The sequence below is a fragment of the Vibrio sp. 1-1(7) genome (assembly GCF_013048485.1).
GTDB classification, from domain to species: Bacteria; Pseudomonadota; Gammaproteobacteria; order Enterobacterales; family Vibrionaceae; genus Vibrio; species Vibrio fujianensis.
This window is the reverse complement of record NZ_VHSP01000001.1, coordinates 1-115,343: the sequence shown is the minus strand read 5'-3', so window position 1 is coordinate 115,343 and position 115,343 is coordinate 1. Positions and strand designations below refer to the sequence as shown.

Here is a 115,343-nt window from a genome sequence, read left to right as displayed (position 1 = left end):
TAGCGCGATCGCTCCAGTTCCAGTACCAAGGTCAAGAATCTGCCCATCAATTTGTTGCGACTTTTCAAGTGCTAACTCGACTAAACGCTCGGTGTCTGGCCGAGGAATTAACGTTGAAGGAGCCACTTTTAACGGCAATGACCAAAATTCTCGCTCACCAATAATATACGCGACCGGCTCTCCGCTCAGGCGTCGAGTTAAAAGCGCATCGAACTCAGATTGTTGCTCGAATGTGAGCATTTTCTCCGGCCAAGTTAATAAGTAAGAGCGAGGCTGTTGTAATACATGGCAAAGCAATACCGCAGCATCGAGCGACGGCGAATCACTGCCACTCTCCGCTAAGCGTGTCTTGGCTAGGGCTAATAATGCCCCAATATTCATCGACATCCGTTAATTTTGCTCAGCCAAGGCGGCTAATAAATCCGCCTGATGTTCTTGTATCACAGGATCCACTAAGGCTTGTAGATCGCCCTCCATGACTTCACTTAAGCGATAGACGGTTAAGTTAATACGGTGATCCGAAACTCGTCCTTGCGGATAGTTATAAGTACGAATACGGTCACTGCGATCCCCTGATCCCAGTAGGTTACGTCGGGTATCCGAAATTTCAGCCGCTCGCTTTTCTTCTTCGGCTTTAGCAATACGAGCCGCCAAAACCGACATCGCTTTCGCTTTGTTTTTATGTTGCGACCGTTCATCCTGACATTCCACCACAATACCAGTAGGCAAGTGAGTAATGCGAATAGCAGAATCAGTCGTGTTGACGTGCTGACCACCGGCACCCGATGAGCGGAAGGTGTCAATTTTTAGATCAACCGAACGAATTTCTGGTATTTCTGTTTCAGGGATTTCAGCCATCACCGCGACGGTACACGCCGACGTATGCACTCGGCCTTGAGATTCTGTCGCCGGAACCCGTTGCACACGGTGACCACCAGATTCAAATTTTAGAATACCATACGCACCATCACCACTGACTTTGGCAATCATCTCTTTATAGCCACCATGTTCCGCTTCACTGGCCGACATCACTTCAATTCGCCATCCTTTCTTCTCGGCAAATCGGCTATACATACGGAACAGATCACCAGCAAAAATACCCGCTTCATCGCCGCCTGCACCGGCTCGAATTTCTAAGAAACAGTTGCGATCATCATTGGGATCTTTCGGTAATAGCAGAACTTGTAGCTCGTCACTTAAACGTTCAATCGATGCTTTAGCAACTTTGATTTCTTCTTGCGCCATTTCACGCATTTCAGCATCGTCTTCATTGGCCATCTCTTCGGCAGCCACTAAATCCTCTTGGGCTTGCTGGTAAGCTTGGAAACATTGAGTAATTTCTTCCAGTTGTGAGTACTCTTTCGAGAGGGTACGAAATTTATCTTGATCACCGATTACGGTTGGATCACCCAATAAGTGTTGCACTTCTTCATAGCGCTCCACCAGAGATTCAAGCTTAACTAAAATCGATGCTTTCATAGTGTCTTCTTTATAAAAATAGGTAAGGAATGATAACTTATTGTGGGTCATCAAGACCCAAACTTTGCCTAATAATCGCAAGTTTTGCAGGCTCACCCTGCTCTGCAGCCATTTGCAGCGCTCGAGTCGGCGTATGAATCAATTTATTGGTCAACTTATTGCTGAGTTCGATCAACAATTTCTCAGCATCGCCACCAGCCGCCAGCGCTTGTAAACTCTTGCTTAATAGCTCTTCTCGAATCTCACTCGCCGCTTTACGATAGTCACGAATACTGTCAACCGCCTGTAAGGAACGCAACCAACTCATAAAATCAGCGCTTTCTTCACTCACAATCACTTCAGCTTGAATCGCTTCAATTTTTCGCTGTTGTAGGTTGCTATCGACGATCGACTGCAAATCATCGACCGAATAAAGATACGCATCATCCAAATCGCCAACCTGAGACTCAATATCACGAGGAACCGCAATATCAATCAATAAAATAGGCTGATGACGACGTACTTTAAGAGCACTTTCAACCATCCCTTTCCCGATAATGGGCAGTGGACTTGCTGTTGAACTAATCACAATATCCGCCTGCGCTAAATAATCGGGAATTTCATTCAACGTAATCACATCAGCATCAAAATGCTGTGCTAACACGTTTGCCCGCTCTAGGGTTCGGTTAGCGACCATCATCCGTTTACAGTGATGCCCAGCCAAGTGCTTAGCAACCAACTCGATCGTTTCCCCTGCACCGACTAACAACACGGTTGCATCAGCGAGCGATTCAAAAATATGTTTTGCCAAAGTACAAGCGGCATAGGCCACAGAAACGGCATTACCTCCTATTTCTGTTTCTGTACGTACACGCTTAGCAACAGAAAACGCTTTTTGGAATAGCTTTTCTAGTGCCGAATCCACCATATGGTTTTCTTTGGCATCTGCATACGCCTGTTTGACCTGCCCCAAAATTTGCGGCTCGCCCAAGACGAGTGAATCCAACCCACACGAAACGCGCATTAAATGGCGAATCGCCGCTTGCTCTTCGTGAATGTATAGGCTGGGTTTTAACTCCTCTGGATTAACTTGATGAAATCGCGCTAACCATTCAATCAACTTATTCTTACTGGCTGATTTCACATCACAATATAGCTCTGTTCGGTTACACGTAGACAGGATAACGCTCCCGTTTACATAAGGATGATCCGAGAGCTCGCGTAATGCTTCAGACAGCTTATCGGGTCCAAAAGCCACTTTTTCTCGTAACTCAACCGAAGCTGTATTGTGATTGATACCAATAGCAAGCAAGGACATCTATCGAGGATTCTCAGGTAAGAAATGGATTAAGCGACGAATTTTACTTGATGCACCAAATGATTGAAAGGGTCGGCGGGATTTGTTTTTCTGAGTTCGTGACATCAATGATATAGTAAGCACGACTTTCAGACTTAAAACACGTAAAGTGAATCATCAGTCTCAACATATAAGTTGGTATCAATATAATAAAAGTGAGTAGCAATACAGCAATGACTTGCCCTATTCCAATACTCATGCGATAGGTAAATACTCATAGGATAGAGAACTGGCGACACCTGACCACAAACGAGATAACAGATACGTTAAGCATGGATAAATAACGAAGACACTATGACCGCTAAAGCACAAATTTTTCTGTTGTTTTTTTTCATCATGACCTTCACTGGCTGTAGTACTATCTCGCAGCCGATAAGTGAGGTCCAATGGCAAACACATCAGGATCAATTAAAAAAAATCAAACACTTCCAACTGGTGGGAAAGTTAGGGTATCGCTCTCCAGAACAACGGCAATCCCTTCACTTTCAGTGGCAAACCGACAGCAACGGTACTCAGTTAAGGCTTACGACCTTTCTCGGACAAACCATTTTAAACTTGTCGTTCAATGAGCACGGAGCCCAGGTTCTGACTCATGATGATCGCCTCTATCAAGCGACCAGCGCTCAACAATTAGTTCAGCAATTAACGGGCTTAGACCTCCCCATCGAATTATTACAAGAATGGATATTGGGTCTACCATCCCAAGCCGATCAGTTTGATCTCAACAGCCATAATACGTTGGCTTGGTTAGATAAAACCATCGAACAACAGACTTGGCGAGTGAACTATCAGCGTTACCGTGAATACCCATGGCAACAAATAACCTTGCCTTTGCCTGAAAAACTCACACTATCCCAAGAGTCGACTTCTATTAATTTGGTGATATCTCAATGGACGTTAACCCCATGAATCCGAATTCCACGACTTGGCCTTCGCCCGCTAAACTCAATCTTTTCTTGTATATTAACGGACAACGACCTGATGGTTACCACGAATTACAAACTCTGTTTCAATTTCTCGATTATGGCGACCAGCTCACGATTACGCCAACGTCGGATGGTATCATTCAACTGACCCCACAACTGGCCGGTGTAACAGAGCAAGATAATCTTATTTGGAGAGCAGCAACTGCCCTCCAGCGTCAAACGGGCTGCTCACAAGGCGCTCGTATTCAACTCACAAAACGATTACCGATGGGGGGAGGTATTGGCGGCGGCTCATCGAATGCGGCAACCGTGTTGGTAGCTTTGAATTATATCTGGAACACTGGGCTAACCGATATACAACTAGCAAACATCGGGCTCACCTTAGGCGCGGACGTTCCGGTATTCATCCATGGAGCCGCTGCTTTTGCTCAAGGCGTTGGCGAACAGTTGCATCCGATTACGCTTGATGAAAAATGGTTTTTAGTTATTCGCCCCAAAGTCAGTATCGCGACGAAAGATATTTTCACCCATCCTGATTTATCGAGAAACACGCCAAAGCGTGATTTAGCGACCCTTCTCGCCATGAAATACGAAAACGATTGCGAAAAAATTGTCCGAATGCTTTACCCAGAGGTTGATAAGCAACTTTCATGGCTGCTACAATACGCGCCGTCAAGATTGACCGGGACGGGGTCTTGCGTTTTTGCTGAGTTTTTGAGCAAAAAAGATGCAGAAGCTGTCCTTGCCAGGCTCCCTGACGATGTCTCGGCGTTTGTGTCCCAAGGGCGCAATATATCACCGCTAAAAGAGACGCTGGCTGACTACCAATCAGCCCACACCCAACCTAATTAAAAACTGGACGCAACCCTGAGGTTTCCACCGTGCCTGATATGAAGCTATTTGCTGGTAACGCCACACCTGAACTAGCCCAACGTATTGCTGATCGTCTATACATCTCCCTTGGTGATGCTACTGTTTCACGTTTCTCTGATGGAGAAGTGGCAGTGCAGATCAACGAAAATGTTCGTGGTAGCGATGTATTTATTATTCAATCGACTTGTGCGCCAACCAATGACAACCTAATGGAATTGGTGGTAATGATTGACGCAATGCGCCGCGCTTCTGCAGGCCGTATTACTGCCGTTATTCCCTATTTTGGCTATGCTCGCCAAGATCGCCGAGTTCGCTCTGCACGTGTACCGATCACGGCAAAAGTTGTTGCCGATTTCCTTTCTAACGTAGGCGTTGACCGCGTATTAACCATTGACCTACACGCCGAGCAAATCCAAGGCTTCTTCGATGTGCCCGTTGATAATATTTTTGGTACACCTGTGTTACTCGAAGATATGAAAGCACGTAATTTAGAAGATCCCGTTGTGGTTTCTCCTGATTTAGGTGGTGTTGTTCGTGCTCGAGCAACGGCCAAAGCACTCGGTGATATTGATATTGCCATCGTTGACAAACGTCGTCCGCGTGCCAATGTTTCTGAAGTCATGAACCTAATCGGTGATGTTGAAGGGCGCGATTGTGTGATTGTTGATGACATGATCGATACCGGAGGTACATTGTGTAAAGCGGCTGAAGCTCTGAAAGAGCGCGGAGCTAAACGAGTTTTTGCTTATGCAACCCACGCCGTTTTCTCTGGTAATGCCGCGAAAAACATCAAAAGCTCAGTTCTCGACCAAGTCATCGTTACCGACTCCATCACCTTATCAAAAGAAATGGCAGCAACCGGAAAAGTTTCTCAGTTAACCCTTTCTAGCATGCTGGCTGAAGCTATCCGTCGCATCAGCAACGAAGAGTCTATCTCGGCGATGTTTAACTAAACGTTCACCCGTTCATACTATAATCACGCCTCATCGATGATGGGGCGTTTTATTTCTCGCGCACTGACCGCAAAGGCCATCTCGCCCTACGACTCTTTTCTATGCTATCATACCGCGCTTTTTCGTTTGCTAAGGGATCCAAACCTTGAGTCAACCAATTAAATTACTTGTCGGGCTAGCCAACCCGGGCCCTGAGTATGTTAATACTCGGCACAATGCCGGAGCATGGGTGATAGAAGAACTGGCTCGAGTCCACCACTGCGTCTTGAAAAGTGAACCGAAGTTTTATGGTTTAACAGGCCGGATTATGGTGCATGGTGAAGATCTACGCTTACTGATCCCCACCACGTTTATGAACTTATCCGGTAAAGCCGTTGCTGCGATGGCAAAGTTTTATCAAATCAATCCAGAGCAGATCATGATTGCCCACGATGAACTTGATCTCCCCCCTGGTATTGCTAAGTTTAAGCAAGGTGGTGGACATGGTGGTCACAATGGCTTAAAAGACACCATCAGTAAACTAGGCAATAATAAAGAATTTTACCGTCTTCGAATTGGCATTGGTCATCCGGGACATAAAGATAAAGTAGCAGGCTATGTGCTAGGCAAAGCTCCAAGCAAAGAGCAAGAGTGCATACTAGCAGCGGTGGACGAATCGGTTCGCAGCCTAGATATCTTACTCAAAGATGGCCTAACAAAAGCGCAAAATCGCTTACACACGTTCAAAGCTGAATAAGGTTACAAAGCATGGGTTTTAAATGTGGCATTGTTGGTTTGCCTAACGTTGGTAAATCAACTCTTTTTAATGCACTAACAAAAGCAGGTATTGAAGCGGCAAATTTTCCGTTTTGTACCATTGAACCAAACACAGGTGTTGTTCCGGTTCCCGATCTACGTCTTGACGCATTAGCAAAAATCGTCAAACCACAGCGCATCTTACCGACCACAATGGAGTTTGTTGATATTGCCGGTCTTGTAGCGGGAGCATCAAAAGGGGAAGGGTTAGGAAATAAATTTCTAGCCAATATCCGAGAAACCGATGCCATTGGCCATGTCGTACGTTGTTTCGAAAATGAAAATATCGTACACGTTGCAGGTAAAGTATCACCACTTGAAGATATTGAAGTCATCAACTTAGAACTAGCTCTGGCTGATCTAGATAGTTGTGAACGAGCCATTCAACGCCAAGTAAAACGGGCGAAAGGTGGTGATAAAGAGGCGAAGTTCGAACTAACCGTTTTGGAAAAACTGTTACCCGTTCTAACTGAAGGCGGCTCAGCTCGTTCTGTATCGTTAACCAAAGAAGAACTGGCAGCGGTGAGCTACCTAAACTTCCTAACGCTTAAGCCTACGATGTACATTGCCAATGTTAACGAAGAAGGATTCGAAAATAACCCTTACCTTGATGCCGTTCGGGAGCACGCTGAAAAAGAGCAAGCCTCTGTCGTGGCAGTTTGCGCCTCGATTGAATCAGAACTATCTGAATTAGAGGATGAAGAGCGGGATGAATTCCTCGCCGATTTAGGTATTGAGGAACCCGGATTAAACCGAGTCATTCGTTCAGGTTACGAATTGCTTGATTTACAAACTTATTTTACGGCAGGCGTCAAAGAAGTAAGAGCATGGACTATTCCTGTCGGTGCGACTGCGCCACAAGCTGCAGGGAAAATTCATACCGATTTTGAGCGTGGTTTCATTCGTGCTGAAGTGGTCGGTTATGATGATTTTATCCAATACAATGGTGAAAGTGGTGCCAAAGAAGCCGGAAAATGGCGTTTAGAAGGCAAAGATTACATTGTCAAAGACGGCGATGTTATTCACTTCCGTTTTAATGTATAACTTTATTTTCCATCAAACAGCCAACCTCGCGTTGGCTGTTTTTCTTTTATCGATGCAATAATAATTGCAAAGTTGTATTGAGTTAAAAGCAATCACCTTGTTGCTTTACCCGCTGTTTTTGATCAGAAACAACGCTCTTTGTTTAAAAAAAACTCGAACGGTTGATTTAAGAGAATTTATTCAAAAAAACTATTGACGCTCTGAGGCCATATCCGCATAATGCGCACCGTTCTCAGCGATAAGGCAATACCTCACTGAGAACGGCAATGGTAAATAAAATACCCTTGTTTTGGCTACGTAGCTCAGCTGGTTAGAGCACATCACTCATAATGATGGGGTCACAGGTTCAAATCCCGTCGTAGCCACCATTTCCTAAATGTTCTTTTGTTTATTTAGAGTTTTTAGGAAAGATGCGGAAGTGGCGAAATTGGTAGACGCACCAGATTTAGGTTCTGGCGCCGCAAGGTGTGAGAGTTCAAGTCTCTCCTTCCGCACCATAATTAGGCCTGGCTTTAATAAAGCAAGGTGGCTGTAGGTCTATCGCCAAGCGGTAAGGCAGCGGCTTTTGATGCCGCCATTCCCTGGTTCGAATCCAGGTAGACCTGCCATTATTCCTTATGTTTCAATGTGTAAAAACCATTGGAACTCAAAGCGAGATTGTATTATAGTTTCTCGCTCTGAAAAGATGGCTACGTAGCTCAGTTGGTTAGAGCACATCACTCATAATGATGGGGTCACAGGTTCGAATCCCGTCGTAGCCACCATTATATTAAACGTTATTTATAATAAATGACGATTAATAATGAGACGCGGAAGTGGCGAAATTGGTAGACGCACCAGATTTAGGTTCTGGCGCCGCAAGGTGTGAGAGTTCAAGTCTCTCCTTCCGCACCATCGTCTCATTATGAATAAACAATTTGCGGAAATGGCGAAATTGGTAGACGCACCAGATTTAGGTTCTGGCGCCGCAAGGTGTGAGAGTTCAAGTCTCTCTTTCCGCACCATATTAAAGGTTATCAGTTTTATCACTGCTGACTGATGTAGGTCTATCGCCAAGCGGTAAGGCAGCGGCTTTTGATGCCGCCATTCCCTGGTTCGAATCCAGGTAGACCTGCCAATTTATTTAACTCAATACTGTCAAAGCATTCACTGAATTTGCGGTGGTGGCGGAATTGGTAGACGCGCTAGCTTCAGGTGCTAGTGTCCGTTAGGACGTGAGGGTTCAAGTCCCTCTCTCCGCACCAAGTTCAGTATTACAGGTCTATCGCCAAGCGGTAAGGCAGCGGCTTTTGATGCCGCCATTCCCTGGTTCGAATCCAGGTAGACCTGCCATTTACAACGATGATTCGACTCACTCGGATTGTCTATAAAATTTGTGCGGAAGTGGCGAAATTGGTAGACGCACCAGATTTAGGTTCTGGCGCCGCAAGGTGTGAGAGTTCAAGTCTCTCCTTCCGCACCATGCTTTTAACATGCATAGCCTGGCTAGCATCTGCAGGTCTATCGCCAAGCGGTAAGGCAGCGGCTTTTGATGCCGCCATTCCCTGGTTCGAATCCAGGTAGACCTGCCATTTACAACGATGATTCGACTCACTCGGATTATCTATAAAATTTGTGCGGAAGTGGCGAAATTGGTAGACGCACCAGATTTAGGTTCTGGCGCCGCAAGGTGTGAGAGTTCAAGTCTCTCCTTCCGCACCATTAATTATATTATGGCTACGTAGCTCAGCTGGTTAGAGCACATCACTCATAATGATGGGGTCACAGGTTCAAATCCCGTCGTAGCCACCATTTTTTGAATATTTAGTCATATTCAAAGTGCAATGAAGTTATTTTTGTTGCTAATGTTGATTGATTCAACAAGTTACAGGTCTATCGCCAAGCGGTAAGGCAGCGGCTTTTGATGCCGCCATTCCCTGGTTCGAATCCAGGTAGACCTGCCATTTACAACGATGATTCGACTCACTCGGATTGTCTATAAAATTTGTGCGGAAGTGGCGAAATTGGTAGACGCACCAGATTTAGGTTCTGGCGCCGCAAGGTGTGAGAGTTCAAGTCTCTCCTTCCGCACCATTAATAAACAACCCAGCTTAAGCTGGGTTTTGTTTTATCTAACATCTGAAGGTATCTTACCGTTTATCGTTTATCACTATATTTATCTTTTCTTACCATCTACTGTAAGAAGCACTTCGACTACAAATAACAAATCGAAGGAATAAAAAATCCAGCCGAAGCTGGATTTTTGTGTTATTTCTTTCTTTTCATTAACCTAATAGGCTTAAAGCCGCATTAGGTGCTTGTTTCGCTTGCGCAAGGACTGAGCTGGAGGCTTGTCCAAGAATTTGCGCTTTGGTCAAGGCCGTCGTTTCTTTCGCAAAGTCGGTATCTTTAATCCGGCTCTTCGATGCATTCACATTTTCATTAATGTTTTCTAGATTATTAATGGCATGTCCGAAACGATTTTGGAATGCCCCCAGTTCTGCACGGTGACTATCAACATATTTCAACGCTGCATCGACAACGGCCACCGCTTCTTGCGCACCACCCACCGTGGTTACATCAAGATCATTAATGGTGACTTCTGATGGGCCAGACATCCCCAAATCGGTTGCTAACCCCCCACCGAAGGCGACCGTTTCTACGCCATCTTTGTTGCTGGCAAAAACTTGTAATTTACCCTCTTCATTAACAGATGCTTGTACTGCATCCGTTTGACCGTTGATGTAAGTCGCTAATTCTTCGATATCATCACCCGCTTTTGCGTCGATGGTGATCGGGTCGGCTGCACCGTTAATCGTGATGGTTAATTGATCGCCAGCGGCCGCACGCCAGTCTTTCCAGCTTTCACCGCCAGCTCTGTCTTGCGCGACGTAGCTCTTACCGCCCATCATTTCATTATCGCTACGCATATCTTTCATGGTGAGCATCACTGCTTCACCACTTTGCGAGCCGATTTGGAATGCTTTAGTTTGGAACGTGCCATTCAGTAGTCGGTTACCGGCAAATGAGGTCGTTTCTGCAATACGGTTCAACTCTTTATTAAGTGCGCCGACTTCTTCTTGAATCGCAACACGCTCAGATTTTGAGTTAGAGCCGTTGGCCGATTGTAGCGATAGATCACGCATCCGTTGTAGGATGTTGGTGGTTTCATTCATCGCACCTTCGGCGGTTTGCGCCATTGAGATACCATCATTCGCGTTACGCACCGCAACATCTAAACCACGGCTTTGTACATTCAAACGGTTAGAGATTTGCAAACCTGCCGAATCATCTTTAGCGCTATTAATTTTAAAACCAGATGATAGACGCTCCATTGAAGTTTGTTGTGCGCTGGTTGCGCTGTTTAGGTAACGTTGTGCCGTCATCGCTGACACGTTGGTATTTACATTGACCGCCATATTGGTGTCTCCTATTCGTTTTTAGACGTAGCGGAACTGCCCGAACGGTTTCCGACGTCTCGGAATACCACGTAGTTCTCTCAAAGTTACTTCTATTAACGACTCATAGAGATATTTCTTTAACGAAATTATGCTTTATTGATAAAAAAGATCTGAACTCGATGGGAATTTAGGGGAGTAACACCAAAAATGAAGAAAAAATAAGCAATGAAAAATAAAAAAGAAAGAAAGAAAAAGCCCCTTTTCCTTTGAGAGAACCGGGGCTATGGTAGGTAGCCATTGCCAATGTGGAGATCAAGAGAAATGAACACATTTAGGCTAACCTGAGTGTATGATTACTTTCAATCAGCAAGCAGGTGTATCTGAGAGAACTTACTAATCACCAATAATCACACTTTGCCAAGGTATCTTCATTACATACTCACGTCTGAGCTTATCAATGAAGAACCAGGGGACTACTGCAATAATGAAATTGCAGAGTTTGGCAACTGTTTTGCTTGAGCTAGAATGGAGGTACCAGCCTGTTGCAATATTTGTGCTTTGGTTAATTGCGTTGTCTCTTTCGCAAAGTCGGTATCTTTAATGCGACTCTTTGATGCTTCAACGTTTTCTTGGATATTAGCCAAGTTGTTAATACTGTGATTCAAGCGATTTTGCTTCGCTCCGAGATCGGCACGCTGTGAGTCAACGTATTTTAATGCTGAATCAATCACCCCGACGGCATTCTGTGAACCACCAACTGTTGTGATATTAATATCTTGCACCGTTGTTTTTTTACCAGGGCCGCCTTCTAACCCCAATTCGGTAGCCAACCCGCCCGAAATGGTCAGGTTACCTTCAATATTCGGTTCAGCGACAAAAATTTGCAGTTTTCCGTCTTCATCGACAGAAGCGGTAAGCTGATCAGTCTGACCATTAATGTAAGTGGCCACTTCTTCAATATCATCACCAGTTTTGACTAAAATATCGATGGCAACAGGTTCGCCAGCTTTATCAGTGAACTCAAACTTAAGATCATTAGCCGTTGATGGAACAGCCCAGTCTTTATTTTTACCTTCCGTGCTAATAAAAGACTGTCCACCCATCCGAAAATCATCAGCACGAATGCTGGTCAAACCCATAATAATCGCTTCACCAGAGCTTGAACCAATCTGGAAGGATGCTTCACCAAACGATCCATTCAACAGTCGACGACCACCAAATGAGGTTGTTTCCGCAATCCGGTTCAGCTCATCTTGCAGAGCTGATGCTTCTTCATTTAGCGCTTGGCGCTCAGATAAAGAGTTAGTTCCGTTGGCAGATTGCAGAGCCAAGTCACGCATACGCTGTAAGATACTGGTTGACTCATTCATTGCCCCTTCAGCGGTTTGAGCAATAGAAATACCATCATTAGCATTACGCATTGCTACATCAAGACCGCGCGATTGCGCCGTTAAACGGTTTGAAATTTGTAAACCAGCGGCATCATCTTTGGCACTATTAATCCGATTACCAGAGGACAAACGCTCCATCGAGGTATTTAAATCGTTACTTGATTTATTCAAGTAACGTTGGGCGGTCATTGCCGATACGTTGGTATTTACGTTAATGGTCATACTTTGCTCTCCTATCGAGTTCGCAAGCCTTTGCGAAGCGGTCAGCTTTACTCTCTTGGAAGCACTGACCGTAAATCACTTGCCAAACATGCCTCTGGCATATTTAAAAACGGGTTGTATCAACTCTGATTTAAGTAATTCAATTTATATGCCAACTTTTTACCCATTAGGAATAATTAACTAACATATTGTTTTTAATGAACTTTTAAAGTATTCTTTTTTTATAAAAGTCGCCCAAAAAGAATCACTGCAAAATTTACCGCCCATCTTGCCGCTCTTTTGCCGCTTTTGCTCAACCGAGCCTTTTCTTTCCATCGCTCTGTCCACTCCCCTAAACCATATAAACCGGTTAGTGACACTCCTGTTCTTTGGCACATATGGCATAGCACATATGGCAACATAAACCGTTACAGGTATTTAAGGTACAAGTAGTTAAGTTACAAGTAGTTAAATAGCGTTAAATCTTTTGTTTTACCAAAAGCCAACTGTGAGGCCTGTAATGCCCGTGAATTTTCGTTAAATTCAATCACAGCCTGAGAATAATCTAAGTCTTCAAACTGACTTTTCGACCTCGCTAAGCTGATTTTAAAGTCTTCATGCTGGTCTTCTTGAATATCTAACGTACTGAGGCGAGCCCCCACTTCCGTTCTTGCTTTATTTAGATGGATGAAAGCGCTATGGAACTCTTCGGTGACTTGATGCAATTTTGCGGTATTAGACGCATCAGAAACCGAACCTTCTGATAAATCTATTGCCTGCTTAAACGTATCAAAAATACTAAATGTTTTACGCGGAGTGAGTGAAATAGCATCGCCTGCCGTGATCTCCCCTTTAAAATGAATCGTCACACCTTGGTACTGGATACCCTCACGAGGATTCAGATCATCGACTGCAACAACTTCACCATTGCGCTCAAGTTGATAGGCAAAATTACCATTTTGTAGATCAACAAAGGTCACTTTATAACGGGCTAAATCATCAGGGTCCGTATTGGTTGCACGTTCCAGCAGTAACTCCGATCCATCACGGAGATCATAATCTGGTTCAAAATCACCAAATGGGTTATCAATATTCATAAAAATATCACTTCCCGGTGTATTAAAGGGAATTTCTAAGCTGCTGGATATTTTCATCTTCCGTTGATAATCATCACCGAAGTAACTGACATTGCCTGAATTATCACGGAAAAAAGGCTGATTTTTAGGCTTCGTCCCAGCAAAAATATAATTACCAGATTCATCTTGCACATTGGCTAAGTTGAAAAAGTTATTAGAAATTTCTTCAATTTCACGTGCTTTGGCCGCTCGGTCTTCAGGAGATAGCGAGCCATTGATCATTTCCATCACCATCCGCTTGGTTTTATCCGCGAAATCTTCTGTATTGGAGATAATGACTTCTTGGTGCTCTAATCGGTTACGTACTAACACAATGGCATCAAGGTATTGACGTAACTGCTCTTCTTGCTGAGTGACATTTTGAATGTAATGGGTTGCTAATGGATTATCGCCCGCAGAGAGTAACTTTTTACCCGAAGCGAGCTGTGCTTGATTGTGGTGTACTTTATTTTCTTGCCGACGAAGATCATTTTGTACGGATTGATAATTATGGAAGCTAGAAATACGATTAAGCATTTATCATCCCCCTTACCTTAACTGTAAAATGGTATTGAAGGTGTCATTCGCAGCTTGCATGATGCGAGATGAAGCCATGTAAGCATGTTGAAATTTCATCATGTTCGCGGCTTCTTCATCCAAATTAACCCCCGATACTGAGGCAATTCTTGACTGTGCAGAATCTTTTTCTAGACGAGCGACATCGGTAAGACGTGAAGCGGTCGACAGTTGCAAACCAAAATCAGTATTTAAATTATGGTAAAGGCTAATAATGGTCGACTCATGATCGTTCATTTTCTTACTGGTTTGCAGATATAGCATGTTACGCAAGTTACCGTTATCCCCTTCTGCGGGGTTAAGGTTAGCCGTAAATTTATCATTGACGACGGCACCTCTGGTTAAGCTAAACTCTGTCGCTTGCCCACCTGGAGTTTGAGCTGGAATCACCACATTTAATGCCGCTTCACCAGGAGCAAATTGATAAGGTTGCGTTGCCAATAACTGTCCATTTTTATCAACGATACGGATTTCCATCTCATTACTTGTCTCGTCTGAACTTGGCAGAACATAAGCTTCAAACTCTTTGACATCGCCAACTTGCGCAATGGTAAATTTAGCGCTGCCCTGCGCAAAAGAGGTTGAAGCTTGATAACTCTGTGCGGCAATTTTTGTCGCGTCATTGGTTGCCATTTTGATGTCCGCGGCTCCATCACGAGTTGGGCGAATAATAACGCGTTCACCGATATCTGGTGGGGTATTGATCTGTATCTTTAAACCATTCAGTGAAAGGTAGCCCTGATTCAGCGTTAATGGTTTTTGCTGACCATCCGGTAAGGTGGCAATATAGCTACTGCCATTATATGACAGCGAAAACTCGCCACCTTTTAACTGGCTAAGATCATCGATATACACAGCAATGTCAGCGCTTGAGTTACTCGCCGTCACCACGCGTGATCGGGCGATAAACGCTGAATTCATATCACTAAAAATATTTTCTCCTACATTACCACGTAAATCCAAACCTTGGTTTTGTAGTTGGTTGATTTCATGGGCAAAGGAAATGGCAAGTCGACCAATTTCATCCATTAAATAGGGGATGTGCTCATCTCTCATCTCAAACTGAGCCGCCAATTTTCCCCCAATCTCTTTTTCTGAAATCGGTTTAAGGGTATTCCCTTCGACAATCGCTAACCGGCGCTGTTTTACATCAGGGTAACCATCGATCATTTTTAGTTGGCTGGCTTCGGTTCCTGATACCAGCGTATGACCACTGCCGATATGAATATTGAATCCTTCAGCATTTTTACGCGGCGTCACCGTCACTTTGGTGTATTGCGATAATTCTGATACCAATTTCTCATGCTGATCCATTAAGTCGTTATGCGGTCCCGGTGTTTTCATCATCAACCGTTGCACATCACGAATTTCTAGTGCCAGTTGGTTAATACGCTCAATACCTACATCTAACCCTTTATTAGTAATATCAAACTGACGACGTACCGTTTCATGAAAATCATTTAAATTTTGAGTAATTAATCCTGCTTTTTCTAAAACCACTTTACGAACCCCGACATCATTAGGGCTATCCGCGAGTGACTTTACAGCATCAAACCATTCATTTAAATTTTCTGGAATTTTTTTCGATGCCACCGAAGAAAGCAGTTTGGACAACATATCCAAATTTTCTTCGGTATCTTGCTTGAAGGAATAGTCAGTAGTGGCAAGGTTTAACTCTTTAACGGCAAATTGGTCCCAAGAGCGGCGAACATTTTCCACATGAACACCCATACCATACGTTTCACCACCGTATTGACGCGGTGGATTGGTACCTTGAATCACAGACTGCCGACTGTATCCCTCGGTATTTGCATTAGCAATGTTATGACCTGTGGTGTTGAGTTGTCTCTGAGCCGTTAATACGCTTTGCGCACCCAGATTCAGAAGATCAGACGCCATATTGCCCCCCAAAAAAACCGTAAATGCCAGTTCTGACTAGCTAACTACTAAATATCTAGCAATATTCAAGCCAAGAAAAAAGCATCTAACTTCAAGAAAATAAAGGATAAAAATAATTGAGGGTTGGATGCTCACTTAAAATAAGCAAAACATCCTAGGCTGTTAGATAGAATCCATTTGATCGATTTGAGCTTTAACTCGTAACACTTTATCCGCATAGTGAGGATCTGTCGCATAACCAGCTTGATGAATGCCTCGGATAAAGGTTTCATTATTTCCACCATGCTCTAATGCTGTCTGATAGCGAGGATTACTGGCCAGAAAATGAGCATAGTCATCGAAACTCTCTTGGAATGTTGGGTAAGCACGAAACATTGCTTTTTCCATTACTGGTATTTGCTCATGATATTCCAGCGTTTGAGTGGCAACTCGCTCCCCCTGCCAACTTCGATCCGCTTTGATATTAAATAAATTGTTACTGCTGCCTCGTGCATTAGAAACCAGTTTTTGCCCCCAACCAGTCTCTAAAGCTGCTTGTGCTAGTAGTAAGGAGGCATCAACACCGAGTGTTTTAGCTACTTTATCCGCATAAGGTTTTAACGATGAGACAAATGATTGAGGACTATCAAATGCATGCACACGATGATCCAACGTCGTTGTCGTCTCGACATGACTTGGACGGTTTTTCTCAGCTTCTCGCGCAGCTTTTACCCGTTGCATCGTGTCTTGAAAACGGTCATCCCCCTCAACATGTTTACCATCTGAAACAGAAAGCTGGGCAACGATCATGTCGGCTAAACCAAGCGATCCTGATGCACTGAGCTCACTGATCATCTGCTCATCTTGCATTTGTCGATAAAAATCTTCATTTTGGCTACTAAAAAGTTCTGATTTAAAGGATGAATTCGCATCACGCATCGACTTTAACATCATCGAAGTAAAGATCGATTCAAATTGCCTTGCGGCTGCTGTTAATGCCTCTTTTTCTGCGCCGTCATCACCACTTACCGCTTTCTGGCGAAGTTTATCTAAGCTAGCAATATCATGAATAAAGCCAATATCATTCGCGTTATTAATCATCCTGAACCTCTTAGATAATGATCAGTTGACCTTGAATGGCCCCAGCATTTTTCAAGGCTTGTAAAATAGCCATCAGATCAGAAGGAGCCGCTCCAACTTCATTCACCGCACGAACCAGTTCATCTAAGGTAACGCCTGGCTCTAGTTTAAACATTTTTCCTTGTTTCTCAGTAACTTCGATTTCAGTATCCGGAATAACTGCAGTATCTCCCCCCGCTAAAGGATTTGGCTGAGAAACATTCCAGTTTTCTTTGATAGCAACCGTCATGCCACCATGAGTGACCGCGGCAGGCTTTAAACGTACGTGCTGTCCAACCACTATGGTTCCGGTTCGAGAATTGACAATGATCTTGGCAGCCATATCCGCGGGATCAAATTCGAGATTTTCAATCGCCGATAAAAATGCAACGCGCTGGCTCACATCTCTTGGCGCTCGAACTCGCACCGAGGTCGCATCAATGGCTGAGGCCATTTCTGGGCCTAAAAATTGGTTAACCGCATCAGCCATACGCTGTGCTGTTGTAAAATCAGATTGGAATAGATTAAAGGTAATAAAATCACCACGCCCAAATGGGGACGGAATTTCTCTTTCTACCATAGCCCCACTAGAAATAATCCCCACAGTGGGGTTGTTACCAACTAAGCTTGACCCATCGGCTCCAGTTGCACTAAAGCCACTCACCACTAAATTACCTTGTGCAACCGCATAAACCTGACCATCTAAGCCTTTAAGAAAGGTTTGTGTTAATGTCCCGCCACGTAAACTCTTAGCAGACCCAATAGAAGACACGGTGACGTCAATCGTCTGCCCTTGTTTGGAAAATGGAGGTAATTCAGCACTAACAATCACAGCGGCAACGTTTTTCGTTTTCGGTTTTGTTCCCTGCGGCAACTGAATGCCGAAATTTTGTAGCATCGCATTGAAGCTTTGATCGGTAAAGGGGGTTGACTCTCCTGTGCCAGGTAAACCGGTCACAAGGCCATATCCCACCAGTTGGTTACTACGGACACCCGCAACCTGAGCCACATCCTTAATACGAACAGCATGAGCGCTAGTGGCGACCAGCATCATTAATAACACAGTAAATTTTTTCATGGTGAGTCACCTTGCTCTTTATGAGATACCACGCTTGAGTTAGCGGTTAATCCTCGTTTACACAGTCAAAATATCGACTGAGCTATAACCCTTACAAAGAGACATTAAAAAATCGTGCCAAGAAACCGGGTTCTTGCATATCTTGATTGGTTCCTGTGCCAGAATACTGGATACGGGCATTAGAAATTCGGTTAGATGCAATGGTGTTTTCTGCATCAATATCATCGGGGCGAATCGTCCCACTAAGACGAATGTATTCATCTCCGGTATTTAACATCAACCATTTTTCACCACGGATCACTAAGTTACCATTGGCCAGTACATCAATCACTTCAACTGTAATAGAACCTTTAATGCTGTTACTTTGATTCGCTTCGGCGCTACCAGAAAATTTATTATTGTTCTTTAAGGCATAGGAGAAGTTATAGTCGCCAATATTTAGCTCTTGGCCGCCAACATTTAATGGATCCATCGTTGCATCGTTATTTTTGGATAAATCCGCATCAGCACTTTTTGCCGCTTTGGTATTCTCATTCAAGTTGACCGTAATGATGTCACCAATACCACGCGGTTTAGTATCATCATAAAGACTGTTCGCTCGAGCCAAATTAAATAACGAACCCGTTTCCGCTGCATAATGCTCGGGCTTAGCTTTAGGGTAAATCGGTGCCCAAGCCGGATCGCCAGCGACCGGGTCAGCACGATTACGCAGCGTATCCATAAGTCCTGAGCTTGTTTCTGAAGCTTTATCTCCTTCAACCGCATCAACCACGGTTGTCCCTTGGATAACATCCGCAGTCTCAACGGGTGGCTGTAATAAGCTACATCCAGAAAGAAAAGCAATAACGAGTAAACTCAATAGATGTTTCATAAAGATAGTCTCTTAGTTAGTCATTACAGCTGTTGGTTAACAAAACTCATCATTTTATCCACGGCAGAAATCACTTTGGAATTCATTTCATACACACGCTGAGCTTCAATCATATTGACCAGTTCTTCGGTCACATTGACGTTGGAGCTTTCTAGCATTGATTGACGAATGTTACCAAGCCCATCCAACCCAGGGACTCCCTCTTGAGGATCGCCACTGGCTCCAGTGGGTAAATATAAGTTTTGTCCAACGGGCTCTAAGCCACCAGGGTTAATAAAATCGACGGTAGTGATTTGCCCCAAGACTTGGTTTTCTTGCTGACCGCGTAAACGAACCGAAACTTCACCATCATTACCGACGGTAATGGAAATGGCATCTTCAGGAATGACAATCTCTGGCTGAAGGGCGTATCCTGACCCTGAGGTTACAATAACGCCTTCTGCATTTAGCGTGAATTGTCCATTACGGCTATAACCAATATTTCCATCCGGCATCAAGATTTGAAAAAAGCCATCACCTTCAATCATCATATCTAAACTATTATTGGTGGTTTGTGCATTGCCATTGGTATGAACTTTTTGCGTTGCCACCACTTTTGAGCCAGCCCCTAACATCAGACCACTAGGTAACTCCGTGTTTTGTGATGATTGACCACCCGGTTGATTAATATTTTGGTAGAACAAATCTTCAAAAACAGCACGACTTTTTTTGAACCCGACAGTGGAAGCGTTCGCTAAGTTGTTCGAAATAGTAGCAATATTCGTTTGCTGTGCATCAAGACCCGTTTTACTTACCCATAGTGCAGGTTGCATATTAAATTCCTCTTACTTAGCTCATACGAAGCAAAGAGTCCGATGATTTATCCATCTCTTCTGCAGTGCTCATCATTTTGACTTGCATTTCAAACTGACGCTGTAAATCAATTAAGCTGGTCATTTCACCAACCGCATTGACGTTACTGCCTTCAAGAGCACCGGTGAGAATTTTTACATTCGCATCAGCTTCATATTCGGCTGTCGGTTCTTTAGACCGAAATAACCCATTAATATCTTTAAAAAGTGATTGATTATTCGGGCGAACCAACTTGATGCGATCAACAATTTCCATCGCATCCGCGGGAGCCCCTTGTGGACGAACAGATATCGTGCCATCGTTACCAATCTCAACTTTATTCAGAGGAATCGGCAGCGTAATCGGAGCCCCGGTTTCACCGAGCACTAGATGATTATTACCATTCAGCAATAAACCATTTTCATCAATCCGTAGATTACCATTGCGGGTTAACCCTTCTTTACCTGTTTTATCTAAAACAGATAACCAACCATCACCTTGAATAGTGATATCCAAATCTCGACCAGTGGTGATGACACTGCCTTGATCAAAGCGATTTCCAGGCCGCTCAGTCATGCTGAATACTCGGCTAGGAAGCCCATCGCCATACGCTTGCATTGAACGAGCCTGCTCTAGATCTGCACGAAACCCTGTCGTACTGACGTTGGCAAGGTTGTTCGCTCTTAGCTGCATCGCCTGCATATTTTGTTTGGCGCCACTCATGGCAAGAAACAGAGCACGATCCATTCGGGGTTCTCCACTATCATCAATAATAACTAAATAAGCAATTAACGTACCAAAACATAAAACAATTCTAGATCAATAAGTTAGAGTTTTAATATGCAGATGAAGTGGCAACCCGGCAATACAGCGGTAAAGAATAAATGAGAATGGAAATAAAAAACAAAAGCTCGAACCAGTATCAAACCAATTCGAGCTGTGCCCTCTATTTGCTCAATGGCTAAAATTGAGCAAATAATTAGCGAATTTGTAAAATATTTTGTTGCAATTGGCTATGTACTTCAAGCGAACGAGAGTTTGCTTGGAAATTACGTTGGGCAGAAATTAAGTCGACCAGTTCTTGAGTCATGTCGATATTGGATTGCTCCAATACTCCATTACTAATGGTACCAAAAGAGCCTTTACTCGACTCGCCCCAAATTTTAACGCCAGACTGTTGCGTAGCATCCCATTGGGTGCCACCTTTTTTATCCAACCCTTGCTCATTGGCAACTCGTACCATGCCGACTCTCCCCAAAGTGACATTTTGTCCGTTGGAATACGTGGCTAATACACTACCATATTCATCAAAATCAATTTTGGTTAAAAAGCCAGTCGTCGCACCGTCTTGATCAAACTTGGTGAGTTCAAAAGGAGCGGCAAATTGCGTCGCACCATTTAAATCAAATCCCAGTGTTTGACTCCCATCAGCACCATTTAGATCAATCGGATTCTCACCATCCCCAAGTGGGTTAGAGACAATCGGATTACCGCTGTTTAAGCTGGCGAGTGTACCATCATTATTAAATCGTAACGTATGTCCAACATGGCCTGAAGGTGATGTGGCATCACCATTGGCAATATTAATCGGTTTCTCACCCGTTTTATCGGTAACCGTGTAGTAAGTATTCCACTTATTATTTTCGTTTTGATCTTTCAAATAGTAGGTGGTGAGCTTATAGGGCTGCCCCATTGAGTCATAAATGGTCGAAGAGGTTGTTCGGTTATAAGTATCGGGATCATTAAAATCGAACAAGGCGGGATCTTTTAAGTCACCATTAGCAGGTAAATTTGCTGAAAGCTCAACATTGCCCGTTTGTTTAGGTTTACCAAATTGTGCTGGGATATTAATCGGTTTAGGCTCGTAGGAAAGAACTTCTCCATTATCTGGATTCACTTCATAACCTAATAAATATTGATCATTTGAGGTCACCATATAGTTATTTTTATCTAGGTGGAAAGCCCCGTTACGCGTTAATTCATTTTGTTGAGGAATCAAACGATCTTTAGCGACCGCAAAAAAACCGGTTCCAGCAATACGTAAATCCATCGGATTATTAGTATAAATACTTGAACCTTCATGAAACTGCTGCGCAACTTTATTCGCTTGAACACCTTGCCCAGGCGTCGTTTTCGAGTTGGTAAATAGTGATGTTGAGTAAACATCACCAAACTCAGCCCTTGACTCTTTAAAGCCATAAGTATTGGCGTTCGCAATATTATTACTGGTGGTATTAAGATCTAACTGAGCGGCAGATAAACCACTAAGAGATATATATGACATGACTAATTCTCCTATCTAGCTAGCATGGTTATGCTTTGCCAACTTCGAGTACTTCAGCAAGTCGCACTGGTGATTGAAAACCAGCCAGATTGAGTAGTACGTTACCATCACCCTTTCCAAGCAGAACACTATTGACATTGGCGTAGGTTGATACTCCAAATTCAGCGTTCTCTCCGTCAAGTAACCCTGATGCTTTGACTTTATATTTGCCGTCCGGCAAGGGATTTCCGTTTTCATCGTTGCCGTCCCACTCAATGCGGTTATCACCGCCGAGTTTAGCTCCAGCATCAAAAGTACGAACTAATTGACCGGCTTCATTTTCAATGCGGATGAAGAGGTTTTCTACGGATTGCGGAAGCTTCACCATGGCCGCCATTGGGCCATCGGTTTTTATACCAGCAGCACCGGGGACTAATACATCGCGTCCAACCAGTGACGAGGCTTGTAAAGCTTGGTTTGAGGTCATCGATGAATTGAGATTCTCAAACTGTTCATTCATTTTTCCGATACCATCAACAGTGGCAAAAGAAGCCATTTGGGCAATCATTTGATCATTACTGACGGGCTTAAACGGATCCTGTTGTGCTAACTGTTTGGTCAGCAAAGAAAGAAAATCTTCTTGCTTAAGATCTTGTTTACCTGTGGTTTCTGTCGGCTTTTTCTGATCTTGCAGCGCTTTTAGCTGGTCGACATAGGACAATCCGCTTTGACCAATATTATTGATTCCGGCCATCTGCTACCCCCTACTCTTATTGACCCATCTGCAGCGTACGCAGCAGCATTTGTTTACTTGCATCAGCAACTTGTACATTCGTCTGGTATGAACGAGAAGCAGAAATCATATTAGCCATTTCTTCCATAACGTTAACATTGGGTTTATAAATATACCCCTCATCATTGGCTAAAGGATGAGCTGGATTAAATTCTGCAGTCAGTGGCTTGTCACTCTCCACAATACCTAACACTTTTACTGGAACATTCGGATCATTACGGTAACGGGCTTTATTTAATTCAGCGCCAAACACCGCATGCCGAGCTTTATAAGTTTCTTTCGCTGAGCTACTGATGCTGTCGGCATTGGCCAAGTTACTTGAGGTTGTATTTAGACGAACAGACTCAGCACTCATGGCAGAACCAGTCACATTGAATACATTAAATAAGCCCATCTAGTTGCCTCCAGTAATTGCTTTAGTGAGGTTCTTAAACTTACTTCCTAAAAAGTCCAGCGAGGCTTGATGACGCAATTGGTTTTGCATAAATAAATTACGCTCCAAATCGACATCGACCGTATTGCCATCACCGGTATCGGGTTGAGTTGGCGTCCGGTAAAGCATTTCCCCTGTGACCGTTTTTGAGGCAGGAATATGCCGACCATCTGTTCGGCTAAGACTAATGCTTGCCCCTGAACTTGCCGCTTGCAATGCCCGTTTAAAGTCCATTCCTTTCGCTTTAAAGCCTGGAGTATTAGCTTGAGCAATGTTGGTCGCAATGACCTCAGCATTACGCTCACGCACACCAACCGTATGTTGATGTATACCGAGTGCTTTATCAAAAGAAATAGCCATGTTTGCCTCTTTAACTAAGAACTGACCGTGATTAGATTATTTAAAGCAATTAACATACCAACTTTAAAAACCTGCGTATCATGATCGGCTCTCGCCACTCACAATAAACACGCCCTATGCGTGCAGGAAGCCTTAACGCAAAATTTAGACCAAGTCATAGAAAAAGAATAGACAAAGAAAGAAAACCCGGAACAAGTCCGGGTCAATACGATATTAATTTGTTATATCCTTCCCACTTGAAGCTGCAGGGGTGTTGGCTACGTTCTTTCACCCCATGAACATAGCCTGTCTATGCTCATGGGGATGATGAGAGCCATCCGTGGCGCTCACCAAAGGCCAACGGCTGTTCAAATTTGTTCCAGACAAATTTGTCACTCACTTGCCGCCTACCTGCAACTCCAAGTTGTTTGGATATATTCAGTATTATTTAAGTTTGTAAATGATACCTGGATTACAGCGCACCATATCAAATTTGTCGGTCAAGCCCGTCAGTGACTCTGATGCGCCAAGCAATAAATAACCACCGGGGTTTAAACTACTGGCCATTTGATTCAGCACTTTAGCTTTCATATCTGGAGAGAAATAAATCAATACGTTACGGCAAAATATGATATCAAACTTACCCAATAGAGCATAACTTTCCATCAAATTTTGTGGGCGAAAATTAACCAAACGCTTAACGTTATCTTTAATCCGCATACGCCCATCTCCGACTTCCTCAAAGAAAGCACGTCGACGCTCTGGTGATAACCCTCGACCTAATGCTAAGTTATCGTAAATTCCAGCACGACACATATCTAACATACTATTAGAAATATCCGTGGCCGTAATCGATACACTCGGTAGCATGCCTGGTCTTTTTTGTTGTAGTTCAAGTACGGTCATCGCCATTGAATATGGCTCCTGACCGGAAGAACTAGCGGCTGACCATATTTTTAGTGGCCGCTTATTTTTGGCCATTTCGGGCAGTAAGCGTTCAGAGAGTACCGTAAAAGGATATGAATCACGAAACCATAAGGTTTCATTGGTTGTCATGGCATCAACGGCGGCAACACGTAGCTCTCGATTTCGCCCGGTCACGACATCACGCAGTAGATCGGAAAGAGAGCTTAACTTAAATTTGGTCACCAGTGGGCTAAGGCGACTTCTCACCAAATATTGCTTACTGTCTCCCAGTACGATACCGCACTGGGATTCTAAAAACCGACAAAAATCGCGATATTCTTGATCGCTGATAGTAATAGCAGTCATTCAGTTCTCTTTATTCTACTAATGCAGCTTTCACCGCATTGCCAAGTTCATCAGGGTTGAATTTAGCAATAAAGCTATTGGCTCCGACCCTTTCAACCATCGCTTGGTTAAATACGCCACTCAAGGATGAATGCAGGATTACGTAAAGGTTTTTTAAATCGTTATGACGGCGAATCTCTGCAGTTAATGTATAGCCGTCCATTTCAGGCATTTCAATATCAGAAATGACCAGACAAATCTGTTCATAAATACTACCTTCTTCAGCCATACTCAGTAGCTTTTCATAGGCATCTTTGCCATCTTTAGTCAAAATACATTCAAAACCAATCGACTCAATCGCTCGTTGTACCTGCTTACGAGCGACGCTTGAATCATCAGCAATCAAGATTCGACGGACTATCTGTTTTTCTTGCTCAGCTTGCGCGATCTCTTCGCCAATGCTCGAATTCATCGTTTCATTTACTGGCGCGATTTCTGCTAGAATTTTCTCTACATCAAGTATTTCAACCAATTCATTATCGATATTGGTCACCGCAGTGAGATAGTTGCCCTTTCCAGCTGCATCAGGTGGTGGTAGTACTGACTCCCAGTGCATATTAACAATACGCTCAACAGAGCTGACTAGAAAAGCTTGGATGGTGCGGTTAAATTCCGCAATGACAACAAAACTTTTATCGACATCAACCGTTGGACGGCCACCAACCGCGAGGCTCATATCAATCACTGAAACGGTTTGACCACGAATATGGGCAACACCTTTCACTAAACGGTGCAAGTTAGGCATGGCAGTAAGCTTAGGGCATTGAAGAACCTCTTTAACCTTAAAGACGTTAATACCATAACGTTGACGCCCGTTAAGACGGAAAGTCAATAGTTCCATTCGGTTTTGACCGACAAGTTGCGTACGTTGATTCACAGAATCAAGAATACCCGTCATAAGCTCATCTCCATCTCAAACTTTTTATAAGGAAAAGTGATAGTCTAAATCAGGCCACAAAGAAACCAGAGAAACGAACTATGTTTTCGAAAACCCGTTTATATTTACTTATCACTGTTAAGTGTAGAGCTTTCTACCACTTTTTTTATAACTCTATCGGCTTTTTATTATTTTTCTTTAGCCTTTGTGCGTTTTCCGCCACTTTAGAACAGATAGAACAGATTCAGAAAGCGGCTCAAGATCATGTTCTCAACACGGTAGATAAGCCGATAGGTGGAGAACTGGTTGTTAATGCGGCCAACATTGATGAACGTATTTTTGCGACAGATTGCCCAGAGAAATTAGACACTTCTTCATCGTCTTATAATGGCTCTGCTAGTAATATTACTGTTCTTGTCGAATGTCCAGCCGACGGCTGGCGAGTGTATGTCCCAGTAAGATTAACCATAACGGTTCCAATGGTAACAGCTCTCAACGCCCTTTCTCGTGGGCAAATGATAACAGAACATGATGTTACTATGAGTATGGTAGATCTGCTACGCTTTAGACGGCAAGGATTTTCCTCACAAGATATGGTTATTGGAGCAAAAACAAAAAAAAATCTCCAACTTGGAGATGTAATTAACCACAATGACATATGTGTAGTGTGTCGGAATGAAAACGTGCTGATCAGAGCAGTAAGTAATGAGATGAACATCACAACAAAAGGCACTGCTCTCTCTGATGGAAATTTAGGCGATCAGATAAAAGTGAAAAATGATCGCTCAAACCGTATAATAGATGCTCAAGTCAGTGGCATGGGTGAAGTCACGGTTCGATTTTAATTTATCGCTCGTGAGTGATTTATTTACCCTATGCTGAAATAAAATACTAAAGTTTTACTTTACTTCGTCGATATTGACGGTACCAGTTGATTATTTTAAAGGCTCTTTTATGGCAGGTATTGATAACATACGTTCAGGTCAATCGTTAACGACAACCAGTCGTGCACCTGCTCGTTCAGATACAAACTCAAGCTCTTCAAGCTCGGCAAACACAACTAGCAAAACAAGTGTTGCACCACAACAAGATGCGGTTTCATTAAGCACACAAAGTAAAGCCATCGGTGAAATGCACAACGAAATGGCTGCTACCCCAAGTTTTGATAGTGCAAAAGTTGCCGCCATTAAAGAAGCCATTGCAAATGGCTCATACGTTGTTGACCCAGAAAAACTGGCTGACAATATGATTAAATTTGAACAAGAGCTAGGCGGCTTTAAATAAACGTAAATGTATGAACAAGGTGATTGACTAATGGCAACGTTAAAAGATTTAGTCGAATTCCAATTAAAAAATGCCGAACAACTCTCTGCATTATTGGATCAAGAAAAAATAGCAATTACCAGTCGAGTTTCTTCAGATATTGAAGCGGTTGCTAAGCAAAAGATCACCTTAGTAAATCAATTAAAGCAAACCGATCAGCGGATTTCTCGTCATCCGGATGTGAAGAGCCTGACTGAGGATGACGATTTACATGGCGTGATGAATCACATTCGTTCCATCATTCACGACTGCCAGCAATCAAACAATATCAACGGTGAAGCCTTAGCTAGAGCGCAGCTTAGTTTTAATAAACTCAATAACTTGATGCAGCAAAGCCATGGTAAAATTGGGATGACCTATAATGCAACTGGGCAAACACATACCATCTCAACATTAGGGACTAATCTAAAAGCGTAAAAATGGGTTCCTCCCATTTCATTTAAGCCTAAACGATGACAGTAAGACCAGCGGAAGATTAACCGCCGCCGGTGTTTTTGTACGAAGAAAAAGAGAAGAGAGGGGGAAAATTAAAACAGCGTTTGTTGACGCTTTTCTGGCACTTGTTGTACTTCACCATAACTACGTAATCGATCCATTTTACGAATATCCAATCGTAACTCCGTAACATAACTATCGCCGACTTTATAACTCCGTACCACTTCCGCCCCTCGAATCACACCATCAACGGCCCCCGAAGTCAGCTCGGTACCAAGACGCTGATCCTGTAGATCGGCTCTGCCAGAGATTCGCATACCATAAATTTGTTCCGCCAATTCACGGTACGCATCGATTTTAGAAGCCCTCATCGCTCTCACTTGTTTTTCTTCATCATCACGGCCTCGTTGTTCACTAATACTGGCGTAACCAACGGCAGTTAACCAATCATCGCTACGCATTGATTGCAGAGGCTGGCAACCAGACATTAATAGTGTAAGCAAAAGAAACCATCCTGCTTTCATTATTCTCTCCTAAGCCCTAAGGTCGCAAAATAATATTGTAAGGGCGAGTCATCGTTGGATCAGAGCGAATTAAAACCCCATCTTGCGTACGAATCGTATTTAATGTGTCTAAATCTCGTCCAATACGGTCTTCAGGTAAAAAACCTTGGGCGGTCGCAACCACAATGCGTGATTGCATACCAACGACTCGGGCATTAACGAGAACTCCACCCTCTTGACGCAACATCGTTCCGGTCAATACGTATTGAATCTCTTGCTCCTGTGCTAGGTCTTTCCAATCACGACTAAAGGCGAAATCACCTTGGTGTGTCACTTGTATTGAACCCGTCGTTTTAAAGTCCACCACTTTAAAACCGCGACGCTGGAATTGATAAATTAGCCCTTCAGATACAGAATTACCCAGCCAATTTGTCGTATCCATATTTTGTAAATCGACAAATGAAGTCACGGCAATTGGTGTCCGAGCCGTAACACTGGTATTGGACTGAACGAGATCTTCTGTCAAACTGTCAATAAAGAAATCCAACGTATGACGAGGGCTTTCCATGAGCATAAATTGTGAACCATTGTATGGCTCTTTGCCGTTATAAATCGGGGCATAGGCACAGGCAGTTAAAAAAACTACGGGCACTAAGGTCAGCCATTTTTTCATTCTCTTCATCTCCAGATAGACTAAGGCTAACGTCCCATTTGTTCCTATTAGCAAAACTGGAACGCTCTTTGCTTTTCTTTATTAGCTTTCGCTTCAGAAACGCATACCTACATCGGTTAATATTTGTAAAGCAAATTTTGTACCTAACTGGCAAATTATCATGAAAAAAAATATATATTCTTTCGTTTCAATTGTTTTTATGTACTTTTGGGTACCAAGCAGTCAAGCGGCCTGGTATGAAGTGACCGGCACCGCTACGGTTGTTTCTTCAGAAGAGACGGCAAGATTGCATGCTCTCGAAGATGCCATCTATAAAGCGGTCAACTTTGCTGGAGCTGATATTGGTAGCATTAGTGCATTAATGCCGCTATTGGAGACTGATCGTCAAGAATATTTATTTAATAACCATGAAATTCGGTATATTTCGATAGAAAGTCGAAAAGTTCGTCGTAATGTGATGAAAATTGTCGCCAGAATAGATATTTATCCATCGGCAAAGGCTTGCCATACAAACCAATATAAGAAAACCGTTCTAGTCGGTAATATTGATCTTGCCTCTCCACAACAAGCCGTTATGGGACAAATTTATCAGTTAGGTGACGATTTTGCCGATGTCCTTGATAGACAAATCTCGCAAGAAGCCCACAGTTTTATCTCGGTGGGAACCACAGATTATGACATTGACCCTCGTAATCCAACTCGAATAAAAATGATTGCACAAGATCTTGGCGCTCACTATATCATCGGGGGATCAATTACCGATCTAACCTCCACCATTGAACAAAAGTTATTGCGCGATGATGTCATCAACCGACAATTTGCTTTAGAACTACGAGTCTTTGATGGTAAGACGGGACACGAGATCACGAAAAAAAATTATCGCGAGGTTTCTAGCTGGCCATTTGCCAAAACCAGTAATACCGATACACGTAGTGCGCGCTTTTGGGCTTCGACCTACGGACAGATGCTACTAAGAGTGAGCCGTAATATCATGCTCGATCTAGAAGCCGATCTTTCTTGTAAAATAACACTACCAGAGGTTGTTGCAAAATATGGCAATACCATCAGTATGGATTTAGGTCGAATTCATGGCGTACAAGAAGGTGATAAATTACAACTTTGGCATACGGGAGCTTTTATTGATCAAAATGGGCTTCCACGTAATAAAGTGACCCAAAGTGATATTACTTTAACCGTTACCCGAGTTTACGAAAAAGACGCTGAATTAACGGTCGATCAACCAGAACTGTCTTCTAGCATCCAAATTGGCGATGTAATGCACAAACAGTTATAAACACGACCAGAAAGCATGATCTCACCGGAATAATTGAGTAAGATATCACTCTTCGCTCCCGTGGCACAGCAGGATAGCGCGGCCCCCTCCTAAGGGGCAGGTCACAGGTTCGAATCCTGTCGGGAGCGCCATACTTACCAAATGGGTTAACCTATAACTGCGTTAACCCATTTTCGCACAATTCTGACACGCTTCTGATGTACTATACTCTTATTGTTTTAGACTAATGTCTCTGTACCGATTACTATTGCCACTCAGTTATTAACAAAACACTCTATAGCGATAGGTATGAAAAAAAGTAACCTAGAAACGAATACTGGCCATCGCTTTATCTCAAAAGCGAAAACTGCTTACAAAATTCATATTCATACGCCCGATGATGCCGTTTTGCATCGGTCAGTCGGTTATATTCGTATCGGAGAAAAAAAAGGCTTAAAAAAAGCGATTAAGCTACGTAATGAGCTAGGTCGTGAAATGTGGGGAAAATTTTGGCGGCAAATTCTTAAAGATCCTTATTTAATGACTCGGCTTCCTCATAGCTTGGAACCAAAGATTATTTATAAGCCTCGCCCGACCAAAGAAAACCCTGATTATCGTGACGCTTGTTATATTGCCGCCTGGCGTAGTTACGATAACGCTGGGAACTGTGCATTTAAAAGCGTCGTTTGCTCCATTAAAAGGCACGGAAAACTAGCGGCCTATACAAAAACCAAAAAAGCATTACTGGATGCTCATAAAGACTATCTCGATATTCTTATCTATATGGGACGTTTAAATAGCATTGATTTAAAATAGACAAGCAATGCTACTGGTTACCAATAAAATAAAAAAGCTCACTAAAGTGGGCTTTTTTATTTCGAGAAAACCGTAGCCATCGCTACGGTTTCAATGAGGAAAGAGGAAATTATGCGTTCGCTTCACGCTCAGTAATAAAAGCCAATGCCATTTGAATACGTTTCACTACACGCTCTTTACCGATCAAATGCATAACAGCATCAACCGAAGGTGATTGACCACCACCAGTCACCGCGACTCGCAACGGCATCCCAATTTTGCCCATACCAATCTCTAGCTCTTGACAAACCTCAGCAATCACTTGATGGAGCTTTTCAACACTCCACTCCGTTAGCGCTTCAATTTTGCTTAAAGCTAGCGCAAGTGGCTCTTTAGCAACGCCACGTAAATGTTTTTTCGCAGCATTAGCCTCAAATTCATTAAAGTCTTGATAGAAATAACGAGATTGTTCGGCAAGTTCAACTAAGGTATGGCAACGCTCGCCAACCAAACGAACGATATCGGCCAAGGCTGGGCCTTGGTTTTTATCAATGCCTTGCTGAGTAAAGTGCCACTCAAGGTGCTTTGCCACATACTCAGGATCAGACGTTTTGATGTAGTGGTTATTTAGCCATAACAATTTATCGGTATTAAAGGCAGATGCGGATTTAGATATCGCATTTAAACTAAAGAGGTTGACCATCTCTTCGCGAGTAAAGATTTCTTGATCGCCATGCCCCCAACCTAAGCGCACAAGATAGTTGATTAAAGCTTCAGGGAGATAGCCTTCATCACGATACTGCATCACAGAAACCGCACCATGACGTTTAGACAATTTAGCCCCATCATCGCCTAAGATCATCGCACAATGGGCGAAAGTAGGAACCGTCGCCCCCATTGCTTTATAGATATTAATCTGACGAGGAGTATTATTGATATGATCTTCACCGCGAATCACGTGTGTAATACCCATATCAACATCATCGACCACAACACAAAAGTTATAGGTTGGTGAACCGTCTGTCCGGCGAATGATTAAGTCATCGAGTTGATCATTACGAATTTCAATCCGGCCTCGTATTTGATCATCAAACACCACGCTACCATTTTTCGGGTTACGGAAACGAATCACGCAAGGATCGCCCTCTTTAGCCGCAGCATTCACAGCTTGAATTTTAGGGTGATTTGCATCATAGCGAGGAATTTCTTTATTCGCTTCTTGCTCTGCGCGAATTTCATCCAGCAGCTCTTTTGAGGCATAACATTTGTAGGCTTTGTCTTCCGCTAACAATTGGTCAACCACTTCGTTATAACGATCAAAACGTTTGGTTTGGTAATAAGGCCCCTCATCCCACTCTAGACCAAGCCACGTCATTCCCTCAAGAATGGCATCAACCGCAGCCTGAGTTGAACGTTCTAAATCGGTATCTTCAATGCGTAGCACAAATTCACCACCTTGGCTTTTCGCATATAACCAAGAATAAAGAGCTGTACGCGCCCCGCCTACGTGTAGATAACCTGTTGGGCTAGGAGCAAAACGAGTTTTAACCGTCATTATTTATTACCTTTTTCTGAAACTTCAGCCGAATAGTTGGCATGAGCGAAATTTTGTGCGCCATTCTATCACTCCCATTGCATAGACCCAAGAAACTTCCAGAAACTCGCTTGACCTTACCGCTAGGTTAAGGTTTATCCTTACCTCAATATTTCGGAGGAATGACCATGAACCACTATGCTTTACCGTTATCTGGGCTGAATTGCATGGGATGTGCCCGTAAGCTTGAGCGTCAACTAGAGAGTGACTTTACGGTTCAAATCCATTCGCTATCGCCCACATTTATTGAATTGGATACAGAAGTTTCACTTGATAATGTCGTGGATAGCATTGAATCGTTAGGCTATCAAACCGCCCAACCTACACACTTTTACTTAGCTGGTCTTAACTGTGGTAAGTGCGTCAAGAAACTCACCACAGCGCTGAGCCAAGAGCCACGGATTGCTCGGTTGGATATCACAAAGACAACGCTCAGCTTAGTCACGACACTCTCTAACGCAGAGGTTATCGACAAGGTGCAGCACGTTGGCTATCAGGCAAGATTGCAATCCAAGGATAAGGGTACAGTGGAAGCTGAACTCAACTCGGCACAACAGGTATCACCACTCACCACATCGCATATTGAAGCTCAACCAGACATTAGTAAGGTCAGCGACCATTTACTGATTCAGGGGATGACTTGTGCCAGTTGTGTCGCTTCGGTGGAAAAGGCATTAATGTCTGTCTCCGGTGTCCAAAAAGCTCAAGTCAATTTAGCCGAGCAAAGCGCACTCGTCATCAGTGAGCACCCGCTTACCGAACAACTGTTAGCCGCAGTGAAACAAGCGGGCTATCAGGCAGAAGCCATTGACGATCCCAATCAGCAACAAGCGAAACAGCAATTACAATTAGCCGCTTCGCAACGTGAGCATAAACGCAGCGCTATTCTGGGTTTACTGCTGGGTGCTCCACTGATGGCTTGGGGAGTCTTGGGTGGCAGCATGATGATTACAAGCAGCAAAGACCAAATTGGTTGGGGTATCGTTGGGCTTACCTGTCTCGCTCTGCTCGCCAGTGCCGGACGCAGCTTTTATGTCAATGCTTGGCAAGCCTTAACTCATCGCCGAGCCACCATGGATACTTTAGTCGCCTTAGGTACCGGCTCTGCTTGGTTTTACTCCATGTTAGTGGTGAGCTTTCCTCACTGGTTCCCGATGGCGGCGCGTCATGTTTACTTTGAAGCTTCTGCCATGATTATTGGGCTTATCTCTCTCGGTCACTATATTGAAGCCAAAGCAAAAGCCAGAACCACGCAATCACTGCAAGCATTAATCAATTTACAGCCACAACAAGCCACCCAAGTGACCGAAAACGGTGAGCGGATCATTGCGGTAGCAGACATCTCTCAAGGAATGACTTTACGTATCAAACCGGGAGAAAAAGCCCCAGTTGATGGCATGGTGTTAGAGGGGGACTCATACGTAGATGAAGCGATGCTGACCGGAGAGCCGCTGCCGGTTCATAAGCAAATCGGAGACTCGGTATCCGCAGGCACCATCAACCAAGACGGCAGCTTATTGATCCAAGCGACAGGTATTGGTTCACAAACCATGCTAGCTCGCATCATTCAAATGGTTCGCCAAGCACAAAGCAGTAAACCGGCCATTGCCAAATTAGCTGACCAGATCTCTGCGGTCTTTGTGCCGGTGGTGGTCGCCATTGCGCTCTTTTCTGCCGCCATGTGGTTTTGGTTCGGCCCGGACCCTAAAGCCAGTTATATGCTGGTGGTTGCCACCACTGTACTAATCATTGCTTGCCCGTGTGCGCTTGGTTTAGCCACTCCACTATCGGTGACCGTTGGCGTAGGTAAAGCCGCAGAAATGGGCATTTTGATTCGTGACGCTAACGTTTTACAATCGGCCAGTAACATTGATACGGTCGTCTTTGATAAAACCGGCACATTAACCCAAGGCAAACCGAGCGTACAAGAGTTGCTCTGCCTTGAAGGGGATGAATCCACCTTATTGAGCCTCGCCTTTGGACTAGAGCAACACTCCGAACATCCATTAGCTAAAGCAATTTGTGATTATGCCAAGCTGCAGCAAGTGAGTGCAGCCCCAATTGAGCAATTTGAAAATCAACGCGGTAAGGGGATAAAAGCCCAGTATCAAGGGGATGAGATAGTCATTGGCTCTTTACCTCACATGCACTCTCTCGCCGTTGATCTCACCATCGCGCAGCAAGCCATCGACACTTTTGCTAAACAAGCGTGGACACCGGTAGCCATTGCGCGCAATAATCGCTTAATCGGGTTGATTGCGATTGCCGATCCTATAAAAGGCAGCGCCGTTAAAGCCGTTCGAGCACTCAACGAAATGGGTATTCATAGCGTTATGTTGACGGGTGACCAGCAAAGTGTTGCCGATGCGATAGCCAAACAGTTAGGCATTGCTCAAGTGATCGCTCAAGTGTTACCCGATCAAAAAGCGCAACATATTCAAGCATTGCAACAGCAAGGGCGGCATGTTGCGATGGTAGGAGACGGTATCAATGATGCGCCAGCGCTAGCACAAGCAGACATTGGAATAGCCATGGGTAGCGGCAGTGATGTCGCTATTGAAAGTGCGCAAATGACCCTCTTGAACTCCTCACCACTAGCCGTGGTGAATGCCATTGAACTCTCTAAAGCCACGTTGAAAAATATGCGTCAAAACCTCTTTGGTGCCTTTATTTACAATACACTTGGCATTCCGATTGCCGCAGGGGTGCTTTATCCTACATTTGGTTTTTTACTGAGCCCCGTTGTTGCCGGAGCCGCCATGGCGCTTTCTTCTATTACTGTGGTGAGCAATGCCAATCGACTACGCTTAGTTAAAACCCGTTTTGATGATTAATTGGTGTAGGGTGATCACAAAGGTAGCTATCGAGTTGATGTCTTCCTAAGTTGTTAAGCCTTGGCTTAACATAAAAAAGCCTCTCACACGTGAGAGGCTTTTTTGATTGTGAAATGAACTCAATGTATCGAGTGATTATTCAATCATCGTAACACGACTTGCTCGTTGCCCACTGGCAGAGAGTGAACGAATCCACACTTTACCATTGACTTTAGGGGCATTCGCCGCATCAAAGTTCTGCCATTGCTCACCATCGAATGAATATTGCAACGTCACACCGGGGAACTGAACGTTCATGGCCAAATGTCCGTTCTTAATCACCGCTCCAGGAACAGGGAGGCGATAATCAATGCCTGCTTTTTCCAATTTTGCTAACTCACGTTGCCCAACCACATTGGCAAAGCGATTCCAGTCCGCCGTTAACGCTTTTTGGTTAACACGAGAGGTTTGCTGTGAGTATTCAACATCGACTCGGTAGCGATTCTCCCAACTGGCTTGGTGCCAAGCTCGCTCAGCGGCAGCCAATACGCGAGGAAAGACCATATATTCATATTGCTCATCATTGCGTACCGTTTCAGACCAAAGCTGGGCGGAGAGGCCATAGAATGGTTTCGCTTTCACTTCCCCTTTACCACTGAACCCATTGCCATCACGATCCAGTGAGGTTTCAGCATTTTGTGGCAAGTTCTCTGGTGCAAAACTAAACATTTTACGCGTATCGGTAGCACGTGTTGCCCAATAATAGCCCCGCTCTTTAGGGTCCGCTTCATAGGGCATATCCATATAAACATAGTCAGGGTTAGAAATAATCACATCATAATCTTTCTCGGCCCATTCATAAGCGGATGATGTTCCTCCCCAATACAAGACATCCCAGAAATTGACTCGCGTGCTCTGAGTGGCAAATGACTCCGGACTATCACTGTATTTCAATCCATCCTGCCAAGCTTGAAAGTGGGGAATTCCTTGTTGATTCACAAGCTTCGACACTTGTTCAGCAAAATGGCTAGGTAAATGAGCAAAATCACTCACTTCACCACTCGCGATCATTGCCTGACACTGTGGAGATTGAGCAAATGGTTTATCCTGCGCTGAAAGATCAATATTGCCTTTCCAACTCACTTTATCGGTCTCATTAACATCTTGGAAACCGGCACCCAACTTAATATTTTTCGCTTCATCACCACCAAAATGCCAAGTGGTTAACGGCATTCCCACTTGCTGGTGCATGGCAGCAATTTCACTGATCACTTTATCCACGAAGCGCGTCGATGAATCAAGGCAAGGGTTAATGAAACTTAAACGATCATAGAATTGCACTGTAGTCACATTTGAGGTGTCTTGTGGATCCAACAAACGGTACTCATTGGCTTCCGCTTCTTTTCCTGCTTGCATTAAACGCTGATAACGCGCTTCCATCGAAACAACAGCTGCACGTGCGTGAGCAGGCATATCGATTTCAGGAATCACTTCAATATGACGCGCCTTCGCATATTGCAAAATCTCAATGTAGTCCTCTTTACTGAAATAACCCGAACCAAAATTATCGCTTGTTGGCCCAGAACCTAACTGCGGTAATAGACATTCTGTCTCGGTTAAATCAAAACAGCGTTGCCCACCAATATCCGTTAATTCAGGTAACCCTGGAATTTCGATTCTCCACCCTTCGTCATCAGTAAGGTGTAGATGCAACTTATTCATTTTATACGCAGCCATTTGATCTAATGTCGCTAAAATTGCTGATTTACTATGGAAGTTGCGGGCAACGTCAATCATGATGCCACGATAATCAAAACGAGGGGCATCTTGAATAAAAAGTTGCGGTAATGTGTCTGGTTGCTGGCTATCAATCAACCCCAAAATTGATTGTACGGCATAAAAAGCCCCTGCTTGGTCAAAGGCATGAATGACGATACCTTTATCATTAATACGCAGTTGATAGGCTCCTGACTTAGCCAACGCTCCACTAAATGACTTTGGTGTCACAGCAATAGAAACCGGAAGTGAACCATTCACATTCAGGCCAACCATCATCGCTCGTCTTTGAATGGCAGTAAGTTGTGCCTCGTCAAAAGCCGCTTTGGGCAGTGCTAAACCTGCCGAGATAGCTAAATTTCCATGACCTTTTTCCACTTTCATGGGGGTCGGTAATAAGGAACTTGACACATCTTGCAAAGTGACATCAGCGTTTTTTTCAAAACGAGTCAACGCATTCGCAAAGACATTATTATCGCTAGGGGTACGTTTTAGATTATTTCCGGCTAGCCCACTTACAAAACTATCCACCTCCTCAGTATTGAGTGAAGCAATCACTTTGGGTTCTGCATTCGGTGCCGTGATAAAAGCACGAGGCATAAAGTCTGTTTCAAACAGCTGCCAATATTCACCAATCAGAGGAAGCGTAATGGTTTCTCCCGCAGCAAAACCAGTAAATAACTCGGTGGGTTCCAGTTTATGTAAATCTCCCGTAACACGGGTCACTTTAAATTGATCACTGTCTACATCTAAAATCAAACGAATACTGTGAAAGTAAATGGCCCAATCTTTTGAATCAACCGCGTTACCTTGGTTTGCCAAAGTCATATTTACTTTATTACAAGAAGCCCACTCAGCGCCCAATGCTTGGCATTCAAGTCCTTCATCCGCACCATGGTTGGTGAAAACGGTATAATAAATATCTAGGTTATCCGCGAGTGAATTAACGACAGACTGGTTTGATGAGTTCATCATTGAGCAACCAGCTATAGTTGCTATCACTGAAACGGCAATCACACTCTTGTTCAACATAAGAAATACCTTACTTTTAGGTTGAAAATGGATGGGATGGTCATATCCCTTCACATCTCACGACGACATCAGCCAATGGCTACACTTGATGACGTTCACCATAACGCGAGTTATTTCTAGGCGTAAAATTAATCAAACCATGAGGTGATCAAGTTCAAAATTTAGCATTTAAAATAAAAATAAAATCATTAATATCAAAAGGTTAACCAAAATGTCAAAATCGACATTTCTATTTTGACGAGATTAATTGGATCAAAATCACATAAATAAGGCCCATTTCAATCCTTGGTGTGAAAAAATTCATCTTTCGCCATGAATACCGCCAATCAAGTTCGAGAAGATAAACGCTAATTTGTGACAAACATCGAACATTTATCTTCGTCAAATTTGTTTAAACTCCGCTAAAGTAACGTTTTTGTCGCACATAAATACTTGAGTCTGTCAGTCACTCTCTAGAAACTTAAAAGCCTCAGTCTTTCGACTGAGGCCTAAAGTAGTGGTCGGTGAAGAGCCTAATTTGAAATATCAGGCGAACCCCCGACCCTCTGTCAATCACTCTCTACAAACTTAAAAGCCTCAGTCTTTTGACTGAGGCCTAAAGTAGTGGTCGGTGAAAAGCCTAGTTTGAAATATCAGGCGAACCACCGCCCCTCTTTCAATCACTCTCTAGAAACTTAAAAGCCTCAGTCTTTTGACTGAGGCCTAAAGTAGTGGTCGGTGAAGAGCCTAGTTTGAAATATCAGGCGAACCACCGACCCTCTGTCAATCACTCTCTACAAACTTAAAAGCCTCAGTCTTTCGACTGAGGCCTAAAATAGTGGTCGGTGAAGAGCCTAATTTGAAATATCAGGCGAACCACCGACCCTCTTTCAATCACTCTCTACAAACTTAAAAGCCTCAGTCTTTCAACTGAGGCCTAAAATAGTGGTCGGTGAAGAGGGATTCGAACCCCCGACCCTCTGGTCCCAAACCAGATGCGCTACCAAACTGCGCTATTCACCGACAAGTTTTTTTTTAGAAAATCCGACAAGAGGGTCGCCCTCTGGTCCGCTATTCCTAAAACCGGAGATGCGCTACCAAACTGCGCTATTCACCGACAAGTTTTTTTTAGAAAATCCGACAAGAGGGTCGCCCTCTGGTCCGCTATTCCTAAAACCGGAGATGCGCTACCAAACTGCGCTATTCACCGACAAGTTTTTTTAGAAAATCCGACAAGAGGGTCGCCCTCTGGTCCGCTATTCCTAAAACCGGAGATGCGCTACCAAACTGCGCTATTCACCGTTTACCAGGCGTATGGTACCCATTCTGTTTCGTTAAGCAAGTCCTTTTCTTCTTTTCTCTATCTTCCGTATGTAAGACAAACAAACACCAGCAAAATGTGATTAAATACACAGCAAAAGAAACACAATCACAACCTGTGGCATACAATTGATCCAGATCAGGGTTGAAAATTTAGTCATATTTTAACGTATTTTCGTCTTCAAAAACGTTGCCGATAATCTAGACATCTGACTTAAACGCTTATTGAGTCGTACAGTAAAGCGATTAGAGCCGTTGGTCTAGTGCTGTTTCTCACAGCTTTTACCTCGGCAATGTCATGAACGACAAATCTCCTCACTAGATCGCTTAGCACCTATAAACTGATGCTATGCACCGGAGTAGATCGCCTGTCTACTCCGTTTTTTTATTTTTTTCTTTGGTCATCTTCCTGTTTGAATCGGTATAATCATCTCATTGAATGACCCTTTTCAGGCACTATTATGTCTCATGATGATGATTTAGCCTTGTTTCAGCAAATGATGGGAGATGTAAAACCCCTCACACATGACGTCGCTGAACTGAAAAAAGGCCATACGGTTACTGATGCGCAATTAGCAAAGCGTCAATCCGCGATCGCCCTTTCCGAACACAATCCCGATTATCTTTCGATCGATTCTGCTCCGATGCTAAAACCCGATGACGTAGTGGAATACAAAAAAGATGGGGTACAAGATGGTGTGTACAAAAAATTACGATTAGGTAAATACCCCATTCAGGCGAGGCTAGACTTACACCGTAAAACACTAAAACAAGCGCGGGACGAGGTCTGCCATTTTCTAGCCCAATGTATGAGGCTGGATATGCGAACGATCTTAATTATACATGGACGAGGAGAGCGCTCAACTCCGCCCGCAATGATCAAAAGCTTTGTCGCTCATTGGTTAACTCAAATTGATGAAGTGCAATGTGCTCATAGCGCACAACGTTTCCATGGCGGGACTGGGGCTGTCTATATCTTACTTCGAAAAAGTCGCCATCAAAAAAATGATAACCGAGAGCGCCACCAAAAACGACTTGGTTAACCGGTAATAACTGATAAAATACGACCCCTCACGTAGATAATATTATTATTTTGATTGACCACTCCGTTGCGAAACGTTAGGAGCCACCATGACACCCCATGAAAAACGCTTAAATAAATACATCAGTGAAACAGGATTTTGTTCACGCCGAGAAGCCGACAAATTAATAGAACAAGGCCGAGTCACCATTAATGGGGAAATTCCCCAGATGGGAACAAAAGTCACAGAGCAAGATACTGTCTGTATTGATGGCAATCCGGTCGGCTATAAAGAAAAACCCATCTACATTGCGTTAAATAAACCAACAGGGATTACTTGTACCACGGAACAAGATGTGCCCGGAAATATTGTTGATTTCATTGGCCACAGCAAACGTATCTTTCCTATTGGCCGTTTAGATAAACCCTCAGATGGATTAATCTTTTTAACCAATGATGGGGATATTGTGAATAAAATTCTCCGCGCAGGGAATAATCACGAAAAAGAGTATGTAGTGCGAGTCAACAAGCCGATCACCGAGCAGTTTATTCACCAGATGGCCAGCGGTGTGAATATTCTCGATACTGTGACGCTTCCTTGCAAAGTCACCCAAGAAACAAAATATGCCTTTCGCATTGTTCTCACTCAAGGCTTAAACCGGCAAATTCGTCGTATGTGTGAAGCGTTAGGGTATGAAGTATTTAAATTGCGCCGGGTGAGAATCATGAATATTACTTTAGAGGGTATTCCTAACGGACAATGGCGTTATTTAACAGAAGCTGAAGTCAATGAAATTTTAGCCATGTGTGAAGGATCAATCAGTACCGAAGAAGCATCTCGAACAGGCAGTAAAGGGCAAACTATCCCAAAAGCAACCAATGCCAAATTATTTGATAGCCGAACCACCAAGCCGGTTACACATCGAACCTTTAAAGGGCGAGATGCGCATGAACATCGTCATGGGCCTAATACGAAAAATGGGCGTGAAAAATGTAAACCGCATCGTGATTCATCAACAACAAACAATAAAGGCACATCGAAAAATATCACCAGAAAAAGTGGCACACTGCGTCTAAATAAATAAGCTCGCTGAATGTTGAGAAGAGGAACCAATAGTGCCTCTTCTTTACAAGAATACTTTACAAGAATACGAAATTATTTCGTCCCGAAGATCTTATCCCCAGCATCCCCTAAACCAGGAACGATATAACCTTTGTCATTGAGTTTTTCATCAATAGCCGCCGTGTACAACTCAACATCAGGGTGTGCTTTGGCCAACGCTTCAATACCTTCAGGCGCAGAGACTAAAACCAAGACCTTAATTTGGTTGCATCCTTTCTCTTTAAGTAGATCAATCGTGGCAATCATAGAACCGCCGGTGGCAAGCATTGGGTCAACCACCATCGCAATGCGCTCTTCAATATTGGAAGCCAGTTTGTTGAAGTAAGGTACTGGCTCTAATGTTTCTTCGTCTCGATAAACTCCCACCACACTAATACGAGCACTTGGAATATGTTCCAATACACCATCCATCATTCCCAATCCAGCCCGTAAAATAGGCACTACGGTGACCTTCTTGCCTTTAATTTGATCCACTTCAACAGGACCGTTCCAGCCGTCAATAGTTACTTTTTCTGTTTCAAAGTCAGCAGTCGCTTCATAAGTAAGTAGGCTCCCAACTTCGGTGGCTAACTCACGAAAACGTTTCGTGCTGATATCACCTTCTCGCATCAGACCAATTTTATGTTTTACTAGAGGGTGTTTTACTTCAACAACTTTCATTTCCATCTCCGGCATAATTTAAATAAACTTTCAGATTATACACTCATTTATTGCGGTTTTCCGACCTAAAATCTTGATAAAAATCTGACGCAAACGTTTTCCTTTTTGGTTTAAGCCTGTAGAATAGCCTCGTTTTCATATCCAACTAGATCGAGGACTTTCCCCGTGAGCGGTAACAACACTTCTCTTAGCTACAAAGATGCTGGCGTAGACATCGATGCAGGCAATGCGCTTGTTGAACGAATAAAAGGAGCAGTCAAACGCACTCGTCGCCCTGAGGTCATGGGCGGTATTGGTGGTTTTGGTGCCCTATGTGAACTGCCAACTAAGTATAAACAGCCCGTTCTCGTTTCAGGAACCGACGGAGTTGGAACCAAATTACGACTGGCTTTGGATATGAAAAAGCATGACACGATTGGGATTGATTTAGTCGCCATGTGTGTCAATGACTTAATTGTACAAGGTGCAGAGCCACTCTTTTTCCTGGATTATTATGCCACGGGAAAATTAGACGTAGAGACAGCAGCAGATGTCGTTTCTGGTATTGCTGATGGTTGTGTTCAAGCGGGCTGCGCTCTGATTGGGGGCGAAACCGCAGAAATGCCTGGAATGTATGAAGGCGAAGACTACGATGTCGCTGGCTTTTGTGTCGGAGTAGTAGAAAAAGAAAACATCATCGACGGTAGCAAAGTGGCTGCAGGAGATGCATTGATCGCCGTCGGTTCAAGTGGTCCGCACTCAAATGGTTACTCTCTGGTTCGTAAAATTCTGGAAGTGTCCGGTGCCGATAAAAACGAAATGCTGGAAGGTAAAACGATCGGCGAACACCTGTTAGAACCGACTAAAATCTATATTAAATCAGGATTAAAACTGATTGCTGAACACGATATTCACGCCATTTCGCACATTACTGGTGGTGGTTTCTGGGAAAACATCCCTCGCGTATTACCTGAAGGAGCAAAAGCAGTGATTGATGGCAACAGTTGGCAATGGCCTGCCATTTTCACTTGGCTACAACAAAAAGGAAATGTGACAACACGCGAAATGTATCGCACCTTCAACTGTGGTGTCGGACTAATTATTGCCCTACCAAAGAATCAAGCACAAGCAGCGGTCGAGCTGTTACAACACCAAGGCGAAAACGCATGGATTATCGGTGAAATAGCCTCGGCACAAGCGAATGAAGAGCAAGTAGAGATCAAATAATTGATGAAAAGTATTGTTGTTTTAGTTTCAGGAAATGGAACCAATTTACAAGCGATCATTGATGCCTGTGAAGCCAGTAAACATGGTGGCAAAGTAACGGCTGTTTTTTCAAACAAAGCAACAGCATATGCTTTAGAACGGGCCAAAAAGGCAGGTGCAGCAGCACATTTTGTGGATCCAAACGCTTATGAGACTCGTGATGCTTTTGATGACGCATTAATGCAGTATATCGATCAATACACACCAGACTTGATCGTTTTAGCTGGCTATATGCGTATTCTCAGCAGTGATTTTGTTCGCCACTACTTAGGGCGCATGATTAATATTCACCCATCACTGTTACCTAAGTATCCAGGCCTTAATACCTATCAAAGAGCCATTCATGCTGGAGATGAAGAACATGGCACAAGCGTCCACTTTGTGACAGAACAATTGGATGGTGGGCCTGTTATTCTTCAAGCAAAAGTGCCCATTTTTGACGAGGATACCGTTGAAACACTAACGGCAAAGGTACAAGCTCAAGAATATCGTATCTATCCGTTAGTGGTGCAATGGTTTGTGGAAGAGCGTTTAGCGATGAAGCAAGGCAAAGCCTTTTTAGATGGAAAACCTTTGGGGATCCATGGTTATGCCGACCAATAATAGGATGTATACCCAAACAACTGAGAGTTGCAGTTTGGCGGCAACGTGACAAATTTGAACAGCCGTAGGCTGGCCTTTGGTGAGTGCCACGGATGGCTCTCATCATCCCCATAAGCATAGACAGGCGATGCGATTGGGGTGAGCAAACGTAGCCCCTGCAGCTTCAAGTAGGAAGGAGATAGTATTAATCACATAAAAAGGGTTGCTTACGGCTACCCTTTTTATGTGATTAATTAAAGCTCAGCTTGAGGAGCTTGATTACCCGGCTTTGGCGCAGCAAAAGCCACCGCTTTCAATTGCTCAACATTGGTTGCAATTCGCTCACCTAAATAAAACAAATTAAACTCGCCCGGCTTCATTCGCTGCCAAGTTTCATTGCCGGTTAATGGCTGAGTCGCAATCACCGACACCACATCATTGGGGGTGGTTTCTTCTTGGAAATTCACTTCCACATCCTCATCAATCAATGCAGCATGACCAAATGGGGCTCGACGAGTGATCCAATAGAGGTGATTGGTGCAGTAGCTCATCACGTAATCGCCATCAGAAAGCAGCATATTGAATACCCCTTTATTACGTAGCTCATCACAAAGCTCGCTGACGTAGTAAAAAACATCCTGCATATTGTGAGGGATCTCTGGATAACGCTGCTCTAGCCTATCGAGTAACCAACAAAAAGCCGCTTCACTATCTGTTTGCCCAACCGGACGGTGGCGACCTTGAGTAAGTCTTTGGTAATCCACAAGTTGTCCATTATGGGCAAACGTCCAATACCGCCCCCATAGTTCACGCGTAAAAGGGTGCGTATTTTCTAAGCTCACCCCACCACGATTCGCTTGACGAATATGACTGATCACGGCACAGCTTTTGATCGGATAATTTTGCACTAGTTGAGCAATTTGTGACTGGCAACTGGGTGCTGGATCTTTAAAGGTTCGAAAACCTCGTCCTTCATAAAAAGTAATGCCCCAACCATCTCGGTGGGGCCCTGTTTTACCTCCCCGCTGCATCAGGCCGGTAAAACTAAAACAAATATCGGTTGGCACATTGGCGCTCATACCAAGTAATTCACACATGGTTTAAACAACTCCTTCTTTAAACCACTTAACTAACCGTGGGCCAACTTAAACGGTTAACCCACCATGGTTTATGCCATCTCTTTTTCAATTAATTGGATGATAATGTGGATAATTTTAATGTGGACTTCTTGAATACGGTCAGCATAGCCAAAATGAGGCACACGAATTTCAATATCCGCTAATCCTGCCATTTTGCCCCCCTCTTTTCCGGTCAAGGCAATGGTTTTCATCCCTTTTGCTTGAGCGGCTTCAATCGCTTTTAAAATATTTCCTGAGTTACCCGAGGTTGAAAGGCCGAAGAGAACGTCACCTTGACGCCCGACGGCTTCGACATAACGTGAAAATACATAATCGTAGCCAAAGTCATTACTAACACAAGAAAGATGGCTGGGATCAGAAATAGCAATTCCCGGATAACCTGGGCGATTTTCACGGTAGCGCCCGGTTAATTCTTCTGCAAAATGCATCGCGTCACAGTGCGAACCACCGTTGCCACAAGAAAGAACTTTACCTCCTTGCTTAAAAGAATCGGCTATCATTTTTGCTGCGGCTTCAATGTTAGCAATATTCTGCTCATCGGCTAAAAATGTATTCAGTACTTCAGCCGCTTCCGTCAGTTCACGTTTAATCAAATCCTGGTACATAGGTTTCATCTCTTCATTATTCTGCTGGCAAGAAAGTTTTCTTACAAGAAAACTTACATGTTGCTGAGTTTACCCAAACGATTCCCTCTGTCGATAGTCGTAGCAGCACAAATTGATTAATTGGCCTGACTTTTTGTCGATAAAATTGGCGTACACAGCACATTTTTGTATTTTCTTTTCATCCAGATCACTTTTTAGCCAATATTACATTTTACATCTCGTTAAACTTTTGATTACAATCGACTGGTTAGACCACTTTAACATCAGATGCCACCTTGTCTGGATAAGGAAAATTGTTATGGAAATCTTGATCTCTATGTTGGCTTTTTTGCTGGTGCTAAGCACATGCTTATACCATCGAACCTCACTCTTTACCGCGTTAGCTTTTTTAACCTTAACAATGCTAACGCTATCAATAACCGGTCAGGCTGGATTTTTTGCTTGGGCTTTCTACCTTGCGGCCATCGTGGTGTTTATCGTTCCCTCAGTACGGCAAAATCTAATCAGCAGTAAAGCACTGACGATGTTTAAAAAAGTGCTTCCCGCTATGTCACAAACAGAAAAAGAGGCTTTGGATGCTGGCACCGTCTGGTGGGAAGCTGAACTTTTTAAAGGTAAACCTGATTGGCAGCAACTCAAGAGCATAAAAGCGCCAACCTTAACCGCAGAAGAACAAGCATTTCTAGATGGCCCGGTCAACCAAGTCTGTGCCATGGTTAATGACTACCAAGTCACTCATGAACTGGCCGATTTACCGCCAGAAGTATGGCAATTCCTCAAAGATCATAAATTTTTTGCCATGATTATTAAGAAAAAATATGGCGGCTTAGAATTTTCAGCCTACGCTCAATCGTTGGTATTACAGAAATTAACAGGGGTTTCCGGTGTTCTTTCATCCACCGTTGGCGTTCCAAATTCATTAGGGCCTGGTGAATTACTGCAACATTATGGCACTCAAGAGCAACAAAATTATTATTTACCACGTTTAGCCGAAGGAAAAGAAATCCCTTGTTTTGCTTTAACCAGCCCAGAAGCGGGATCAGACGCAGGGTCTATCCCTGATTTTGGAATTGTCTGTAGAGGTGAGTGGGAAGGAAAGGAAGTGCTGGGAATGCGCCTCACATGGAACAAACGCTATATCACCCTCGCTCCGGTTGCCACAGTATTAGGCTTGGCCTTTAAACTGCAAGATCCCGACGGCCTATTAGGAAATTCGCCCGACATCGGCATCACTTGCGCTTTGATTCCAACCGACTTAGCTGGGGTAGAAATTGGTCATCGTCATTTTCCACTCAATGTTCCTTTTCAAAATGGTCCAACCCGAGCTAATGATCTTTTTGTTCCTTTAGATTTTATTATTGGCGGCCCAAAAATGGCAGGGCAAGGTTGGCGCATGTTGGTGGAATGCCTCTCCGTTGGTCGAGGAATCACCTTACCATCAAACTCAACAGGCGGGATTAAAACCGCAGCTCTAGCAACCGGAGCTTATGCTCGAATTCGCCGTCAATTTAAGCAACCGATCGGCCAAATGGAAGGCATCGAAGAGCCTCTAGCCCGTTTAGCGGGTAATGCTTATGTCATGGATGCAGCCAGCAATTTAACGGTCGCTGCGATAGACTTAGGTGAAAAGCCATCGGTTATTTCAGCCATTGTTAAGTATCATTGCACCCACCGTGGGCAACGCGCCATTATCGATGCCATGGACATCGTCGGTGGTAAAGGTATCTGTTTAGGGCCAGCTAACTTCTTAGCCAGAGGTTACCAAGGAGCTCCCATTGCCATCACCGTTGAAGGCGCAAATATCCTCACTCGCTCAATGATTATCTTTGGCCAAGGTGCGATTCGTTGTCATCCTTACGTTCTTAGTGAAATGGCCGCAGCTCACTCTGACCACCCTGCTGCACTTGAGCAGTTTGATCAAGCATTAGCTGGCCATATTAGCTTTACCTTGAGTAATTTTGTACGCAGCATTTGGTTTGGTCTCACCGATGGTTACGGCTCATCCTCACCCACTAAAGATGCCACCCAACGTTACTATCAGAAACTCAACCGTTACAGTGCAAATCTTGCTTTGTTAGCAGATATTTCTATGGCAACGCTTGGGGGCTCACTTAAACGAAAAGAGCGCTTATCCGCCCGACTCGGTGATATCCTCAGTCAACTTTATTTAAGCTCTGCAACGCTTAAACGTTTTGAAAATGATGGCAGCCCTAAGGAGGACTTACCTTTAGTCCATTGGGGATTACAAGACAGTTTAAGGCAAACAGAAGTGGCGATTGATGAATTTCTTGCAAACTTCCCAAACCCGGTGCTGGGAAAACTATTACGAGTGCTGCTCATGCCATTTGGCCGAGTGCGAAAAGCGCCTAACGATAAGCTTGATAGCCAGGTGGCGCAAATTATTCAAACACCGAGTGCAACCCGTTCTCGCTTAGGTCGTTACCAATATTTAGCAGCAACAGAACATAACCCGGTAGGGAAAATAGAACAAGCACTCAATGTTATACTGCAAGCTGAACCTATCTTCACGAAATTATGCCAGGCACTCGGTCAACGCCATCCATTTACTCGTTTGGATGAATTAGCCACTGTCGGCCTTGAGAAAAAAATCTTAACGGAACAGGAAGCGCAATTATTGACGGAGGCTGAAACTCATCGCCTATATACCATCAATGTCGATGACTTTTCTCCACAAGCACTGGCAGCGAACAAACCACATCCAAAACTGGAAGAGGTCGCCTAGTATTTAACTTAAGAGAATTTTCATCGCCGTCAGGTGAGAAAGTAAAAGGAGGCTAAGCCTTCTTTTACTTTTTTACAACCAAACCACTTAAAGTTTCAGATCGCAAGCAAATAGATACAGCTGCAGCGTAGAACATGCAACACGATTGGAGCAACTAGCCATACAGCAGCTTGAGATAAACAAGATAGCCCGTTTAAATAAAGGCTATTTTTTAGGAACCTTGAGCTGTAATTCTGGCGTTGCCGCAGCTTTGGCTTGTAATTTACGGCGAATAAACCAACCACCCAACGCCAATAGAATCACAAAAACATTCCCTAACACAATGTAAATCAGTGCCTTTTGTCGTGATTTTTCGCGCATCTGAATCACTAATTTTTCTTGCTGTAATCGACGTAAATTCTCCAAATCCGCTTCTTGCATTCGGCGGGTTTTATCAAGATCGATCTCACTCACCACACTGTAACGATGCTCTTTAATAGGGAAGACCAGTGGTCTTTGGGTGGCGAGATCGGTCGCGTATACCAAACCATGCCAAGAAAAATGACCAAACTCACCACTATTCGGAATTGAAAAGGTCAGATTTAACGCTTTATCATCAGCTTGAGCTTGGGTGATAAATGATGCAGGAAGTGCTCCTTTATGTTCCACTTGGCCCGCTAAAGATCCAGGCTGAATCATGCCGCCTTCGCCACTAAAGATCACTTGATGTGGCTGATTGTCTGCTCGCGACTGAATAAAAGTTGTCGTTATCGGCGAAGGATAAACTAATACCTCTTGCTCTTGAGCGCGCAGAAACACTCCATTGCCAGAGGTGATCCGTACACGATATTTATCTGGCTCTAATGAGATCGGTAGCGCAACGGTAAAAACACCATCGCCCGCTTTTTCATCAAGCCCTCGACCATCATCAGCAAAGAGACCGACTTCAATCGGTAAAGGTTGGGCCTCTTTTTCTAGCTCCTGCTCATTTTCAATATACTTAGTAAAAGTAACCGTTAAGTTCACTCGATCAAGAAAATCTCTCAATAATAAAGGCTGACCATCCGAAACCAATCGAGCGGTAAACTTAATTTCCTCACCTTGATATAAGCGAGAAGGTAAAGGATCGCTTAACATCTGTAAGTGGGAAATGAGCCTTATATTATTTTTGGGAGAAACCTTACCTATTGCTTGCCAAGGGCCCGGCATCGGATTATCAATCGATATAATATCCATCGAAGGCTCTTCATACCAGCGAACGTAATCTGGATGACGTCCCGCATAATATTTTGTGCCATCGGGCCTTACTAGCACAACCGGCTGAGAATTCTTTTCTCGATAAATAACAAAGGTGATTTGTGAAATGGTAGAATCGACGCGAAAGCGATTGTCCAATAATGACATCGTTGACTCATTACTTGCTAATGCATTAAACCCAATTAGCCACCCCAATATCGCTATTCCTATCCGCCACATAATTTCTCCTACTGACGCCAGAGGCAAACACCGCTTTTTTCTACCACATCCAAACGTTCTTGGTGTGCCTGTAATTCATCGGCCGATGCACGTAAAACTTTGAGTTTTTTACGCTCTGAACTGACACGTTTGATGCTATTACTACCTTGTTCACCGTTTTGGCTACCGGCTGAAAATTGTAAAGAGGTTTGCCCCCCTGTCATAAGTAGATAAACATCGGCCAAAATCTCAGCATCGAGTAATGCGCCGTGTAAAGTTCGATGAGAGTTATCTATGCCATACCGCTCACACAATATATCTAAGTTATTGCGTTTACCCGGGAAGATTTTCTTCGCCATGGCGAGCGTATCGGTGATTTTACAATATTGCTCCGTTTTACCAATCGAAGCATTTAATTTACTAAATTCATAATCCATAAAGCCCACGTCAAAGGGAGCATTATGGGCAACTAACTCAGCGCCTTTGATAAAATCCAAAAATTCTTCATGCACCTCTTTATATTCGGGCTTATCCACTAGAAATTCATCGGTAATCCCGTGAACTTCAATGGCTTGAGGCTGAATGTCTCGGTCCGGCTTTAAGTAGACATGAAAATGTCGCCCAGTCAGTTTTCGATTGATGATTTCCACCGCACCGATTTCAATAATTCGATGCCCTTCATAATGAGGGCCACCTTCAAAGTTCATACCCGTGGTTTCTGTATCTAAAACCACAATACGACCGTAATTAGAATTGTTGCTAGTATTCATAAGGATATCTATGTCAGACTATATCAATGGTGTGTGTAACCCAATAGTATCAAATCATGAAGAAACAGGTGGAAATTTTCACTGACGGTTCTTGTTTAGGCAACCCTGGCCCCGGAGGTTATGGCATTGTCCTGCGTTACAAACAAGTAGAAAAAACCTTATCAAACGGCTATCGCTTAACGACCAATAATCGAATGGAAATGCTAGCCGCTGTCGTTGCTCTGCAAACGCTAAAAGAGCCTTGCGAAGTCATTTTAACCACCGATAGTCAATATGTCCGCCAGGGTATTACTCAATGGATCCATAACTGGAAACAACGCGGATGGAAAACAGCCGATAAAAAACCGGTAAAAAATGCCGATCTATGGCAAAAGTTAGATCAAGAAACGGCACGTCATCATGTCGAATGGCGCTGGGTGAAAGGCCATGCCGGCCATCGAGAAAATGAAATCTGTGACGAACTCGCACGAACGGCGGCAGAAAATCCAACCGAAGATGATCACGGCTATCAACCTTAACACAATGGTGTTAAGCCATGGTTATTCGGATGATTTAATCCGATAATTAAGCCCTAGCGGTGAAAAACGTCGCTTAAGGTGCCAGTGTGGTTTAATTGGCTTTAAAGGATAAGTTCGTTTACGCGCGACAATAAAGTAGAGGCTACCCAGTGGACGAGCCCAGCGACCAGACGCATTTTCTAACCATGTCCATCCAGCGCGGTATTTTTGCATGGGGAAAAGCGCATATTGATCGCATTCAATGACTTGATAATTAAGAACACTCAGCCAATCTCTGATACGGCTCGGAGTAAACATGCGCCCACTCCAAGGTAGGTTATGCTTACGCCATGGCATCAAACTTGCCAACCCAATCAAGCTGATGGGATTAAACCCAGTAATAATTAAGTAACCATCATCGATCAATACGCGGTCTACTTCACGTAAAATACGGTGTGGATCACCACAATAATCCAGTTGATGAGCAAGGATTGCCACATCAATACTCTTTTCAAGAAAGGGTAAATCATAAGCATCGGCGATCACACTATGCAAAGGGTTCTGGATATCGAGGTTAACTTGGTGTTGAATATTACAATTGCAACTTGATAATTCGCAGCTTAAACCGCCCAATTTTAGCATGTGATAACCAAATAGTTTGGGGCACCACTCATCAATTCGGGTTTGAATCGATTCACAGACCCATTGGCCGTTTTTTAATTGCGACCAAGAATGAGGACTCTTTATTTTTTTTTGACTGCGTGCTGGTTTCATAGCTAAATCGCTTACCCAAGTGACCGGAGACAACTCATGTTACACATCAAAAGCATACCCGCATTTAATGATAATTACATCTGGCTAATTGAAAATAGCGATCGTCGTTGTGCGGTGGTCGATCCCGGCGATGCGGCTCCCGTATTGAGTTATCTCACCGAACACGAGTTGACCTTAGAGGCGATTCTCATTACTCATCACCACCATGATCATATTGGGGGTGTCGCACAGTTAGTCCACCAGTTTCCAACACTTGATGTTGTCGCTCCAGCTCAAGAACCGATTCCAACCGTCACTCATGCCGTTCAAGGAGGGGATCAAATCGAATTATTTGATGAGCGATTTATGGTGTTGGATCTTCCCGGTCATACCCTTGGCCATATTGGCTACATTGGCGATAGCAAACTCTTTTGTGGCGATGTCCTATTTTCTGCAGGCTGTGGCAGAGTATTCGAAGGAACGATGGAACAAATGTTTACTTCCCTCAATAAAATACAAATGCTACCAGAAGAAACTGAAATTTATTGTGCGCATGAATATACCGCAAGTAACCTTGCCTTTGCGATGGCCGTTGAGCCCGATAATGAACAATTACAAATTTATCGCGATGATGTGATTCGGCTGAGAGCACAAGGAAAAAGCACCTTACCGACCACCTTGCGTCGAGAACAATGGATCAATCCATTTTTACGCACCGATTCACCCAGCGTGATAAAATCAGTGGCTAATCGCACCCAACAAAGTGATCCATTAGCAATTTTTACGGCATTACGTGAGTGGAAAAACGAATTTTAACCAATTGCTACTTGTCATCAGATTCATACGACAAGTATTATCAGCAGCCAATTGATAAAAAGGCTGTCTTACATGCGAATACAATTCTGCTGGGTAATGGCTCTGCTGTTAACCGGATGCCAGGTTACCCAGCCTGATAATGATCGAATCATTGAGTCTAATCAGGCTTCGAATGCGAGCAAAAAAGTTGTAAACGAAGTAATGCCGTCTTCGACAACTTTGAAAAAACCACGCGCTATCCCCCCCAAAGTTCTAACGCCTCAGGAACAAGAAGATGTTTGGCTGCGTATTGCGATGCAATTTAACTTACCTATCGCGGATGATCCCAGTGTCGACTACTACCGAACTTGGTATCTCAAACACCCTCAGCATTTAATTACGGTTGCCAAACGGGCTGAGCCTTTTTTGTATTTAATTACCGAAAAAATTGAACAACGCAATTTGCCTTTGGAACTGGCTCTATTACCGATTGTAGAAAGTGCTTTTGACCCCTTTGCCTATTCTCACGGTAGTGCGGCAGGTTTATGGCAATTTGTTCCCGCGACAGGAAAAATGTTCGGGTTAAAACAGAATTTTTGGTACGACGGCCGACGTGACGTAGTAGCAGCCACCGATGCGGCTTTAGAGTATTTAACACGCTTAAACACTCGCTTTGATGGTGACTGGTATCTAGCGATTGCCGCCTACAATAGCGGTGGAGGACGCGTTTCTAGTGCGATTCGTAAAAATACCCGCTTAGGCAAAGCAACCGATTTTTTCTCGCTCGATCTTCCGAAAGAAACGAGTGGTTATGTGCCTAAGTTATTGGCCTTAGCCGATATTATCGCAAATCAAGATCAGTATGGTATTTCTATTCCCACCATTGTTAATCAGCCAGTACTTGCCTTGGTCGATCCCAAAGAGCAGCTAGACTTGGCAATAGCGGCTAATTATGCCGGGATCTCGGTCAAAGAGTTACAAAGTTACAACCCAGCCTATAATCAATGGGCGACCGATCCAGAAGGGCCACACCAGTTTTTAATTCCGATAAAGCAGGCTGATGCTTTTACTAAACAAGTCGAAGCGAATCGTGGTAAAGGTATGAAACTCGTACGTTACCAAGTCAAAAGTGGCGATAGCCTCAGTGTCATCGCACAGCGACATCACACGACAACTCAGGTTATCCAAACCGCTAATAATTTAACTAGCCATACCATCAAAGTTGGCCAGTATTTGATGATTCCAACCTCGGTCACTAATAATAAAGCTTATGCACTCAGTGCAAACAACCGCTTAGAAAAGACTCAATCGTTAGCCCGCGGGCAATATAAGATTAACCATACCGTTAAAAGTGGTGAAAGTTTATGGACCATAGCAAAGGCTCATAATGTCTCTTACCAATCTTTAGCCAAATGGAATGGGATGGGGCCACGAGATACATTGCGAGTAGGCCAGAAAATCGTTATTTGGAAAAAAAGTACCGATGGAGCAATTATCCGTACCGTCTTTTACGAAATTCGTCGTGGAGATACCTTAAGTGACATCGCCTTGCGCTTTAAAGTCACCACAAATGACATTGTTAAATGGAATGATCTTTCTAACCAGAAATACTTAAAACCAGGACAACGAATCAAACTATATGTGGACGTAACAAAAGTGAGCGTTTAGCGCTTTATTATTTTCCTAATAGCCGAAAAGAAACCAGCAATGGGTTATGATCAGAAGCGCTCGACTCGGGCGCTTTTGCATTTTCTAATACCAGTCCCTTATAAAACACATGATCAAGCGGTAATCCAGTGATAAATGTGCGCCGGTGATCATCTGAAAAAACAACCTCTTGTAATGATAATGAAGCCAGTGCAGATTTTAGAACAGATAATCGTTGTGAACTCCAACTGTTAAAATCACCCGCAACAATAATGGGCCCATGATGTTGTCTTAATGCCTTAATGAGCGTTTCAATCTGCTCTCGATAAATTTTAGCGCCATAGGTAAAATTTATTGCATGTAAGTTAATCACGGCAAGCTGCTGCCCGTTGCTTAACGAATAACGTGCATAAATACCAGATTTAGGTAACCGTAGTAACGGTTCCAATTGCGTATACGCACAAGCAAAGCTAGGCATAACATGCGCTAAATTCAGCACGCCCGTCGACTCACCAAAGACCTCAAAAGCATTAACATAAGCCCCATCCCATGCCTGTTTTGCTATCCACTCTCTCAGCCCTTCAGTCATACTTGCTTCTTGCAATAACAACAGTTGCGCTTGTTGACTATAACGTGTGAGTTCGCTGTCCCAATTACTTCGGTTTTGTTTATAAATATTCCAAACGAAAATGTTTAATTGTCCGTCATTATCGAGAGGTAATGGATGCGGGTTCTGGTAGCACAGCAAGTCTCGGCCAAGTGCATCTTGGCCAACCGTTAAAAGCTGAGGTTGGTTGGGTACTTTAAAAACAACCTGAAAAGCCGTAATCATGACCACGGTAAACATAGAAGAAAAGAAGAGCAGATAGCGTTTTTTCATCGTAAATATAGGTCAACATTATGACTAGCAGATAAGGAGTTTAACCCCTTATCTACTTAAGGTAAGTGATGTTTAAGGTAAGGTCTACTTAAGGTTAGCAGTTAAATCGCGTCTTCATCTTCTTCACCAGTTCGAATTCGCACCACTCGCTCAATCTCGCTGATAAAGATTTTTCCGTCACCAATTTTGCCGGTTTGCGCGGTTTCTATAATGGTATCAACACATTGATCAGCGACGTCTTCCGTCACCACAATTTCTAACTTCACTTTGGGTAAAAAATCCACCATATATTCCGCCCCGCGGTATAACTCAGTATGACCTTTTTGCCGTCCAAACCCTTTAACCTCAGAAACCGTCATACCGGTAATTCCCACTTCAGCTAGCGCTTCACGGACATCATCGAGCTTAAATGGTTTAATAATTGCCTCGATCTTTTTCATGTTCATCCCTTAAACGTTTTTTGTCATTAATTTTTCGCTGCTGGTCGAATTAAGGTTTCAAAACCGAACAGATGATAACTTATTATCAGCCAGCGGTAATAAATACACAATCAATAAAAAGCCCAAGCATGGCTAGCCATTAACCTCTATTTTAGGTTCGCATAATAAGCAGCAAGATCGGCAATATCTTGATCACTCAACATCATAGACTGCGCTTGCATAACCACGGCTAACCCGCCAGTACGCTGCTTATTTTTATAGGCTTTAACCGATGTGATCAGGTATTGCTCATTTTGTCCTTTTAAATTGGGGTAACCAGGGATGACTGCAATCCCATCAGCGCCATGGCAAGTGGCACAGATGGCAGACTTTGCCTTGCCTGCCGCAGCGTCTCCAGCAGCCAATACCGGCCCGGTCAATAAACTGCTAGTCACCACTAATCCCATTAGTATTTTATTCATAGCTCAACCTTACTTCGTGCTTCCATGTTATCAATCGATCATCATAATTGTGGCATGAGGAAAGCTCATTGAGTCCAGATCAGTTCATAGTCTTGACCAGCAAAATCACGATCTACAAACAGGCTGGCTATCGCAACCACTCTTCCTTTATACATTAAAATGGGTAATCGGCGACGTTGCCAACTGGGAATACGGTATTCTTGAAATAATTTTTTTAATTTTCGTGATCCGGCACGTCCGACAGGACAAGCTGACAGCCCTTCTGGGTTAAAAGAGACCGAAAGCGCATCCGGCTCATCAGGAAGCGCAATGTGGCCGAGCGAGCATTCCGATAACGTTAAGTGACCGAGCTTATCAGGTAAAATCAATGGCCTATTAAGCTGGATACTTTGCTGCCACGCACTAAGATCGCTCATTAATGTTACACAAAAAAGCTCTCCGTCAAATCGACGAATTTGGTACTCTCGCAACTGAAACTTTGGATTAGCAGAAGCTTCAGCCAGTGCAACTTGCTGCCAGATCATGTCGGTATGCAGCCGACTTGGCATCGTGACACCTCGCCCAGCCAACCATTGCCGAATGACTTGCCGCCTGACCACATCACTGCATAATTGTATTTGAGCGATAGATAGCCCACCAGCTTTACTGGTTGCAGACGCCAGTAAGTCCGCTAGCAACTCATGAATGACGGCTTCTTGCTCTGCGCATAACTCGGCACTACGTTGTACGGCTTGATAAATCGTTGGCCAACGCTGATTTAGAATGGGGGTTACTTGATGGCGTAAGAAATTACGCTCGTAACGCATATCTTGGTTACTTTCATCCTCAACCCATTGTAATTGCTGCTCAAGGGCAAAATATTCGATATCCTGCCGAGGCACATGTAACAGTGGGCGTAGTAAGTGACCTTGACTAAAAGCAGCCCAATCTGCCATGGCCGATAACCCTTTGGGGCCACTTCCTCGCCGCAAGGCCAGTAAAAACGTTTCTAATTGATCATCAGCATGATGACCAAGTAATAAAGTATTTTCGGTTTTCACATGCTTAGATAATGCAGCATAACGAGCTTCTCGAGCTAACTGCTCGATACTTTCACCACATTGTGTATCGAGAGTGACATACTCGACAGATAAGGGAATGTTGTATTCATCACACCAACGTTGGCATTGCTCTACCCAGTTATTGGCATTATCACTCAAACCATGATGCACATGAACTGCACGCACTGGTACCGAATAATATTGATGGTATTGAGCAAGTAAATGCAATAATACCCGAGAGTCCACACCACCACTTAAGGCTAAAATGGGTCGCTCAACCGATTTTTCACGTAATTGCTGACAAAAGTGACTGTACAAGTCCATTATAATTCTTGGCTGATTTGATCAATAAAAGCCAGTGTACCGCTTGGGGCTAAAAACCAAAAGGAGTTGAATGAGCTTCAACCCCTTACTTGGTAGGTTTTATTTAGCAATAGCCGTAATTCATTAAGCGCTGGTAACGTCTATCCAGTAGCTCTGCTTGCTCTAAGGCTTCTAACTCTGAAAGCTGCTGTAATAGCATGACTTTAAGGTTTTTGGCCATTTGTACAGGATCACGATGAGCGCCTCCCAGTGGTTCTTCGATGACTTCATCAATTAAAGAAAGTTCTTTTAGACGAGAAGCCACAAGCCCCATCGCTTCTGCGGCTTGTGGCGCTTTATCCGCATCTCGCCACAAAATAGAAGCGCAACCTTCAGGCGAAATAACCGCATAAGTCGAATATTGCAACATATTGACATAATCACCAACACCAATGGCTAACGCACCACCAGAACCGCCTTCACCCACCACATTACAGATCACGGGAACGGTTAAGCCCGACATCACTTTCAGGTTTTTGGCAATCGCTTCTGATTGCCCACGCTCTTCTGCGCCAACACCAGGATAAGCGCCAGCCGTGTCGATAAAAGTAATGATTGGCATATTAAAGCGCTCTGCCATCTGCATTAAACGTAATGCCTTACGGTAACCTTCTGGTTTAGGCATACCAAAATTACGTCTCACTTTTTCCCGTGTTTCTCGGCCTTTTTGATGGCCGATAATCATAACAGGACGATCATCTAAGCGAGCAATTCCGCCAACAATGGCTTTATCATCCGCGTAAGCACGATCACCAGCAAGCTCGTCAAACTCGGTAAACATATGATTGATATAATCTAAAGTATAAGGACGCTGTGGATGACGGGCCAACTGCGCAACTTGCCATGCGCCAAGATCACTGAAGATTTTCTTTTTCAGTTCCAAGCTTTTCTTTTCTAGCTGTTCAATCTCTTTTTCAAGATCTACGGACGAACTGCCACCGTGACGAGAGACATCTCGTAGTGCCTGAATTTTAGCTTCAAGTTCTACAATAGGTTTTTCAAAATCTAGAAAGTTTGGGCTCATCTACCGATCCTTTTTTACTCAGCTCGTCAATTGTACAGCTGAATTTTAGTTAAATTCGAGTTCTACTTGATCTTTGCCAAGCAACTGTTGTAATTCATCGAGTAATGTATCGCTGGGCGTTACTCGCCATTCTGTACCTAGCGTTAAACGTGCCCTAGCATCCGAACGCTGGTAGTATACATTGACAGGCACGGTTCCTGCTCGGTGAGGCTCTAAGATTTGACTAAAACGCTCAAAAAATTGCTCATCAATTTGCGATTGTTCAATCGCAAGCGATAAGCTACGGGCATATTTTTCTCGTGCGCTACCCAAATCCATCACTTCGCGCGCTGACATTTTAAGGCCACCATTGAAGTCATCAAAGCTGACCTGTCCAGAAACCACCAAAATCTTATCTTTTTCTAACAATTCTGCATACCGATCTAATGCATCTGAATAAAGCATCACCTCCATTCGTCCAGATCGATCATCGAGAGTCATAATACCTATTCGGTTTCCCCGTTTGGTTGTCATGACACGTGCAGCAATCACTAAGCCAGCAACGGTTAACGACTGATCGCGTCGCGTCGGCGTCGCGTCGTTCAATCGACAACTGGTGTATTTATTCAGCTCTTTCAGGTATTGATTGATTGGATGTCCGGTTAAGTATAGACCCAGAGTTTCCCTCTCCCCCTCTAACCAAACTTTCTCAGGCCATGGTGGAACCTGAATATATTTTTGTTCAACGTCTTCTGGGGCATCCGTTAATACCCCAAACATATCCGCTTGGCCAAAGGCTTCCGCTTGGTGATGTTGACTCGCCGCTTTCACCGCATCATCCACTGAAGCCATCAATGCTGCGCGATGTGGCCCTAAATGATCCAAGGCTCCGGCTAAAATAAGTTTTTCAATTACCCGTTTGTTGACCTTTTTAAGATCAATGCGCGCACAAAAATCAAATAAGTCCTTAAATACCCCGTCTTGATTGCGCGATTCTAAAATAGCTTCAATTGGGCCTTCACCCACTCCTTTTATTGCACCAATACCATAAACAATGGCCCCCGAATCATCCACATTGAATCGGTATAATCCAGAGTTAATGTCTGGTGGGAGGACTTTTAATCCCATTCGATGGCATTCATCAACCAAACCGACAACTTTTTCGGTGTTGTCCATATCAGCAGTCATCACTGCCGCCATAAATTCAGCCGGATAGTGTGTTTTTAGCCATAAGGTTTGATAGGAAACTAACGCATAAGCGGCAGAGTGCGATTTGTTAAACCCGTACCCGGCAAATTTCTCTACCAGGTCAAAGATTTTCATCGCCAGTTCGCCGTCAACACCATTTTGTTCCGCACCCTCTTTAAACACGGCGCGTTGCTTGGCCATCTCTTCTGGCTTTTTCTTACCCATCGCTCGGCGAAGCATATCGGCTCCACCTAGGGTGTAACCTGCCAGCACCTGAGCTATCTGCATGACTTGTTCTTGATAGAGAATAATGCCGTAGGTAGGGTCTAAGATCTCTTTTAATGATTCGTGTTGCCACTTCTCATCCGGGTAGGAAATGGCTTCTCGGCCATGTTTACGGTCAATAAAGTTATCCACCATCCCTGACTGTAGGGGGCCGGGACGGAAAAGGGCGACCAATGCGATGATATCTTCAAAACAGTCTGGTTGTAGACGTTTAATCAGATCTTTCATTCCGCGAGATTCTAGCTGGAATACCGCTGTAGTTTCCGAATTTTGCAAAACTCGGAATGAGGCCGGATCGGCTAATGGAATCGCATCGATACGAACGGGAGGCTCGCCTCTTTTCTCACGCCGAGGGTTAATCAACCCTAGAGCCCAGTCGATAATGGTTAACGTTCGCAGCCCTAAGAAGTCAAATTTAACCAACCCCGCGTACTCAACGTCATTTTTATCAAACTGAGTGACAGGATGCTGCCCTTCCGCATCACAGTAAAGCGGGGCAAAATCGGTGATCGACGTGGGTGAAATCACGACCCCCCCAGCATGTTTACCTGCATTTCGGGTACAACCCTCCAAAATGCGGCACATATCAATCAGCTCTTTCACCTCTTCATCGGCATCATACAACTCTTGTAGTGCAGGTTCCGCTTTAAAGGCTTTTTCTAGTGTCATACCCGGATCAGGCGGTACTAATTTAGAAATACGATCGACAAATCCGAAGGGATGGCCAAGCACTCGCCCGACATCTCGAATCACCGCTTTTGCTGCCATCGTACCAAACGTTATGATCTGAGAAACGGCATCACGGCCATACATATCCGCCACATGGTCAATGACACGATCCCGTTTGTCCATACAGAAATCAACGTCAAAGTCGGGCATCGAAACACGTTCAGGGTTTAAGAAACGTTCAAAAAGTAGATCATATTCTAATGGATCAAGATCCGTTATTTTTAGTGCATAAGCGACTAAAGATCCGGCACCCGATCCTCGCCCCGGCCCAACTGGAATATCATTATCCTTAGACCACTGGATAAACTCCATCACAATCAAGAAATAGCCGGGAAACCCCATTTGGTTGATGACTTGCAGTTCAATGTCCAAGCGCTCATCGTATTCAGGTCGACGTTCCGCTCGTACCACAGGGTCAGGAAAGAGAAATTCGAGTCGTTGTTCTAACCCTTCTTTCGATTTTTTAATTAAAAACGCTTCAATGGGTAACCCATCGGTTGGGAAATTAGGTAAGAAGTATTCCCCCAAGCGTACGGTGACATTACAACGCTTGGCAATTTCAACAGTATTTTCTAATGCTTCAGGAATATCACTAAATAGTTCGCACATTTCTTGCTCTGTTCGCAAGTATTGTTGTGGACTATAGTTTTTAGGCCGTCGAGGGTCGTCAAGAGTATAACCGTCATGGATCGCAACACGAATTTCATGTGCATCAAATTGATCTGCCTTTAAAAAAACCACTTCATTAGTAGCGACCACAGGCAACTGAGTTTGCTCAGCCAATTCCAAAGCAAAATGAAGATAACTTTCTTCATCGGATCGACCAGTGCGGATCAGTTCTAAATAAAAATTATCGGCAAAATGGGTCTGATAAAATTCAACGCATTTATCGACTAAGGCTTGGTTGCCTTTCAGTAAGGCTCGGCCTATTTCTCCACTTTTGCCACCGGAAAGGATGATCAACCCCTGACCGTATTTAATCAACCACGCTTTATCGATAACGGGTTGATGTTGAATATGCCCCCGTAGATAAGCTTCTGATATAAGCAGGGTCAGGTTTTTATAGCCGAGGTTATTTTTGGCGAGAATGGTTAGCTTGGTCAGCTCATCGCCAAATTCTTCTGAACGTAGAGTAAAATCTGCCCCCACGATCGGCTTAACCCCACAACTGTGCGCCGTACCATAATATTTCACTAACCCGCAAAGGTTAGTGAAATCAGTTAGCGCCATGGCTGGCATTCCCATTGCTGCCACCTGTTTAACCAAAGGTGGAACCTTGGATAAACCATCCATCATGGAAAAGTCACTATGAATACGTAAGTGGATAAACTTTGGGTCTGACATTCAATAAAATCCTACTAGGGATAAGTCGTGCAATGGCGCTATTCTACGTTAAAGCAGATCGGCGTGAAACTATCATCGACGGCATTAAGCTTACTGTAAGCCTAATGCCCGTTTGACTGGAGCAAAACTTCGCCGATGTTGGTCAATCACCCCATACTGTTCAATGGCTGCAAAATGCGCCTTGGTGGGATAACCTTTATGTTGTGCAAAACCGAATTGAGGATACATTTTATCCAGCGCTTCCATTTCTTGGTCGCGTACCACTTTAGCAATAATTGATGCCGCACTAATTTGCGCAACACGTAAATCTCCTTTGACCACAGCTTGGGCATCCATGGGTAATTGGGGAATTTTATTGCCATCAATTAAAACAAAATCCGGTTGAATGGCTAACCCAGCGACCGCTCTTTGCATGGCAAGCATGGTGGCTTGAAAAATATTGAGTTGATCAATTTCTCGAGCCGAACAACGGCCAATAGACCAAGCCAGTGCTTTTTGCTGAATTTCCGGAAAAAGCGTTAAGCGCTTTTTCTCAGACAGTTTTTTGGAATCGGTTAAACCATCAATAGGTTGGTTTGGATCAAGGATCACCGCAGCGGTCACCACATCGCCAACTAAAGGCCCGCGTCCAACCTCATCAACCCCAGCTATCAAGGAATACCCAACCGGCATCACAAAAGGCTCTAGCAGCTTGTCTTTTTTCTGTATCATCATTTTGCGTTACCTATCAATGAAAGTACGGCTTGAGCTGCTTGCTCATCGGCCCCTTTTCGAATCCAGTGATGCATTTCGGTAAACTGATTAATCAAGGTTTGATTATCGCTATTTAATAGCTGATGAACGGCTTGGTACAAACGATCAACCGTACACTCTTCTTGTAATAGTTCTTTAACTAGCTCTTTTCCTGCTAAAATATTTGGCAATGAAACATAGGGAGTTTTTAATAAGCGTTTGGCTAGAAAGGCCGTTATCGCATTCACTTTGTAACCTACCACCATAGGCCGCTTAAGTAGCATACACTCTAGTGCCACGGTTCCCGATGCAAGCAGTACGACATCCGCGGCGGTAATGACATTGCGAGCGGTATCATCCACCAAAACAAAATTCAATTCAGGCGCAACTTTCTGCCACACAGTCTCAAACTGTTCTCGACGATGTGAATTAACAAGGGCAACGACAAACCCAAGTTCAGGATCATCTTGCTGTAGACGCAGGCAGGTTTTAATGAACGGTTCGGCTAATAATTTCATTTCACCACTACGGCTACCCGGTAACACCGCTAACCATCGTTTATCGGAGTTTAACCCTAACAGCTGCTGCGCCGCCTGCTGATCTGGCTGCATCGGTATGCTATCGGCCAATGTATGGCCGATAAATTCACACGGCACATTAAATTTGTCGTAAAAGGCTTTCTCAAAAGGAAGAAATGCCAGCACTAAATGAGTCGCCGCCGCTATGTTAAAAATACGCTTTTGTCGCCAAGCCCACACAGAAGGGCTGACATAATGGACCGTTTTAATCCCTGTTTTTTTCAAATCTAACTCAAGACGTAGATTGAAGTCCGGCGCATCAATCCCGACGAAAACATCCGGAGGGTTATCGGTAAAAAATCGTACCAATTCAGCCTTGACTTTCAATAGCCGCGGTAAACGCCCTAACACTTCGACTAGCCCCATCACGGCTAGCTCTTCCATATCAAATAGAGACTGACAACCCTGTGCGATCATTTTGGGGCCACCAATACCGACAAATTCAGCATCAGGATGATGTGCTTTTATGGCTTTCATAAAGCCTTCACCCAATGTATCTCCTGAAAGCTCCCCCGCGACAATACCGATGCGTAATGGTTGCTGTTGCACGCTTCACTCCTCTTGCAAGATTTGATCTGCTTTAAAATACAAAAGATCGCCAAGTTGAGGCGATCTTTTCAACCAACAAATTAGAAAGCCTAGACCTTTGCTCATTCAATGTCACTCAAAGATCAACACATCCTAACCAAGTTCGTCGTCTAACTAACGAATGATCCCACGTGTTGAGTTTTCTAAGAAATTTAGGAAAAGCTTAACGGCTGGGTAATTGTCGATTTCTTTACTAATTTCAACTTTCGCCTCTTCTAAAGTGAGACCACTACGGTACAAGGCTTTATACGCACGACGAATTGCGTGGATTTCCGCTTTTTCAAATCCGCGACGTTTCAATCCTTCAATATTAATCCCGAATGGTGCACAGTGATTTCCTTGAGCCATGACATAAGGAGGAACATCTTGTACCGCGATAGAACCGCCACCAATCATACAGTGATCCCCGACTTGACAGAACTGATGAATGGCTGACATGCCACCAATAATCGCTTGATTACCCACTTGAACATGCCCAGCGAGAGTCGCATTGTTGGCAAAAATACAACGATCGCCTACCACACAGTCATGAGCCACATGTGCATTGATCATAAATAAGTTATCACTACCTACAATAGTGACACCTTGGTCCTGTATCGTACCACGATGCATCGTGACGCTTTCTCGAATCGTATTGCGATCACCGATAATCAATTGCGTCTCTTCACCCGCATATTTTAGATCTTGGCACGCTTCACCAATCGAAGCGAACTGAAAAATACGATTATCTTGACCCATTTTAGTCGGCCCTTTTACGACCACATGAGACAGTAGCTCTGTTCCCTCGCCGATTTCGACTTTACTGTCAACATAGCAAAATGGGCCAATTTTTACCTGAGCGCCAATGATAGCGCCTTCTTCCACCACCGCGGTTGGGTGGATTTGTGCCGTTGGATGAATCATCTTAAAACTCTCTGCGTGCACATTTTAATTCAGCGGAACAAACGATACCGCCATCCACTTTAGCGACCCCGTTAAATAGCGCGATTCCGCGACGTTCTTTCAAAAATTCAACTTCAATAATAAGTTGATCCCCAGGCCCTACCGGTTTACGAAATTTAGCATTATCAATACTGGCAAAATAATACAGTTCGTTTTCTTTAGGCGCGCCAAAGGTTTTAAAAGCTAATAATCCAGTTGCTTGAGCCATCGCTTCAAGAATAAGTACCCCAGGAAAAACAGGGAACTTAGGGAAATGACCCGTAAACTGAGGTTCATTCACTGACACATTCTTAAGCCCAACAAGGTACTTTCCTTCTTGATAATCAGTCACTCGATCAATCAATAAAAAAGGATAACGGTGCGGAAGAAGCTCCTGAATTTCAGTGATATCCATCATTTTCTGTTCAGTAGTCAAAGTCATATTCCTATTTAAAATAGATTTAATGGTTGAACTCCCAGCCTCAGTAGGGGGAGCAAATGAGTCTTGGCGCATTATAGATGAAAAAGACTCGCACATTGCGAGCCTTTTTAGCAAAACAGTAAAAATTAACCGTCTGCTTTTTGCTCAAGTTGTTTTTCTACTATTTTTAAGCGTTTATTCATTTCATCAATTCGATGCACTCGTGCTGCAGTTTTGCGCCACTCTTTATTGGTTTGCAGTGGAATACCGGAAGAATACATACCTTTTTCTTCGATGCTGCGCATCACCATCCCCATGCCAGTAATCGTCACCCCATCTGCGATCTGGATGTGACCATTAAGAACAGAAGCACCGCCAATAATACAATATTTGCCAATCTGAGTACTGCCAGCAACCACGGTGCCACCCGCCATCGCGGTACCGTATCCAATATGAACATTATGCGCAATTTGCAGCTGATTATCGATGATGACATTATCTTCAATCACGGTATCATCAAGTGCACCACGGTCAATCGTGGTACAGGCTCCAATTTCCACTCGATTACCGATACGAACAGAACCAAGCTGTGGAATTTTTATCCACTCGCCACGCTCATTGGCATAACCGAATCCATCGGCACCAATCACAGTGCCTGACTGAATTAAGCAATGACTCCCAATTTGCACTCCGTGGTATATTGTGACGTTTGCCCATAGCTTGGTATGCTCACCTAATTGAGCATGCTTACCAACAAAGCAGCCCGCACCAATGACCACATGATCACCCAGTACAACACCCGTTTCAATCACCGCATTAGCACCAATTGAGACATGCTGCCCTATGGTTACATCATCCGCCACAACTGCACTGGCAGCGATACCTTCTGCTGCTGGTGACGGAGTGGTGTCCAACGCTTGCGCGACCTTAGCAAAAGCCACATAGGGGTCAGCAACCACGAGTACATTGGATGAGCATAATTCACGTTCAGACTCTTTCACCATAATCACAGTGGCTTGGCATTGAGCGAGATGTTTACTGTATTTAGGATTCGAAAGAAAGGTGACATTTCCTTCTTGCGCTCGATCCATCGGAGCGACTGCGTTGACAGTTGCACTGGCATCGCCATGCAACGTTCCCCCAGTAATGGTTGCCAAATCGGCTAAGGTCAGTGTTTTCATAGTATAAAAAAATGATTGTTATTTAATTGCTTGAATGACTTTTTCTGAAATATTGTATTCTGCTTTACCATATTGCATCGCACTGACATCAACAATGATGTCGTAGCCTTCTTTTTCCGCCACTTTTTGCACTGCATCTTGAATAATTTTAAACAGTTTTTGTTTCTCTTCATTTTCACGACGCGCGGAAGCTTGTTCTAATGCCTGAGCCTTGATTTTATATTTACTATCGAGTTGCCCGATTTCAATGCGCAGTTTTTCAACGTCATCTTGGCTCATTAGCTCGGCATCACGTCTCAACTTCTCAATTTTCGTTTTAGCTTGCGCTTGTAAGCTTTGTAGCTCTGCCGCTTTATCTTTGAACTCATCCTGCATTTGCTGAAGAACCACTTCACGTTGAGGCAGAGCTTGAAATACTTGTGCGGTATTAATGAAACCAATTTTTTGTGCTGCATCTGCAGCCTGAGCAAACAAGGCAGAACTAAGAACAATAAGACTAACACTGGCTGCTTTGATCGTATTTTTCAACATATTTTCCTCAAGTTAGAAGGTTCGTCCGATAGTGAATGTGAAGAATTCTTCGTTATCACCATCGTATTTTTTAATGGGTTTAGCAAGGGAGAAGACCAGTGGCCCCATTGGAGACATCCATTGTAAAGCGACCCCATATGAAGCGCGATATTTACTCGGGTCTGAATAATCATAATAATAGCGGTTACCATAACTCGCTCCCGCAGAACGATAATCAAACTCAGTATCCCACACACTGGCCATATCAATAAAGACGCTGGTACGAACTTGACTGCGCGCTTCATCAGAAGCAAACGGCGTCGGCACGATCAATTCCATACTCGCTAATGCGATGGCGTTGCCCCCCACCGAATCATCAGTGGCGCTATCTTTACCATTATTCGAGCCAGAATAATCACGATATAGCGCTTTAGGGCCGGCAGAGTTAGACCCAAAGCCTCGCAAGGTAGTAAAGCCACCGGCATAGAAGTTTTCATAAAATGGGTAAAGGTTATCTTTGCCATCGGTTTTTCCGTAACCATTACCATACCCTAAACGACCACGAAGCAGCAGAGTAAATTCATGTTTTTTCGTCAAAGGAATGTACTGGCGAACATCATATTGCAGCTTAAAAAATTGTGCATCAGAGCCTGGAACCGTCATTTTGGCAAACGCCCGTTGATGATTACCAGCGGTTGGGAAATACCCTTTATTGAGATTGTTACGCGTCCAAGCCACGTTGATATCAAAATCGTCGGTAAGCAAATTATCAGGGTTACAATCGCCTAAGTTACAGAGAAATTGCTCCACTTGTAGGTAAGGGGTGAGATTACCAATTTTGTTATGCGTGTACCCAACCCCAAATTCAAACCGGTTTAACTCATCGAAAGGAAAACCCCATGTTAAGCTACTGCCATAACTTTGGTTGGTATAGTCAACAATCCCAGCTTCTGATGCCTCAAATTTGTTATAAAAGACCCGCCCGCCTAAACTAACACCATCAATATTCCAGTAAGGGTCTCGATACTCCAACGTGACGTTTTGTTGATAGTCATTGGTTGTCGCATTGACACTGACTCGATTACCCGTTCCCATAAAATTATCTTGGGTTACCCCAACGGTAAAACTAACCCCAGACTCAGTTCCATAACCGACACCAAAGTTAATACTACCTGAATTCGCTTCTTTCACACTGTAGACCAAGTCCACTTGATCGTCGGTTCCAGGTACACGAACGGTTTGTACATCAACGGTTTCAAAAAAGCCTAGACGGCTCAGACGAGCTTTGCCGGTATCAATCGCTTTTGAATTAAGCCAACTGCCTTCCATTTGACGCATTTCTCGGCGTAATACTTCATCACGCGTCGCGGTATTACCCGTAAAACGAATATCACGGACATACATACGCTTACCCGCTTCAACGTGTACAATCAGTGAAACTTGCTGGGTTTGGTCATCAAATTCCGGAATGGTTTGTACTTGAGGATAAGCATAACCAGCTTCGCCAAGTAGACGTTTAATCCCTTCTTCTAACTGAGTCACAGCGGAACCTTGATAAGTTTCTCCTGATTGAAAAGGAATTAACGCACGGAACTCTGCTTCCTTCCCAATCAGCTCGCCACGAAACTGGACATCTTTAACGGTATAAGGCAGCCCTTCGCTAAGGTTTAAAGTGATGTAAACCCCTTTTTTATCGGGCGAAATGGCCACTTGAGTGGAGTCAACTTTAAATTTTAGATAGCCACGATCCAAATAAAAACTGCGTAAGCCTTCAATATCAGCCGCAAGAACTTGTTTCTGATATTTATCATCAGAGAGAAAGTTCCACCATGAGAGGTCGACATTAAGATCAAAACGCGACAGCAACTCTTCGTTACTAAAAACCTGATTACCAATAAAGTTTATCTGCTGAATTTTAGCCGACACACCTTCGGTAAACACAAATTTCAAGTCAGCACGGTTACGAGGTAAAGGCGTGACTACGGCTTTCACGTTCGCATTGTACTTACCCACGCTGTAATAAAAATCTTCTAACCCTTTTTCAATATTACTTAATGTGGTTCGATCGAGCGCTTCTCCGACGCGGATGCCCGAAGCATCTAAATTTTGCTGAAGTTGCTCTTGCTTAATCGCTTTATTACCAGAGAAAGAAACGCTGGCAATGGTGGGACGTTCCTTAACTTGAACCACCAAAATGGAACCATCACGTAACACTTTCACATCGTCAAAGTTACCCGAAGCATATAACGCTTGAATAATTTGAGCGACATCTTGACCATCAACAGTATCGCCAATGCGCACTGGCATTTTTAATAAGGCAGCCCCAAGCGCAACACGTTGTAAACCTTGGATCTGAATGTCTTGGACAACAAAGTTTTCGGCACCATTGACTGATACACTCGTTGCGAGCAAGGTCGCTAACAGGATTTTTTTTATCGCCATATATGTTTTAGTTCTTCCTTACTACAAACCATTGCCTAATGCTTATCTATCACAGGCGAGTAAAATCGTTAAATATTGCCAACGCCATTAGGGAAAAAATGATCACGCCTCCGAGTCGGTAGCCTATTTCTTGTACTTTTTCCGGTACAGGCCGTCTTATTACAGCTTCAATCGCAAAGAAGAGCAAATGGCCACCGTCAAGCATAGGGAGTGGCACTAAGTTGATGATTCCAAGGTTAATACTAATTAAGGCTAAGAAACCTAAAAAGTAAACCAACCCGTAATCAGCGGTCGTACCAGCCCCTTTTGCAATTGAAATCGGCCCACTAAGGTTATTTAAACCCACATCACCGACAAGTAACTTTTTCAATAGGCTTAGTGTTAATTCAATCACTTGTCCCGTTTTGTCAAAAGCTCTATCGATCGACTCCAAAACACCAAATTGTAATTCAAAACGATACCCTTCTGGCCACGCTTCGACTTGAGGTGCGATACCCGCAAAACCAATTACCTCGCCACTTTTTAATGTTCGGCTGTCTGGCGTCAGCGATAAAAGAATCATATTTTGATCGCGTTCGACTGCCAAGGTTAACGCTTTATCGGGGCTGGCTTGGATATCGGCCACAGCTTGCTGCCAATTGGCAATGGGTTGACCATTAATCCTCGTCAGTACATCACCGACCTGTAACCCCGCTCGTTCTCCTGCACTACCCGATGAAATGCTCGCTAATACGGTCGAAACCGCAGGCATAAACGGTTTAAATCCTAACGCTCCCATAGCAGACTCGGTTTCAGGATCAAAGTTCCATGAACGTAGGTCAAAAGTTTTGATTTCATCAATTCCGATGCGATCAGGTGAAGAAACCGTCAATGTTAATTGATCGTTACCAATGTGACGGATAAGGCCCATATTGACCGATTCCCAATCAAGCGTCTTGCTGCCAGAGACAGCTTTGATTTCCATACCGGGTTCAACACCAGCCTGCGCCGCAATAGAATAAGGGGTCACCTCTCCAATCACAGGCTTAACGGCTGGCACTCCGATTAAAAACACCAACCAATATGCCACCAAAGCAAAAAGAAAGTTGAAGATAGGCCCCGCACTGACAATTGCAGAGCGCTGCCACAGTGATTTTTTATCAAAAGCAAATGGTTGCATTTCAACGGGCACATCGGCCACTCGACTGTCGAGCATTTTGACATAACCGCCTAAGGGGATGATCGAAAGACTGTATTCAGTGCCATCTTTCCCCATTCGTTTCCAGATCGCTCGTCCAAAGCCAATCGAAAACTTTTCAACTTTAACCCCACACTTTCTCGCGACCCAAAAATGACCATACTCATGTACCGCCACTAAGATTCCTAGGGCGACTACAAAGGCGATAAAGTTCCACAAAATGCCACTCATAACATGCGCTCTTTTAAGGTTTGATTAGCAAAACTGCGAGCTATTGTATCTAGCTCAAGTAGGCTTTCCAAATTATAAGAATGTAACGGGCTGTGAGTCCCACAAACTTTAGACAATACCTTATCATTGATAGTTGCGATATCAGTAAAACGAATTTGACCTCGCAAAAAAGCATCGACAGCAACTTCATTGGCTGCATTTAATGATGTTGTTGCATGTTGCCCCAAGTAACACGCATCAATAGCCAATTGTAAGCACGGGTAGCGTTGATAATCGACCGCCATAAAAGTCAACTCACTCAAACGCGTAAAATCAAGTGGTCGAACACCGGCTGTAATACGTTGAGGATAGGCCAAAGCCTGGGCTATTGGCGTGGCCATATCTGGCTCACCAAGTTGTGCGATCACAGAACCGTCTTGATACTGAACCATTGAATGAATTACAGACTGAGGATGGATCAGAACATTCAACTGATCACGCGAGGCATTAAAAAGCCATTTAGCCTCGATGTATTCTAACCCTTTATTCATCATGGTTGCCGAATCAACAGAAATTTTAGGCCCCATAGACCAATTAGGATGAGCAATCGCCTGCTCAGGAGTCACATCATGCAATGAAGCAACATCACTATAGCGAAAAGGGCCACCGGAACCGGTAAGCAGAATATGAGAAATGCCATTGGCAGAAAGATCACACCGTCCCAATTTGGCTTGAGCATCAACAGGCAAACATTGGAAAATCGCATTATGCTCACTATCAACGGGCAACAGCGTCGCACCATACGTGTCAACAGCATCAATAAATAGCTGACCAGACATCACTAACGCTTCTTTATTTGCTAATAATATTCGCTTGCCTGCCTTAACGGCGGACATGGTTGGGATAAGCCCGGCAGCACCCACAATGGCTGCCATCACGGTATCGACTTCTTCATGAGCAGCGACGTAGCACATCGCTTCTTCGCCATACAACACTTCGGTTGTCAAATGTAAAGCAGTTAGTTGTTCTGTCAACAACTGAGCAGCGGTAGCATCGGCCATCACGGCATATTTAGGTCGCCATGTTTGGCAAAGCTCACGCATTTTGGTTACATTTCGCCCAGCGGCTAACGCCACAATGGTAAACCGGTCAGGATTCTCAGCAACAACTTTAAGCGTACTGGATCCAATAGACCCCGTCGCTCCCAGAATCGTTAATTTACACATATCCAAAAAATGCCATGGTTTCAGTCGAGCAATATCGCATCGCTCGACATTAGAATAAGAAATAGAGAAGCGCGAACACAGGGAAAGCGGCCGTCAGACTATCAATTCGGTCTAAAATCCCCCCATGTCCGGGAATAAGATTACTGCTATCTTTGATCCCTGAGACTCGTTTGAACATGCTTTCAACTAGGTCTCCCAAAACAGAAATGACCACCGTGATCAAAATGGTCAGCATCATAATAAAAGAGGAGGTAAATTGAATTGAAAAAACATCAGCAAAAAACCACCCAACCATCATCGCAGCGACAACGCCCCCCATTAACCCCTCAATCGTCTTGTTTGGGCTAACCGCTGGTGCCATTTTATGCTTGCCAAAGCTCTTACCGGCGAAATAAGCACCACTATCGGCCGCCCAGACAATCAAGCAAACAAATAGAACTAATTTCGCACCATGGTAACTATCAACAGTAAAATGTTCAGCGCGTAAAAAAATCACACTCCAGAAAAAAGGCAATAAAGTGAGTAAACCAAACAGGTGACGGACGGTATTGGATGACTCCCAGCAACCACGAGATTTAGGATAGGTAACCGCGAGCACACTAGAAAAAACCCACCAAACCGAACCAGTCATGAGCATAGCACTCTGAATCGACGATAACTCACTCGATAAAGCCAGTTGAGGTGCAAGGAAAAAATAGCTCACTCCTCCTGCAACAACGCTCGGGATTAACGCTAAATAGCGAGACGAGGAAGAAACAAACTGAGTCCATTCCCAAAACCCCAAAAAGGTGACCAAGGCTAGAGCCAAAATAAATCCGCTTAGCGGGAGAAAAAAAATCCCAGCAATAACCAAGGGGGCAAGTAAGAGCGCTGTAATAATTCTCTGCTTCAAACTTAGACGTCCTATTTTATGATGTCATCAATGCCTTAATTTGCTCACCGGTACAACCAAACCGTCGCTCCCGATTCACAAACCAAGTCATGGCTTCAATTAAACTCTCTTCACCAAACTCTGGCCAAAAAACCGGGGTAAAGTACATTTCTGCGTAGGCTAACTGCCAAAGCATAAAATTACTGATCCGACATTCACCACTGGTACGGATCAGCAGATCGACCTCAGGAAGGTCGGCCATTGTAAGATGGTTAGCAACAACGCCTTCGTCAATTTCATCTACCGAAAGATCACCGCAGCTGACTTTGGTTGCAATCTCACGCACCGCCTGGGTAATGTCCCATTTGCCACCATAATTCGCCGCAATATTAATTACCATCCCAGTATTGTTTTGAGTCAAAGCTTCTGCTTGGGCTATTTTACTTTGTAACCGCTGGCTGAAGCGACTTTTGTCCCCAATTATGCGAAGGCGTAGATTATTCTTGTGTAATTTTTTGACCTCGGTAGATAGAACGCTAATAAAGAGCTCCATCAATACACCGACTTCCTCTTCAGGACGCCGCCAATTTTCACTGCTAAAAGCAAATAAAGTGACAGCTTTTATCCCTAATTTCGCGGCGGTTGTGATCGTTTTACGTACTGCTGAAACCCCATTTTTATGACCAAAAACCCTAGGTTTACCTTGCGCTTTCGCCCAACGACCATTGCCGTCCATAATGATTGCGATATGCTTGGGAAGAACATCTGAAGAGAGTGGCGAATTTTGCATAGAAACGTAATGATGACAAAAAGATGATGAAGGGTAGCATAAAAAAACGCTGCACTGCGAGCACAGCGTTTTTTTACATGTTGTTATGAAATTAAACTTCCATTAGCTCTTTTTCTTTGGACGCTAATACTTCATCAATTTTCTTGACGGCGACATCCGTTAGCTTTTGGATCTCATCTTGAGCTTTACGTTCTTCATCTTCTGAAATTTCTTTATCTTTCAAAAGAGCTTTAAGATCGTTGTTTGCATCACGACGAATATTACGTACGGCAACACGTCCACCTTCAGCTTCTCCTCGCACAATCTTAACTAGATCACGGCGACGCTCTTCTGTGAGTGGTGGCAGTGGTACACGAATTACCGTCCCAGCAGACATTGGGTTAAGGCCAAGATCAGACATTAAAATCGCTTTTTCGACTTTAGGGGTCAGTTCTTTATCAAATACCGTAATCGCTAGCGTACGGGCATCTTCTGCCACGACATTAGCAATTTGGTTGAGTGGTGTTGCTGCACCATAGTATTCAACTGACAAGCCAGAAAGTAAACTTGGATGAGCGCGGCCAGTACGAATTTTAGAAAGGTTATTCTTTAGCGCTTCAACACTTTTTTCCATACGCTCTTGAGCGTCTTTTTTGATCTCATTAATCACAATATCACCTTAATTCTTATTTCATCTTGAGCGTGATTATACTGCGGCACTGATTAGTGTACCTTCCGCTTCACCCATGACCACACGGCGTAACGCGCCTGGTTTATTCATATTAAAGACACGGATTGGCATCTTGTGATCGCGTGCTAAAGTAAAGGCTGCAAGATCCATCACTTTAAGTTCTTTGTCCAGTACATCGCTGTAAACCAGTTTATCATACAGTTGAGCATCAGGGTTAGCTACAGGGTCAGCACTGTAGACTCCGTCTACTTTTGTCGCTTTTAAGACCACATCGGCTTCAATTTCAATACCACGTAAACAAGCAGCAGAATCTGTCGTAAAGAAAGGGTTACCGGTACCCGCCGAAAAAATAACCACTCGACCTTGACGCAATTGGCTAATCGCATCAGCCCAATTGTAATCATCACACACGCCTTTTAGTGGAATAGCAGACATCACACGAGCATTGACATACGCACGGTGCAGAGCGTCACGCATTGCTAAACCGTTCATCACGGTTGCCAACATTCCCATGTGGTCACCCACAACTCGATTCATTCCCGCAGCGGCAAGCCCTGCACCTCGAAATAAATTGCCGCCACCGATCACGACACCAACTTGAACCCCCAATTCCACGAGTTCTTTCACTTCCTGTGCCATGCGATCAAGCACAGCAGGGTCGATACCAAAACCTTCATCGCCTTGTAATGCTTCGCCGCTTAATTTTAACAAAATACGCTGATACGCGGGTTTAGGGTTCGTTGTCATGGATTTTACCTTCCAAAGAGTGTTGTGAATTAACCGTCATGAATAGACTTGCCGTATAAATATATTCATCACGACTAAGATTACCGCATTCGTAAAAAGACCGCAGCCTTGGCTACGGTCTTAATGGTGTAATCAAATAACGATTAACCTTTTTGAGCCATTGCTACTTCTTCAGCAAAGCTTAGGCCTTCTTGTTTTTCAATACCTTCACCTACTTCTAGGCGAACGAATGAAGAAACTGAAGCACCTTTTTCTTTCAGAATTTCACCAACGGTTTTCTTGGGTTCCATCACGAAAGCTTGACCGGTTAGAGAAACTTCGCCGGTGAATTTCTTCATGCGGCCTTCAACCATTTTCTCTGCGATTTCTTTTGGTTTACCTTCGTTCATTGCGATTTCAACTTGAACTTCACGTTCTTTCGCAACAACGTCAGCAGGAACATCTTCAGGGTTTACATACTCTGGACGAGAAGCCGCTACGTGCATCGCAATGTGTTTCAACGTTTCTGCATCTGCAGCACCTGCAACAACCACACCGATACGAGAGCCGTGGCTGTATGAAGCCAAATCTTGGCCTTCGATATATTGAACGCGACGGATGGTGATGTTTTCACCAATTTTAGCCACGAGTGCAATACGAGTCTCTTCGAATTGAGCTTGTAGTCCTTCTACGTCGACTTTAGACGCAAGAGCAGCTTCTGCAACTTCATTAGCAAACGCTAGGAAGTTACCATCTTTTGCAACGAAGTCAGTTTGGCAGTTGATTTCAACAAGAGCAGCAATGCCCTCGCCTTGTTTAATGATGATAGTTCCTTCAGCAGCGATGTTACCTGCTTTTTTCGCCGCTTTCGCAGCGCCGCTTTTACGCATGTTTTCAATCGCTAATTCGATATCGCCATTGGTTTCAACAAGCGCTTTCTTACATTCCATCATACCTGCGCCAGTACGTTCACGCAGTTCTTTAACTAGAGCAGCAGTAACAGCCATTCTCTATTCCTCAGTTGATTCTGGATATGGTAAAAATTGGGGGCCTATCGATTCGGCCCCCAATGCTAACGATCACCTAACCTATACTATTTATTATAATAGATAGAACTAAGTGTGACTCAGAGCCGCAAATTATTCCGCTTCAACAAAGCCGTCTTTTTCAGCAACAGCCGCTAGATCTTTGTTGCGACCTTCGTTAACTGATTCAGCAGCGGCGTTCAAGTATAGTTGAACAGCACGGATTGCATCATCGTTACCTGGGATAACGTAATCAACACCATCTGGGTTAGAGTTAGTATCAACAACAGCAAATACTGGAATGCCTAGGTTGTTTGCTTCTTTAACTGCGATGTGCTCGTGATCAGCATCGATAACGAATAGAGCGTCTGGTAGACCACCCATATCTTTGATACCACCAAGAGATTTCTCTAATTTCTCCATTTCACGGGTACGCATTAGAGCTTCTTTCTTAGTCAGTTTCTCAAAAGTACCGTCTGTTGACTGAACTTCAAGATCTTTTAAACGTTTGATTGACTGACGAACTGTTTTCCAGTTAGTTAGCATACCGCCTAACCAGCGGTTGTTTACGTAGTATTGGTTACTTGCAATTGCAGCTTCTTTAACAGCTTCAGATGCAGCGCGCTTAGTACCTACGAAAAGAACTTTCCCTTTTTTCTCACCGATTTTAGTCATTTCAGCAAGTGCTTCATTGAACATTGGTACGGTTTTTTCTAGGTTGATGATATGAACTTTGTTACGAGCGCCAAAGATGAATGGTTTCATTTTTGGGTTCCAGTAACGAGTCTGGTGACCAAAGTGAACACCCGCTTTTAGCATATCGCGCATTGATACAGTTGCCATTATATAATCCTCTATGGGGTTAGGCCTCCACATCCCCCATGCATCCGACTTCTCAGTGACCACTGGAAGCACCCCGGAACACGTGTCGGAATGTGTGTGATTTAAAGTTAAATGTGTATGGAGCCGATCTAACTCGTCAAACATGAAGAAAATAGACCAGTATTCCGGCGCGCTTTATACCATATTTAGCCGCAATGTGGCTAGTAATAATTACTTGACGACTGGCTATCATCAACAGGCCAACACGATGACGAGAATAAAAGATACCCAAACAACCTGGCGTTGCAGGTAAGCGGGGGATATCAATTCTCTATAATTCTCATTCTTATCTAAGTCGCTTCTTGCGCTTCCTTTTTGCACTGTTACAATATTGCGATTGGCACGGGAGTGCATAAAAATGAGTAGAGAAAGCCGATGTCTGTAAAAATTAAAAATGCTGAAGAGATTGAAAAAATGCGAATCGCAGGTCGACTCGCTGCAGAGGTTCTAGAAATGATCGAGCCCCATGTAAAACCGGGGATAACGACAGAACAACTAGACAAAATTTGTCACCAGTATATCACTGAAGTACAAGGCGCAATTCCAGCACCGCTTAATTATCATGGCTTTCCAAAGTCCATTTGCACCTCGATTAATCATATTGTTTGCCATGGCATCCCAGCCTCACAAGATACTTATTTTGGACAAATCCTGCGCCCGGCGGTACTTAAAGAGGGCGACATTATGAATATCGATGTCACAGTAATTAAAGATGGTTACCATGGTGATACCTCCAAAATGTTCCTCGTCGGTGAGGTTTCTCCGGCTGATAAACGCCTCTGTTTTGTCGCACAAGAGTGTTTGTATCTATCCCTGAAAAAAGTTAAACCTGGTATACAGTTAGGTGAGATTGGTACCGCGATTGAAAAACACATCAAAACCAACAATAAAAATAATCCTCGCCTGAAATTTTCGATTGTGCGTGATTATTGTGGGCATGGTATTGGGGCTGAGTTTCATGAAGAGCCACAAGTGGTGCATTACCGCAATAATGATCGCACAGTCTTGCGTGAAGGAATGATTTTTACCATTGAACCGATGATCAACGCGGGTAAATTTGGTTGCCGGCTTGATGATGAGGACAACTGGACTGTCTATACCGCAGACAACAAAAATTCAGCGCAATGGGAGCACACCTTATTGGTCACCGCTGATGGCTGTGAAATTTTAACTTTACGTGAAGAAGAAACCATCCCTCGTATTTTTCACAACGCCTAATAGCAAAAAGCGGTCAGCTCTATCAATATGCTATAAAGGAGCGCTTGAGCTCAGTGATTGATTTCTGTTAGATTCAATACAGACCTGAGCTCACTCTTTTGCACGGACCGCTTGTTATGCCTTCTTACTTATCTCCGCTTCGTTTTACTAACGAACAGCTCAATGTCGACGAATTAAAGCAACAATTAGATTGCTTTTCTCTTTATCAGCGACAAAAGTTTTTAGCCCGCCACTCTGTGACAGACCTTGTGCTTGGTCGTGCAGAATATATGGATTTATTACTGCATCGACTGTGGCAGCAATTTGGCTTTCATCATCATCCTGAAATTGCCCTCGCTGCTGTTGGCGGATATGGACGCGGTGAACTCCACCCGCTCTCTGACATTGATATTTTGATCGTATCAGAGCATAAATTAGCCGATGAACTAGGGCGTAAGATCAGTGAATTTATCACGCTATTATGGGATTTACGCTTGGAGGTTGGCCATGCGGTACGGACATTATCTGAATGTGCTGAAATTGGCCGAGAAGATTTAACCGTTGCGACGAACCTACAAGAAGCTCGCTTACTTTGCGGTAGCGAAACCGTCTTTTTACAACTCCAATCGCTTGTCGACTCTGATTCTTTTTGGCCAAGCGAAACGTTTTACCAAGCAAAGATTCAAGAGCAACGTGCCCGCCATGCTCGCTATCATGATACTACCTATAATCTTGAGCCCGACATAAAATCCACCCCAGGAGGTTTAAGAGATATCCATACGTTAAGTTGGGTTGCTCGCCGCCATTTTGGTGCTAAAACACTGTATGAAATGAGCCGCTTTGGTTTTCTCACTGATGCAGAATATCGAGAGTTAGTCGAATGCCAAGACTTTTTATGGCGCATCCGTTTTGCCCTACACCTTGAGCTTAAACGCTACGACAACCGATTAACCTTCGCTCATCAAGCACAAGTGGCTGAACACCTCGGTTTTACTGGCGAAGGAAATCGTCCAGTAGAAATGATGATGAAAGAGTTCTACCGAACTTTACGTCGTGTGGCAGAATTGAACAAAATGCTACTAAAACTGTTTGATCAAGCGATCTTAAATCATGGTCAAGAGAGCAAACCAGAAATCATTGATGATGATTTCCAACGCCGAGGAGCATTAATTGAAGCCCGTAAACCGGCACTTTTCCAGGCTCGGCCAGAAACCATCTTGGATATGTTTTTACATATTGCCAGCGATTCCACCATTCAAGGTGTTGCCCCTTCGACTATGCGTCAATTACGCACTGCTCGCCGTCGATTAAATAAATTTCTACACACCATCCCTCTCGCTCGAGAAAAGTTTATGGCATTAACCCGCCATCCGAATGCCCTGCACAAAGCATTCGGTCAAATGCATAAATTGGGGGTATTAGCGGCCTATCTTCCGCAATGGAGTCAAATTGTTGGGCAGATGCAATTTGACCTATTTCATGCTTATACCGTCGATGAGCACAGCGTTCGATTACTTAAACACATCAACTTATTTAATGATGAAAAAAATCGCTCCAAACACCCTATTTGTTGTGAAATATACCCGAAAATACAAAAAAAAGAATTATTGATTATTGCGGCTATATTCCATGACATAGCCAAAGGGCGCGGCGGTGATCACTCTGAAATCGGAGCAGTTGAAGCTTACGACTTCTGCATTGAACATGGGCTCTCTAAGCCCGAAGGTAAACTTGTGGCCTGGTTGGTACAACACCATCTGTTAATGTCAGTCACAGCCCAAAGACGTGATATTTACGATCCTGATGTTATTATTGAGTTTGCCAAAAAAGTGCGCGATGAAGAACATCTCGAATATTTAGTCTGCTTAACGGTTGCTGATATTTGTGCCACCAACCCTGAGCTTTGGAACAGTTGGAAACGTACCTTGCTGGCAGAATTGTTCTATTCCACTCAAAGAGCGCTAAGGCGTGGACTAGAGCACCCGGTCGATATCCGGGAGCGAATTCGTCATAACCAACAAATGGCATCCGCTTTACTGCGCAAGGAAGGATTCGCCAGCCGTCGCATTGAACTCCTCTGGCAACGTTTTAAAGCAGATTATTTCTTACGTCACACACATAAACAGATCGCTTGGCACGGTAGCCACCTACTCACTCATCATGATGCAAACCAACCGTTAGTCTTAATTAGTAAAAAAGCCACTCGAGGAGGAACGGAGGTGTTCGTATACACCAAAGACCAACCCGCATTATTTGCGACCGTTGTGGCAGAATTAGACAGGCGTAATCTAAACGTTCATGACGCACAAATCATGACCAGTAAAGACGGATATGTACTCGATACCTTTATGGTCTTAGATCATAACGGACAAGCAATTGAAGAGTTACGACATAAATCATTGGTAAAGCATCTCGTGCATGTATTGCATGATGGTCGCCCAACAAAAATTAAAACTCGCCGCATACCTCGTAATTTGCAACACTTTAACGTACCGACTCAAGTTGATTTTCTCCCCACTAAAAGTAAGAAACGCACCTTAATGGAGTTTGTGGCACTCGATACTCCTGGATTACTTGCCACCGTTGGGGCAACCTTTTCTGAACTCAATATTAACCTTCATGCCGCCAAAATTACTACGATTGGTGAACGCGCCGAAGATTTATTTATTCTCACCAGTACCAATGGGGGAAAGTTAACAGAAGCAGAAGCAACGGCATTGCGTGAGCGGTTAATTGAAAATGTAGCCAGTCTCGCGCCTTAACCGATATCAGCCAGATCACGATAACCTATTTATTGTTGTGTATGGGGAGGAAGAATATCCTCTCCCAAACCGATAACTCTAGCGCAAGTTTTCGCGGATTAGCTAGTTTAACCACCCCGCCCACGCACCGATCACCACAAGCATAAACGCCGATATAACACCCGCAACAATATCATCTAACATGATACCTAGCCCGCCATCAATACGTTTATCCAACCATCCAATCGGCCACGGTTTGACCATATCAAAGAAACGAAACAGAACAAAGCCACTCACTAACCAACGCCAATCCCAAACCGGTAACTGAAGAAAAGGAACGATAAACATCGTTATCCAAAATCCAACAAATTCATCCCATACAATAGAGCCATGATCATGAACTTTCATGTCCGTTGCTGTCAGTTGGCATATTTTCACGCCAATGAAGCAAGCAAATAAGACCAATAGTGAATAAAGCCAGATAGGGAGATGAGCCAATAGTAAATAAAAAGGAACAGCGGCTAGTGTTCCCATTGTACCGGGAATAATCGGGGATAAACCACTCCCAAAGCCGGTTGCTAATAAATGCCAAGGATTACGCATAGAAAGGCGTGAAATTGGATGACTCATACTGACTCCTTAAAATGATCAAATCCGGTCAAAGACCAATCAAGCTTCTCACCTTGACGAATAAGCTCGACAACACCCTGTGGGCGAATTTGGCCAATACAGGTTATCTTGCTCGCGGTATGAGCCAATGCACTCTCTAGCGAACCTTTATTTTCTTCCGGAACAGTAAAACAGAGTTCGTACTCTTCACCACTCGTTAAAGCATATTGCTGGGCAAGGACATCATCCCCTGTAAACTGCTTTAATTCGTTCGAAAGCGGTAAGGCATCCACCTCAATACGCGCTCCCACTTGAGAGCGATGTAAAATATGCCTTAAATCTGCCATTAAACCATCCGAGATATCAATCGCCGCAGAAGCAAGGTTTAGTAAGGCTTGGCCAACCAAGACTCGCGGAGTAGAGAGATAATGACGCTGCTGTAATTCCGCAGCGAAGGGACGCGCTCGTTTCGTCGGATCAAGAATAACCTCTAATCCGGCTTTGCTATCACCAAGTTCGCCAGTCACATAAATCCAATCCCCCACTTTTGCCTGATCACGCAGTAATGCTTTATCTTGAGGAACAAACCCATGTACCGTCAGGGTAATCGAAAGCGGCCCCTTGGTGGTATCACCACCAATCAACTGGATATTATAGTAGTTGGCTAAATCAAAAAAAGCGCGACAAAAAGGCGCAAGCCATGCTTCGTCTACCGTTGGTAAGGTTAACGCCATCGAGACCCAAGCAGGAGTGGCTCCCATTGCAGCTAAGTCGCTAATATTAGAAGCTAGCGCTTTATGCGCAACCCAAGCAGGATTAGCATCAGCTAAGAAATGAGTTCCCGCCACTAATGTATCGGTACTGATTGCCACTCGGACATTATCAGGGATATCGACAATGGCACAATCATCACCAAGGGTTAAATGTACATCTTTACGCTGAGGCTGACGGGCAGAGAAGTATTTTTCAATTAAGTTAAATTCACCAAACATCGGAGCGATCCCTACGCTTGCAAGCAGAATTTATGAGTACAGAAAAAGGGGAATAGTTCGATATTTATCCGTAGTCATATTATAGAAAAAAGGCCAGCAGATGCTGACCTTGATTAGGGTCTGTTGACCCTAGTAACATTAGGCTTTTTTTCGCACATGAGGAGCGGCTTTATCCAACACTCCATTAATAAACTTGTGGCTATCTTCTGCGGCAAACACTTTTGCAAGCTCAATCGCTTCGTTTATCACCACTTTATAGGGCACATCTTCACGTCGAGTCATCTCATACATTGCTAGGCGAAGCAACGCAAGCTCCATCATATCAAGATCTTGCATTGGACGAGAAACAAACGGACGTAATTTACTATCCAGTTCAGTATGGTTAAGAACAACACCAGTTAAAAGATCACGGAAGTACGTAACATCTGTTTCTGGCGCTGCCAGAGCAGGCTCTGCGGCGTGATGTTCTTCTTCATCATACTTACCACTGGACAAGAACTGCTCTTCAATCGTCGCCACATTCTCTTTAGTAATTTGCCATGAATAAATCGCTTGTAGTGCAAATTGGCGTGCATTACGACGTGCGGCTGGTTTCACACTGGCCCCCATTAGGAATCAATTTCAGAAAGAACGTTAATCATCTCAAGTGCGCTTAGTGCGGCTTCAGCACCTTTATTACCAGCCTTGGTTCCTGCGCGTTCAATAGCTTGATCGATGGTATCTACAGTCAAAACACCAAATGCCACCGGAATACTAAACTCCAGTGAAACGTGGGCCAGACCTTTATTCATTTCACTACAAACATAGTCAAAGTGCGGCGTACCGCCACGAATAACTGAGCCGAGCGATACAATGGCATCAAATTTACCCGTTTTCGCGACACGCTGTGCCACAAGAGGAAGCTCAACGGCTCCTGGACAACGAACAACGGTAATATTATCGTCGCTCACTTGGCCATGACGCTTCAAAGTGTCGATGGCTCCAGACAATAGACTTTCGTTGATAAAACTATTGAAACGAGAAATCACAATCGCAATTTTAGCATTGGGTGCTGGGAAACCACCTTCAATCACTTTCATAAGCTTTCCTTTAACTCTATTCATCAAGTGAGAATCGCCGGATTCTAGCACAAATTTGTGAGCGATATCTAATGGAAATTACCCACACTCGCATCACGACGAAATTCACTTACAGGTTAATCTCACAAAACCTGCATGATTCTGCATTTTATACCTTATCCGTCTCTAGGGTCTCTAGAAAATGATAAAGTAGGACTTTATTCACATACGTATTCAACCACGTTTAGGCCAAAACCGCCCAAAGCATGGTATTTCTTATTAGGCGATGAGAGTAAGCGCATGTCGGTGATCCCCAAATCGGCTAAAATTTGTGAACCAACACCGACTCGACGAGAAGTGCCTTGTTTTTTGGCTAAAGTAGGGGCTTCACCTTTATCTTGCTGCTCAAAGATTTTTATCCGATGTAACAACAAATCTGTCGACTCTTCATTACCAAGGATAACCAGTACCCCACCTTGTTGGCCGATACGTTGCATGGCTTGGTCTAAACTCCAGCTACGTTCAGCACTACGATCACTGCGCAATAAGTCGGTAAAGGTATCTTGTAGATGAACTCTCACCAAAGGCGCTTGAGTGGATACGGCTTCTTTTTTCAAGGCAAAATGAATTTGGTTATCGATCACGTCACGATAAGTCACAAGTTCAAATTCACCAAATTCAGTCGGCAATTGGCATTGTGCCACCCGTTCAATGGTAGTTTCAGTATGATTTCGATATTCAATCAGATCAGCAATCGTCCCTAATTTAATACCATGTTTTTTCGAAAAAATTTCCAGGTCAGGACGACGAGCCATAGTGCCATCTTCATTTAAGATTTCGACAATCACAGAAGCTGGCTCTAAACCGGCTAGGCGGGCTAAATCACATCCGGCTTCTGTGTGCCCCGCACGGGTTAACACTCCGCCATCTTGCGCCGCGAGTGGAAAGATATGTCCAGGTTGAACCAAGTCCGCAGCCTTTGCATTGGGGGCGACTGCAGCTTGCACAGTGCGCGCACGATCCGCGGCAGAAATGCCAGTAGTGACACCTTCAGCCGCTTCAATAGAAACGGTAAAGTTTGTCGTATACTGGGCATTATTGTCTTGTACCATTGGGGCAAGACCAAGGTGCTGACAACGTGTTTTCGTCATGGTTAAACAGATCAATCCACGTCCATGCGTTGCCATAAAGTTGATCGCTTCGGGGGTAATATGCTCAGCGGCCATAATCAGGTCGCCTTCATTCTCTCGGTCTTCATCATCCATCAAGATGACCATTTTACCTAAACAGATATCTTCAATGATGTCTTGAGGTGTACTAATTGCCATCGTTCTTTTCCTATAAACTCGCTATCGCCGATATTAATGCCTTGATCAAGATAGATACTAAGCAAAACCGTTTTGTTGTAAGAATTCCATCGTTAAACGAGATTGAGGGGCGGCTTCATGACCATCACCTCGGAGTAATCGCTCTAAATAACGCGCCAGTACATCAATTTCTAAATTTACTTTATGGCCGGGCTTGAATGTATCCATGGTAGTTTCTTGTGAGGTATGTGGCACAATGGTCAATTTGAATGCCCCTTGGCGCAATGCATTAACGGTTAAACTAATACCATCGACCGTTATTGAGCCTTTTTCTGCAACATATTTATCCAGCGCCGAAGGTAAACTAACCCAAAACTCTAGTGCTCGCCCCACTCGGTGTTGCTCTAGTATTTCACCAACTCCATCCACATGACCTGACACGATATGCCCGCCCAATCGGGTGGTTGGCAGCATGGCTTTTTCTAAATTAACTTTTGCACCAACTTGATAATGGGCAAAAGCCGATTTATTAAGCGTTTCTAATGAAAGATCAGCACGATAGCTGTGCGATGTCATCTCAACAACCGTCAAGCAGACTCCGTTGGTAGCAATACTATCGCCTAATCTGACATCACTCATCGCCAGCTTACCAGTATCGACGGTGATAGAGACATCTTCACCTTGTTGAGTTATCGCGGTTAATGTCCCAACCGCTTCAATAATTCCAGTAAACATAATTTCGAATCTTATTGTTTTAAGGTTGCGGTTAAACGGAGATCGGGCCCAATCATTCGACAATCTTTGATCTCCAACTCTGGTACCTGTTCCATTTCAGTTAAGCCTAATGTACCAAACAGGCCTCGACCATCACTGCCCATAATCTTGGGAGCCAAATAAACAATCAGTTCGTCGACTAATCGCTCGGCTAATAATGTATTCGCTAAAGTGGCTCCAGCTTCAACCCAAAGATGATTGATATTTTCTTGCAGTGCTAACGTTGCCAAGGTTTGGCGAAGATCTAATCGACCTTGTTGATCCAACTCCACACACACCTCCGCTTGCTGTTGGGCGACACGTAAAACAGGTGATTCGACTTGATAAAGACGCAAAGCAGAGTGAAGCTGATGCTGGCGATCTAAAATGACTCGTGTTGGTTGCCGAAGCTCACATTCAGGATATGATGTCCGCAACTCACTTGGTAACTCAGACCAACGTACCGCCAGCGAAGCACTGTCACTTAATACTGTTTGGCTAGTCGATAAAAGAGCCCCCGCCTGTGCACGGTAAACTTGCACATCTTGACGAGCTTGTGACGAGGTGATCCATTGGCTACAACCATTAGCAAGTGCCGTTTGCCCATCAAGACTAGCAGCTAGTTTGAGCTGAACAAAAGGCATGCCGGTTTGCATTCGCTTAATAAAAGCGAAGTTAAGCGCTTTCGCCTCACGCTCAAGTAGCCCAACCACCACCTCAATATTAGCCGCTCTCAACATAGCAATCCCACGACCAGAAACTTGCGGATTTGGATCTTGCATCGCACAAATGACTTTGCTAACACCAGCGTTGATTAAGCCTTTCGCGCAAGGTGGTGTTCTTCCGTAATGAGAACAGGGTTCTAATGTAACATAGGCCGTTGCTCCTTGAGCTTGATCCCCAGCCATTCGCAGTGCATGAACTTCGGCATGAGGTTGCCCAGCTCGATAATGAAACCCTTCTCCTACGACCTTATCACCGCGTGTTATCACACAGCCCACATTGGGATTTGGTGCAGTCGTAAATCGACCTCGCTCTGCAAGTTTCAGTGCATAGGCCATCATTTGATAATCAAAAGCAGTAAAGTTGGGCATTCTGGGACTCAAATTCAATTTTCTAGTTTGGCTATCTCTTCACCAAACTCTCGGATATCTTCAAAGCTACGATAGACTGAGGCAAAACGGATGTAAGCAACTTTGTCTAACTCTTTGAGTTGATCCATCACCAAATTACCAATCAGTTGGCTAGGAACTTCACGCTCACCGGTCGCACGCAGTTTAGATTTTATATTGCTGATCGCTAGCTCTATCGCATCGGCACTCACTGGGCGTTTTTCTAGTGCTCGCTGCATACCACCGACCATTTTTTCTTCGTCAAATGGCTCTCGATTACCATTCGACTTTATCACTTTTGGCATCACAAGTTCGGCCGTCTCAAAGGTAGTAAAGCGCTCACTGCAAGCTAAACATTGCCGGCGACGGCGTACTTGATGCCCATCAGCGACCAAGCGAGAGTCGATGACTTTCGTCTCATTTTCAGAACAAAAAGGACAATGCATATTACCTCCATAACTAGACGCTCAGTGTACCTAAATGCGAATATGAACAAAAGTAAAAGGGGCTTGCTTGCCCCTTTTCTCAACCTGTTAACGCAAATTTGTTAAGTGTGACCAACTTAGCCTTATCATCAAGGCTAACTTTACTGACGAGATAAGTAATTAGCTTTACCAACCCATTTATAGCTAGTCAGTTCTTCTAATCCCATTGGCCCTCGTGCATGCAATTTTTGAGTGGATACCGCCACTTCCGCGCCTAAGCCAAATTGAGCACCATCAGTAAAACGGGTTGACGCATTAACATAAACCGCCGCTGAGCCAGCAGAATTAATGAATAATTCGGCATTAAAAAGATCATTGGTCATAATCGCATCGGAGTGGCTTGCATTATGTGTACGCATGTGTTCAATCGCTTCATGCACATCTTTGACCACTTTTACCCCTAAGGTATAACTGAGCCATTCAGTATCAAAATCACCCGCCTCTGCAGTACGAATGTCACGCGCTTCACTCATCAAGATTTTGGCCTGATTGTCCGCGACAAAAGCAACTTTATGATTGAGTTTGACAAGCAATTTTTTAAGTAGCGGTTGCGCAATCGCCTCATGAACTAACAAGGTGTCCAATGAGTTACAGGCAGAAGGACGCTGTGTTTTGGCATTTTCAATCACATCAACCGATTTATCGAGATCAGCACTTGCATCAACAAAAATATGGCTGATGCCAAACCCGCCAATGATGACTGGAATTGTACTGTTTTCTTTGCACATTTTATGCAATCCAGCCCCACCTCGTGGAATAATCATATCCACATACTCATCCAGTTTGAGTAATTGGGCAACCGACTCACGAGCGGGGTTTTCAATATACTGAATCGCTGCGATGGGTAATTGAGCTTTGACTAATGCCGACTGGATCACTTTAACAAGTTCCATATTGGAAAAAAAAGTCTCTTTGCCGCCACGTAAAATGGCCGCATTACCCGTTTTTAAACATAAAGCGGCAATATCAATCGTCACATTAGGTCGAGCTTCATATATCACCCCAACAACGCCAAGCGGAACACGACGTTTGGCGAGAGACATACCGTTTGCTAACACTTTACCGTCGATTTCACTGCCGACTGGATCTGGCAAGCTGATCACATTACGTACATCAGTGGCGATAGCATCTAAACGTGCTTCATTCAGGAGCAGACGATCGAGCAGAGCATCACTCAGTCCCGCTTGTTTACCTGATGCAATGTCTTTTGCATTCGCCGCTAAAATAACGGCCGCATTGGCTTCGAGTTCATCAGCAATCATAGCTAATGCTCGGTTTTTCTGTGCGGTTGATGCGGTGGCAAGTTGGAAAGAGGCCGCTTTTGCCGCTTGGCCCATTTGGATTAAATCCACGCTGTTTCTCCCTATTCTTGAATGACAACCATATTGTCACGATGGATCACTTCAGCACCATAATCGTATCCGAGAATATCGATGATCATTTTGCTGTGTTTACCGGCAATTTTTGCTAAATCACCACTTGAATAAGCGCTGATTCCTCGGGCAATTAAATGTTGATGCTGATCTTTGACGCGAATCACTTCACCACGAGCAAATTTCCCTGCCACTCGAACCACCCCTTTCGCTAATAAACTACTGCCTTTTTCAAGCAAAGCATTCGCCGCACCCAAATCAATAATAATGTCGCCTGATGCTGCAGGGCCAGCTAATATCCAACGTTTGCGATTCTCCAGAGCCTCTTCTAATGCCAAAAACCGTGTACCTTGTGGGTGATCACTCAGTGAATCAAAAATGACATTTTGAGCACGACCGGCAGCAATAATCACTTCAATTCCGGCACGACGAGCGATATCGGCCGCTTGTAGTTTAGTCGCCATACCGCCAGTACCCAATGTTGTACCACTTCCGCCAGCAATTTTTCGCAAAGTGTCATCAATGGTTTTCACTTCTTTGATCAATTCAGCGTTGGGGTCTTTGCGCGGATCGGCAGTAAATAAGCCTTTTTGATCGGTCAACAGTAACAATTTATCAGCACCGCATAAAATGCCAACCAGAGCTGAGAGGTTGTCGTTGTCACCAACTTTAATTTCATTCGTTGCTACTGCATCATTTTCATTGACGATAGGAACAATATCGTTATCAACCAATGCATTGATAGTGTCACGAGCATTAAGAAAGCGCTCTCGATCGTCTAAATCAGCTCGGGTAAGTAACATTTGCCCTATTTTAATTTCATACAAAGCAAACAGGGATTCCCATGCCTGAATCAACTGACTTTGACCGACCGCCGCTAAAAGCTGCTTACTGGAAATAGCGTGCGGCAAGGCGGGATAACCGAGATGCTCTCGCCCAGCGGCAATCGCGCCAGATGAAACAATCACCACTTTGTGGCCCTGTTTTTTAAGTTCAGCGCATTGGCGAACAAGTTCAACCATATGGGCTCGGTCAAGTGCCAAAGTTCCGCCAGTTAATACACTGGTTCCTAACTTGACCACAACCGTTTGGGGTGTGATTTGGCATTGTTGATTCGTTGTCATGATTTATTCTGCAATGGAAAACATATAAGAGGTGATGTTTTAGCAATCAAGCGCGGGTTGTACAAGAGGAAAAAGAGGTGAAACACCTCTTTTTTTGACGGTTTCTCTATCTTACCCTCAATCTAGACAAATTCATCCGACTGTTGATGTAAAGAGAGAGTAAATAAGAACCGTTCTTGTAACGTTTGCGCGAGTTTTTGATGAAATGCTTGTTGAGTTCTTACGACTTCGAACATTGCTTGCTCTGGGGGAGAGGAAGCATCCCAGTGTCCAGCAACATTATATCGCCCTATTCGATAATTAGCTTCAAATCCGGTATCGGTTTTAGTCAGCTCCATCCACCAGCCCCAAAATTCACGTTTTTCAGGCGATTTTTTATCGTTAATACAAACGGCCAAGCAATCAAAGAGGTATTTCCCTTCTTGGCATTGGCCTTCGCGCAGATAAGGGCCAATCGCTTTCAATACTGACAACAAACGGTGGTGGGTTGGTTTTTTTGCCACTTCTGACATTTTATCTCTCCATGTTTAGAATGCCTATTCATTATAATAATCATGCGCTTAAAAAGCGCACAGCATTCACTTTTCACTAATTAAATTGAAAAGTCATCCACAGAGTTGTTCTTCGAGCCATTTTATTGCTAAATCGAGGGATTGCTCATATCCTCGTGAAATACTTTCATCTTTTACCAGTTTTGCTTTTCCTCCTTGACTGAAGGTAGCAATCAAATGGTTATCACTTGCTGGTGATACGGGATCTCCCTCCATAGAAAGCGCTAAAATCGGTACCGGTGTACGCCTTGTCGCCAGTACCCCTTGAACTTTCAATGACCAAGCCATTAATTGAGCCGATAAGCTTGGAATATCAACCGTGTTTTTCCCCAAACGAGACGCCAAAACATCTAAGTACATTTTCGACATCATTTTCATTTTTTCTTGAGAAACAAAAATATCGTGAACAGGTGCCCCAATCGAAACACAGGCTTTTATCTTCGAAGATTCAAGAAAAGAGAGCCGAACCATAGCATTGCCACCAAATCGAAATCCAACGAGTCCAACTCGGCGATGATCCACCCAAGGCAATGGTGCTAACTGATTAAGCACCGCTTGATGTAAGCAAGAGGAATCTTGGGTTAAAGGCCAATGATGACTATGCCCCACTGACGGCATATCTATCGTTAACATCGCGATATTACGTTTAGCTAAATAATCCCTGAACAACCGCCACATATCTGTTTGTAAACTATCTAATCCAGCGCTCACCATCACCACCGGCTGTGGTTCATTCGTATGCGATAAATGTAAATGACCGATAATTTTTTTACCTTGATAGTCAAACTCCAGCGGTTTAATCGTGTATTTGGTCAGCTCAGCCGCTTGTTGATAAGCTTGATTGGCTAAAACACGCGCTTGTATCGCCAGGTTATCTTTTTTTAAATGCGGGTAGCCCGCAATGCTATAACACAAGGAGGCACTGAACATCCGCTCTGCTGCTTGATCCCCGGTTAAAGATTCACTTTGCTTATGGTAGTTTGCTCCAAGCCGAGTCCATTCATAAGTCCAATTTCCACTGTGATACCCTATCACGGTATCGAGCCATTTATCATAGGTTCTCGAATGTTGTGATGAAGCAATACGCGCTAACACTTCTTCTTGATCTATCGGATCAATGCCTAACCATGCCCACTGTAAGCGGCGCAAGTTGCGATACCAGAAGAATGTATCTTGTTCCATCTTTTGTTCGATAAACTCAAGGCTACTGGGCATATACTGAGTTAATGTGGAAGTTTCTTTGGCTTGCTTGTGTTTTTGAAATAACGTTTCAGAAAGATTGTTACTGCTTGAATCAGACATAAGACATCTCGTTATATAAAGCATAGATGCAGTTATACTAATCAAAAAAATGGCCCTTTGCAGGGCCATTTCAGTGATTATTGATCAAAAGTTATCATAAACAAGATGCGTGATTATTTTTGTTTGCGGTTGACCGGTTCAATATAGGATAAAGCCATATCCCAAGGTTGTTCAATCCATGTATCTTGTTCAATGTCAACAATGTATTCATCAACTAACTCTTTTCCTGCTGGTTTAGCACAAACCGTAACGAATTTCGCTTTAGGATACATTTGACGAATCTGGCGCGCTGTATCACCACTATCAACTAAATCATCAACAATTAAAAAACCTTCGCCATCATGTTCTGGAGCTTTTAAAATACTCATGTCGCGTTGGTGATCATGATCGTAACTTGAGATGCATACGGTATCGACATAACGAATCCCTAATTCACGGGCCAAAATAGCAGCCGGAACCAGACCACCTCGGCTGACACCTAGGATACCTTTCCATTGTTCTGCAGGCATTTGACGCTGGGCAAGTTCACGACAAAATTTCTGCATATTGTCCCAAGTGATAACGAATTTTTTACTCATTGTAATTAAACCTAATTGTTTGGAAATTGGGTATGTTTATGCCTCAAGGATAAACTTAATAATAAAGATAGCTGCCATGATCCAGACACTGAGTGACACGTGACGGCCTTTACCACTAAGCAGTTTGATCAACGCATAAGAAATAAAGCCAAGCGCAATGCCTTCTGCGATAGAGAACGTCAGCGGCATTAATAAACAAGTCACCACCGTTGGTGCCGCTTCCGTTAGATCACGCCAATCAATACTGACTAGGCCAGAAAGCATTAGGATGGCAACATAAAACAGAGCTCCTGCCGTTGCATAAGCTGGGATCATGCCCGCTAATGGCGAGAAGAATAATGCAAGCAGAAATAAAATGCCAACCACAACAGCGGTCAATCCTGTTCGTCCACCAGCAGCCACACCAGAAACACTTTCCACAAAAGAAGTGGTATTTGATGTACCAAGCAAAGCGCCAACCGAGGTCGCCGTTGAGTCTGCTAATAAGGCACGATTTAAACGAGGAATTTTACCATCTTTGCCAATAAAGCCAGCCTTACTTGCCACACCAACTAAGGTTCCAGCAGTATCAAACAGATCAACAAATAAGAAAGCAAATACGATCGAGATCATACTAACTTCAAAAATAGCAGAAAAATCTAATTGCATAAAAGTCGGTGCAAGGCTTGGTGGAGTAGACATAACCCCTCCCCAAGTCACATCACCAAATAGAAGTCCAAGAGCTGTTACCGCCAAAATAGCGATCATTACGGCTCCTTGAACACCTCGATGCACTAAAGCAATCGTGAAAAAGAAACCGAGCGCACCCAACACGGCTGGCAAGGCGGTAATCGCCCCCATAGAGACCAGTGTGGCTTGGTTATCCACCACAATACCGGCATTTTTTAACGCAATAAACGCTAAAAACAGGCCAATACCAGCAGAAATCCCGGTTCGTAATGACATCGGAATTGAATTGATGATCCACTCGCGGATCTTAAATAAGCTCAATAATACAAATAGTATCCCAGAACAAAATACTGCCGCTAATGCGACCTGCCAGGTATAACCCATTCCCAATACCACCACGTAGGTGAAGAAGGCATTTAACCCCATTCCTGGCGCTTGGGCGATAGGATAATTCGCGACAAATCCCATGATAAAGCAGCCAATTGCGGCAGCTAAACATGTCGCGACAAAGACAGCGCCGCGATCCATCCCGGCATCAGATAGAATCGCCGGGTTGACAAAAATAATGTACGCCATTGTCAGGAAGGTGGTGATCCCGGCAATGATCTCAGTGCGCACACTTGTACCATGTTCACTGAGTTTAAATAGTCTTTCCAGCATGTTTGAGTCCTAATAATGGTAACGTAAACGGTTGCGTAATCGATTGGTCGCAGATTATAAAGTTATCAACCAATAAATTCCATACGGAATTAAATGCAATAAGTAAGAATGCACGCATTTTTAGGATAAAAAAACGCCACCTAATGATAGGTGGCGGTGAATTATACGAATCAAATACGATTAACAATAAATTCCAATATAGGGGTGAACAAAACTGTTCAAGATACAAGCTTAAATTTAGTAACCAAAGCTTGAAGGGTATGTAAAGTTACTAGTAAACACAGCGTTATTATTCCAGAACATTACAGACGATAAACCTTTATTCATAACTATCACCATTAAAATCAAACATTGTTTATTGATTTCTCAGTTCCTTGGAGGCGATAAATCGGACTCATCCTTTGAGCATTTTGTCTTCACTCGCGAAGTTGGTTATAAATATACTACAAAGAAATTTTATTACAATAGATTTAGTGATAAAAATCACATAAAAGTAAAAACTGGCAAAAAAAACGCCACAAATGGTAATTTAATTACAGAATAAACAATAAGACACATACCGCTGTCTTATACTTCTCTGACTTCGATATGACGTTAGTGAAAACAACAAAAGCAGAATTGATCACCAAAGGCGCTACTCCCACCACAGACATAGTGGTATGCTGTTTCAGGTTACTATGTCATAGCCCGATTACAGCCTATCTATCTAAAATAGGGGAAAAAACCTAATAATAATCGGGGAAATTTACATAAAAGGAGTCACTTGTGTCTGAATTCCACTCTGAAATCAGTAAATTATCACCAAGCCCTGTATGGCAATTTTTTGATAAAATTTGTTCCATCCCTCATCCATCTAAACATGAACAAGCTCTTGTGCAATTCATCATTGATTGGGCGACCCAGCAAGGCTTTAACGTTCGTCAAGATCCGACAGGAAACGTGTTTATTAAAAAGCCAGCAACATCAGGTATGGAACATAAGAAAGGGGTGGTACTCCAAGCTCATATTGATATGGTGCCGCAGAAAAATGAAGACACAGAGCATGATTTTACGCAAGATCCCATTCAACCTTATATTGACGGTGAGTGGGTAACTGCGAAAGGAACCACACTCGGTGCTGATAATGGTATTGGTATGGCAACCTGTTTGGCAGTACTGGCCTCGAATGATATCAAACATGGTCCACTTGAAGTGTTACTAACCATTGATGAAGAAGCGGGAATGACCGGAGCTTTTGGCCTACAAGCGGGTTGGTTAGAGGGAGACATTCTTCTAAATACCGATTCAGAACAAGAAGGTGAAGTCTATATGGGCTGTGCCGGTGGTGTCGATGCGGCCTTTAGTTTTGATATTCAACGTGAAGAACAACCGACTGGATTTGTGACTCGCCAACTGACACTGAAAGGACTAAAAGGTGGTCACTCTGGTTGTGATATTCATACTGGCCGGGGTAATGCCAATAAACTATTGGCTCGCTTTATAGCTGAGCATGGACATGCGTTAGATCTTCGTTTGATCGAGTTTCGTGGGGGCAGCCTGCGTAATGCCATTCCTCGTGAAGCATTTGTCACTGTTGCCGTTCCCGCCGAAAAAGTTAATCAACTCGATGAAACCTTCACACAATATCGCGAGTTATTAACCTCAGAATTAGGTCAAGTTGAAACAACCATCATTACGTTAAATCAGGCGATTGAAACCACTCATCAAGTTTTTACTTTACCGTGCCAGCAACGTGTTATAGCAGCACTTAACGCGTGTCCTAACGGGGTTATTCGCATGAGTGATGACATTGAAGGCGTGGTAGAAACCTCCCTGAATGTCGGCGTAATCACAACTGAAGAAAAGCAGGTTAACGTTCTCTGCCTCATTCGCTCACTGATTGACTCAGGCCGGAGCCAAGTACAAAGTATGCTTTCATCAATTGCGCAACTGGCTGAAGCAAACATCACCTTCTCGGGAGCTTACCCTGGTTGGAAACCTGATGCGGATTCAGAAATCATGCACATTTTCCGTGATATGTACCAAGACCTCTATGGGCATAAACCCAATATCATGGTTATTCATGCTGGGCTTGAATGCGGGTTATTCAAAAAACCTTATCCCAATATGGATATGCTCTCTTTTGGTCCAACCATCAAATTCCCTCACTCTCCCGATGAAAAAGTGAAAATTGATACCGTAGCGCTCTTCTGGCAACAAATGATCGCTTTACTGGAAAATATTCCAACCAAAGCCTAAAGTTAATGGTCAAGCGAACCTAGGGGGTTGTTGACCTTTTGAGCTAATTTTTACAACAACTTGTGGCTTATTTATACAAGACAGAAGCTTATCATGTAGTTACTCTACATGATAAGCCGATAATCCGGTAAAAAGAGCCACAAACACGACCCAAAAGGGTCGGCCAAAAGCATTTTTTTATCGATACGAAAAATTTTATTCATTAGCGATACCCACGGTCTACTGCTAGAGTTCGCGTCCTTGAATTTCTCCTGAGTTATTCACCCGACTCGATTCAAGCGATAACTGCATAGCCAATGTCATGAGCGATGATATTTCTTCTCTTGATATAGCCAAATTCAGAATCGTGTCCACTATACCCAAACAACTTGCTGTTGCAGGTAGGCGGCAAGTGAGTGACAAATTGTCTGGAACAAATTTGAACAGCCGTAGGCTCGCCTTTGATGAGAGCCACAGATGGCTCTCATCATCCCCATCAGCATAGACAGGCTATGTGATTGGGATGAACGAACGCAGCCAACACCCCTGCAGATTCAAGTAGGAAGGGTATTATGCTCAACATAAATGAAATAACCATGAACGAAGAAAAAATGATTGTAGGATGGCGTGAAATAGTAAGCCTTCCTAGATTAGGTATTGGAAAAATAAAAGCCAAAATCGATACTGGAGCCCGGACTTCTTGTCTTCACACTTTTCAAGTGGAGCCATTTACTAAAGAAAATGCCGCTTGGGTACGTTTTTGGATTCATCCACTACAACATAACACTGAAGAAGTGACGGTCTGTGAAGCTAAAGTGATTGATGAGCGGATTGTTCGAGATTCAGGAGGACATGAAGAGTCTCGCTATGTGATCGAGTCAGAAGTTTCTCTTGGGGGGCATACTTGGCCGATAGAAATAACCCTGACAAATCGTGAAAATATGGCATTTCGAATGTTATTAGGCCGAACGGCTATGCATCATCGAATCATGGTTGATCCAACCCAATCCTTTTTAATCCCTTTCGAGGAGCCAAAATAATGAAAATTGGTATTCTGTCGCGTAACGCTTCATTGTATTCAACCAAACGTTTAATTGAAGCATGCAAACAACGCGGGCATGAAGTCAAAGTTATCGATGCTTTACGCTGTTATATGAATATCAACTCAGAACAACCAGAGATCCATTTTAAAGGTGAGAAACTTTCAGGTTTTGATGCGGTTATCCCTCGTATTGGTGCTTCTGTCACTTTTTACGGTACAGCCGTGCTACGGCAATTTGAAATGATGGGGGTGTACCCGATCAATGAGTCGGTCGCTATCAGTCGCTCTCGAGATAAATTGCGTTCTATGCAGCTATTATCTCGCAAAGGGATTGGTATGCCGATCACCGGGTTTGCGAGCAAACCGGATGATGTAAAAGATTTACTCGAGATGGTTGGTGGTGCTCCGGTTGTGATCAAATTACTGGAAGGAACACAAGGTATCGGTGTCGTGCTAGCAGAAACCCGTAAAGCTGCAGAGAGTGTCATCGAAGCATTTATGGGGCTAAAAGCAAATATCATGGTTCAGGAATACATCAAAGAAGCGGGTGGTGCTGACATTCGTTGTTTTGTCATTGGTGATAAAGTCATCGCAGCCATGAAACGCCAAGGCGCAGAAGGTGAATTTCGTTCCAATTTACATCGTGGTGGCACAGCATCACTGGTAAAAATCACCCCCCAAGAACGTAAAACAGCGATTGATGCTGCTAAAGTGATGGGGTTGAATGTTGCGGGTGTCGACCTCCTTCGTTCAGAGCGAGGCCCTTTAGTCATGGAAGTCAATTCCTCCCCGGGCCTCGAAGGCATTGAAGCAGCCACAGGCAAAGACATTGCTGGAATGATTGTCGAGTTTATTGAAAAAAATGCAGCCAGTAGAAGGACCAAAACACGTGGCAAAGGTTAATCGTAATTCCGCGTATTCATTTCTGGGGGAAGTCATTCTCCCAGCGACGAAACGAGTCATCGAGCTTGAAGCGGCCAAACTATATACCCACTCTCCATTATCCATCCCGATTGAAATTATTAATGGCGCGTTTGCTGGCCCAATTTTGATGGTAAACGCCGCCATTCATGGTGACGAACTTAACGGCGTCGAAATTGTTCGCCAGCTGATTAACACGATTGATCCAACGAAGTTAAGGGGAACACTCATCAGCGTTCCGATTGTGAACGTATTTGGTTTCATCCATAAATCTCGTTACTTACCCGATAGGCGAGATCTCAACCGCTGTTTCCCCGGTAGTGAAAAAGGCTCATTAGCCTCTCGTATGGCTCACACATTTTTCTCTCAAGTTGCCCTGAATTGCGATTACATCATTGATTTACACACTGGGGCTATCCATCGAACAAACTTGCCACAAATACGTGCCGATCTCAGTAACCCTGAAACCTTACGAGTGGCTCAAGCTTTTGCTACACCTGTCATTATCGATTCTCCGCTGCGTAACGGATCGCTACGCAGCGAAGCGGAAAAAGCCGGTATTACTGTCTTAACCTATGAAGCAGGCGAGGCGCTACGCTTTGAACCGATTGCCATTAGCGCAGGCATCGTCGGAGTAAAACGAGTCATGCAAGCAATCGGCATGCTTCGCCCTAGCAGAAAACAGGTACCGAGCTCTGTCATTGCAAAATCGACCAGTTGGCAACGAGCAGAAGCCGATGGCATCTTACGTACCGTCGTTTCTCTGGGTGATAAAGTAGAAAAAGGACAAACACTGGCTTATATCAACTCTCCATTAGGTAATGTAGAGATAGAAATTACCGCCAATAAAGGTGGAATAGTCATCGGCCAGCAAACCTTGCCTCTCGTTAATGAAGGGGATGCGATTTTTCATCTGGCTTACTTTAAACAAAGTGATGAGATGGTTGAGCAAGTCGTAGGAGATTTTATTGAAGAAGTTATCGATACTGATTTAGAACCGCTAACCACAGGGCAAATTATGCCCCCTTCTCCTGCTTAATACAAAAAGCCCTTGGTTTATATTCCTCAAGGGCTTGACTATAGACTAGACAAATTAAGCAAACGAAGCCCAAATGACCGTAGCCACTAAAATCGGACACACAAAGCGAACATAACCTGGCCAGATTTTCGCAAATAAACTTTGAGAAAATTCAGGATAACCTTGTTGCAGCTCTTTAAATTTACCATTACGGCTCCATACCCAACCACCAAATAAACAAAACATTAATGCCGCTGTCGGTTGTAAATATTGTGTCGCCGCCATCGCTACCAAGCCAAATAAGCTTGCAAAATTGTACACGATAACAACGCTAAATAACGCAATCACACCGCCAAGAACCCAACTGGTCGCGCCTCGTGAGGTATTCAAACGTTCACTTACCAAAGCCACGGGACACTCAAGCATAGAAATCGATGAAGTTAATGCCGCAATCGTTAATAGCAAAAAGAAAACCGCAGCAAATAATTGCCCCAGTAACCCTAAACTATCAAACATCATCGGTAATACAGTAAATACCAAGGTATCGGAACTGAGTAATGACCCGTCTTGTGCATAAATTTCAACCCCTTTATTCATTGCAACAAACATCGCAGGCATCACAACAAGGCCAGCAATAAAAGCGACGCTGGTATCAACCAAAGTTACATTCATTGCCATTTTAGGTAGGTTTTCTTTCTTACTCAGGTAAGAACCATAAATTAACATCGAGCAACCACCAATCGTTAAAGAAAAAAAGCCTTGTCCCATTGCGGCTAAAATCAGCTTTCTATCCCAGATTTTTTCAAAGTCTGGGATAAGATAATGCTTCAAACCATCCATCGCACCTTGTTGCATCATGATGTAAATAAATAAAATACCAAACAGCACAAATAAGGCAGGCATAAGACGTGTCGACCACTTTTCAATACCGTGCTTGACCCCACCACGAACAATCAAAATCGTCAAAAGATAGAAGATTAGAGTACCGAATAAGTTGCGTTCAACCGAGAATCCTTTTAACCATAGGCTAGCTGATTCAAATCCCAATAAGTCGGTAAATGCGGCAAATAAGAAGCAAATGATCCACCCACCGACAATACTATAAAAAGCCAATACCGTGCTAGGAACACTCAAACCAATCCAACCCACTAAAGCGCCTATTTTTTTTCCAAACGTATGGCCCGTTAATGAGCGCATACTATCGACCGGGTTTGCTTGACCTGAGCGTCCAATTGCCATCTCTACCACTAACATGGGAAAGGCAACGATAAAAATCAAAATTAGATACACTAATAGAAAAGCACCGCCACCGTTACTGGCTGCTTGAGTCGGAAACCCCCAAATATTACCAAGCCCAACAGCCGCGCCCGCAGCGGCTAAAATAAAGCCAAGGCGTGAGCCAAACGTTTCACGAGAACTATTTTGTGTCATAACCACTCACACATCATCAAACTAGTAGGCTAGTACAATAATGGAAATATATAGATTTAACAATCGTTAATGAAATACTTTGCTAAAAGAATCAAAAAAAATACCGTAACACCTAATTTTAATGCAATAAAATAATTGAGATGCCGAAAAGATAGCCTAAAAAGATAAAAAGCTTAATTGCTGGAAAGGTTGAAGGGGTTTTAGCATCACGTGCAAACCTAATAAGCGAATTTCTCTTCCCTTTTGTCGCGTCAGCACTTCCGCCAATAATGTTTTAAAATCTTCTAATTCGAGCTGTGAAGAACCATGTTCTATGGTCGTCAACTGAAAATCGGCAAATTTTACTTTGATCCCCTGCTTGATAATCCTCCTTTGAGGAGAGGCTTTGGTCAGTCGACTATCTAATTCTGGATATAAATAGTGCTCAATAACCTGCCAACATTGATCATAAGTGGCAATATTTTCACTGAAAGTCCGTTCAACCCCCACAGATTTACGCTCACGTTCAGTCACCACTGGTCGATTATCGATACCATGGCTTTTGTTCCATAAAGAGGCACCTAAACGACCAAAATGACGTAATAATTCTCGATAATTGCTGTGTTTAATATCTTGACACAGAAAAAAACCAGCTTGGTTAAGCTTGGCCAAGCTCACTTTACCTACTCCGGGAATTTTTCCCAATGGTAGTTTATCCACCACATCTTGCACAATATCAGGTGTAATCACATAGATACCGTTGGGTTTATTGATATCCGAAGCGACTTTGGCTAAAAATTTGACTGGAGCGACCCCTGCCGATGCGGTCAATTGTAATTCATTGCTGATATCTCGGCGAATAGCCTCTGCAATTAACGTTGCGCTGCCATGGCATATCGTTGTATTGCTCACATCAAGAAAAGCTTCATCAAGCGATAAAGGCTCAATGATCTCAGTATAACGACGGAAAATAGCGTGAATTTGGCGAGAAATAGCCTGATAAACTGGCATACGGCTAGGGATAACCAGTAGATGGGGGCATAGTTTGATAGCCTGTGCGGTTGGCATTGCTGAGCGAATACCAAATGCTCGCGCCTCATAGTTACAAGTACTAATAACGCCACGCTGCTTTTCATGACCACCAACCGCGATGGGGTGACCACGATACTGCGGATTATCACGCATTTCTACGGCAGCATAGAAACAGTCCATATCGATATGGATAATCTTTCTATTCAGCTCTGCCCCCTAAAGAAATACTGTTTAAAAAAACAGTATATAAACATTCCTCTATTTTGCAAAGTCAGCAGCAGAAAATAATCCCAACCGAAGCCAAGATCTTAGCAATTGCTCATGCTATACGATCTTTTTCCCACGCCGCAATACGCTCAGCACGAATCGCTTCTCGAGCTTCCCGTTTTTTACGAGCATCACAAGGCTCAGGACAGTTACAAACTTTATCGATACCAACCGCTCCTAAACCTCCACAGCTCCCTTTCACGACTTTCTTTTGAAAAATATAGCCCACAGCCATTGCTGCAATCACAGCAACAAAGATGGCAAAAGTAATTAGAAATGTATTCATTGTGTTGACTCACTGATTCGGTTGGCGATTAAGGTAAGGTTTAAATGCACTGGAAGCTAATTCCTCAAAACCATTGGCTGTCTTTACAATCATAAATACTGGAATGTGGTTTAATTCAGCGATAGCCATTCCCTTTTCTTCCCCTAACACCATTAATCCGGTCGCCAAACCATCTGCTGTCATACTAGATTTATCCAACACCGTAACTGAAACAACATGGTTATGAATAGGGTAGCCTGTCTTTGGATCAATAATATGAGAATAACGTACACCATCACGTTCAAAGTAGTTACGGTAATCCCCAGAGGTGGCAATAGCCATATCGCCTGGCTCAATAATTTCTTGTACCGCCCGCTCGTCTGTATCCGGCTTTTCAACCGCAATTCGCCAAGGCACACCATCCTGATTCAACCCCTTTAAGCGGATTTCACCACCGACCTCGACCATATAGTTTTCAATTCCTTGAGACTCAATATAATCGGCAACAACATCCACTCCCCAACCTTTGGCAATGGTCGATAGATCAACATACAGATCGGGAATATTTTTTTGCAGCGAATGTCCCTCAACCGATAAATGTGTGATTCCCGTTTTCGCTTTACGCTGCGCTAAATCTTCTTCACTAGGCACGATATCGCGACGTGCTTCAGGGCCAAATCCCCACAGATTGACTAATGGACCAACGGTGACATCTAATGCTCCTTGTGTGAGCGTATTTAACCGTATGGCTTCTTTTACAACGATTGCAGTTTGTTTAGAAACAGAAAATGGTTCATTTCCTTGGTAACGATTAAATCGACTCAGTTCGGAATCTTCACGATAAGTCGACATTTGATCATTCACCTCCTCCAATAAACGATCTATTTCTTTATGAAGTAAGGATGAGTCTGGAATGCCAGCTTGCTGAGTATACTTAATGTTGTAAGTTGTCCCCATTGTCGGGCCAGATAAATGCACCAGTTCAATCGATTTCTCACATCCAGAAAATAGCAATAACGCTGTTAATGCAACAAGCCATTTTTTCACGTGTTTATACCTCTCGGAGCCGTGATGAAAACATAGGTGTATTGTACAAGCATTAATACACCTATTTTCTCTCACTCATATGTTTATACATTGGAAAAATAATGGCTGACTCATCAGAGCCAGCCATCGATATGAGGCTTATCGTAGCTTAACCACCAAAGTCATCAAGTAGGATGTTTTCATCTTCGACACCCAAATCTTTCAGCATGCTGATCACGGCCGCATTCATCATCGGTGGACCACACATGTAGAACTCACAATCTTCTGGTGCTTCATGATCTTTAAGATAATGTTCATATAAAACATTATGAATAAAGCCAGTGTAACCGTCCCAATTATCTTCTGGCATCGGATCAGACAAAGCACAGTGCCAAACAAAGTTGTCGTTTTCAGCTTGTAGCATGTCGAAATCTTCAACATAGAACATTTCACGTTTAGAACGCGCACCGTACCAGAATGACATTTTACGCTTAGATTTAAGACGCTTAAGCTGATCAAAAATATGAGAACGCATCGGTGCCATACCAGCACCACCACCGATAAAGACCATCTCTGCATCGGTATCTTTAGCGAAGAATTCACCAAAAGGACCAGAGATCGTGCACTTATCACCTGGCTTCAACGACCAAATATAAGAGGACATTTGACCGGGTGGTACATCAGGGTTGTTTGGCGGAGGCGTTGCAATTCGCACGTTAAGCATAATAATACCAAACTCTTCTGGATAGTTAGCCATTGAGTACGCACGAATAATATCTTCATCCACCTTAGACTCGTAACGGAATAAGTTAAACTTATCCCAATCACCACGATACTCTTCAGGGACATCGAAATCAGCATATTTAACATGATGCGCAGGCGCTTCGATCTGAATATAACCACCGGCACGGAATGGAACAGACTCACCATCAGGAATTTGTAACTTAAGCTCCTTAATAAAGGTGGCTTTATTATCATTGGAGATAACTTCACATTCCCATCTTTTCACACCAAAAATTTCTTCTGGTAATTCAAGATCCATATCTGTTTTCACTGCAACTTGACATGCCAAACGTTCGCCTTCGCGGGCTTCACCTTTAGTAATGTGATCAAGTTCAGTCGGAAGGATATCTCCACCACCTGATTTCACTTTAACTCGGCACTGGCCACAAGAGCCACCACCACCACAGGCAGATGAAACGAATACACCGGCACCCGCTAAGGCACTGAGTAGTTTGCCACCAGGCTGTGTCACGATCGCTTTTTCAGGATCGCCATTAATTGAGATTGTAATGTCACCTGTTGGTACTAGTTTTGATTTAGCAAATAAAATCACTAAAACCAAAGCAAGTACGATAATGGTAAACATCACGACACCAAGAATAATACTTAGCATTGACTATTCCTTTATTGTTGCGGCCTACCCGACTTACAGTTGAACACCAGAGAAAGACATAAAGCCTAACGCCATTAACCCTACCGTGATAAAAGTGATCCCTAAACCACGTAAACCAGGAGGAACGTCTGAATATTTCATTTTTTCACGAATCCCCGCAAGTGCAACAATTGCCAGCATCCAACCAACGCCAGAACCAAAGCCATAAACAATCGACTCTGTGAAGTTGTAATCACGTTGCACCATAAATGAAACCCCACCAAAGATGGCGCAGTTCACCGTGATTAGCGGTAGGAAAATACCTAATGCGTTATACAGAGGTGGAAAGAAACGATCCAAAATCATTTCTAAGATCTGTACTAAGGCAGCGATGACACCGATAAAGGTAATGAAGTTAAGAAAACTGAGGTCAATCCCCTCAACGAGAGCGTTCTCTCTTAAAATCAGGTTATAAACAAGATTATTCACGGGTACAGCAATAGTTAGTACCACAACAACTGCGATCCCCAACCCAAAGGAGGTTTTTACTTTCTTAGAAACCGCCAAGAAAGTACACATTCCTAAGAAGAAAGACAGAGCCATGTTTTCGATAAAAATCGATTTAACCAGCAGGCTAATATAATGTTCCATTACGATCTTACTCCTTCGCTTCTACTTGCTCTGGTCTGAACGTACGAATTGCCCAGATCAAGAAGCCAATTAGGAAGAATGCAGATGGTGCAAGCAGCATCAAACCATTAGGTTGATACCAACCACCATTGCTAATAAGCGGCAAAACTTCCAAACCAAATAGCTTGCCTGAGCCTAATAGTTCGCGGAAAAAACCGACGGTAATCAGAACAAAACCATAACCCAAACCATTACCCAAACCATCGATTAAAGAAGGAATTGGTGCCGACTTCATCGCAAACGCTTCCGCGCGCCCCATAACAATGCAGTTAGTAATAATCAAACCAACGAATACCGATAACTGCTTGGAAATATCGTACAGGTAAGCTTTTAAAAACTGGTCAACCACGATAACCAATGAAGCAATAATCGCCATTTGTACGATAATCCGTACGCTATTAGGGATATGATGACGGATCAATGAAACAAAAAAGTTAGACAGCGCCGTTACAAACATAACCGCTAACGTCATAACAAAAGCTGTTTCTAGTTTGGTGGTTACTGCTAGAGCAGAACAAACCCCCAATACCTGTAAGGCAATTGGGTTATTGTCTAACACTGGGGCGAGAATGCTCTTTTTAAGATCTTTAGTACTAGACATTAGTTAAGACCTCCATCACGAACTTTTGCCAAGAAAGGACCAAAACCCATATCTCCCAACCAGAAGTCAAAGGTATTTTGTACACCGTTGCTGGTCAATGTCGCACCAGATAAACCGTCCACACCATGTTGGGAACCTTCTGGAGCACCACCTTTTACAATTTTAATTGCGGGTTTATGATTCTCATCAAATAATTGCTTACCAACAAATTGAGCACGCCAAGATGGGTTTTCAACCTCACCACCCAACCCAGGAGTTTCACCTTGATCGTAATAAGTAATCCCCGACACGGTATTACCATCGGTTTCGACCGCAACAAAAGCATACATCATCGACCATAAACCGTTGCCATGAATCGGAAGGATCACTCTCGATACTTGATTGCCATCTTTCACTAAATAAACAATACCGGTGTTGGAGCGACGAATAATTTTTGCGACGTCTTGGTCGGCAGGAAGTTTGATTGACTCATCGGCCGTTTTGGCAGCTTTACGCTGATCAAAATCAGCAGCGGTTGAGCCATCTTCAGCCCGCTCTATAAAATTACCCGTTTTGAAGTCAATTAAACGAGGTTCAATATACTGTGTATAGAGTTCTGGTATTGAACCAGAAGCTTCGATACCTGCTACCTCGATAATTTTGCTTTGCTTATCTAGACGTGCATTTATCTGCTGTTTCTCACGTAAGCCTATCGCGGCTCCCGATACAATGATCGAGCACACGAGGCTCAGTGCAATAACAACAAACAGGGTCTTTTTAATGCTATCGTTACTACTTGCCATAGCGTGCTAGTCTCCGTTTGATGTTTCTCTCGACAACGAGATGGTCGAAAAGAGGAGCAAATAGGTTAGCGAATAAAATCGCTAGCATCATGCCTTCAGGGTATGCGGGGTTGACAACTCGGATTAGCACACACATTGCACCGATCAAAATTCCATATGCCCATTTACCTTTATTTGTAAATGATGCAGACACGGGGTCTGTTGCCATAAAGAACATACCAAAAGCAAAGCCACCTAACACCAGATGCCAATGCCAAGGCATACTAAACATGGCGTTGCTGTCTGAGCCCACTACATTAAATAATGTAGCAAGTGCAATCATACCGATCATAACCCCAGCAATAATGCGCCAAGATGCGATTCCCATGTAAACAATGAAAGCGGCCCCAATCGCTAATGCCAGTGTAGAAACTTCACCGATCGAACCTGGAATATTACCAATGAATGCATCCATCCAAGTAATGGCTTGTCCCGTTGCAGCATTAACCAACTGACCGCTTCCGCCTTGAGACCATTGGCTAAGTGCTGTTGCCCCAGAAAAACCATCTGCTGCAGTCCAGACTAAATCACCAGAAATTTGAGCTGGATAGGCAAAGAATAAAAATGCACGTCCCGCCAAAGCTGGGTTTAGGAAGTTACGTCCCGTACCACCAAACACCTCTTTCGCAACAACCACACCAAAGGTGATACCCAAAGCGGCTTGCCATAATGGTAATGTGGGGGGCACGATAAGAGCAAAGAGGATAGACGTAACAAAGAAGCCTTCGTTCACTTCATGCTTACGCACCATACAGAAGAGCACTTCCCAGAAACCACCGACGAGAAAAACTGTCGCATAGATTGGAAGGAAATAGGTTGCTCCTAAAAGCATCTTCGTTCCCCAACCCGCTCCAGTTATGCTGCCGCCTAACATCTCGGTAAGCCAATAATGCCAATTACCAGCAACGGTGCTAGCTAGATCAATCTGACCTAATAAAGCCATATGTTGCAGTGCAGCAATAGCTTGGCCCCCGGCATTGTACATTCCCCAAAACATCGCAGGAAATACCGCGAACCAAACCATGATCATGATACGTTTTAAGTCGACGCTATCACGTACGTGTGAGCTTTTCTTTGTTACTGTACCAGGTGTATAAAATAGTGTTGCAGCAGCTTCATATAGAGCAAACCACTTCTCATGTTTACCACCGGGTTCAAAATGATGCTCAATGTCTTCAAGAAACTTTTTAAGGCCCATGAAAATTACCCTTCCTTCTCAATCTTGTCGAGGCATTCACGAAGGATAGCTCCGTATTCATATTTGCCAGGACATACAAAGGTACATAATGCTAGATCTTCTTCATCCAGTTCGAGTACACCTAAACGTTGAGCGTTATCGGTATCCCCAGCACAAAGATCACGGAGTAACAACGTTGGCTCCATATCTAGCGGCATAATTTTTTCATAGTTGCCAATCGGTACCATTGCACGATCACTACCATTGGTACTGGTTGTCATATTGAACAACTGTCCTTTGAATAAGTGACCGAGGAAAGAGCGCGTAACCGAAAAACGATTCTTACCAGGAGCCGCCCAGCCAAGAAACTCTTTCTCTCGCCCTTCACGTAAGACCGAGACTTGAAGATGATAACGTCCCAGATAAGCATGAGGGCCCGAGGCTTGAACGCCAGACAAGACAGAACCTGAAATGATACGAACTTCACCGGGCATCAATTCGTTATTAGTCAGCTCATCTAAACTTGCCCCCATGACGGTGCGTAGCAATCGAGGATGATTAACTACAGGGCCAGCTAACGAAACGATGCGTTCATTATACAGCTCACCGGTCAAAAACAGCTTACCGAATGCAATCACATCTTGATAGTTAATGCTCCATGCGACATTTTCAGCATTAACCGGGTAAAGAAAATGCATATGTGTACCAGCAAGACCGGCAGGATGAGGGCCATCAAAAACATGTTCTTCAACATTATTTTGTGATGAGCGAGGTAAACTCGTTCCTTTTTTACACACATACACTTTGCCTTCTGTCAAAGCAGAAAGCACATCTAAACCTGCAATAAAAGCTTCGGATTGCTCATTGATGATCACACTAGGATCGGCTGCTAATGGGTTAGTATCCATCGCAGTAACGAAAATCGCCTTAGTATGGGAGTCAATAGCGGGAACCTTGCTAAACGGACGAGTACGCAATGCTGTCCATAAACCAGATTCAACCAACTGAGCTCTCACCGCATCACGGTCCAAACTCGCTAGCTGATTGGCTTCAAACTTATTGAACGTTATTTGCTCATCGCCAGACACTTCAATCACAACAGATTGAAGGACCCGCTTTGCGCCACGGTTAACTTCAATAACTTTGCCACAGACAGGTGAAGTAAATAGGACACCTGGGTTCTTTTTATCTTCGAAAAGAACTTGAGCTTTCTTTACTTCATCACCTACGCGGACATGCATCGTAGGACGCATACCAACGTACTCTTCGCCAAGCAAGGCGACTTTTGTGACGGCAACACCGTCATTAATCACCTGGGCAGGAGTTCCAGCAATAGGAAGGTCCAAACCCTTTTTTATTGTAATCATACGCACTTGCACTACTTTTTTATCGGGAAAAAGATTCTTTCATTGCGTAAATTCGAGACATTAATGGATAACTATGGGCTTAGGATGTAAGCCAAAATACCGTTAACTGTACTCTAGACACGACATTACAGTGTCCGCTTCTGGTTGTGTTAACACCAAAACCGCAACATCCTTTTTAAAATCCCATCACATTTTCATAATGAGACTTATTAGGTGCAGTAGTTTAACATCTTTTGGGAACTTGATGCCATGACCAATCCCAGCTTCGTTCGCTTTATTTACCAAGAAACACACCATCAGGATTAATTAATAATCATAAATTTGACATATCGCACAATAAAAATACGCGACCAAAATCATGGATAATAGCATTGACTCGAATGACCGATAGCCACAGCGATTCACGTCACCATAAACCTGTTTCCCCTGATACTCATCACAAGCAATTGTAGACATTTAGTTAAAAAAACCGCTCTGTAGCACATGTCTAACGAGGATACTAAGCATGGATATTGCCTTTTTATTGGTTATTATTTCCCATGCACATTGGGCTTTCTGGCACCCCATCTTGTTGTTCTCGCCACTCCTGTGGGGTATAGGTATGAATCGCTAATGCGTGAATATGAGTAGATAATTCGTCCAGCAAAACTTGATTGACTTGACGATGACGAGCAACCAATCGTAATCCATCAAAATCAGAACTGACAACAATCACTTTAAAATGACTTTCAGAGCCTGCTGGGACATTGTGCATGTAACTCTCATTAATGACTTTCAAATATTGTGGATGAAATGCATGATGCAATTTCGTTTCAATGACTTCTTGAAGCATGGCGTTTCCTTAATACACAATGTTTCATGACTCGATAGGGATAAGTTTACTCGCGCAAAACGATAAGGGAAAGGTTTTGGTTTCTTGTTCTGCAACCATTTGCGACAATAGTTAGGTGATTAAATTATGCTAGTAACCTCAATATGAAAACAGAGCTGACGCTATACGATCAAACCTTGACCTTGCACCGCTTCCCACAACGAAGTAATGAAACCCTGCAAGCATGGGATGCAGGAGATGAATATTTAATTACGCATGTGGCGTCGTTATCGCTCCCTCCGAATCAGCATATTTTGATTCTCAATGACCATTTTGGAGCGCTCAGCTGTTGGTTCTCAAAGTCGCATACAGTAACCGTAATGAGCGATTCGTTTATTGCTCATCAGGCGATCAAACAAAACTTAATGGCGAATCAATGCCCTTCAATCACATTAACCAACACAATGGGAAGTCTCCCCTCTGATATTGACTTAGTGCTAATACAAGTACCGCGTAATAACCGCCACCTTGTCTGGCAATTAACCCAGTTGAGACAGTCACTATCGAGTGATTGTCCTGTGATTGCTGTTAATAAAGCCAAAGAGATTCATACTTCAACTCTACAGCTTTTTAGTCAATATTTAGGGCAAACAAAAACGTCCTTAGCGTGGAAAAAACATCGCCTTATATTTAGTTATGCTAACAGCAAGCATGCCCTCCCCACCTCGACAACCACTTGTTGGAAAGTGGAGAACCATCCAATTGAACTCACGAATTTACCCAATGTCTACTCAGGAGAGAAGCTCGATCAAGGTGCTCGTTTTTTTCTCAATTATTTACCGAGTGATGACACTCTTCTCACGGCCATTGATTTAGGATGCGGCAATGGTGTGTTATCGGTAAAACTCGGACAGCTAAACCCACAAGTACAACTAACCTGTGTCGATGAAAGTTTCATGGCTGTAGAGTCTACAAGGCTAAACTTACTCAACAACCTAGCACCCGGTCGACAATTCGAATGTTTAGTCAATAATTGCTTAGATGGTTTTGCGGATAATTCGACTCAATTGATCGTCTGTAATCCTCCATTTCATCAGCAACAAGCGATTACCGATCATATTGCTTGGCAAATGTTCTGCGATGCCAAACGAGTTCTTAACCAAGAAGGAAAGTTATTAGTGATTGGCAATCGTCATCTCGGCTACGATATAAAACTCAAACGACTATTTGGTAAAAGCCAAGTAAAAACTGTCGCTAGTAATGCAAAATTTGTTATCTTACAGGCTATTAAGCAATAAGACTGACGCTATTAAACCGATTGACTTAACGAAAGGAATTGACCATGAAAAAACTGGTTATCGTCGCAACCATGATGCTACTCAACGCATGTGCAGCACCACAGCAAGAACAAATTAACTTCATACCTAAACCGACGCTAAGTAATAGTGCCGTGGTCGATAACGCTGCGTTTACTTTAGTAAGTAAAGACATCCGTTCGGCACAATACGTTGCTCTCGTCGATAGTGGACGCAATAATATCGAACCGATTCATCCTAAACAAAATGTGCGTATTGCACTTGAAAATGCGTTATCAGAACAGTTTTCATCACAAGGCTTTCGCTTAACCGTCAACAGTGAAAATACCCTAACTCTAGAGGTTCAAGAGCTCCTCGTTAACGTTGTTCACTCGATTACCTCCAATGAAATGGATGCTAAAGTAACCCTTGAGGTAACAGCTGAAACGCCAAAAGGTAAGCTAATAAAAAGTTATACTGGCACCGCTAAACGTAGTGCTGCGTTGAGCGCGTCAAATCAAGATATAGAAAAAGTACTTAACGATGTCATTAACTTGGTTCTCAAAGAAATGGCAAATGATGACGAGCTTAAAAATTATATGAAGGAACGTTTCCATGGCTAAGCAATGGCTACTGTTCATTTTGACTGTCATGAGTACCAATCTCTGGGCGGGGCCAAAAGTGAAGTTTGAAACCTCATCAGGTGAGTTTGTTATCGAGCTTAATCAGGAACAAGCGCCACTCACAACAGCTAACTTCCTTAAATATGTAAAAGATGGTAGCTATACTGGTACTCTTTTTCATCGAGTCATTCCTGGCTTTATGGTTCAAGGTGGTGGTTTTGATGAAAAAATGGTACCCAAAGAGAGCTACCCTCCCATCAAAAACGAAGCGAGAAACGGTTTAGCAAATAATACTGCAACCGTAGCAATGGCACGAACGACTAATCCTGATTCAGCCACCCGACAATTTTTTATTAATCTTGTCGATAATGATTTTCTCAATGCAAGTACAAGGCAAGACGGGTATGCTGTTTTCGGTGAGGTTATTGAAGGATTCAGTACCATTCAAGATATGGCAACCCAACCTACCCACACTAAGGGACGTATGAGTGATGTCCCGATCACGCCGATTATTGTTACGAAAGTAACGCTCATTGATTAATCTTGATTAGCCCTAAGCATTAGGGCTAACTTGATAAGGATGTTGCTTCATGCCGAGCAAAGCTCACTCTCTCACTTGGTCACAAACATTTAAAAGTTATCTTGATCGCCGACTTTTATGGGTTTTTATGCTCGGTTGCTCTAGCGGCTTTCCATGGGTGTTGATCGGCTCAAATATGTCGGGGTGGCTTAAAGATGCAGGCTTGACTCTTGCCGCTATTGGCTACTTTGGTAGTGTATTTTCTGTTTATGCGATTAATTTTTTATGGGCTCCATTAGTTGATCGCGTAAAATTACCTTTTTTACATGCACGCTTAGGGCAAAGACGAAGTTGGATTCTCTTTTGCCAATTGTTTGTGTTTATTTGCACTTTATGTATTGCTGGCATGAACCCAACCAGCAACCTTGCTGCGATGTCAATTCTGGCACTCTGCATTGCAATTGCCTCGGCAACGCAAGATATCGCCATTGATGCTTTTCGAATCGATACTTTTCAAAAATCCGAACAATCTAAGCTACCGCAAGCATCAGCAATGGCCGTCATTGGCTGGTGGACGGGATACTCTCTTCCTGGTTACTTTGCTTTTATCAATGCCGATGATATTGGCTGGAACATGGTTTATTACGGAATGGCCGCCGTTATTATTCTACTCATGCTATTTACTGTATTAGTCAGTGAGCCTAAAACATACAGAGATAAGCTACAAAAACAAGCAGAAGAGAGGCATAACCAAGTTGTTCATTTTAAAGCAATTAGTTGGTTAAGTGTCACTCTATTCGAACCTTTTATTGATTTCTTTCGTCGCAATGGCTCTCGTGTCGCAATCACACTGCTACTTTTTGTCTTTTTATTTAAGATAGGTGAAGCCTTCTTGGGTAGAATGTCGATTGCTTTTTATAAAGATATTGGCTTTAGTAATGAACAGATCGGTTATTATTCCAAATTGATTGGTTGGGGCATTACGATGTTATTTACTTTCGTTGGCAGTATGTTTAATGTTCGCTTTGGTATTGTGCGAGGCCTAATGATAGGTGGCATTGCGATGTCAGCCAGTAATTTAATGTTCGCTTGGATCGCTCAAACAGGGCCTAATGAGCATCTTCTTCTCGCAACTATTTTAGTTGATAATTTCACGACTGCATTTTCAACAGTCGCATTTGTATCATTTTTAACAGTCATGACTGGCCAAGCCTTTTCTGCAACACAATACGCCCTGCTCGCCTCTCTGGGTAACTTCAGTAGAACAACGCTCGCCTCCTTCAGTGGTGAGCTAGCCGAATACCTTGATAACTGGCCATTATTTTTCATTTTAACCGCATTAATGGTTATTCCGAGCTTATTGATGCTGTATTCGTTACGCCATTACTTTAACAATATGCTAAGTAATGCAAGAAAGAACCGGCAATCCTTTTCAGAACAAGGTAATGAATCATAAAAAACCGCCTCTCTTCATGAAAAGTGAGGGGCGGATTTTTACCGCTATTTTTTGGCCAACCCTTTTTTATTTAAGTAATCGAGCATAAAAGGTCTCGACTCTTGACTCAACTTGCGACAAATTTGCTCAGACCATCCTTGCTGCTTTGTATTCGTCGACCGAGACTGATAGTAGCGACTCATTTTTTGATCATAAAGTTTAATCTGCCTCAAATCTAATGGCTGGTAAGTATTTTCATGAACAATAACGTTTGCACTTAAACGAGGTTTCAATTCAGGATTTTGATCGGGATAACCTAAACATAACCCAAATAAAACGGCCGAATATGGCGGCAATTGCAACAACTCATCCACCTCATTAGGTGAATTTCTCAAGCCACCAATATAAACCCCTCCAAGCTGCATTGATTCGGCGGCAAGTAAACAGTTTTGTGCCATGATTCCAGCATCAATTGCTCCAATTAAAGCCAGCTCCATAAATTCAGCTTTAACATCATTATTAATCGAATAATGTCTCTGATAATCAATGCAAAAAATCAGAAACTCAGCAGCAGTCTCAACATAAGGCTGCTGGCCTGCTAATTTAGCGAGCTGTGCACGTTTTTTTTGATCCGTTACTCGAATGATGGAGATCGCTTGAATCAAGCTAGAAGAAGAAGCCGCAATACCAGAAGCAATAATGTTATCCAATTGTTCCTGACTGATCGGCTGCTCTTTAAACGCACGAATAGATCGATGCGCTTGGATCGTTTCAATAACCTTATTCATAATGTATTTTCAACCCTGAGTTATGCGAAATATAGTCTAGGTCTAGTATTAAATAGGCTTAATACTGCGAGGTTTTTCTCTCGTTAATAAACCCGCAATATCCTATCCACACCGGACCATATTGCGTAACAAAAGAAGAGGGGTATCACCCTCCAACACAACAAAATGATAACAGAAAAAGAACAAGCAAACGATAGAAGCAAGGGAAATGCTTCAATATATCAAGTGGATAAACATATAAAAAAATATCTTTATCGAAATTTTTGTGATGCGCAAAAGGGGGAGAGATTCGAATTTCCAACACGCTTATTTTTTTGGATGCCAATACAAGCAGCCCCTTTGGAACCAACCGAAATTAAGGCTATTAGCTTTAGATCAAAAAAGGTCTTAATCATATGACTAAGACCTTCTTAAAATATGGCAGGGGTGGAGAGATTCGAACTCCCAACACGCGGATTTGGAATCCGCTGCTCTGCCAATTGGAGCTACACCCCTAAATAATCTTACAACTAAAGCCTTGCTGTTTAGCAAAGCTCTTTATGAATGGCGGAGCGGACGGGACTCGAACCCGCGACCCCCGGCGTGACAGGCCGGTATTCTAACCAACTGAACTACCGCTCCACATTGTCTTGTTACTCGATAAAGTCTAATTGGCTGCTTTATTGAGTTTCTGTTTTCAGACGCTAAGTCTAAACACAAGTATTAAAGCCTGGCGATGTTCTACTCTCACATGGGGAGACCCCACACTACCATCGACGCTGTTTCGTTTCACTGCTGAGTTCGGCATGGGATCAGGTGGGTCCAAAACGCTATGGTCGCCAAGCAAAATTTGTTTGAAAGACAGTTCCTAGGAACCTAGGGCCTAGAGCCTAGAGCCTTATCTTTCAATAATCTGGAAAGCTGTTTTCGTTCTCTACACATTCAATGCGCTCAATTGAGCCCATCAAAACCTCTTCGGTGTTGTATGGTTAAGCCTCACGGGCTATTAGTACAGGTTAGCTCAACGCCTCACAACGCTTACACACCCTGCCTATCAACGTTCTAGTCTCGAACAAC

Annotated in this window: 104 protein-coding genes, 19 tRNA genes, 2 rRNA genes and 2 pseudogenes (1 of these 127 running past the window's edge); 45 read left to right on the top strand and 82 right to left on the bottom strand. The window is 43.6% G+C overall.

The genetic code is table 11. The annotated features are described in order from the left end of the window. The 3 genes in view from prmC to hemA are tightly spaced (at most 37 nt apart) and all read right to left on the bottom strand, a layout consistent with a single transcriptional unit that may run on beyond the window. A protein-coding gene (gene prmC, locus FKN05_RS00625; protein ID WP_099611562.1) for a peptide chain release factor N(5)-glutamine methyltransferase crosses the window boundary here: on the bottom strand, positions 1-387 show its 5' end (the start). 456 nt of this gene lie to the left of the window's left edge; the window shows 387 of its 843 coding nt (coding positions 1-387); it begins with the start codon at positions 385-387; the stop codon falls past the left edge of the window. A gap of 3 nt (positions 388-390) precedes the next feature. Further along, a complete protein-coding gene (gene prfA / locus FKN05_RS00620) occupies positions 391-1,479 on the bottom strand; it encodes a peptide chain release factor 1 (RefSeq protein ID WP_099611563.1) in 1,089 nt (362 codons plus the stop codon). 37 nt (positions 1,480-1,516) lie between these two features. Beyond that, positions 1,517-2,776 (bottom strand): glutamyl-tRNA reductase, encoded by a 1,260-nt coding sequence (hemA, locus tag FKN05_RS00615; RefSeq protein ID WP_099611564.1) that lies wholly within the window; start codon positions 2,774-2,776, stop codon positions 1,517-1,519. Between the two features lie 333 nt (positions 2,777-3,109). Between hemA and lolB the strand changes: the two genes are divergently transcribed. The 20 genes from lolB to FKN05_RS00515 all read left to right on the top strand — a co-directional run bounded on the left by lolB (position 3,110) and on the right by FKN05_RS00515 (position 9,479). Continuing rightward, positions 3,110-3,724: a lipoprotein insertase outer membrane protein LolB gene (gene lolB, locus FKN05_RS00610; RefSeq protein WP_099611565.1), complete on the top strand. Its 615-nt coding sequence runs from the start codon at positions 3,110-3,112 to the stop codon at positions 3,722-3,724. Then, positions 3,706-4,593: a 4-(cytidine 5'-diphospho)-2-C-methyl-D-erythritol kinase gene (gene ispE / locus FKN05_RS00605; RefSeq protein ID WP_099611566.1), complete on the top strand. Its 888-nt coding sequence runs from the start codon at positions 3,706-3,708 to the stop codon at positions 4,591-4,593. The genes lolB and ispE overlap by 19 nt, the downstream gene beginning before the upstream one ends. 29 nt (positions 4,594-4,622) lie before the next feature. Further along, entirely contained in the window at positions 4,623-5,567 is a 945-nt protein-coding gene (locus tag FKN05_RS00600; protein ID WP_099611567.1) for a ribose-phosphate pyrophosphokinase, read from the top strand. A gap of 145 nt (positions 5,568-5,712) precedes the next feature. Further along, positions 5,713-6,303 (top strand): aminoacyl-tRNA hydrolase, encoded by a 591-nt coding sequence (gene pth, locus FKN05_RS00595; protein WP_099611568.1) that lies wholly within the window; start codon positions 5,713-5,715, stop codon positions 6,301-6,303. 11 nt (positions 6,304-6,314) lie between these two features. Continuing rightward, positions 6,315-7,406, top strand: a complete 1,092-nt coding sequence (gene ychF / locus FKN05_RS00590) for a redox-regulated ATPase YchF (protein ID WP_099611569.1) — start codon at positions 6,315-6,317, stop codon at positions 7,404-7,406. 291 nt (positions 7,407-7,697) lie between these two features. Continuing rightward, positions 7,698-7,774, top strand: a tRNA-Met gene (locus tag FKN05_RS00585). Between the two features lie 44 nt (positions 7,775-7,818). After that, positions 7,819-7,903 (top strand) — tRNA-Leu (locus tag FKN05_RS00580). A 36-nt stretch (positions 7,904-7,939) separates the two neighbouring features. Then, positions 7,940-8,014, top strand: a tRNA-Gln gene (locus FKN05_RS00575). Positions 8,015-8,093: 79 nt separating this feature from the next. After that, positions 8,094-8,170, top strand: a tRNA-Met gene (locus FKN05_RS00570). Between the two features lie 45 nt (positions 8,171-8,215). Beyond that, a tRNA-Leu gene (locus FKN05_RS00565) sits at positions 8,216-8,300 on the top strand. Between the two features lie 25 nt (positions 8,301-8,325). Then, positions 8,326-8,410 (top strand) — tRNA-Leu (locus FKN05_RS00560). A 38-nt stretch (positions 8,411-8,448) separates the two neighbouring features. Continuing rightward, a tRNA-Gln gene (locus tag FKN05_RS00555) sits at positions 8,449-8,523 on the top strand. A 40-nt stretch (positions 8,524-8,563) separates the two neighbouring features. Then, a tRNA-Leu gene (locus FKN05_RS00550) sits at positions 8,564-8,650 on the top strand. A 13-nt stretch (positions 8,651-8,663) separates the two neighbouring features. Next, a tRNA-Gln gene (locus FKN05_RS00545) sits at positions 8,664-8,738 on the top strand. A 45-nt stretch (positions 8,739-8,783) separates the two neighbouring features. Further along, a tRNA-Leu gene (locus tag FKN05_RS00540) sits at positions 8,784-8,868 on the top strand. Between the two features lie 34 nt (positions 8,869-8,902). Continuing rightward, a tRNA-Gln gene (locus FKN05_RS00535) sits at positions 8,903-8,977 on the top strand. A gap of 45 nt (positions 8,978-9,022) precedes the next feature. Next, a tRNA-Leu gene (locus FKN05_RS00530) sits at positions 9,023-9,107 on the top strand. Positions 9,108-9,120: 13 nt separating this feature from the next. Beyond that, positions 9,121-9,197: transfer RNA gene (locus tag FKN05_RS00525), tRNA-Met, on the top strand. Positions 9,198-9,274: 77 nt separating this feature from the next. Beyond that, positions 9,275-9,349: transfer RNA gene (locus FKN05_RS00520), tRNA-Gln, on the top strand. Positions 9,350-9,394: 45 nt separating this feature from the next. Next, positions 9,395-9,479 (top strand) — tRNA-Leu (locus FKN05_RS00515). 191 nt (positions 9,480-9,670) lie between these two features. Here FKN05_RS00515 and FKN05_RS00510 read toward each other — a convergent pair. The 16 genes and pseudogenes from FKN05_RS00510 to FKN05_RS00440 all read right to left on the bottom strand — a co-directional run bounded on the left by FKN05_RS00510 (position 9,671) and on the right by FKN05_RS00440 (position 25,883). After that, entirely contained in the window at positions 9,671-10,804 is a 1,134-nt protein-coding gene (locus FKN05_RS00510; protein ID WP_099611570.1) for a flagellin, read from the bottom strand. Positions 10,805-11,259: 455 nt separating this feature from the next. Next, entirely contained in the window at positions 11,260-12,399 is a 1,140-nt protein-coding gene (locus tag FKN05_RS00505) for a flagellin (protein WP_099611571.1), read from the bottom strand. A gap of 437 nt (positions 12,400-12,836) precedes the next feature. Further along, positions 12,837-14,030 (bottom strand): flagellar hook-associated protein FlgL, encoded by a 1,194-nt coding sequence (flgL, locus tag FKN05_RS00500; protein ID WP_099611572.1) that lies wholly within the window; start codon positions 14,028-14,030, stop codon positions 12,837-12,839. A gap of 12 nt (positions 14,031-14,042) precedes the next feature. After that, positions 14,043-14,756, bottom strand: a pseudogene (locus FKN05_RS16860) (flagellar basal body rod C-terminal domain-containing protein); the annotation flags it as partial. A 240-nt stretch (positions 14,757-14,996) separates the two neighbouring features. After that, positions 14,997-15,968: pseudogene (gene flgK, locus FKN05_RS16855) on the bottom strand (flagellar hook-associated protein FlgK); the annotation flags it as partial. 162 nt (positions 15,969-16,130) lie between these two features. Then, entirely contained in the window at positions 16,131-17,048 is a 918-nt protein-coding gene (gene flgJ, locus FKN05_RS00490; RefSeq protein WP_170886573.1) for a flagellar assembly peptidoglycan hydrolase FlgJ, read from the bottom strand. A gap of 10 nt (positions 17,049-17,058) precedes the next feature. Next, positions 17,059-18,144, bottom strand: coding sequence for a flagellar basal body P-ring protein FlgI (locus tag FKN05_RS00485; RefSeq protein ID WP_170886572.1), 1,086 nt, complete (start codon positions 18,142-18,144; stop codon positions 17,059-17,061). A gap of 91 nt (positions 18,145-18,235) precedes the next feature. Next, complete coding sequence (flgH, locus tag FKN05_RS00480; RefSeq protein ID WP_099611576.1) at positions 18,236-19,015, bottom strand: flagellar basal body L-ring protein FlgH; 780 nt, start codon at positions 19,013-19,015, stop codon at positions 18,236-18,238. Positions 19,016-19,038: 23 nt separating this feature from the next. Continuing rightward, complete coding sequence (gene flgG / locus FKN05_RS00475; RefSeq protein WP_099611577.1) at positions 19,039-19,827, bottom strand: flagellar basal-body rod protein FlgG; 789 nt, start codon at positions 19,825-19,827, stop codon at positions 19,039-19,041. 16 nt (positions 19,828-19,843) lie between these two features. After that, on the bottom strand, positions 19,844-20,593 hold the full coding sequence (locus FKN05_RS00470) for a flagellar basal-body rod protein FlgF (RefSeq protein WP_170886570.1): 750 nt from the start codon (positions 20,591-20,593) through the stop codon (positions 19,844-19,846). Between the two features lie 232 nt (positions 20,594-20,825). Then, positions 20,826-22,130, bottom strand: a complete 1,305-nt coding sequence (flgE, locus tag FKN05_RS00465) for a flagellar hook protein FlgE (RefSeq protein WP_099611579.1) — start codon at positions 22,128-22,130, stop codon at positions 20,826-20,828. 28 nt (positions 22,131-22,158) lie between these two features. Further along, positions 22,159-22,863, bottom strand: coding sequence for a flagellar hook assembly protein FlgD (locus FKN05_RS00460; RefSeq protein ID WP_099611580.1), 705 nt, complete (start codon positions 22,861-22,863; stop codon positions 22,159-22,161). Between the two features lie 16 nt (positions 22,864-22,879). Further along, positions 22,880-23,296 (bottom strand): flagellar basal body rod protein FlgC, encoded by a 417-nt coding sequence (flgC, locus tag FKN05_RS00455; protein WP_099611581.1) that lies wholly within the window; start codon positions 23,294-23,296, stop codon positions 22,880-22,882. Beyond that, positions 23,297-23,695: a flagellar basal body rod protein FlgB gene (gene flgB, locus FKN05_RS00450; protein WP_099611582.1), complete on the bottom strand. Its 399-nt coding sequence runs from the start codon at positions 23,693-23,695 to the stop codon at positions 23,297-23,299. Positions 23,696-24,118: 423 nt separating this feature from the next. After that, positions 24,119-24,946, bottom strand: a complete 828-nt coding sequence (locus tag FKN05_RS00445) for a protein-glutamate O-methyltransferase (protein WP_099611584.1) — start codon at positions 24,944-24,946, stop codon at positions 24,119-24,121. Between the two features lie 10 nt (positions 24,947-24,956). Beyond that, entirely contained in the window at positions 24,957-25,883 is a 927-nt protein-coding gene (locus FKN05_RS00440; RefSeq protein ID WP_099611585.1) for a chemotaxis protein CheV, read from the bottom strand. An 80-nt stretch (positions 25,884-25,963) separates the two neighbouring features. Between FKN05_RS00440 and flgA the strand changes: the two genes are divergently transcribed. The 3 genes from flgA (at position 25,964) to FKN05_RS00425 (ending at position 27,602) form a co-directional block, all read left to right on the top strand. Next, positions 25,964-26,707, top strand: coding sequence for a flagellar basal body P-ring formation chaperone FlgA (gene flgA, locus FKN05_RS00435; protein ID WP_099611586.1), 744 nt, complete (start codon positions 25,964-25,966; stop codon positions 26,705-26,707). Between the two features lie 109 nt (positions 26,708-26,816). After that, complete coding sequence (gene flgM / locus FKN05_RS00430) at positions 26,817-27,146, top strand: flagellar biosynthesis anti-sigma factor FlgM (RefSeq protein WP_099611587.1); 330 nt, start codon at positions 26,817-26,819, stop codon at positions 27,144-27,146. Positions 27,147-27,176: 30 nt separating this feature from the next. Next, the gene (locus FKN05_RS00425) at positions 27,177-27,602 is read left to right on the top strand and encodes a flagellar protein FlgN (protein ID WP_161427182.1); all 426 of its coding nucleotides are present in this window, start codon (positions 27,177-27,179) and stop codon (positions 27,600-27,602) included. 110 nt (positions 27,603-27,712) lie between these two features. On the opposite strand, the gene flgP is transcribed toward FKN05_RS00425, so the two are convergent. Beyond that, positions 27,713-28,144 (bottom strand): flagellar assembly lipoprotein FlgP, encoded by a 432-nt coding sequence (flgP, locus tag FKN05_RS00420; RefSeq protein ID WP_099611589.1) that lies wholly within the window; start codon positions 28,142-28,144, stop codon positions 27,713-27,715. Positions 28,145-28,160: 16 nt separating this feature from the next. After that, positions 28,161-28,796 carry a FlgO family outer membrane protein gene (locus tag FKN05_RS00415; RefSeq protein ID WP_170886568.1) on the bottom strand — a complete coding sequence of 212 codons (636 nt, stop codon included), beginning with the start codon at positions 28,794-28,796 and terminating at the stop codon, positions 28,161-28,163. A gap of 160 nt (positions 28,797-28,956) precedes the next feature. On the opposite strand from FKN05_RS00415, the gene flgT reads away from it, so the two are divergent. The 3 genes from flgT to FKN05_RS00400 all read left to right on the top strand — a co-directional run bounded on the left by flgT (position 28,957) and on the right by FKN05_RS00400 (position 30,885). Continuing rightward, positions 28,957-30,090: a flagellar assembly protein FlgT gene (gene flgT / locus FKN05_RS00410; RefSeq protein WP_170886566.1), complete on the top strand. Its 1,134-nt coding sequence runs from the start codon at positions 28,957-28,959 to the stop codon at positions 30,088-30,090. A 54-nt stretch (positions 30,091-30,144) separates the two neighbouring features. Then, positions 30,145-30,221, top strand: a tRNA-Arg gene (locus tag FKN05_RS00405). A gap of 157 nt (positions 30,222-30,378) precedes the next feature. Next, positions 30,379-30,885 carry a Fe3+-citrate ABC transporter substrate-binding protein gene (locus FKN05_RS00400; protein ID WP_099611591.1) on the top strand — a complete coding sequence of 169 codons (507 nt, stop codon included), beginning with the start codon at positions 30,379-30,381 and terminating at the stop codon, positions 30,883-30,885. 109 nt (positions 30,886-30,994) lie between these two features. Here the strand turns inward: FKN05_RS00400 and gltX are convergent, their stop codons facing one another. Next, a complete protein-coding gene (gene gltX, locus FKN05_RS00395) occupies positions 30,995-32,419 on the bottom strand; it encodes a glutamate--tRNA ligase (RefSeq protein ID WP_099611592.1) in 1,425 nt (474 codons plus the stop codon). Between the two features lie 167 nt (positions 32,420-32,586). Between gltX and FKN05_RS00390 the strand changes: the two genes are divergently transcribed. After that, on the top strand, positions 32,587-35,292 hold the full coding sequence (locus FKN05_RS00390; RefSeq protein ID WP_170886564.1) for a copper-translocating P-type ATPase: 2,706 nt from the start codon (positions 32,587-32,589) through the stop codon (positions 35,290-35,292). A gap of 135 nt (positions 35,293-35,427) precedes the next feature. Here FKN05_RS00390 and FKN05_RS00385 read toward each other — a convergent pair whose 3' ends face one another. Continuing rightward, positions 35,428-38,079 (bottom strand): beta-N-acetylhexosaminidase, encoded by a 2,652-nt coding sequence (locus tag FKN05_RS00385; RefSeq protein WP_170886562.1) that lies wholly within the window; start codon positions 38,077-38,079, stop codon positions 35,428-35,430. Positions 38,080-39,004: 925 nt separating this feature from the next. Further along, positions 39,005-39,081: transfer RNA gene (locus FKN05_RS00380), tRNA-Pro, on the bottom strand. A 758-nt stretch (positions 39,082-39,839) separates the two neighbouring features. Here FKN05_RS00380 and smrA point away from each other — a divergent pair. After that, positions 39,840-40,421 (top strand): DNA endonuclease SmrA, encoded by a 582-nt coding sequence (smrA, locus tag FKN05_RS00375; RefSeq protein WP_099611594.1) that lies wholly within the window; start codon positions 39,840-39,842, stop codon positions 40,419-40,421. A gap of 88 nt (positions 40,422-40,509) precedes the next feature. After that, positions 40,510-41,484, top strand: a complete 975-nt coding sequence (gene rluF, locus FKN05_RS00370; RefSeq protein WP_170886560.1) for a 23S rRNA pseudouridine(2604) synthase RluF — start codon at positions 40,510-40,512, stop codon at positions 41,482-41,484. Positions 41,485-41,555: 71 nt separating this feature from the next. On the opposite strand, the gene upp is transcribed toward rluF, so the two are convergent. Beyond that, on the bottom strand, positions 41,556-42,182 hold the full coding sequence (gene upp, locus FKN05_RS00365) for a uracil phosphoribosyltransferase (protein ID WP_099611665.1): 627 nt from the start codon (positions 42,180-42,182) through the stop codon (positions 41,556-41,558). Between the two features lie 165 nt (positions 42,183-42,347). On the opposite strand from upp, the gene purM reads away from it, so the two are divergent. Together purM and purN are read left to right on the top strand one after the other, a co-directional pair. Next, the gene (purM, locus tag FKN05_RS00360; protein ID WP_170886557.1) at positions 42,348-43,388 is read left to right on the top strand and encodes a phosphoribosylformylglycinamidine cyclo-ligase; all 1,041 of its coding nucleotides are present in this window, start codon (positions 42,348-42,350) and stop codon (positions 43,386-43,388) included. Positions 43,389-43,391: 3 nt separating this feature from the next. Further along, a complete protein-coding gene (gene purN, locus FKN05_RS00355) occupies positions 43,392-44,030 on the top strand; it encodes a phosphoribosylglycinamide formyltransferase (RefSeq protein ID WP_099611596.1) in 639 nt (212 codons plus the stop codon). Between the two features lie 233 nt (positions 44,031-44,263). Here purN and FKN05_RS00350 read toward each other — a convergent pair whose 3' ends face one another. Both FKN05_RS00350 and lpcA read right to left on the bottom strand, forming a co-directional pair. Next, positions 44,264-45,106, bottom strand: coding sequence for a class II glutamine amidotransferase (locus FKN05_RS00350; RefSeq protein WP_099611597.1), 843 nt, complete (start codon positions 45,104-45,106; stop codon positions 44,264-44,266). 71 nt (positions 45,107-45,177) lie between these two features. Further along, positions 45,178-45,753 (bottom strand): D-sedoheptulose 7-phosphate isomerase, encoded by a 576-nt coding sequence (gene lpcA / locus FKN05_RS00345; protein ID WP_161427878.1) that lies wholly within the window; start codon positions 45,751-45,753, stop codon positions 45,178-45,180. Positions 45,754-46,051: 298 nt separating this feature from the next. Here lpcA and fadE point away from each other — a divergent pair, with 298 nt between their 5' ends. After that, a complete protein-coding gene (fadE, locus tag FKN05_RS00340) occupies positions 46,052-48,496 on the top strand; it encodes an acyl-CoA dehydrogenase FadE (protein ID WP_161427877.1) in 2,445 nt (814 codons plus the stop codon). Positions 48,497-48,700: 204 nt separating this feature from the next. On the opposite strand, the gene FKN05_RS00335 is transcribed toward fadE, so the two are convergent. Next, the gene (locus FKN05_RS00335) at positions 48,701-49,951 is read right to left on the bottom strand and encodes a TIGR03503 family protein (protein WP_099611599.1); all 1,251 of its coding nucleotides are present in this window, start codon (positions 49,949-49,951) and stop codon (positions 48,701-48,703) included. An 8-nt stretch (positions 49,952-49,959) separates the two neighbouring features. After that, positions 49,960-50,700: a DNA polymerase III subunit epsilon gene (dnaQ, locus tag FKN05_RS00330; RefSeq protein WP_099611600.1), complete on the bottom strand. Its 741-nt coding sequence runs from the start codon at positions 50,698-50,700 to the stop codon at positions 49,960-49,962. A gap of 56 nt (positions 50,701-50,756) precedes the next feature. Between dnaQ and rnhA the strand changes: the two genes are divergently transcribed. Further along, on the top strand, positions 50,757-51,218 hold the full coding sequence (gene rnhA / locus FKN05_RS00325) for a ribonuclease HI (protein WP_161427934.1): 462 nt from the start codon (positions 50,757-50,759) through the stop codon (positions 51,216-51,218). Between the two features lie 21 nt (positions 51,219-51,239). On the opposite strand, the gene FKN05_RS00320 is transcribed toward rnhA, so the two are convergent. Beyond that, on the bottom strand, positions 51,240-51,971 hold the full coding sequence (locus tag FKN05_RS00320; protein WP_099611602.1) for a class I SAM-dependent methyltransferase: 732 nt from the start codon (positions 51,969-51,971) through the stop codon (positions 51,240-51,242). Between the two features lie 36 nt (positions 51,972-52,007). Between FKN05_RS00320 and gloB the strand changes: the two genes are divergently transcribed. Continuing rightward, complete coding sequence (gene gloB / locus FKN05_RS00315) at positions 52,008-52,766, top strand: hydroxyacylglutathione hydrolase (RefSeq protein WP_099611603.1); 759 nt, start codon at positions 52,008-52,010, stop codon at positions 52,764-52,766. Between the two features lie 72 nt (positions 52,767-52,838). Then, positions 52,839-54,413 (top strand): lytic transglycosylase, encoded by a 1,575-nt coding sequence (locus tag FKN05_RS00310; protein ID WP_161427935.1) that lies wholly within the window; start codon positions 52,839-52,841, stop codon positions 54,411-54,413. 7 nt (positions 54,414-54,420) lie between these two features. Here the strand turns inward: FKN05_RS00310 and FKN05_RS00305 are convergent, their stop codons facing one another. The 21 genes from FKN05_RS00305 to rpsB all read right to left on the bottom strand — a co-directional run bounded on the left by FKN05_RS00305 (position 54,421) and on the right by rpsB (position 77,036). Next, positions 54,421-55,272, bottom strand: coding sequence for an endonuclease/exonuclease/phosphatase family protein (locus FKN05_RS00305; RefSeq protein ID WP_099611605.1), 852 nt, complete (start codon positions 55,270-55,272; stop codon positions 54,421-54,423). Positions 55,273-55,373: 101 nt separating this feature from the next. Next, positions 55,374-55,712 carry a nitrogen regulatory protein P-II gene (glnB, locus tag FKN05_RS00300; protein ID WP_078925443.1) on the bottom strand — a complete coding sequence of 113 codons (339 nt, stop codon included), beginning with the start codon at positions 55,710-55,712 and terminating at the stop codon, positions 55,374-55,376. Between the two features lie 146 nt (positions 55,713-55,858). Beyond that, positions 55,859-56,173 (bottom strand): c-type cytochrome, encoded by a 315-nt coding sequence (locus FKN05_RS00295; protein WP_099611607.1) that lies wholly within the window; start codon positions 56,171-56,173, stop codon positions 55,859-55,861. A 65-nt stretch (positions 56,174-56,238) separates the two neighbouring features. Next, a complete protein-coding gene (gene tilS, locus FKN05_RS00290) occupies positions 56,239-57,540 on the bottom strand; it encodes a tRNA lysidine(34) synthetase TilS (RefSeq protein ID WP_170887215.1) in 1,302 nt (433 codons plus the stop codon). Positions 57,541-57,640: 100 nt separating this feature from the next. Then, a complete protein-coding gene (gene accA / locus FKN05_RS00285) occupies positions 57,641-58,600 on the bottom strand; it encodes an acetyl-CoA carboxylase carboxyl transferase subunit alpha (RefSeq protein ID WP_099611609.1) in 960 nt (319 codons plus the stop codon). 45 nt (positions 58,601-58,645) lie between these two features. Then, on the bottom strand, positions 58,646-62,125 hold the full coding sequence (gene dnaE / locus FKN05_RS00280) for a DNA polymerase III subunit alpha (protein ID WP_099611610.1): 3,480 nt from the start codon (positions 62,123-62,125) through the stop codon (positions 58,646-58,648). Positions 62,126-62,215: 90 nt separating this feature from the next. Continuing rightward, positions 62,216-62,836, bottom strand: coding sequence for a ribonuclease HII (rnhB, locus tag FKN05_RS00275; protein ID WP_161427941.1), 621 nt, complete (start codon positions 62,834-62,836; stop codon positions 62,216-62,218). Then, entirely contained in the window at positions 62,836-63,984 is a 1,149-nt protein-coding gene (gene lpxB / locus FKN05_RS00270; protein WP_170886556.1) for a lipid-A-disaccharide synthase, read from the bottom strand. The genes rnhB and lpxB overlap by 1 nt, the downstream gene beginning before the upstream one ends. 153 nt (positions 63,985-64,137) lie before the next feature. Next, complete coding sequence (gene lpxA, locus FKN05_RS00265; protein WP_099611611.1) at positions 64,138-64,926, bottom strand: acyl-ACP--UDP-N-acetylglucosamine O-acyltransferase; 789 nt, start codon at positions 64,924-64,926, stop codon at positions 64,138-64,140. A 1-nt stretch (position 64,927) separates the two neighbouring features. Continuing rightward, positions 64,928-65,359, bottom strand: coding sequence for a 3-hydroxyacyl-ACP dehydratase FabZ (gene fabZ / locus FKN05_RS00260; RefSeq protein WP_170887214.1), 432 nt, complete (start codon positions 65,357-65,359; stop codon positions 64,928-64,930). Between the two features lie 152 nt (positions 65,360-65,511). Continuing rightward, positions 65,512-66,546: a UDP-3-O-(3-hydroxymyristoyl)glucosamine N-acyltransferase gene (lpxD, locus tag FKN05_RS00255; RefSeq protein WP_161427066.1), complete on the bottom strand. Its 1,035-nt coding sequence runs from the start codon at positions 66,544-66,546 to the stop codon at positions 65,512-65,514. Positions 66,547-66,564: 18 nt separating this feature from the next. Beyond that, entirely contained in the window at positions 66,565-67,074 is a 510-nt protein-coding gene (locus FKN05_RS00250) for an OmpH family outer membrane protein (RefSeq protein WP_099611667.1), read from the bottom strand. 15 nt (positions 67,075-67,089) lie between these two features. Then, on the bottom strand, positions 67,090-69,498 hold the full coding sequence (gene bamA / locus FKN05_RS00245) for an outer membrane protein assembly factor BamA (protein ID WP_161427067.1): 2,409 nt from the start codon (positions 69,496-69,498) through the stop codon (positions 67,090-67,092). A gap of 49 nt (positions 69,499-69,547) precedes the next feature. Beyond that, positions 69,548-70,906, bottom strand: coding sequence for a sigma E protease regulator RseP (rseP, locus tag FKN05_RS00240; RefSeq protein ID WP_161427068.1), 1,359 nt, complete (start codon positions 70,904-70,906; stop codon positions 69,548-69,550). Next, positions 70,903-72,111 carry a 1-deoxy-D-xylulose-5-phosphate reductoisomerase gene (gene ispC / locus FKN05_RS00235; protein WP_099611615.1) on the bottom strand — a complete coding sequence of 403 codons (1,209 nt, stop codon included), beginning with the start codon at positions 72,109-72,111 and terminating at the stop codon, positions 70,903-70,905. Before ispC ends, rseP begins: the two co-directional genes overlap by 4 nt. 49 nt (positions 72,112-72,160) lie before the next feature. Next, a complete protein-coding gene (locus FKN05_RS00230; RefSeq protein ID WP_099611616.1) occupies positions 72,161-73,003 on the bottom strand; it encodes a phosphatidate cytidylyltransferase in 843 nt (280 codons plus the stop codon). 16 nt (positions 73,004-73,019) lie between these two features. Continuing rightward, a complete protein-coding gene (gene uppS / locus FKN05_RS00225; protein WP_099611617.1) occupies positions 73,020-73,772 on the bottom strand; it encodes a polyprenyl diphosphate synthase in 753 nt (250 codons plus the stop codon). Positions 73,773-73,863: 91 nt separating this feature from the next. Then, positions 73,864-74,421 (bottom strand): ribosome recycling factor, encoded by a 558-nt coding sequence (gene frr / locus FKN05_RS00220; RefSeq protein WP_099611618.1) that lies wholly within the window; start codon positions 74,419-74,421, stop codon positions 73,864-73,866. Between the two features lie 36 nt (positions 74,422-74,457). Then, positions 74,458-75,189 (bottom strand): UMP kinase, encoded by a 732-nt coding sequence (gene pyrH / locus FKN05_RS00215; protein ID WP_099611619.1) that lies wholly within the window; start codon positions 75,187-75,189, stop codon positions 74,458-74,460. A gap of 143 nt (positions 75,190-75,332) precedes the next feature. Further along, a complete protein-coding gene (gene tsf / locus FKN05_RS00210; RefSeq protein ID WP_170886554.1) occupies positions 75,333-76,175 on the bottom strand; it encodes a translation elongation factor Ts in 843 nt (280 codons plus the stop codon). A 132-nt stretch (positions 76,176-76,307) separates the two neighbouring features. Continuing rightward, on the bottom strand, positions 76,308-77,036 hold the full coding sequence (gene rpsB / locus FKN05_RS00205; RefSeq protein WP_161427069.1) for a 30S ribosomal protein S2: 729 nt from the start codon (positions 77,034-77,036) through the stop codon (positions 76,308-76,310). Between the two features lie 414 nt (positions 77,037-77,450). On the opposite strand from rpsB, the gene map reads away from it, so the two are divergent. Together map and glnD are read left to right on the top strand one after the other, a co-directional pair. Continuing rightward, positions 77,451-78,293, top strand: coding sequence for a type I methionyl aminopeptidase (map, locus tag FKN05_RS00200; RefSeq protein ID WP_161427070.1), 843 nt, complete (start codon positions 77,451-77,453; stop codon positions 78,291-78,293). Between the two features lie 116 nt (positions 78,294-78,409). Beyond that, positions 78,410-81,034 (top strand): bifunctional uridylyltransferase/uridylyl-removing protein GlnD, encoded by a 2,625-nt coding sequence (gene glnD, locus FKN05_RS00195; protein WP_099611623.1) that lies wholly within the window; start codon positions 78,410-78,412, stop codon positions 81,032-81,034. A 102-nt stretch (positions 81,035-81,136) separates the two neighbouring features. Here glnD and pgpA read toward each other — a convergent pair whose 3' ends face one another. The 15 genes from pgpA to vcdP all read right to left on the bottom strand — a co-directional run bounded on the left by pgpA (position 81,137) and on the right by vcdP (position 93,913). Continuing rightward, entirely contained in the window at positions 81,137-81,643 is a 507-nt protein-coding gene (pgpA, locus tag FKN05_RS00190) for a phosphatidylglycerophosphatase A (protein ID WP_099611624.1), read from the bottom strand. Continuing rightward, on the bottom strand, positions 81,640-82,614 hold the full coding sequence (gene thiL / locus FKN05_RS00185) for a thiamine-phosphate kinase (protein ID WP_161427072.1): 975 nt from the start codon (positions 82,612-82,614) through the stop codon (positions 81,640-81,642). Before thiL ends, pgpA begins: the two co-directional genes overlap by 4 nt. Before the next feature lie 138 nt (positions 82,615-82,752). Beyond that, complete coding sequence (gene nusB / locus FKN05_RS00180) at positions 82,753-83,223, bottom strand: transcription antitermination factor NusB (protein ID WP_099611626.1); 471 nt, start codon at positions 83,221-83,223, stop codon at positions 82,753-82,755. Then, positions 83,223-83,693 carry a 6,7-dimethyl-8-ribityllumazine synthase gene (gene ribH, locus FKN05_RS00175; protein ID WP_099611627.1) on the bottom strand — a complete coding sequence of 157 codons (471 nt, stop codon included), beginning with the start codon at positions 83,691-83,693 and terminating at the stop codon, positions 83,223-83,225. The genes nusB and ribH overlap by 1 nt, the downstream gene beginning before the upstream one ends. A gap of 197 nt (positions 83,694-83,890) precedes the next feature. Further along, complete coding sequence (gene ribBA / locus FKN05_RS00170; RefSeq protein WP_170886552.1) at positions 83,891-85,000, bottom strand: bifunctional 3,4-dihydroxy-2-butanone-4-phosphate synthase/GTP cyclohydrolase II; 1,110 nt, start codon at positions 84,998-85,000, stop codon at positions 83,891-83,893. 57 nt (positions 85,001-85,057) lie between these two features. Next, the gene (locus tag FKN05_RS00165; RefSeq protein WP_099611629.1) at positions 85,058-85,714 is read right to left on the bottom strand and encodes a riboflavin synthase; all 657 of its coding nucleotides are present in this window, start codon (positions 85,712-85,714) and stop codon (positions 85,058-85,060) included. An 11-nt stretch (positions 85,715-85,725) separates the two neighbouring features. Next, positions 85,726-86,826, bottom strand: a complete 1,101-nt coding sequence (gene ribD / locus FKN05_RS00160) for a bifunctional diaminohydroxyphosphoribosylaminopyrimidine deaminase/5-amino-6-(5-phosphoribosylamino)uracil reductase RibD (protein ID WP_170886550.1) — start codon at positions 86,824-86,826, stop codon at positions 85,726-85,728. A gap of 14 nt (positions 86,827-86,840) precedes the next feature. After that, complete coding sequence (nrdR, locus tag FKN05_RS00155) at positions 86,841-87,290, bottom strand: transcriptional regulator NrdR (RefSeq protein WP_099611631.1); 450 nt, start codon at positions 87,288-87,290, stop codon at positions 86,841-86,843. A gap of 140 nt (positions 87,291-87,430) precedes the next feature. Then, positions 87,431-88,681, bottom strand: a complete 1,251-nt coding sequence (locus tag FKN05_RS00150; RefSeq protein ID WP_099611632.1) for a glutamate-5-semialdehyde dehydrogenase — start codon at positions 88,679-88,681, stop codon at positions 87,431-87,433. Between the two features lie 11 nt (positions 88,682-88,692). Further along, positions 88,693-89,826: a glutamate 5-kinase gene (proB, locus tag FKN05_RS00145; RefSeq protein WP_170886548.1), complete on the bottom strand. Its 1,134-nt coding sequence runs from the start codon at positions 89,824-89,826 to the stop codon at positions 88,693-88,695. Positions 89,827-89,948: 122 nt separating this feature from the next. After that, a complete protein-coding gene (gene crl / locus FKN05_RS00140; RefSeq protein ID WP_099611634.1) occupies positions 89,949-90,338 on the bottom strand; it encodes a sigma factor-binding protein Crl in 390 nt (129 codons plus the stop codon). A 93-nt stretch (positions 90,339-90,431) separates the two neighbouring features. Continuing rightward, a complete protein-coding gene (gene frsA / locus FKN05_RS00135) occupies positions 90,432-91,679 on the bottom strand; it encodes an esterase FrsA (protein WP_170886546.1) in 1,248 nt (415 codons plus the stop codon). Positions 91,680-91,792: 113 nt separating this feature from the next. Continuing rightward, on the bottom strand, positions 91,793-92,257 hold the full coding sequence (gpt, locus tag FKN05_RS00130) for a xanthine phosphoribosyltransferase (RefSeq protein ID WP_099611636.1): 465 nt from the start codon (positions 92,255-92,257) through the stop codon (positions 91,793-91,795). A gap of 36 nt (positions 92,258-92,293) precedes the next feature. Then, the gene (locus FKN05_RS00125) at positions 92,294-93,586 is read right to left on the bottom strand and encodes an NCS2 family permease (RefSeq protein WP_099611637.1); all 1,293 of its coding nucleotides are present in this window, start codon (positions 93,584-93,586) and stop codon (positions 92,294-92,296) included. Positions 93,587-93,823: 237 nt separating this feature from the next. Beyond that, positions 93,824-93,913 (bottom strand): small protein VcdP, encoded by a 90-nt coding sequence (gene vcdP, locus FKN05_RS16850; RefSeq protein ID WP_524540884.1) that lies wholly within the window; start codon positions 93,911-93,913, stop codon positions 93,824-93,826. Positions 93,914-94,351: 438 nt separating this feature from the next. Between vcdP and FKN05_RS00120 the strand changes: the two genes are divergently transcribed. From FKN05_RS00120 to FKN05_RS00105, 4 genes are all read left to right on the top strand, one after another. Further along, a complete protein-coding gene (locus tag FKN05_RS00120; protein ID WP_099611638.1) occupies positions 94,352-95,824 on the top strand; it encodes an aminoacyl-histidine dipeptidase in 1,473 nt (490 codons plus the stop codon). A 575-nt stretch (positions 95,825-96,399) separates the two neighbouring features. Then, positions 96,400-96,843 (top strand): ATP-dependent zinc protease family protein, encoded by a 444-nt coding sequence (locus FKN05_RS00115; RefSeq protein WP_099611639.1) that lies wholly within the window; start codon positions 96,400-96,402, stop codon positions 96,841-96,843. Continuing rightward, on the top strand, positions 96,843-97,748 hold the full coding sequence (gene rimK, locus FKN05_RS00110; RefSeq protein WP_099611640.1) for a 30S ribosomal protein S6--L-glutamate ligase: 906 nt from the start codon (positions 96,843-96,845) through the stop codon (positions 97,746-97,748). The genes FKN05_RS00115 and rimK overlap by 1 nt, the downstream gene beginning before the upstream one ends. Then, positions 97,708-98,805 carry a succinylglutamate desuccinylase/aspartoacylase family protein gene (locus FKN05_RS00105; RefSeq protein WP_099611641.1) on the top strand — a complete coding sequence of 366 codons (1,098 nt, stop codon included), beginning with the start codon at positions 97,708-97,710 and terminating at the stop codon, positions 98,803-98,805. The genes rimK and FKN05_RS00105 overlap by 41 nt, the downstream gene beginning before the upstream one ends. Positions 98,806-98,859: 54 nt before the next feature. Here FKN05_RS00105 and FKN05_RS00100 read toward each other — a convergent pair whose 3' ends face one another. The 11 genes from FKN05_RS00100 to bolA all read right to left on the bottom strand — a co-directional run bounded on the left by FKN05_RS00100 (position 98,860) and on the right by bolA (position 109,647). Next, positions 98,860-100,215 (bottom strand): sodium-dependent transporter, encoded by a 1,356-nt coding sequence (locus tag FKN05_RS00100; protein ID WP_099611642.1) that lies wholly within the window; start codon positions 100,213-100,215, stop codon positions 98,860-98,862. Between the two features lie 156 nt (positions 100,216-100,371). Beyond that, positions 100,372-101,433 (bottom strand): DNA polymerase IV, encoded by a 1,062-nt coding sequence (gene dinB / locus FKN05_RS00095; protein ID WP_272870133.1) that lies wholly within the window; start codon positions 101,431-101,433, stop codon positions 100,372-100,374. Positions 101,434-101,545: 112 nt separating this feature from the next. Then, entirely contained in the window at positions 101,546-101,779 is a 234-nt protein-coding gene (gene nqrM, locus FKN05_RS00090; protein ID WP_099611644.1) for a (Na+)-NQR maturation NqrM, read from the bottom strand. 9 nt (positions 101,780-101,788) lie between these two features. Continuing rightward, on the bottom strand, positions 101,789-102,805 hold the full coding sequence (locus FKN05_RS00085; protein ID WP_170886544.1) for an FAD:protein FMN transferase: 1,017 nt from the start codon (positions 102,803-102,805) through the stop codon (positions 101,789-101,791). 148 nt (positions 102,806-102,953) lie between these two features. Continuing rightward, positions 102,954-104,180, bottom strand: a complete 1,227-nt coding sequence (gene nqrF, locus FKN05_RS00080) for an NADH:ubiquinone reductase (Na(+)-transporting) subunit F (protein WP_099611646.1) — start codon at positions 104,178-104,180, stop codon at positions 102,954-102,956. 33 nt (positions 104,181-104,213) lie between these two features. Next, complete coding sequence (nqrE, locus tag FKN05_RS00075; protein WP_099611647.1) at positions 104,214-104,810, bottom strand: NADH:ubiquinone reductase (Na(+)-transporting) subunit E; 597 nt, start codon at positions 104,808-104,810, stop codon at positions 104,214-104,216. A 7-nt stretch (positions 104,811-104,817) separates the two neighbouring features. Further along, positions 104,818-105,450: an NADH:ubiquinone reductase (Na(+)-transporting) subunit D gene (locus FKN05_RS00070; protein WP_099611648.1), complete on the bottom strand. Its 633-nt coding sequence runs from the start codon at positions 105,448-105,450 to the stop codon at positions 104,818-104,820. Then, positions 105,450-106,232, bottom strand: coding sequence for a Na(+)-translocating NADH-quinone reductase subunit C (locus tag FKN05_RS00065; protein WP_099611649.1), 783 nt, complete (start codon positions 106,230-106,232; stop codon positions 105,450-105,452). The genes FKN05_RS00070 and FKN05_RS00065 overlap by 1 nt, the downstream gene beginning before the upstream one ends. After that, positions 106,222-107,469, bottom strand: a complete 1,248-nt coding sequence (locus tag FKN05_RS00060) for an NADH:ubiquinone reductase (Na(+)-transporting) subunit B (RefSeq protein WP_161427619.1) — start codon at positions 107,467-107,469, stop codon at positions 106,222-106,224. Before FKN05_RS00060 ends, FKN05_RS00065 begins: the two co-directional genes overlap by 11 nt. Before the next feature lie 5 nt (positions 107,470-107,474). Further along, positions 107,475-108,815: a Na(+)-translocating NADH-quinone reductase subunit A gene (locus tag FKN05_RS00055; RefSeq protein WP_099611668.1), complete on the bottom strand. Its 1,341-nt coding sequence runs from the start codon at positions 108,813-108,815 to the stop codon at positions 107,475-107,477. Positions 108,816-109,335: 520 nt separating this feature from the next. Continuing rightward, positions 109,336-109,647 (bottom strand): transcriptional regulator BolA, encoded by a 312-nt coding sequence (gene bolA / locus FKN05_RS00050; protein ID WP_099611650.1) that lies wholly within the window; start codon positions 109,645-109,647, stop codon positions 109,336-109,338. Positions 109,648-109,790: 143 nt separating this feature from the next. Between bolA and FKN05_RS00045 the strand changes: the two genes are divergently transcribed. From FKN05_RS00045 to FKN05_RS00030, 4 genes are read left to right on the top strand one after another with little or no spacing between them, the layout of a single operon-like run. Next, the gene (locus tag FKN05_RS00045) at positions 109,791-110,924 is read left to right on the top strand and encodes a methyltransferase (protein ID WP_161427236.1); all 1,134 of its coding nucleotides are present in this window, start codon (positions 109,791-109,793) and stop codon (positions 110,922-110,924) included. 44 nt (positions 110,925-110,968) lie between these two features. Further along, the gene (locus tag FKN05_RS00040) at positions 110,969-111,544 is read left to right on the top strand and encodes a YajG family lipoprotein (protein WP_099611652.1); all 576 of its coding nucleotides are present in this window, start codon (positions 110,969-110,971) and stop codon (positions 111,542-111,544) included. Further along, complete coding sequence (locus tag FKN05_RS00035) at positions 111,537-112,085, top strand: peptidylprolyl isomerase (RefSeq protein WP_099611653.1); 549 nt, start codon at positions 111,537-111,539, stop codon at positions 112,083-112,085. Before FKN05_RS00040 ends, FKN05_RS00035 begins: the two co-directional genes overlap by 8 nt. 49 nt (positions 112,086-112,134) lie before the next feature. Continuing rightward, entirely contained in the window at positions 112,135-113,520 is a 1,386-nt protein-coding gene (locus FKN05_RS00030) for an AmpG family muropeptide MFS transporter (protein WP_099611654.1), read from the top strand. A gap of 44 nt (positions 113,521-113,564) precedes the next feature. Here the strand turns inward: FKN05_RS00030 and nfsA are convergent, their stop codons facing one another. The 5 genes from nfsA to FKN05_RS00005 form a co-directional block, all read right to left on the bottom strand. Continuing rightward, positions 113,565-114,287: an oxygen-insensitive NADPH nitroreductase gene (gene nfsA, locus FKN05_RS00025; RefSeq protein WP_099611655.1), complete on the bottom strand. Its 723-nt coding sequence runs from the start codon at positions 114,285-114,287 to the stop codon at positions 113,565-113,567. Positions 114,288-114,705: 418 nt separating this feature from the next. Beyond that, positions 114,706-114,782: transfer RNA gene (locus FKN05_RS00020), tRNA-Trp, on the bottom strand. Between the two features lie 49 nt (positions 114,783-114,831). After that, positions 114,832-114,908 (bottom strand) — tRNA-Asp (locus FKN05_RS00015). An 86-nt stretch (positions 114,909-114,994) separates the two neighbouring features. Next, positions 114,995-115,110: ribosomal RNA gene (gene rrf / locus FKN05_RS00010) — 5S ribosomal RNA — on the bottom strand. 141 nt (positions 115,111-115,251) lie between these two features. Continuing rightward, a 23S ribosomal RNA gene (locus tag FKN05_RS00005) occupies positions 115,252-115,343 on the bottom strand; the annotation flags it as partial.

What these genes read in the sequence shown, in the direction of transcription:
- ispC (WP_099611615.1), bottom strand. Translation starts at nt 72,111, where the DNA reads ATGTGTAAATTAACGATTCTGGGAGCGACGGGGTCTATTGGATCCAGT.
- FKN05_RS00470 (WP_170886570.1), bottom strand. Translation starts at nt 20,593, where the DNA reads ATGGATCGTGCTCTGTTTCTTGCCATGAGTGGCGCCAAACAAAATATG.
- rnhB (WP_161427941.1), bottom strand. Translation starts at nt 62,836, where the DNA reads ATGATACAGAAAAAAGACAAGCTGCTAGAGCCTTTTGTGATGCCGGTT.
- FKN05_RS00485 (WP_170886572.1), bottom strand. Translation starts at nt 18,144, where the DNA reads ATGAAAAAATTTACTGTGTTATTAATGATGCTGGTCGCCACTAGCGCT.
- FKN05_RS00460 (WP_099611580.1), bottom strand. Translation starts at nt 22,863, where the DNA reads ATGGCCGGAATCAATAATATTGGTCAAAGCGGATTGTCCTATGTCGAC.
- frsA (WP_170886546.1), bottom strand. Translation starts at nt 91,679, where the DNA reads ATGTCTGATTCAAGCAGTAACAATCTTTCTGAAACGTTATTTCAAAAA.
- proB (WP_170886548.1), bottom strand. Translation starts at nt 89,826, where the DNA reads ATGACAACGAATCAACAATGCCAAATCACACCCCAAACGGTTGTGGTC.
- FKN05_RS00035 (WP_099611653.1), top strand. Translation starts at nt 111,537, where the DNA reads ATGGCTAAGCAATGGCTACTGTTCATTTTGACTGTCATGAGTACCAAT.
- rpsB (WP_161427069.1), bottom strand. Translation starts at nt 77,036, where the DNA reads ATGGCAACTGTATCAATGCGCGATATGCTAAAAGCGGGTGTTCACTTT.
- nrdR (WP_099611631.1), bottom strand. Translation starts at nt 87,290, where the DNA reads ATGCATTGTCCTTTTTGTTCTGAAAATGAGACGAAAGTCATCGACTCT.
- FKN05_RS00390 (WP_170886564.1), top strand. Translation starts at nt 32,587, where the DNA reads ATGAACCACTATGCTTTACCGTTATCTGGGCTGAATTGCATGGGATGT.
- FKN05_RS00400 (WP_099611591.1), top strand. Translation starts at nt 30,379, where the DNA reads ATGAAAAAAAGTAACCTAGAAACGAATACTGGCCATCGCTTTATCTCA.
- flgC (WP_099611581.1), bottom strand. Translation starts at nt 23,296, where the DNA reads ATGGGCTTATTTAATGTATTCAATGTGACTGGTTCTGCCATGAGTGCT.
- accA (WP_099611609.1), bottom strand. Translation starts at nt 58,600, where the DNA reads ATGAGCCCAAACTTTCTAGATTTTGAAAAACCTATTGTAGAACTTGAA.
- FKN05_RS00055 (WP_099611668.1), bottom strand. Translation starts at nt 108,815, where the DNA reads ATGATTACAATAAAAAAGGGTTTGGACCTTCCTATTGCTGGAACTCCT.
- flgG (WP_099611577.1), bottom strand. Translation starts at nt 19,827, where the DNA reads ATGCAACCTGCACTATGGGTAAGTAAAACGGGTCTTGATGCACAGCAA.
- flgJ (WP_170886573.1), bottom strand. Translation starts at nt 17,048, where the DNA reads ATGATTAATAACGCGAATGATATTGGCTTTATTCATGATATTGCTAGC.
- thiL (WP_161427072.1), bottom strand. Translation starts at nt 82,614, where the DNA reads ATGTTTGGTGAATTTAACTTAATTGAAAAATACTTCTCTGCCCGTCAG.
- prfA (WP_099611563.1), bottom strand. Translation starts at nt 1,479, where the DNA reads ATGAAAGCATCGATTTTAGTTAAGCTTGAATCTCTGGTGGAGCGCTAT.
- pgpA (WP_099611624.1), bottom strand. Translation starts at nt 81,643, where the DNA reads ATGAGTCATCCAATTTCACGCCTTTCTATGCGTAATCCTTGGCATTTA.
- lolB (WP_099611565.1), top strand. Translation starts at nt 3,110, where the DNA reads ATGACCGCTAAAGCACAAATTTTTCTGTTGTTTTTTTTCATCATGACC.
- FKN05_RS00320 (WP_099611602.1), bottom strand. Translation starts at nt 51,971, where the DNA reads ATGAAACCAGCACGCAGTCAAAAAAAAATAAAGAGTCCTCATTCTTGG.
- dnaQ (WP_099611600.1), bottom strand. Translation starts at nt 50,700, where the DNA reads ATGAATACTAGCAACAATTCTAATTACGGTCGTATTGTGGTTTTAGAT.
- map (WP_161427070.1), top strand. Translation starts at nt 77,451, where the DNA reads ATGTCTGTAAAAATTAAAAATGCTGAAGAGATTGAAAAAATGCGAATC.
- FKN05_RS00070 (WP_099611648.1), bottom strand. Translation starts at nt 105,450, where the DNA reads ATGTCTAGTACTAAAGATCTTAAAAAGAGCATTCTCGCCCCAGTGTTA.
- gpt (WP_099611636.1), bottom strand. Translation starts at nt 92,257, where the DNA reads ATGAGTAAAAAATTCGTTATCACTTGGGACAATATGCAGAAATTTTGT.
- dnaE (WP_099611610.1), bottom strand. Translation starts at nt 62,125, where the DNA reads ATGTCAGACCCAAAGTTTATCCACTTACGTATTCATAGTGACTTTTCC.
- bolA (WP_099611650.1), bottom strand. Translation starts at nt 109,647, where the DNA reads ATGCTTCAAGAAGTCATTGAAACGAAATTGCATCATGCATTTCATCCA.
- ispE (WP_099611566.1), top strand. Translation starts at nt 3,706, where the DNA reads ATGGACGTTAACCCCATGAATCCGAATTCCACGACTTGGCCTTCGCCC.
- FKN05_RS00165 (WP_099611629.1), bottom strand. Translation starts at nt 85,714, where the DNA reads ATGTTTACTGGAATTATTGAAGCGGTTGGGACATTAACCGCGATAACT.
- FKN05_RS00440 (WP_099611585.1), bottom strand. Translation starts at nt 25,883, where the DNA reads ATGACGGGTATTCTTGATTCTGTGAATCAACGTACGCAACTTGTCGGT.
- FKN05_RS00040 (WP_099611652.1), top strand. Translation starts at nt 110,969, where the DNA reads ATGAAAAAACTGGTTATCGTCGCAACCATGATGCTACTCAACGCATGT.
- FKN05_RS00445 (WP_099611584.1), bottom strand. Translation starts at nt 24,946, where the DNA reads ATGACTGCTATTACTATCAGCGATCAAGAATATCGCGATTTTTGTCGG.
- flgP (WP_099611589.1), bottom strand. Translation starts at nt 28,144, where the DNA reads ATGAAAGCAGGATGGTTTCTTTTGCTTACACTATTAATGTCTGGTTGC.
- flgE (WP_099611579.1), bottom strand. Translation starts at nt 22,130, where the DNA reads ATGTCATATATATCTCTTAGTGGTTTATCTGCCGCTCAGTTAGATCTT.
- lpcA (WP_161427878.1), bottom strand. Translation starts at nt 45,753, where the DNA reads ATGTACCAGGATTTGATTAAACGTGAACTGACGGAAGCGGCTGAAGTA.
- ribBA (WP_170886552.1), bottom strand. Translation starts at nt 85,000, where the DNA reads ATGGCAATTAGTACACCTCAAGACATCATTGAAGATATCTGTTTAGGT.
- FKN05_RS00030 (WP_099611654.1), top strand. Translation starts at nt 112,135, where the DNA reads ATGCCGAGCAAAGCTCACTCTCTCACTTGGTCACAAACATTTAAAAGT.
- flgB (WP_099611582.1), bottom strand. Translation starts at nt 23,695, where the DNA reads ATGGCTATTTCTTTTGATAAAGCACTCGGTATACATCAACATACGGTT.
- hemA (WP_099611564.1), bottom strand. Translation starts at nt 2,776, where the DNA reads ATGTCCTTGCTTGCTATTGGTATCAATCACAATACAGCTTCGGTTGAG.
- nqrF (WP_099611646.1), bottom strand. Translation starts at nt 104,180, where the DNA reads ATGCTAAGTATTATTCTTGGTGTCGTGATGTTTACCATTATCGTACTT.
- fabZ (WP_170887214.1), bottom strand. Translation starts at nt 65,359, where the DNA reads ATGGATATCACTGAAATTCAGGAGCTTCTTCCGCACCGTTATCCTTTT.
- rimK (WP_099611640.1), top strand. Translation starts at nt 96,843, where the DNA reads ATGAAAATTGGTATTCTGTCGCGTAACGCTTCATTGTATTCAACCAAA.
- flgH (WP_099611576.1), bottom strand. Translation starts at nt 19,015, where the DNA reads ATGAAACATCTATTGAGTTTACTCGTTATTGCTTTTCTTTCTGGATGT.
- rnhA (WP_161427934.1), top strand. Translation starts at nt 50,757, where the DNA reads ATGAAGAAACAGGTGGAAATTTTCACTGACGGTTCTTGTTTAGGCAAC.
- rseP (WP_161427068.1), bottom strand. Translation starts at nt 70,906, where the DNA reads ATGAGTGGCATTTTGTGGAACTTTATCGCCTTTGTAGTCGCCCTAGGA.
- tsf (WP_170886554.1), bottom strand. Translation starts at nt 76,175, where the DNA reads ATGGCTGTTACTGCTGCTCTAGTTAAAGAACTGCGTGAACGTACTGGC.
- FKN05_RS00510 (WP_099611570.1), bottom strand. Translation starts at nt 10,804, where the DNA reads ATGGCGGTCAATGTAAATACCAACGTGTCAGCGATGACGGCACAACGT.
- rluF (WP_170886560.1), top strand. Translation starts at nt 40,510, where the DNA reads ATGACACCCCATGAAAAACGCTTAAATAAATACATCAGTGAAACAGGA.
- lpxD (WP_161427066.1), bottom strand. Translation starts at nt 66,546, where the DNA reads ATGAAAACACTGACCTTAGCCGATTTGGCAACCATTACTGGGGGAACG.
- FKN05_RS00335 (WP_099611599.1), bottom strand. Translation starts at nt 49,951, where the DNA reads ATGTGGCGGATAGGAATAGCGATATTGGGGTGGCTAATTGGGTTTAAT.
- upp (WP_099611665.1), bottom strand. Translation starts at nt 42,182, where the DNA reads ATGAAAGTTGTTGAAGTAAAACACCCTCTAGTAAAACATAAAATTGGT.
- FKN05_RS00115 (WP_099611639.1), top strand. Translation starts at nt 96,400, where the DNA reads ATGAACGAAGAAAAAATGATTGTAGGATGGCGTGAAATAGTAAGCCTT.
- FKN05_RS00305 (WP_099611605.1), bottom strand. Translation starts at nt 55,272, where the DNA reads ATGAAAAAACGCTATCTGCTCTTCTTTTCTTCTATGTTTACCGTGGTC.
- lpxA (WP_099611611.1), bottom strand. Translation starts at nt 64,926, where the DNA reads ATGATTCATCCAACGGCACAAATCCACCCAACCGCGGTGGTGGAAGAA.
- ribH (WP_099611627.1), bottom strand. Translation starts at nt 83,693, where the DNA reads ATGAAAGTGATTGAAGGTGGTTTCCCAGCACCCAATGCTAAAATTGCG.
- flgT (WP_170886566.1), top strand. Translation starts at nt 28,957, where the DNA reads ATGAAAAAAAATATATATTCTTTCGTTTCAATTGTTTTTATGTACTTT.
- gloB (WP_099611603.1), top strand. Translation starts at nt 52,008, where the DNA reads ATGTTACACATCAAAAGCATACCCGCATTTAATGATAATTACATCTGG.
- bamA (WP_161427067.1), bottom strand. Translation starts at nt 69,498, where the DNA reads ATGGCGATAAAAAAAATCCTGTTAGCGACCTTGCTCGCAACGAGTGTA.
- smrA (WP_099611594.1), top strand. Translation starts at nt 39,840, where the DNA reads ATGTCTCATGATGATGATTTAGCCTTGTTTCAGCAAATGATGGGAGAT.
- FKN05_RS00425 (WP_161427182.1), top strand. Translation starts at nt 27,177, where the DNA reads ATGGCAACGTTAAAAGATTTAGTCGAATTCCAATTAAAAAATGCCGAA.
- FKN05_RS00065 (WP_099611649.1), bottom strand. Translation starts at nt 106,232, where the DNA reads ATGGCAAGTAGTAACGATAGCATTAAAAAGACCCTGTTTGTTGTTATT.
- gltX (WP_099611592.1), bottom strand. Translation starts at nt 32,419, where the DNA reads ATGACGGTTAAAACTCGTTTTGCTCCTAGCCCAACAGGTTATCTACAC.
- FKN05_RS00100 (WP_099611642.1), bottom strand. Translation starts at nt 100,215, where the DNA reads ATGACACAAAATAGTTCTCGTGAAACGTTTGGCTCACGCCTTGGCTTT.
- FKN05_RS00415 (WP_170886568.1), bottom strand. Translation starts at nt 28,796, where the DNA reads ATGAAAAAATGGCTGACCTTAGTGCCCGTAGTTTTTTTAACTGCCTGT.
- flgL (WP_099611572.1), bottom strand. Translation starts at nt 14,030, where the DNA reads ATGCTTAATCGTATTTCTAGCTTCCATAATTATCAATCCGTACAAAAT.
- FKN05_RS00350 (WP_099611597.1), bottom strand. Translation starts at nt 45,106, where the DNA reads ATGTGTGAATTACTTGGTATGAGCGCCAATGTGCCAACCGATATTTGT.
- crl (WP_099611634.1), bottom strand. Translation starts at nt 90,338, where the DNA reads ATGTCAGAAGTGGCAAAAAAACCAACCCACCACCGTTTGTTGTCAGTA.
- purN (WP_099611596.1), top strand. Translation starts at nt 43,392, where the DNA reads ATGAAAAGTATTGTTGTTTTAGTTTCAGGAAATGGAACCAATTTACAA.
- nfsA (WP_099611655.1), bottom strand. Translation starts at nt 114,287, where the DNA reads ATGAATAAGGTTATTGAAACGATCCAAGCGCATCGATCTATTCGTGCG.
- pyrH (WP_099611619.1), bottom strand. Translation starts at nt 75,189, where the DNA reads ATGACAACGAACCCTAAACCCGCGTATCAGCGTATTTTGTTAAAATTA.
- fadE (WP_161427877.1), top strand. Translation starts at nt 46,052, where the DNA reads ATGGAAATCTTGATCTCTATGTTGGCTTTTTTGCTGGTGCTAAGCACA.
- glnB (WP_078925443.1), bottom strand. Translation starts at nt 55,712, where the DNA reads ATGAAAAAGATCGAGGCAATTATTAAACCATTTAAGCTCGATGATGTC.
- uppS (WP_099611617.1), bottom strand. Translation starts at nt 73,772, where the DNA reads ATGCAAAATTCGCCACTCTCTTCAGATGTTCTTCCCAAGCATATCGCA.
- ribD (WP_170886550.1), bottom strand. Translation starts at nt 86,826, where the DNA reads ATGCCCAACTTTACTGCTTTTGATTATCAAATGATGGCCTATGCACTG.
- FKN05_RS00310 (WP_161427935.1), top strand. Translation starts at nt 52,839, where the DNA reads ATGCGAATACAATTCTGCTGGGTAATGGCTCTGCTGTTAACCGGATGC.
- FKN05_RS00385 (WP_170886562.1), bottom strand. Translation starts at nt 38,079, where the DNA reads ATGTTGAACAAGAGTGTGATTGCCGTTTCAGTGATAGCAACTATAGCT.
- nqrE (WP_099611647.1), bottom strand. Translation starts at nt 104,810, where the DNA reads ATGGAACATTATATTAGCCTGCTGGTTAAATCGATTTTTATCGAAAAC.
- glnD (WP_099611623.1), top strand. Translation starts at nt 78,410, where the DNA reads ATGCCTTCTTACTTATCTCCGCTTCGTTTTACTAACGAACAGCTCAAT.
- ychF (WP_099611569.1), top strand. Translation starts at nt 6,315, where the DNA reads ATGGGTTTTAAATGTGGCATTGTTGGTTTGCCTAACGTTGGTAAATCA.
- FKN05_RS00105 (WP_099611641.1), top strand. Translation starts at nt 97,708, where the DNA reads ATGCAGCCAGTAGAAGGACCAAAACACGTGGCAAAGGTTAATCGTAAT.
- vcdP (WP_524540884.1), bottom strand. Translation starts at nt 93,913, where the DNA reads ATGAATAAAGGTTTATCGTCTGTAATGTTCTGGAATAATAACGCTGTG.
- FKN05_RS00125 (WP_099611637.1), bottom strand. Translation starts at nt 93,586, where the DNA reads ATGCTGGAAAGACTATTTAAACTCAGTGAACATGGTACAAGTGTGCGC.
- FKN05_RS00060 (WP_161427619.1), bottom strand. Translation starts at nt 107,469, where the DNA reads ATGGGCCTTAAAAAGTTTCTTGAAGACATTGAGCATCATTTTGAACCC.
- nqrM (WP_099611644.1), bottom strand. Translation starts at nt 101,779, where the DNA reads ATGAATACATTTCTAATTACTTTTGCCATCTTTGTTGCTGTGATTGCA.
- flgA (WP_099611586.1), top strand. Translation starts at nt 25,964, where the DNA reads ATGTTTTCGAAAACCCGTTTATATTTACTTATCACTGTTAAGTGTAGA.
- FKN05_RS00045 (WP_161427236.1), top strand. Translation starts at nt 109,791, where the DNA reads ATGAAAACAGAGCTGACGCTATACGATCAAACCTTGACCTTGCACCGC.
- nusB (WP_099611626.1), bottom strand. Translation starts at nt 83,223, where the DNA reads ATGGGGGCCAGTGTGAAACCAGCCGCACGTCGTAATGCACGCCAATTT.
- flgM (WP_099611587.1), top strand. Translation starts at nt 26,817, where the DNA reads ATGGCAGGTATTGATAACATACGTTCAGGTCAATCGTTAACGACAACC.
- FKN05_RS00505 (WP_099611571.1), bottom strand. Translation starts at nt 12,399, where the DNA reads ATGACCATTAACGTAAATACCAACGTATCGGCAATGACCGCCCAACGT.
- FKN05_RS00295 (WP_099611607.1), bottom strand. Translation starts at nt 56,173, where the DNA reads ATGAATAAAATACTAATGGGATTAGTGGTGACTAGCAGTTTATTGACC.